Consider the following 88,049-nt stretch of genomic DNA (forward strand, 5'->3'; position numbering starts at 1 on the left):
AAGGCATACTCGGTGAACGTCGAGGGAAGCCGTATGCGGGAAATCCGCACGTACGGTTTGACGAGGGGTTGCTGGTCCGTGCGTGATTCCACGGCGGACTGGGGCCTACTCCACCCGGCTTGTGTGAGCGGGGACGCGAAGGAACCGTCGTCCCGCCGCGACGATGTTGCGCGCAAAGGACAAGGACGAAGGGACGGCCTCCCCTTGGGACGCCGAAGCCTCGGGCGTAGGCGGCGTGGCCGCTACGCGCTTGCGCGTTTCGTCTTGGCGTTGATCGATGGCGACACGCTGCACACCCGGTCGCCAATCCAGATCAGGATCAGGCCGATGAACTCGAGCACGTAGAGCACTTCGACGTAGCCGGCTTTTGCCATCGACCCGCCGATGCCAGGCATGAGCGCGCCCACGGCGATCAAGGCGTTTCCGGCCGCCCGGTGGCCGTCATGCTGGTTGTGGAGATACTTCCACGCGCTGTAGGCTGCGCCGCCAATCAGGAAGAACGAGGCGTAGATATTGATAAACGGCGTGAGCAGCCGGATCCAGCTCCAGCCCAGGATCGCTCCGGTGGGACGAGTCACCTGGAGCATCTCCATCCGCACCGGCGACAGAAAGACCAGGATCGACGCGATAATCACGAACGGCAGCGTGATCATCGTCGCTCGATCGGCGAACTTCTTCGAGTGCGTGAGGTACACCGACCCCTGGGCCAGCGGATAGCCTCCGAGCAGCGCCCCCGTGACGTACCAGAGCTTGTTCAGCAACACCGTGTTGCCAGACAGCGTAATCAGGCTTTCGACGACCGTGCCGCTGCCATAACAAGCGACTCCGAAGGCCCACCAGAACAGGTGCGGCGACCGATGCGCGAAGTACTTCCGGAACAGTAACGTCGAAAAGGTGATCGCGATGATCGACGTCCCGATCGGGAAGTAGTGAACAATCGTGAGGGCCTGCTGATCCATGGCTATCCTGTTCGCCGGAGCTGAAGCCCCGGCCTCGATCTGACCGACTACGTCCTACTTCTTGGGGCCGACATTCAGCGACGAGATGTCCATCAGGTACATGAACATCTTTCGCTCGCCCGGCTTCGCGTCGCGGCTCGACGAGAAGCCCATCCAGTGGCCGTCTGGCGAGATGTCCGGGAACCCATCGAATGCGTCGTTGAAGGTGAGTCGGCGTTGTTCACCGCTCACCAGATCCATCATGAAGATCTCGAAATTGCGTGGCGGCAGCAGCTTGACGAAGACGAAGTGCCGTCCATCTGGTGCCGGCGCCGGCGCCCAGTTGGTGCCGATCTCCGACGTGATCTGTTTCGTGTCGGTGCCATCGGGCTTGATGGTGAAGATCTGCATCGGCATGCCGCGCTGGTTCTGATCCTGGATCTTCCACGCGCGGTAGATGATCGTCTTGCCGTCCGGCATCCACCGAGCCCCGCCTTCCTGCCAGTCGGCCGTGTGCGTGATCTGGAACAGTTCGCTCCCGTCAGGCCGCATCTTGTAGAGGTCCATCTTCCCGTCGGTCTGGCGTCCGAACAGGATCCACTTGCCGTCGGGCGAGACCGTCACCTCGGCGTCGTACACCTTGTTGGTGGTCATCCGGACCACGTGGCCGCCGTCGAGATCGGAGGTGTAGAGCTCGGCTCCCTGCGGGTAGTCGTTGGCGTCAGAGTAGTTGCCGGCCGGCATGTCGAGGTTGTCGCGCGTAGACGTCCAGATCAGCTTCTTCCCGTCCGGGTAATAGAACGAACAGGCGTCACCACCCTTGTCATTGATCCGCCGGACGTTTGTGCCATCCAGGTTGAACGTGTAGACCTGGAACTGCTTGTCGTCCGCCATCTTGGCGTTGCAGATCATGCTCTTGCCGTCGGGGGAGAAGTACCCTTCGGCGGCCTCGCCCGCAATCGGAATCTTGTGGATCGGCAGCTCCGAACCGGTCGCCTGGGGTGCCGCCGCCGCGACGTTCTGCGCCGGGGCCTGCCCGTTGGCCGCGAGTCCGGTTACCAGGGCCGTCGTGCATGCCAGGCCCAGAACAGCCACCCACCGAAACGCGCCAGATCCACCCGTCACACGGCACCCCCTTCACAAGTCCCGACCTTCGACAATGGCACGTCCGAATTCACTGAGTCAAGGCGGCTCTTGCGGCAGGTGACATCGACGCAGGTTTCGCTGCACAATGGGGCGCCCAAGACCCGCCAGGGCTTTCCGTTTGTGCTTCGACTCGCAGTCATGGCTGCGTAATATGATGAGCCGAATCGGCAGGAACGCTCGCTCAGCACGACGTCCTGAGTGAGCGGATTGGTTGCCGATTTCATGAAACGAAGGACGTCGCGAGGCATCATGACGATTGAACAGTGCTCCCGTCTTACTTTCCGACTGTGCGTCGCCGCGCTGGCCGCCGCCATCATTGGCGTCGCCCCCGTTGCTGCTCAAACCAAGCCCGCGGATACGAAACAGACTCCGCCGGCCACGGCGCAGGCCAAGCCCGCCGAGCCGGCTGCGCCTGCTGCTCAAGCCAAGCCCGCGGACCAGGCGAAGCCGCCCGCGGCGACCACGGCCGGGGCGCAGAGGCCTGCTGATCAGGCCAAGCCTGCCGATCAGGCGAAGCCGCCTGCCGCGGGATCGACCGGGCAGAAACCCGCTGATCCGAAGGCCGCCCCTGCCGCTCCGGCTGCTGCGCGCGAGGTGACACCCGAGGCCAAGGCGCTAAGGGATGCAGCGGCAATCACCGATCCCGACAAGCAGATCGAAGCGTTCAAGAAGGTGATGGCGGACTTCCCGAAGACCTCGGCGGCCAGCTCCGCCGAGAACATGATCATCAACACGCTGACCAAAAAAGCGTCGACCGACATCAAGACCCTGCAGGAGCAGGCGAAGAAGTATGTCGACGGTGCAGCCACGCCGAACGAACAGGCGCGGCGCCTCGGGTCCACCGCCAGTGGATTTGCGAGTGCCAGCATGCTGCTCGACGAGGCCGAGCAGTACGCGAAGAAGGCGCTCGACCTGCTCGGCAACGAGAAGGCCTGGATAGAGGCCGAGAAGAAAGCCGCAGCCGAGTCGCAAGCCGAAGCACTCAAGCGGGATCCGAAGGCCAAGCCGCGGCCTGCCGCAACTGACGCGGACTACTCGATCCGGCTGGTGTCGATGCGGCAGACGGGTCTGATGACGCTCGGCCAAGTTTACGACAAGCGCGGGAAAACGGCTGAAGCCGAGAAGAGCTACCGCGAAGCCTACAATCTGCAGCCCAAATCCGGGGCTGCCGCGGCCCTGAAGCTGGCGGACTACGCGAAACTGGCCAACCACCCGTACGAGCAGCTCGAGTACCTGACGGTCGCCACGCTGGCCGGCCGGGTGACGGCCGCCTCACGCGCCGAACTTGAGGCGGTCTACAAGCAGACCCACGGTGGGTCGCCGGTCGACCTCGACAAGATGCTGGACGAGCGCTACGAGAAGGACGCCCCGAAGGTCGAGGCCAAACCGTACGCGGCTTCAAAGAAGCGAACCGACCGCATGGTCGTCGCTGAACTGTTTACCGGGGCTGGCTGTCCGCCGTGCGTCGCCGCCGATATGGCATTTGAAGCGGCCATTGATCGCTACTCCGCCAAAGACGTCGCGGTGCTCGTGTACCATCTCCACATTCCGCGGCCCGATCCGATGACCAACCCGTCCACGCAAACGCGCAAGGACTTCTACGACGTGCCGGGGACGCCCACCTACTTCATCGACGGCGGAAACCAGAAAGTAGGCGGCGGCGGCGCGGCCCAGGCGGAGAAGCTCTTCAAGGAGACGGTTGAATCCGTCGTCGACAAACGCCTCGATGTCAAGCCTGGTGCGCGGATCAAGCTGCAGGCCAGCATGAAGGGCGGGGCGGTCGACGTTGCCGTCGAAGTGGGGAAGACGGTGAAAACCGGAAAGCCAGATCAGAAACTCAGATTACAGGTCGCACTGGTCGAGGAACTCGTGCACTACACAGGCGAGAACGGCGTGCGGTTCCACCCGATGGTCGTCCGAAGTCTCGCGTCGACCGAAAAGGACAAGCTCGGCTTCGCGGTGACTCCGGGGCAGACGTCGAAGGTCACGCACACGTTCGATGTGGCCAAGGCCGTCGCCGATGCCAAGGCGCACCTCGATGCGATGGAGGGCGGCGCGAATCAGCGTTTCGGCAAGTTCCAGTTCATCGAACGCAAGAACGCCATCGACATGGCACACCTGCGCGTGGTGGCCTTCGTGCAGGATGAGAAGACCAAGGATATCTTGCAGGCCGCGATTGTCGACCTGCCGGCTCCGACGAAGGCGCCGGCCGTCAAGGGCACTAACTAACGTAGACCCGAGCGTTGCGGAAGAGCCGCATCCAGGGGCTGTCTTCACCCCAGCCATCCGGATGCCACGAGAGCTGGACCGATCGGAACACCCGTTCCGGGTGCGGCATGAGAATCGTGAACCGGCCATCGGCGGTGGTCACGGCTGTCAAGCCGCGGGGAGAACCGTTGGGGTTGAGGGGATAGGTCTCGGTCGCCTGTCCCCGATTGTCAACCTGGCGAGCCGACACGATGACGCGCTGCGCATCGGCGGATCGTTCGAACACCGCCCTGCCTTCGCCATGCGCGGTGACAACCGGAAGGAAACTCCCGGCCATCCCGGTGAAGAACAGCGAGGGGCTCGGCACGATCTCTACCGTGATGAGCCGAGCCTCGAACTGTTCGGACGCGTTCTTGACGAATCTCGGCCAGGCCGCGGCTCCCGGGACGAGCGACTTCAGCGCGGCCATCATCTGGCATCCGTTGCAGACACCCAGCGCGAAGGTATCCGGCCGCTCGAAGAACGCGGCGAACTGGTCACGGGCGCGGGTGTTGTAGAGGATCGACTTCGCCCACCCCTCGCCGCCGCCAAGCACGTCACCGTATGAGAATCCGCCGCACGCGACCAAACCCCGAAACGATTCGAGCGACACGCGTCCCGCAATGATGTCGCTCATGTGCACGTCATGCGCCTCGAAACCGGCCCGGTCGAAGGCCGCCGCCATCTCGACCTCGCCGTTCACGCCCTGTTCGCGTAGAATCGCCATGGGCGGTCTGACGCCTGTCGCGATAAACGGCGCACCCACTTCGTCAGTCGGGTCGAATCGCACAACCGGGGTGATGCCCGGATCGCCGCCATCCAAAATCCGGTCGTACTCCTGAAGCGCTGAAACCGGGTTGTCGCGGAGAGACTGCAGCAGCCAGGTGGTCTCGCTCCATACTCGTTGCAGCGCGACACGCGACTCGCTGAAGAGTTCCTGGCCGCCGCGCGCCACACGCAGCACGTCGTCATCGGTGACGCGTCCGACCACACGGCCGTCAAGGTCGTGCGACTGGAGCACGGCGAGCACGCGCGACAAATCGGCATCGCGAACCTGGATGACTGCGCCCAACTCCTCTGCAAACAGTTTGGCAAGAAGGGCGGTATCGTCGGCGGCCGGATGCGCGCCAATGGCGTCGGCATCAAGCGCAAGGCCCACGTGTCCGGCAAACGCCATTTCCGCCGCCGTCACGAACAGGCCGCCGTCCGACCGATCGTGGTACGCCAGCACGAGGCCGGCGGTGCGCAGTTCAGCGAGCGCCGCAAACAGGCCGCGAATCGCCGCCGGGTCGTCGAGATCCGGCACGTCGCCGCCGACCTGGCTAACCACCTGCGCCAGGATCGAACCGCCCAGCCTCGCCTGGCCGCCTGCCAGGTCAATGAGCACAAGAGAGGTCGGGCCCGCGTCGGTTTTCAACTGCGGCGTCCATGTCGGTCTGACGTCATCACAGGGGGCGAACGCCGAGATGATGAGCGACACCGGACTGACGACATCGCGCGTCGCGCCTGCCTCGGTCCACCGCGTGCGCATCGACATCGAGTCCTTGCCGACGGGAATGCTGATGCCCAGGGCCGGGCACAGATCGATCGCAACGGCGCAAACCGTGTCATAGAGTGCCGCGTCCTCGCCTGGCGCGCCTGCGGCGGCCATCCAGTTGGCCGACAGCTTGACCAGTGAGAGTGCATGCACGGGGGCGGCGGCGAGATTCGTGAGCGCCTCCCCGACAGCCATTCGCCCGGAGGCCGGCGCGTTGGTCGCCGCGATTGGCGTCCGTTCACCGATGGCGAACGCCTCGCCCGCGTAGCCCTCGAAGGCCAGGAGCGTCGTCGCGCAGTCAGCCACTGGAACCTGCCATGGTCCAACGCACTGGTCGCGTGAGCACAGGCCGCCGACGGTGCGATCGCCGATGCTGATGAGAAACGTCTTGTCGGCAACCGTCGGCGCGCGAAGGACCAGATGCGCGGCCTCGGCCAACGACACACCTCGTCCATCAAACGGAGCAACGTCGATGTGCGCGTGTGCGACATCGCGCGTCATTCGTGGCGGCTTCCCGAGTAGCGCCGGCAGGTCCATGTCGACAGGTGCGTTGTCGAAGAGCGGGTCGCGCACTTCGAGCCGCTCGTCGTCTGTGGCGACGCCGACGACGGCAAACGGGCAGCGCTCGCGCTCGCAGAGCGCGCGGAAGCGATCGAGATCACCCGGGGCAATCGCCAGCACGTACCGCTCCTGCGCCTCGTTGCACCACACCTCACGAGGCGTCATCCCGGGCTCTTCGTTGGGAGCCGCCCGCAGGTCGATTCGCGCTCCCCGGCCGGCGCCGTGCGCGAGCTCCGGCAACGCGTTCGACAGGCCCCCCGCGCCGACGTCGTGGATCGAGAGGATGGGATTGGACGCGCCGAGGGCCCCGCAGCGATCGATGACTTCCTGGGCGCGGCGCTGGATCTCGGCGTTGCCCCGCTGGACCGAATCGAAGTCGAGATCGGCCGTGTTTGTGCCGGTGGTCATAGACGAGGCAGACCCGCCGCCCATCCCGATGAGCATGCCGGGCCCCCCGATCTGGATCAGCAGCGAGCCGGGCGGGATGTCCGCTTTGTACGCGTCGTCGGCGCAGATGTTGCCCACGCCCCCCGCCAGCATGATGGGCTTGTGGTATCCGCGAACCACGCCGCCCACACGCTGCTCGTAGCTGCGGAAGTACCCAGCGAGGTTGGGACGCCCGAACTCGTTGTTGAACGAGGCCGCGCCAATCGGGCCGTCAATCATGATGGCCAAGGGGGAACTGATGCGGCCGGGTCTGGATTCCGGATCCTCCCATGGCCGCTCGTACCCGGGAATGCGCAGGTGTGACACGGAGAAGCCGCAGAGACCCGCCTTGGGCTTCGAGCCGCGACCAGTGGCACCCTCGTCGCGGATCTCGCCGCCCGATCCTGTTGCCGCGCCGGGAAACGGCGAGATGGCTGTCGGATGATTGTGTGTCTCCACCTTCATCAGTGTGTGGAGATGCGTCTCGCGGTAGCCGTAAAGGCCGGTCTCCGCGTCCGCGAAGAAACGGCGCACACGGCGTCCTTCCATGACCGCGGCGTTGTCGGAATACGCCACCACCGTGCCTTGCGGGTTCTTCTCGTCGGTCGTCCGGATCATCGCGAAGAGCGAGTCGTCGCAGGGCTGGCCGTCGATAATCCACGAAGCATTGAAGATCTTGTGGCGGCAGTGCTCGGAGTTCGCCTGCGCGAACATCGTGAGCTCCACATCGGTCGGATTGCGCCTATGGCTGGTGAAGTACGCCACCAGATAGTCAATCTCGTCGGGCGCGAGAGCGAGACCGAACCTCGCATTGGCTTCGTCAAGCGCCGCAGGCCCACGTCCGAGGACGTCCACCAGGGTCAGCGGTTTCGGGGCGTAGTGGTGGAACAGTTCGTCGGCCTCATCGAAGCTGTTGACGACCGTCTCTGTCATCCGATCGTGCAGCAGCGGAAGGATGGCTGATAGGAGACCCGCGCCCTCCACATCGAACGCCGTTCCACGCTCGATGCGCCTGACGGCGTCGAGCCCGCACTGCTTCGCGATGTCGGTGGCCTTCGACGACCACGGTGAGATCGTCCCGAATCTGGGCGTCACCAGGATCGGACGACCCACGGCCTCTGGCGCGGCGTCGCCGTAGGTCAGCAATCTCGTGAGTGTGTCGCTCTCCGGCTGAGTCAGGTCCCGCGTGGTTTCGACAAAATGCCAGAACCGGGCCGATCGGATCTCGAACCCGGCCTTGGTGGCACGAACCAGGGCATTGAGCTTGTCGAGGCGGAAGCTTGAGAGCGCCAGGCCCCCCGGCGTCTTGAGGACGGTCATGCGCTTGGAATTCTACCCTGTCTGCCGACACGACGGCTCCCGCCCTTCGACTGCGCTCAGGGCGTGGCGAGCGAAGTCGAACCACGAGGGTCGGTCTATTCTGGACCTTCGTGAATAGACCGCGCCACGGAGCGACAGCGCCCGGCAGGTATAGAATCAGGAGAGCCGTGCACGAAGTGGGTATCATGCAGTCGGTTCTCGAGATCGCCGAGGCGCAGGCGCGGACATCCGGCGCTCTGCGCATCCGCGAGGTCAAGATGCGGGTCGGCCGCATGACCGGCGTCGTGTCGGAGGCTCTGGACCACGCCTTCGCGGTGCTGCGCGAAGGGACCATGGCCGCCGGCGCGCGGCTCGACGTCGAGTTCGTGCCCGGCGCCTTCTGGTGCATGACCTGCGCCGCGGAGTTCGAGTCCGACGATCTGATTGGCGGGTGCCCGACGTGCCACGAGCCCAGCTTTGATATGCGGCGGGGTCGGGAACTGGACGTGGTCTCGCTGGAGGTTGACTGATCATGTGCGTGGAATGCGGATGCGGCCTTCCGGGGCCGACCAGGATCGATGGCAAGCCGGCTTCCGAGGTGAGTTCACCGCTGATCGAGGACCCGCACGCGTACAGTCACGAGCACGATCACGGTGACGGGCACGTGCATAGACACGAGCACGCGCACGGGCGCGAACACGACCACGCCCACGAGCATGCGCATCCGCACTCGGACGATCTTGCGCACGACCACGAACATCTCCACGACCACACCCACGACCACGATCAGCCGCATCGCGAGATCGCGGTGCACCAGTCCATCTTTGCGGCCAACGACAGGATGGCCGAGCGCAATCGCGGCTTCTTCAAGGCCCTTGGCCTGTTCACGCTGAACGTCGTGTCGTCACCAGGGTCGGGTAAGACCGCGCTTCTTCAGAAGACGATTGAACGGCTGCAACCCGTCACGCGCGTTGGCGTCATCGTCGGCGATCTTGAAACCGACAACGACGCGAGGCGCCTGCGCACGACCGGGGCGCCGGTGGTCCAGATCTCCACCGGAACGCTCTGCCACCTCGATGCGGAGATGATCGCGCGGGCGGTTGGGCAGCTTGATGCGAAGGCGCTCGACGTGCTGTTCATCGAGAACGTCGGCAATCTCGTGTGTCCGGCCGAGTTCGACCTCGGCGAGGATCTGCGGGTCGCGCTGCTCTCGGTGACGGAAGGCGAGGACAAGCCGCTCAAGTACCCGCCCATGTTCCGACACGCCCACGTGGTCGTCATCACCAAGACCGACCTGGCGCCGCACGTCGACTTCGACCGCGCCGCCGCGCTGGCCAACATCCGGCGCGTCAACCCGAAAGCCAGGATCTTCGACGTGTCGGCAAAGACAGGCGCAGGCATGGACGAGTGGTGCGACTATCTGAAGGCCAGGCGGACCGGGAACCTCGTATAGACCGACGCGGCCGTTCAGCTGAACGGCGCGGCCGACGAGGCCCGGAAGAGCGCCTGCGCGACAGCCGCAATCGCAGTCTCCCGGCGGGTCTCCCACGATCCAGCAATATCGACGACGCGAGCGCCGAACACCTCCAACTGCCGGCGGAAAAGCTCGTGCATGTAGGCGCGTTCGTCGGGCCTGTCGCGCTGGAGGCCATCCGCCAGCCACGGCACATCCGGGTGCAGCAACAGGTACAGATCTGCCAGGCGTTTTTTCGCCGCGTCGGCTATCCATGGCGGGCACTCGCCGTAGTAGTGCCGGCCGTAGACGACGGTGCTGATGAGGTCGGTGTCTCTGATGACCAGGCGCGACGCCGACGAGGCCGCCTCGTCCTCGACACGCATCTGTCCGCACGCGATCGGCGATACATCCGACGCGTCGAGCGGCGTGCCCTTGCGGTCGAGGTACTCGCGGACGTACTCCGGCGACGCGGGTGCCCCGAAGTGCGCCGCCAGGTCAGCGGCCAGCGTCGTCTTGCCGGTGCACTCCGAGCCGGTGAGCACGACGACGAACGGCCTGGCGCTCATGCAGGCTCCCGCGCCATCGCCATGGACCGGCGCCAGTCGCGGTAGCCGAGAAGCGCCAGGACGACGTAGACGACATACAGGCCCGCCGTCAGCCTCAAGCCCTGCGTCAGACTCATGCTGATGTAGATCAGGTCCACCACGACCCAGAGCGGCCAGTTCTCCACGTGCTTACGCGTCTGCATCCACTGGGCGACGAGGCTGAACGACATGGTGAAGGCGTCGAGAAAGGGCAGCGATTCGTCGGTGCGGCTCTGGAGCCAGACGCCCAGCAGCGCGGTCGATGCCAGCCCCGCAGCCGTCAAAGGCACCAGGATTCGCCTCGGGACGCGCGAGACGAGCAACTCCCCATGTCCCGTTCCGCCGTGGAGCCACGCGTACCAGCCGTAGGCAACCAGGACGACGTAGATGGCCTGGAGTCCCATGGCGGCGTACAACTTCGCCTCGAAAAAGACGACGATGAACGCGAGCACCGAGACGAGCCCAACGGGCCAGCACCAGATCTTCTGACGCGTGGTCAGCCAGACGCCGAGAATGCCGGTGACGACGCCGACGATTTCAAACGCACCCATTGGGTGTCTTCACAACTTCAAGTCGAGCATAACCATGATGCTCCGGGTGGCAAGCGGGTAGTAGTACCTGGTGCCGCCAGGCTGCAGTCGGCCGGCGCCGTCCTCGGTGAAGAACAGGTAGCTGTACCCGTTGGGGAACATGGCCCGGTTGTCGAGGACGTTGTCCACCTGGATCCGCAGTCGCGGCGCGGTCCGAGCCGAGAAGCGGAAGAGCCGCGTCAGATTGATCGACGCCACGGCGTCGAGGCCGAAGAACCCTTGTGCGACGTAGGCGGGGTTCCCGGTGTTGTCGAGGTGCGACTGGCCGACGTAGCGCCCCGCCCCGCTCACGGTGAGCCAGGACGCCGGCGTATAGTCGGCCAAGACACTCGCCAGCATCGCAGGTGTCAGCAACGGTGTGACGTTAGTGTGCGTGAGGCTGGTGCTCGCCAGCCAGGACCCTGCCGTGTCGTAGATGTCGTAGAACTGCGTCCAGGTTCGGATACGGTTGTAGCTGTAGGTGGCCGTGTGACGCAGGCGGAGAGACGACCACGGCTGCCAGGTCAGGTCGATCTCGACGCCGCGCCTGAAGCTGCGATCCACGTTGCGGCGTAGCGGAAGTCCGATCTCGGACAGTTCGCCGGTTTGCGCGATCTCGTGGCGGAACTCCATGAAAAAGGCGTTGAATTGCGCCGTAAAGCCCGGCCGCGCGAACTCGACACCCGACTCGACGTTGACGACGCGTTCCGGTGTGACGGACCGGAGGTCGTAGGGCAGGCTGGCGTTGTCCTCACCCTGCAGCATGTCGCTTCGGGCCGGTTCCCGGCCTGCGCGGCCAATCGATCCGTAGACGCTCACGCCGCGCCCGATATCGACGCGGGTGCCGACCTTGGGATTGAAGAACGTCCAGCCGACCGAGCCCAGCGGCACATCGCCGTCGTAGCGGAAGCGAGCCCACCGCACCTGGAGGTCGGCGTAGTGATGCCAGCGCCCGCTCGTGTAGATCGTTTTCGCGAAGTTGTTGATCTCGTTCTTAAAGCCGTGATTCGTGTACTCGCGCGAGCCGTCTACGATGTCGCGAGCGTGACGGCTCTCGAAGTTGTTGACGTGCGCACCCCACGTGAAGTCGAGCCTCTTGCCCGTCGTGTGGAACGTCGCCGTTGCGCCGAGGCTGCGCCAGTCGAGGCCGTATTGGAACAGTCCTGCCGCCGCGTCGCGAACGCGATACCAGCCGCCGGCGCCGTTGTAGTAGCCCTGAACCGACAGCTCCGATGAGGGACCAAACGCGCGGTGATACTGGGCGTTCACAAAGCCCTGCCGGAAGTTATCGCGTTCATCGGCGCCCAGCGGGTTGAAGCGGAGGTCTTGCTTCAGTGTGTCTTCGTCGGTCGCGAGAAACGCAAGGTTGGTGCGCTCGTGTCCGAGGAAGCCGAAGACCTTGAAGAACGACGCGTCTGATTCATGGGTGGCTCCCACGTAGACGCTCTGCTGGTTCACCCCGGAATGATCACGAAAGCCGTTTGTGTCCTGGTAGGCCACCTGGCCGTAGAGCTTGAGTCCTCCGTCCAGCTTTCCCGATTGGAGGACCGCGCTCACACGGTTGGTACCAAACGAGCCGCTGCCGATCCGGACGTTGGCCTCGGGCGTGTCCTTGAGATCGATGCTGGCGAAGTTGATGGAGCCGACAAACGAAGCCGCCCCGACCGTGGACGTGCCGACCCCCCGCTGCACCTGGATGCTCTGGACGGCGTTCGCGAAATCTCCGATGTTGGAGAAGTAGAACGCCGAGTCCTCGGGCTCGTTAAGCGGTGCGCCATCGAACGTGATGTTCATCCGCGTCTGCGGGATGCCACGCAGATAGATGTACGAGTAGCCGGTCGCCGATCCGGAGTCGGAGTACTGCGTGAGCGAGGGCACCTGCTTCAGCAGGAACGGCATCTCCTGTCCCGAGTTCAGGGATTCGATCTCGTGCCGATCGAGATCGCGTTTGGTGATCGGCGCCTCGGCGTCCGCCCGGACGGCCGCGACCACGACGTTCTCCGAGAACCGGGCCAGGGGGTCAAGAACGAAATCCACACCGTCTACCGGGCCTCCGACATTGAGGCTCCTCTTGGCTGGGAGATACGACGGATGCGTCACACGCAGCACGTGGGTGCCGCGCGGCAACGTCAGGGCGAATCGGCCCGCCTCATCGGTCCGCGTTTCGGCGGCAATTTCGGCCGACACGACGGCGGCGGCAAGCGGGGCGCCCGCAGCCGTACGGATCGTTCCGCGGATGGTGGGCGTGGAATCCTGCGCGGCCGCGATGCCGACCAGGCCCACGGCGACGGCGAAAGCGAGCGCGGTCCGGATCGCGACACGCGCCGCGAGCGATAGTCGAAACGTCTTCATGGTCACCCCTCCTCTCGTCGGGCACGAACCTCATGCCGAACGAGCGAAAAGGATGCTTTGGGGAGTTCTCGAATCGACGGGGAGCCGCGCTCCCGATCGCCTTCCCTACGCCGGTACTACCCGGTTCAGGTTCGAGGGTGTGATCTCAGGCCGTATGTTTGGGCCACCCCTAGGCGTCCTGCCAGATTCGAGTGTCGCGCGATTGGCGCCGGGAGTCAAGGACGCCGAGTCGCAGTCACGCTCAGCCAGCCACGCTCAGCCGTTGACGCCACGCAACCGGGGCGTATGATCGTTCCGTGTCTCATGCGTTTCGTGTCAGGGTGCCCCTGGCAGCAGAGGTCCCTGGCGCTCCGGGCGGACGAGGAAGCAACTATGCGGAGTCGTCTGGCGGTCGGTATCGCGCTTGCACTGGCGCTGGCGGGTGTGCTCGGCGCGGTCCAAGCCGCGGCCGAAGACGGTCAGCAGCCACCGCCACAGACTCCCTCTGATCAGCAGCGACCGACATTCCGCAGCGAAGTCAATTTCGTCCGCGTCGATGTGTACCCGCGCGCGGATGGGCGGCCCGTCCCGGACCTGCGCATCGAGGATTTCGAGATCCTCGAGGACGGAGCCGTGCAGAAGATCGCGACCTTTGAGCACATCGTCATCCGCGGCGGGACAGCCCCGGGTGAACGGGTCGACCCGCGCAATGTGCGCGAGTCGAACCAAATGGCGGGGGATCCACGAAACCGCCTGTTCGTGTTGTTTCTCGACACCTATCACGTCACCGATCCCGCAGCGTGGCACAACGGCCGGATAAGGAACCCCGGATCCGCCACGGGGCGTCTGCCGCCTCAGGCGCGGATGGGCCCGCCCAGCTTCGTCGACCGGGCGTTGTCGAACTTCCTTCAGCGCACCATCGGGCCCGACGATCTGATTGCCGCCATGACTCCGGAGATGGAGGCGGGTGAGCTGACGTTTGTCCGCCGCCCGGAGTCGATCGAGGCGTTTCTCAAAACGACCTGGGCGCGGCGCTTCTCGGCCGACGATCTCGATCCCGAGATGGAAAGCTACTTCAGATGCTACCCGCCGGACGACCCGCAGCACAGGTTCGATGGCATCGCGGAAGAGATGGTGGCGCGTGAACAGGAGGGGCGGACACTCCATGCGTTGCGAGACCTCGTGCGGCGGCTCGGAGAACTGCGCGATGAACGCAAAGGCGTGCTGCTCATCAGTGAGGGATTTGGGCTCTTCGGCCCAAACCAGACGCTGGCGCGGCGGCTCGAGGGCACGCCGCCGCCCCAGCCGCCCGGGGTGTATGTCGGCCCTGGCGGCAAGCCCACGAGCGGAACCGATCCGCGCCTCAGCCCCGGCGGCGACTGGCAGAAGTGCGAGGCGGCACGGGTGCGGCTGGCGAACGTGGACCTCGGGCGTGAGTTCCGCGACGTGCTCGACCAGGCCAATCGTGCAAATGCCAGCTTCTATCCGGTGGACCCGCGAGGCCTCGCCTCCTTCGATACGCCCATCGACTACAACCCGATCAGCGCGCCGAAAGGCGCGGACCCCGCCCAGGTTGGCCGACCGGCGTCGGTCATCGAAGACCAGGCCCGCCTCCGCGAGCGCCTCGAAACGCTTCAGACGGCCGCCGCCGACACCGATGGCCTGGCGCTCGTCAACACCAACGACCTTGGCGTGTCGCTGAAGCGGGTGGTCGACGATTTGTCCGACTACTACCTGCTCGGCTACTACGCGACCAACGCGGCGGCGGACGGCACGTTCCGCAGGATCGCCGTTCGAGTGAAACGGCCGGGCGTCGAAGTACGGACGCGCCGCGGGTACCGGGCGGCCACGGCGGCCGAGGTGGCTGCCCGCGCACGCGCGTCCGTGCTCGCCGATCCGGAGGTGTTCGCCCGCGACGCCGCCCTGGCCTCGCTCGACCGGATGAGACCCGACAGCAGCCCACGCTTCGGCGGGGGCTTCGGGTGGGAGCCGGCGCCGGACGGCGCGCTCGAGCCACGGCCGGTGCTGTGGATCGTCGGAGAACTGGACGGCGCGGCGGCCCGGCTGCCGGAGTGGCGCGCCGGCGAGGCCACCATCACGCTGAAGACGGCCCTGGGCGCGACGCTGCTGTCCGAGCGAGTCAGCGTCACACCGCAGGCGCGGACATTCGTGCGCTTCCTGTCGCACGCCGACATCAGGGCCGGCGAGTACCTCGTGCGGGCACAGATGCAGGGCGAGCCCGGCAGCGTCGCGGATTTCACCGAACAACTGCGGATCACGGTCCCGACACGGGCGGTAGGCACCGATCCGCCGCCGGGCCAGCCGTTAATCTTCAGGCGCGGCCCGTACACCGGCCCGACGTTCCAGCCGACGTTGGACATGCGGTTCCGGCGGGCCGAGCGCATCCGTGTCGACGTGTCCATCGCCGGATCGGAGCCGTCGATCTCGGCCCGGCTCCTCGACCGGAAAGGCCAGCCGCTCCAGGTCCCGGTGACGGCGGCGCTCCGCGAAGAGGCCGGCCGTCGATTCGCCGCGGCGGAACTCGTTCTTGCGCCGATTGCCCCGGCCGACTACCTGATCGAGCTGTCCATCCACCGCGATCAGAGACTCGACAAAGTGATCGTTCCCATCCGCATCGTCCCCTGAGCGGCCTCCGCGCATTTCTGGTGTGCCAGAGTCCCCTGGCAATAGGGGTTCTCTAGCGCTTGAAGCGGGCGTGCAGCACCGCGGATCCCCAGGCGGCCGCGACCAGCGACGCGCAGAGGATGCCGGCCTTCGCCTGGCTCAGTGTGCCGGCCGTGCCGCCGAACGCCAACTCTGCCACGAAGAGCGACATCGTGAAACCGATGCCCGCTACGCAGGCGGCACCGTAGAGATCCACCCAGCCGAGGCCGTCCGGCAGCACAGCCTGCCCGCTTTTCACGGCGATCCAGCTGAAGAGCAGGATGCCAATCTGCTTCCCGATGACCAACCCGACGATGATACCCAGGCTGACGGGATATGCGAGGCCCGCCATGACGCGGCCATCGATGGTGACGCCGGCGTTGAAGAAGGCGAAGAGGGGCAGGATGACGAACGCGACCGGCGGGTGCAGCCTGTCTTCGAGCGTCAGGCCCGCCGGCATCAGTCCGTCGTGGCGGTCCCGGACCGGGAGCATCATGGCCACCAGGACGCCGGCCACCGTGGCGTGGATGCCCGAGGCGAACACCGCGGCCCAAACGCCCATGGCTATCAGCAGGTACACCGAGGCGAACCGCACGCCGGCGCGGGACGCGGCGGCAATCAGCGCGAGCAGGACGCCCGCCACCAGCAGCGCGGCCCAGTGCAGCTGTGACGTGTAGAACACAGCGATCACGAGGACCGCGCCGAGATCGTCGGAAATCGCCAGCGCCGTCAGGAACACCTTCAGCCCGACCGGCACCCGTCGGCCGAACGCCGCGAGCACGCCGAGCGCGAACGCGATGTCGGTGGCCATCGGGATGCCCCATCCCCGGGCGCCGGGCCCACCACCGTTGAGCGCCGCATACAGCACGGCCGGCACCACCATGCCGCCGAACGCCGCCACCAGGGGCAGGGTGGCCTTCCGGCGAGAAGAGAGTTGGCCGGCCACGAACTCGCGCTTGATCTCGAGGCCGACGACGAAGAAGAACACGGCCATCAGCAGGTCGTTGATCCACGCCTGCACGCTGAGCGAAAGGGCGCGGTCGCCCCAGGAGGGGCCGATCCTGGCGTCAGCCAGCGCGCGGTACGTCTCGGCCCACGGCGAGTTGGCCAGGACGAGGGCGGCGGCCGTGCTCGCGAGGAGCAGGCCGCTGGCCGAAACCTCCGAGCGCACGAAGCGCTCAAAGATGAGCGATCCCACCGTGCGAATGCGTTTCCTGGCCGTCATGGCTCTCCGCTATTTCCTGTCCTTGGATGGCGTCCGCACGCGATCGAAGTCCGCTGGCGTGAGATCGAGACCCACCGCCGCCAGCAGCAGGAACGTGATGGCCGGGATCGCGAGATCAACGAGGGTCTTCACGCGGGGCTGTTACCTCGCCGGCGCGCCGACGCGCATGAACTCGATCCGGTGATTGGCGGTCGGCTGGGTCGTCGACGGGCCGGCCACCAGCATCACCGTGTCGCCCGCGACGCCCAGCTCGCGCAGCTGGCTCTCGATGAACGGCCGCCAGTCATCGGGCTCCGACACCATCTTCACCGGGAGGACGCCGCACGAGAAGACCAGCCCGGCCAGCACGCGATCGTCCTGGCTGGCGGCGAGGATCCACGCGGCGGGCTTGTAGCGGGAGATCATGCGCGGGGTCCGGCCGGAGTGCGTGGGCGCGAACACCACCGCACTGGCGACCGTGTCGAGCGCGTGTTCGACCACCTCCGACATGTGCTCCACGAAGGTCTCGGGCCGACGCCGGTGGAAGGTGTCGCGCAGCAGCGCGCTCAGCGTGGTCCGCGGACGCTGGGGCTCGGTGGCCGCCGCGATGTGCGCCAGCATGGCGACCGCCTCCTCCGGGTACCGGCCCATGGCCGATTCCTCGGACAGCATCACGCAGTCGGTGCCGTCGAGAATCGCATTGGCGACATCGGTCGCCTCGGCGCGCGTCGGCAACCGGTTGGCCACCATCGACTCCAGCATCTGCGTCGCCGTGATGACGGGTTTGCCCGCCAGGTTGGCCCGGGCGATGAGCGCTTTCTGCGTGACGGCGATGCGCTCGAGCGGCACCTCCACGCCGAGGTCGCCGCGCGCCACCATGATGCCGTCGGCGGCGTCGAGGATCTCGTCGTAGTGATCGAGCGCGCCGGCGCGCTCGATCTTCGCGATGATGAACGGATCCCGGCCGAACGCCAGCGCCGCAGCCCGCACGGCTTCGATGTCGGAGGCGCGCTCGACAAACGACTGGCTCACCGCGTCAACGCCAGCGCGCAGCGCGAACTCAAGGCATGCCCGATCGTGCTCGGTGAACGCGTTCACGCCCAGCCTGATCCCGGGCAGGTTGAGCCCCTTCCGCGAGCGCAGTTCGCCGCCGGCGATGACACAGCACTGGATATCGGGCCCGGTTACGCGTTCCACGCGCAACTGTACCAGCCCGTCATTGAGGAAAAGCCGGTCGCCAGGCTTCACGGCCGCCGCCAGTCCTTTGAACGAGACCGACACGCGCTCGGCGGTTCCAGTCACCTCATCAATGGTCAGCGTAAACGGCGCGCCGGTCTGCAACTCGATCGGTTCTGGCGTGATCTGGCCGACGCGCATCTTCGGGCCTGGCAGGTCCGCCAGGATGGCCAGCCGCTTGCCCGTGGTGTGCTCAACGTCGCGGATGCGCGAAATGCGGGCGGCGTGCGCCTCGAAGTCGCCGTGCGAGAAGTTGAGGCGCGCGACATCCATGCCCGCATGCGCCAGCCGCGCGATCATCTCCGGCGATTCGGACGCCGGCCCGATGGTGGCGACAATTTTCGTCTTGTGGTCCGGCAGGCTCATAGGCATGCGCTCCCTGCTATCACGAGCGGCCCGGGCTCATCACGTCAACCACTTCAGGGTGATCTTGATCAGCGCCCGCACCCGTTCAGTGTAGGGCGGGAACATCCAGTGCACGATGCTGAACCGATCGCGCAGCACTGATCGCTCGTGCGAGAACGCGGTAAAGCCGAAGAAGCCGTGGCTCTTGCCGATGCCGCTGTTGTTGACGCCGCCAAACGGCAGGTTCAGGTGCAGGAAGTGGATCACCGTGTGATTGACACACGTATCTCCAGCCGACGTCTCGGTCAGCACGCGGTCGATGTTCGGCTCACTGCGGCTGAACACGTACAGCGACAGGGGTTTGGGCTTGCCGTTGACGAACGCGATGGCCTCACCAATGTCGGTGAAGGTGACGATGGGCAGGAGGGGGCCGAAAATCTCCTCTTCCAGGATCCGGCTGTCCGGCGCAACATCCGCGAGCAGCGTCGGGCCGATGAATAGGTCATCTCGCGACAGCGCTCCACCATAGGCGACCTTCGCACCCTTGTGAACCGCATCGTCAAACAACCCACGCAATCGCTCGTAGTGCTTCTCGTTCACGATGCGGCAGTAGTCAGGCGTAGCGCGCTGCGGATCCGGGCCCGCTCCGTACGCGTGCTCGATGCTGCTGATGATCTCGGCGATCAACCCATCCCTGACGCTGGCGTGCACCAGGAGATAGTCGGGCGCGATGCAGGTCTGGCCGCTGTTGGCGAACTTGCCCGCGGTGATCGCGCGAGCGGCTCTCTTGAGATCGGCAGTGGCGTCGACAATCGCCGGGCTCTTGCCGCCAAGTTCGAGCGTGATCGACGTGAGGTGCTTCGCCGCCGCTGCCATGACGAGGCGACCCACCAGTGGGCTGCCTGTGAAGAAGACGTGATCGAACGGGCGCTCCAGGAGCGCCGTGGCCACCGTCGCATCCCCTTCGAATACGGCGACTTCGGACGTGTCGAAGATCTCTTCAACCAACCGGCGTATGAGCGCCGAGCAGTGGGGCGTCATCTCGGATGGTTTGATGATGGCGGTGTTGCCGGCGGCGATGGCTGAGACCAGCGGGCAGAACGCCAGGTTGAACGGGTAGTTCCACGGCACGATGATGAGCGTGACGCCTCTGGGCTCGTACCGGACCTCAGCCGACGTTCCGAGCATCGCCAGCGTCGGCGGAACCCGGTGCGGTCGCATCCACCCCTCGAGGTGACGGATAGCATGCTTGGCTTCGGCCAGGATGGGCAGCAGTTCGGTGAGATCCACCTCCGGACGCGGCTTGCTGAAATCGGCGGCCGCCGCCGCGCAGATATCCTCCCGGTGCGACTCGACCGCGGCGATGAGCCGTCTGAGCGTGTCGATTCGCTGCTGCGCGGTCGAGCATCGCAGCGCCAGCGCTCGTGCACGCTGTGCGGCAAACACGTCGTCGATGCGCCGCCCAGTTTCGGGGCCCACGGTGTTCGTCATCTTCTCTCCCCTACGGACCGGCTTCAAAACCCGTTCTCGCAGCTCCTGCGCGCCGAGACCCTGAAAGCAGGCCGCTCACGCAGGTTTTGAAACCGTCCCCAATTCGCCGCCCTTCAACTGGTTCGCGACCGCCTGGCTCGCCTTCGCGATCGCCTCGGGGTCGCCGAGGTAGTAGTTGCGGATGGGTTTCAGGTCGTCGGTGAGTTCGTAGACGAGCGGGATCCCGGTCGGGATGTTGAGGCCGACGATCTTGTCGTCCGGGATGCTATCCAGGTACTTCACCAGCGCACGGAGACTGTTGCCGTGCGCCGCGATCAGCACGCGCTGACCGTGTCGCACGGCAGGCGCAATGGTCTCGTGCCAGATCGGCAGGAAACGCGCCACCGTGTCCTTGAGACATTCGGTGAGTGGCAGTTCCTCCGGCCGGAGCGACGCGTACCGGGGATCGTGGCCCGGATGACGCGGATCATCGGGCGCCAGCGCCGGCGGCGGCACATCGTAGCTCCGCCGCCAGATCTGGGTCTGCTCCATGCCGTGCCTGGCCGCCGTCTCGGCCTTGTTCAGGCCCTGCAGGGCTCCGTAGTGGCGTTCGTTCAGCCGCCACGAGTTGTGAATGGGAATCCACATCTGATCCATCTGCTCGAGCGCCAGCCACAGCGTTTTGATGGCGCGCTTGAGCACCGACGTATAGGCGACGTCAAACACGTAGCCACCGTCCCTCAGGAGACGGCCGGCTTCGGTCGCCTCCTGTACGCCCTTCTCGCTCAGTTCAACATCGGTCCAGCCCGTGAACCGATTCTCCTTGTTCCAGGTGCTCTCACCGTGCCGCAGCAAGACAAGTATTTTCATGATGCCTTCCCGATGCCCTCCCGAGAAAAGATATGTCGTCGACGTCCCGTAGAGGCGCAATTGATTGCGCCCGTCGTGGGCGGCTATCCGGCGACCTGGCTTTCGTCGCTTTCGACCTCTTCTGTCGGCGGTGGTGCGGCAGCCGGATCCACGGCCTCGTGCGCGACCAGCCGCTCGCTGAGCCACGCATGCGCCGCGGCATCGCCGCGAGCGAGCAGGCTCTCGAGCGGTGTCCGGCCGAAGTCGCGAGGATCCCGTCCCTGCATGGTTGGAAACGATCCGTCGGCCCGCTGGGGCACGTAGCGGCACCAGAACCCGAAGTGCCACCGCGTGAAGTCGGCGACGCGTGCCAGGCCGTACTCGTCGGTGCCCCAGTGTTCGAGGGCAAAATCGACATACCGGCCGTAGATCGCCAGACGCTCGTCAGCCGTGATGTCGCGGTAACCCTCGACGGCCTCGCGGAAGATCCAGGGCTTGATGAGTGCGCCCCGGCCCACCATCACACCGGCGCACCCCGAGCGCGCGCGGGCCTCGGCGATCTCGTGGGGGAACAGGATATCGCCGTTGCCGACCACCGGGACCGCTACGGCCGCGACCACTTCGCCGACCGCATCCCAGTCGGTCGCGGATCGATAGCGGGCATCCCTGGTTCGACCGTGCACAACAATCGCATCCGCGCCGCCATCGACGGCCGCCCGCGCCTGCTCCACGTGGTTGCGTGACCGCTCATTCCACCCGAGCCGGATCTTGACGGTGATGGGCACACGCTGGACGGATCGCTTCATGGCCTCCACGATGCGCCCGATGCGGACCGGCTGCCGCGAAAGCGCCGCGCCCAGGCCTTTGCTTGTGAAGTAGTCGATGGGGCATCCCACATTGAGATCGACCAGATCGACGCCGTGCGATTCGACCAGCGCGGCGGCCCAGCCCATTTCCTCAGGGTTGGTTCCCACCAACTGCACGCCAAAGAACGGCTCGTCGGGCGCCCGCCGGATCAGGGCGTACTCGCCTCGCCGCTTCTGCTTGAGGCGCCGCGCCACGGTCATCTCGCTCATGGTGACGCGAGCGCCCAGGGCCACGCACAATCGGCGGTATGGGAGGTTGCCCCCCTTCGTGAGCGGCGCCAGAACCACCGCGTCGGTCAGCGTCTCGGCAAGCGGCATGAACTCATCCTACTTGAACGCTGCCGGCGGGGTCGGCGTCTCAGCCGTCTCCTGGCGCACATACATCGTCTGTGAGGGCACGGCGAGCGCCGTGCCGGCCTTCTGCACGATGTCCATGACACCCAGCAGAATCTCCTCCTGCACAGCGAGAAAGGCTTCAAAGTTCGGAACCCTGACGTACGCGAACACCTCGATGTCGAGCGATGATGAGCCGAAGCGGACCAACCGGGCGCGCGAGGTATCTGCCTCGATGCGGGCATCGCCAGAGAGTAACCGGCGGATGCTGGTCAGGACCTGTTCGAGTTGGGTGCGGCTGGTTTCGTAGTGCAACGCAATGGTCGGATTGAGCAGGAACTTGTCGCGCCGGCTGTAGTTCTCGAGGTCCATCGTGGACAGCGTGCCGTTGGGCACGTGCACGAGCGTTCGGCCGAGCGTGCGCAGGCTTGTCGTGCGCAGGCCGACGTCTTCGACCTCGCCGACGTGCTGTCCAAGGCGGCAGAAATCCCCGACGAGCAGGCTTCGATCGCTCAGCACGAAGATGCCGCCGAAGACGTTCTCGAGCGTCTTCTGCGCCGCGAAGGCGATCGCGATTCCGCCGATGCCAAGGCCCGCAAGCGTCGCGCTGAGGTTGACCCCGAAGGCGGCCAACCCGATGAGCAGGCCGAAGGCGAACGCCACCCCTTTCAGGATGCGACGGCCAAGGACATACGCCGATTGGGCGGTGCGTGGATAGGCCGTCTGGAGGCGTTCGCGGACGCGATCCGCGACAAAGTCGACCATGCGCCATAACCACCAGACCAGCCCGGCGAGCAGCAGGATGACGATGAGCCGGTCGTAGTAGTACCGGAAGAGCAGGGGGATGCCGAGTCTCAATGCGATGATGCGATGAAGGGCGATGGTCAGCAGGAACGCCGAGGGCCTGACCAGCGTCGACCAGGCCCGCGACCGCCGGATGGAGCCCGGGCGGTGCCGCATTCGTCTGATGAGACCGACGAGCCAGGCCGCCGCCGCCAGCAGCAGACGCATCATGAAGTACAGAGCGACGAGCAGCACCGTGAGCGCAATCGGCACCCACGCGGGCAGTTCTCCGATTTGGGCCGAGGTCAGCGACTTCGGCAGGCGCCGTTCGAGTTCCGGCAGTCCGCTCTTCTCGTACATCCGTGGAATTTCGGCGACGGTGTCCGCCGCGACGACCCACACCATGGGTCCCGACCGCGGAGCGATGCGAGTGAGGATGATGTCGACGCGCTCGCCATCGGCGAGGACGACCGCGCCGACCTTCTCCCGTTTGGACGGCTGCGTGTCCGAGAGGCTGCCCTGAGGATCGCGGCTCAGCTGATCGATGCTGCCTTCGAACCCGTGATTGAGCACGAAGCGGAGTTGCTCGGCCGCCTCGGTCTTCGTGATCGGCATGCTGTGGCGGGGCCACTGCAGGTACTCGGCGGCGGCGCCGAGGTTGCCCGTCTGCGCGGCAGCCACGAAAGCGAGGAACGAACCCCTTGGCGTCTCGCGGCCAAGCGGGTCGTCAACGACCGTTGGTGCGGATACCGCGGGTTGTGCCGGCTGCGGAATTGCCGGAGCCTTGGCCGACGCTGTCGCGTGGGCAAGGCCACCGGCCAGCAGGATTGCCAGAGCTGGCACCAGGCTGTTCCATCGTTGATGCATCACCGAGCCTCCGTGCCCATTCTACCCGGTGCTCTGGATGCATGGGGGAGACCCGCGGTCTGCGCGTCAGAAGCGCAGGCCTGCCGTGACGTGTGCGCGCGTGCCGCGACCGGATCCGTGCGCCACGTCGATGCCGAGTTGCACAAGCGGTGCGCGGACGTACCAGCCGACGCCCACGCCATAGTGGGGCTTCGTCTCCGAAAGTCGAATGCCGTGGTCGTAAGCCGTACCGGCATCGGCAAACACGGTCAGCCCGCTCTGTCCGAGATTCATCGGCGAATGGAGAGGGATGCGCAGTTCGACCGATGCGGTGGCGAGATTGTCGCCAGCGAACGAACCGGCGCGGAAACCTCGCAGTGTGTCGACTCCACCCAGCAGCGCGTTCTCGTAGACCGGAAGCGGGCGATCGGCCGTCTCCGAAAGCGCCCTGACGGAGAGCACCGTTGAACCGATGAACCCGAGGTACCCGCGCGCTTCAAGGCGATAGCGATTGACCGTGGATCCGGTTTCCGGGCTCAGGCAATTCCACCAGGCGCTTGCGTAGATGGCATTGCGCGGAAACGCCGGGTTGTCGCGTGTGTCGACAATCACGCCCGCGCCGTAGGTCGTGATCCGATCGCGGGTGCTTCCAAATGTCACGTCCGACCACGCGCCGCGCACCCCGAGGCTCGTCGCCTTCCACGCCGGTGTCGCCGCGTTGACCCACACGCTCTTCCTGAAGTCGCGAACGTCAAACGCGGGATTGTTGCGGCTGATGAGCGATGCGCCTGCGTGCAGTCGCCTGAACGGCCCTCCGCCCAGCGTCGTGTCCAGCTCAACGGCGGCCTGGCGCGTTCCGCCCCACGTGAGCGGCACGGCAATCAGTCCCTGTTTGCCAAGCACCCGCACGAAGCTGATCCGCCCGCCGTAGGTCAGACCGTACCCGTCAACGTAATCGAGCGTCGGAAGCAGCATCACGCTGTCGCCGAGCCGCCGGAGTGGATTGGGTACGCCTCCGCCCTTGGCCGTCGAGGGATACTCTTCGACGATGATGATGAGTGCCACCTGGTCGGTTGCAGTGAGCGACCGCAGACGCTTGCGGACCTCAACGGACTGGAACCGGCCGGTCTTCCGCAGGCGTTCGGAAACGGCGTCAATACCGGCCACGTCGATGGGCTGGCCGATCGTCACGCCGGCCAGCGCGAGCACGTCGGCGTCTGGCGTGCGATAGTTGCCGTGGATGCGGACCTCGGACACGGTTTCGGCGGTCTGGGCTGCCGCGCTCGAAGCAACGGCGAGGATAAGCCCGAGCACGAGCGCCGTCGCCATGAGCCGCCGGATCATTTGGCGTCCTTCGGGACATACGCCCGGATCCGCGCGCTCACCTCGCCCTTGCGGTAGTCGTAGAACGATCGGTCGTAGGTGAAGCGGTACGAACCGGTCGCCAGCGTGGCGCCAGCCCGGAAGCTGATCTGCTTCGGCAACCACACATTCTCGAAGTACCGCCCCATCGTCATCGATGCGCGCGCCTCGTCTACGCGTACGACTGTCCGGCCTGGCAGGAACCCGAAGTCCGCGTTGTCGAACGTGTATTTGACGATCTGGCGTTCCTCCGGATCGATCCACATCGTCACCCGCGTGACCTTGTTCATGCTGCGCTCGATCTCCTGATCCATCTCGTCGCCCTTGTCGGACGTCTTCGGCGCGGGCTTCTTTGCCTGGTCCTTCGCCGTCTGATCCGCAGAGGTGACCTTCACGTCGCCCTTGGCATTCACCGAGACGGCCGTGCCGCGCTTCTCCTTGTCGTCCTTGAACATGCGTGACGGGTAGTACTCGACCACCACGACGTCGCGGCCTTCAATTTTTTCGCGTCCGGCAACGTAGTAGTTGCCCGGCTCGAACGGGAACCTCATGAAGTAGGCTTCCGAGATGAACCGCGGCTCGCCGGTTTGTCGAACCACATCGCCCACGCCGACCTCGGCGCTCGGGGCGGGAGCCGCGTCGGCGGCGGCCTTTTTCGCAGCCCGCTCCTTCTGCCGCTGCTCGCGTCGCTTCTCGTCAGCCAGCCACTGCTGCTCATAGCGCTTACGCTCGGCCTCGCCAAGCGTGACGCCGTTGGTCTTCACCGGACTTCGCACGAGGTACCCGTCCCGCACGAACCAGTGGAATTCCCGATCGAGACCATCGAGGCGAAGTCCACCCGGTCCGACGATCAGAAATTGTTCGCGTTCGCTGAGGATGTAGTCGTGGAGGGTGCGCCAATTGTCATTCCGGCGCTCGAGCACCTTCGCCATGAACGCGTCGAGATCGTTCAGTTGGGTAAAGGCTGGCGCGGCTTGCTGCGCATGACCGGCACCCGCTAAGAGCCAGGCGCTGGCGCATGCGATGAAGAGACCGATGGACGCTTTCATCTTCACGGAAGTACTCCCCGGCAGGCATACCGATCCCTGTTGAAGGTAGACGAAGATCGCGGCCGCCTGGTTCAACCGGAGAGCGGGATGCTCACGTCGTGGGCTCGTGGTCTTCCGTCTCTCCGAGGACGTGGTCCAGCGCCGCTACCAAAACGTCGGCGTCGTGCACCGTGAACACAAGCGGCGGCTTGATCTTGAGCACGTTATGGAACGGGCCGTCGGTGCTGACCAGGACGCCGCGATCGCGCATCCGGTTCGCGACGGTCCCAGCCAGAGAGCCCGCCGGGGCGAGTGTCTCGCGGTCGAGCACGAGTTCGACGCCGATAAAGAGGCCAAGACCCCGGACATCGCCGAGGGCACGGTACCGCGACTTGAGATCGCGCAGGCCGGACAGCAGGTGGGTTCCGACCCGGAGCGCCTGATGTTGCAGGCGCTCACGCTCCATGACATCGAGCACGGCCATGCCAATCGCGCACGACACGGGGTTGCCGCCAAAGGTGTTGAAGTACTCCATTCCGTTGGCAAAGGCCTGCGCAATGTCGCGCGTCGTGATCACGGCGCCCAGTGGATGCCCGTTCCCGATCGGCTTTCCGAGCGTGAGGATGTCGGGCACGACGCCCTGGGTCTCGAACGCCCAGACGTGCGTACCGACTCGTCCGAATCCGACCTGAACCTCGTCGGCAATGCACACGCCGCCAGCGTCGCGTACGTAGCGGTACGCCTCGGTCAGATACCCCGGTGGCAGGACAATCTGGCCAGCGCAACTGAGAATGGACTCCGCGATGAACGCGCCAGGCCGACGGCCACGGCTCACGATCGTCTCGACGGCCTGGCCGACGTGCGACGCATACGACTTGCCCGCGTCACGGGCAGGGCGTCGGTACAGGCCTCGGTAGACATCGGGCGTTGGCACCTTGTGGATGTGCGGAGCCGCGCCGCTGCCCCCCGGCCCGTCGAACTTGTAAGGACTGATCTCAACGAGGCTGGTCGTATTGCCGTGGTAGCCGACATCGACGACGATCGTTTCGCGGCTGTCCGTGAAGGCTCGCGCGAGCCGCAGCGCCAGTTCGTTGGCTTCGCTTCCTGAGTTGACAAAGAAGCACACACGAAGCGGGTCGGGCAGCATCGCGCACAAGCGGTCGGCATACTGCGTCAAGGTGTCGTGCAAGTACCGGGTGTTGGTGTTCAACACGGCCATCTGGCGTTGACCGGCTTCGACGACGTGCGGATGGCAGTGGCCGACATGCGGCACGTTGTTGACGGCGTCGAGATAGACCTGGCCATCGGCGTCGTAGAGGTGCTGCATCCAGCCCCGGACGATGGTGAGCGGCCGATGGTACGACACGCTCAATGACGGCCCGATGTGTTCGCGGCGCCCGGCGAGGATGTCGGAGGTCGATCGGCGCGCTGGAGCGGTGACACCACCGGGGATCTGCAGTATCAGGTTGGGATCGGGGCTGAGGCTCAGCCACACCCGTCGCTCGGATGGTCGTGCCACACCCGGATAGTCGCCATGCCGGCTAGGTCCTGAGTGAACAAACTCGTCGCCGAGTTCGTGAATCGAAGGGCCAAGCAGGTCCGTGATGATCTGGAAGTGCAGATGCGGCGGCCAGCCGCCGTTTTCGGCCGGCGTCCCGACGACCGCGATCGGCGTCCCGCGCCTCACCGCCTGACCCTCGCGGAGAGGCTTCACGGATTCTCGGGCAAGGTGGCCGTACAGCGTATAGAAGGCGTCACCGCGCGCTCCCGCTCGATGCTCGAGGATGACCGTCGGCCCGTAGTCGAGTTCGCCGGCATTGTCGGCCACGCTCTTGACGATGCCATCGAGTGGGGCCAGCACAGGTGTTCCTGCCAGAACGAAGAGGTCGGCCCCGAGATGCACGGTCCGCCACGCTGGCCCATCGTTGCCTGGCGTGCTGAAGATATCGCTCGAGTAGAACGCGCGGACCTCGTCATACCGTCCAATCCCGACCGTGGCGCCGGATCTGGCCATTCGGCCGAACAGGTCCCGCGAGAAGGCCTCGACGTCCGCCCACAACCTGGGCGTGCCAGCCTCAGCGCTGCCCACACCGAGATCGAGCACAACCGTCGCGGCGGATCGAGGATCCGGGTCGAGCACGGGACCCATCGCCGATGCAGACGCTCGCAGCCACGAGACCACGCGTGGCGTGGCCGGGTACGGTTCGAGTCCACAGGCGGCCCGAAGCGTGGCGCGAGCGACGGCGGGACTGATGCAGGCGAGACGCGTGAGCGCGTCCCACGCCGGTCGTTCGCTGATGACGAGGTACTGGTTGCCGGGCTCCGCGTGCTGCTGGATGGCGGCATTGACCACGCTGACGGCGAGCCGGCTGCAGATGAGCGGGAAGACGGCGTCAATCTCCGCTTCCGTCAGGCGCCGGGCCTCGTGGTAGCCGGCGACGGCCGAGGCCATGGTGCTGAGCGGATCCGCTTTGTCGAGCAGGGCATAGGCGCAGGCGACCGCCACTTCGTTCACCGTCCAGGTGCGCAGCATGTCGCCGAAATCAACGACCGACACCACCCGGGTGTCGTACGGAGCGACGCCTGCGACCAGCACGTTGTAGTCGTTCGCGTCGTTGTAGATCACACCCACGCGAAGCGATGGTGCCAGCTTCGCGATCTCGGTGTCGGCCCACGCCGCCACGCGCGTCACCAGTTCGCGTCGCGCCGGATCGGCGACGTGCTGGACGTGGTCGCCGATCCAGGAGGCTTTCCGAGGGTCCCATTTGAGATCGCGATCCGTGGCAGGGTGGTCGAATGACTCGAGCGCCGTGTCCAACTGGCCGAGGTATCGGCCGAGGCTGTACACGAGATCCGGCAGATGCGGCGTGGCGTGAGCGAACACCGTGCCAGGCACCCATGTCAGCAATCGGACCTGATGAGACCTCCCGCGATCATCAGTGAGGGCCTCAATGAGACGTCCGGAAAGCGACGGACAGACGCGAGGCAGCGTCAACTCAGGCGCATGCTGAGCCACGTGGCGCAGCGCCTGGTTCTGAAGGTCGAGCGTCTGCGGGTCCTCGGTGGCATTCGAGATCTTGAACACGAAGCGTTCGCCATTTGAGGCGCGCAGCACGAAGTTCTGATCGCGTTCGCTCGGCAGACTTTCCGCAACGGCCGAGAAGCCGTACAACCGCTGCGCGGCGGCAACGGCCTGGTCGCCGGTGAAAGAGGGGAGATCAAACGTGATGGCAGGCACGTCACGCCTCCGTTCGGGGAGCCGGATGATCGGGCGGTCTGCGGGTCACCCAAAACCCAATGGCCAGCACGGCAAGCCAGGGTCCGCCCGCGAGCAGGGTGATGCGGAGATCGGGCACCCACCACGTTGAGATCAAGACCGTGGCAATGGCCACGGCACCGGCGGCGGATGCGAGACGAGCGAACCGAATCCGGCGCACAAGTGTATCGATGGGCTGTGCATCATGATGGCGACGGAACGCGAGATGCGTGACGAAAATCATCAGCCACACGAACAGCGCGCCAAACAGGGCCACACCGAAGAACCAGACATAGGCGGTGACCGGCCACACCGCTCGCACGATGACCGCCGCGCCCAGGCCGACGCTCGACACGAGCAGGGCGCGCAGCGGCGTGCCGTTGATCGTGACGGCGCCGAGCCAGTGCGGCACGTACCCGCCCCGGCCAAGCGAGAACAACGTCCGCGAGATCAGGTACAGGTTGGCGTTCGCGCTGGAGAGCGCGGCGCTCAGCACGACCACGTTCATCAACGACGCGGCGGCGGGGAAGCCGACCTGGCCGAGCACTTTCACGAATGGGCTTTCGCCGACTCCCAGTTCCTGCCACGGCACGAGCCGCACGACCAGGGCGGTTGTCACCAGGTAGATGAGCGAGAGACCTGCGACGAGCCGGAAGAACGCGACGGGGATCGTGCGTTGCGGATCGCGTGCCTCACCCGAGGTGACGCCGACGATTTCGACGCCGATAAGCGAGTAGATCACAAACGGCACCGCCAGCAGCATGCCGGAGAGTCCCATCGGGAACAGGCTCCCGGCGGCCGGGGTCACACCTGATGATGCGCCCAGCAGGCCCGTGACGAGCCCCACGCCGAGTACCACGAAGATCGTGATGGCGACGACCTTGACCATCACAAACCAGTACTCGAACCGACCGAGCGTGGCCACGTCGCGCGAGTTCACGTAGATGAGCGCGACCGAGAAGGCGACGATCCACACCGCGCCCGGAATGGCGGGAAACCAGTAGCCCATGTAGATCGACACCGCCACCATGTGACCGCCCGTCGCGACAATCTGCATCAGCCAGTAGCTCACCCGCACGGCGTAGCCCGCAAACGGAGAGATGTACATCTCGGCATAGACGCCGAAGGACCCGGCCGTCGGATGCTGGACGCACATCTCCGTTAGCGCCGCGCCGAGCAACAGCGCCACGAAGGCGCCGATCGCATAGGAGGCGACCACCGCGGGTCCGGCAACGTTGACCGCGAGGCCGCTGCCCAGGAACAGGCCGGTACCGATCGCACCGCCCACCGCCATCATGGCCTGCTGGCCGGCGCTCAACTCACGTGAGAGCACTTGCTCGTTGCGGACGCGGGGGTCGGATGAGGAGTCAGTCATGGGTTGCCGGACAATAGCGCGGCGCGTGATTCCCGTCAATTCACCCGCAGATCCGACTCAGAAATTCCCGGACGATCGGCTGCTGCGCTTCGTGTTCAAGCAGGAACGCGTCGTGGCCGTATTCGCTCGACAGTTCGCGATACTCGGCGGTGCGACCCGCCTGTCTGAGCGCGGCGGCGACAGTGGCCAACTGATAGGGCGGATACAACCAGTCCGACGAAAACGTCAGGAGCAGAAACGCCGCTTCGGTCGCTTCGAACGCGTCCGCCAGCGACCGACGCCCGGCCTCCAGGTCGAAGTAGTCGAGCGCCTTCGATAGGTACACCAGCGAATTAGCGTCGAAGCGATCGACGAAGCTGCGGCCCTGATAATCGAGATACCGCTCCACCTCGAACTCGGGTCCAAGGCTGTAGCCCGGGCCACTCTGTCCGAGGCGTCGCCCGAACTTCCGTTCCATTCCGGGATCGGACAGATACGTGACATGGCCAATCATGCGCGCGACCGAGAGCCCGTCAGCCGGCCGCTCGCCATCGTAGTACTCGCCGCCGCGCCAGTTGGGATCGGCCGTGAGGGCACGGCGGGCGATCTCATCGAACGCAATCTGCTGGGCGGAGTGCCGGTGCGTCGTGGCCAGCGCGACCACGGAACGCACGGTCTCCGGGAACGACACCGCCCATTGAAGGGCCTGCATGCCGCCCATCGAGCCCCCAGCTACGGAGACAAGGCACGAGATGCCCAGTCGATCGACGAGCGCCTTCTGCACCCGCACCATGTCGGCAATGGTCACGAAGGGAAACCGGCTGCCATATGGACGTCCCGTGCCGGGGTCGGGCGAGGCAGGCCCCGTCGTGCCGTAGCAGCTTCCGAGGACATTGGTGCACAGGACACAGAAGCGGTCGGTGTCGAAGGCGCGCCCGGGGCCGATCGCCGCGTCCCACCAGCCTGGCTTCCGGGCGCCCGGGTGCCAGCCCGCCGCGTGCGCGCCGCCCGACAACGCGTGGCACACCAGGATGACGTTGTCTCTGGCCGCACTCATGGCGCCGTATTGCTCGAACGCGACCGTGACCGACTCCAGGCGCCGGCCGCAGTCGAGTTCAAGCCCGTCCTCGAAGACGCGCAGCGTCTCGGTCTCCACGATCCCGATACCGGCGCCAGAGGTCGTGATCACGCCGCCTCCGTCTCACGCCTCGCGGCGGCAATCGCCTGTTCCAGATCCGCGATCAAGTCGGCGGCGTCTTCAATGCCAATCGACAGACGGATGAAATCATCAGGCACACCGACCGCCGCGCGCTCCTCGCCCGACAACTGCTGGTGCGTCGTCGACGCCGGGTGAATCACCAGACTCTTCGCGTCGCCGATGTTCGCCAGGTGGCTGAACAGGCGTACGGAGTTGATGAACCGTTTCGCCGCCTCGAACCCTCCGCGGATGCCGAAGCCGATAATCGCGCCGGCGCCAGACGGGAAGTACCGACGCGCGCGCGCCTCGTCGGGGTGGCCGGCCAGACCCGGATAGTTCACCCACGCGACATCAGGATGCTTCTCCAGCCACTCGGCGACGCGTATCGCGTTGGCGCAGTGCGCCGCCATGCGGTATGGGAGTGTCTCGATGCCTTGGAGAAACAGGAAGGCATTGAAGGGTGACAAGCAAGCGCCGAGATCGCGCAGCCACTGCACGCGGGCCTTGGTGATGAATGCCGCGCCCGGCGCCACCGCGCGTTCGTGGGTGCCGAACAGATCCCAGAAGACGATCCCGTGGTACGAGGGGTCCGGCTCGGTGTATTCGGGGAACCGTCCGTTGGCCCAGTTGAAGCGGCCGGCATCCACAATGGCGCCCCCGATGGAGGTGCCATGTCCGCCCAGGAACTTCGTGAGCGAGTAGACGATGATATCGGCGCCGTGGTCAAAGGGCTTGAAGATGTGCGGCGTCACCGTGTTGTCGACGACAAACGGCACGCCGGCGTCGTGCGCCACGCGGGCAATCGCATCGACATCATCCACGTTGTTCTTCGGGTTGCCGATCGATTCCGTGTACACCAGCCGGGTGTTCTCATCGATGGCACGCGCCACATTGGCCGGGTCGGATGAATCGACGAAGCGCGTCTCGATTCCCAGGCGTTCGAGCGTGTAGTGGAACAAGTTGTACGTGCCGCCATACAGGAAGCGCGTGGAGACGATGTTCTGCCCCGTACGGGCCAGGGCCAGCACGACCGTCGTGATGGCCGCCTGGCCGGACGCGAGGGCAAGAGCGCCGACTCCGCCGTCCAGTTCGGCCAACCGGCCTTCGAGCACATCGGTGGTCGGGTTGCCGATGCGTGTGTAGATGTGACCGGGCGCCTGCAGCGCGAATAGCGCCGCCGCGTGGTCCGCCGATTCGAAGACGTACGACGAGGTCTGATAGATCGGCACCGCGCGGGCGCCAACCGCGTTGTCGGGGGACTGGCCACCGTGCAGGGCCAGCGTGGCGGGACCAAACGATGAGGGAGATGTAGACATGAGCAATCCTCCTGGAGCACCTGCCGGGCTGTTCTGCCCGGCGGCGACGCCGCCGTTCATCGGTCGGCGTCAAACAGGGGCAGAGCGACCGCGCTGCGGCCGGCGCCGGCCGCCGGTCGGAACGCCTCGATCGCCCGGTTGAGTTTCAGATGGCTGCACGACGAAACAAGCGCGGCAAAGCGCGACCCGCTCGAGCAACGCTCCTGCCACACGCGTTCCGGCCTGATGCCGGCTTGGTCGAGCACGCTCGCAAGGTCGGATGCGAGTGTGGGATCGGTGACGGTCGACGGGTCCGGCAGACTGACGCGCACGTAGTGACGAGCGTCGAAGTCGCGTTCGACGCGCGTGACCGCGGTAGCCGACCACGCACGCGGTGCCACGACGCCGGCCGCAATCGCCAGCAGATCGGAGACGACGGCGATGGCCGTCGCGTCGCCCCCGGCGCCCTGGCCGGCAAACACCGTCTGGCCGCTGCGTTCGCCGCGCACGAGCACGACGTTCTCCGACCCGTTGGCCCGAGCGAGCCACGACTGCCCATCGACCAGCGCGGGCAACACGCCGGCCGCGACGCCGCCACTACGAGCATCTGAGCGGTCGGCCCACGCGATCTGGCGCACGACGTACCCGAGTTCGTCCGCCAGCGCGTGGTCGCCCGCATCCACGGCGCGGATCGACTCGGTCGGGATATCGGCGGGCCGCAGATACCCATCGAATCCAATCGTCGCCAGGATGGCCAGTTTCGCGCGCGCATCGATCCCATCCAGATCGGCGGACGGATCCTGCTCGGCCAGTCCTCTGGCCTGCGCGTCGGCGACGGCGTCGCTCATCGACACGCGCCGCTGCGCCATTTCGGTGAGCACGAAGTTACAGGTGCCGTTGACGACACCGACGATGCGCGTGAGGTGATCGCTGCTGAGGCCGTCCTGTACGCCGCGGATTACCGGCACGACGCCGCCGACAGCCGCCTCGTACCGGAGCGACTGCCCGGTCTGCCGCGCCAGGGCGATCAGCTCTCGGCCATGCTCGGCGATCACCTGCTTGTTGGCGGTGACGACGGAACGCCCCGCGCCAAGCGCGCCTGCGATCCACGTTCGGGCCGGCTCGATGCCCCCAATCACCTCGACGAAGATGTCGGTTCCCGTCTTGATCAGCGTCTCGACATCGTCGGTCCATACGACACCGGGCGGCACCCAGCCGGCAGCGGCGCGGGCAAGCGCCACGCGGCGGGTGCAGATCCCGGCGAGACGGAGGTTGGGATGGCGCTTCTCGCACAGGATGCGTGCGACCGAGCGGCCGACCGTGCCGAATCCGGCGAGACCGATCGTGAGTGGTGTGCGTGTAGCGCTCATGCCCAGATCTCCTGCGATGCTGCGGTCAGACCGGTCCTGATGGCGGCGCCCGCCGCTTCGCCTCCGTGTCCGGTGGAGTCGCGCCCAGTGCCGACTCCCACTCCGCTGCGCTCGTGCTCGAAGAACCGAGCGTGTAGCTGGGACATCGCGCGAACCACTCTTCGTTCTGCGACCACGACGGCGAGGTGGCAGGCGCCCGGAGCGTGGACGACCAGATGCAGTGGAATGCCCTCGAGCGCGCGTGCAGGGTTGCCGCGCTCAGCGAGACGTCCGATTTCGATCAGCACGTCGGTCACGCCAGCCAGAGCCGACACGACCACACCCTGGGGCCGCCGCTCGCGCGCGACGATCGTGGCGACGCGGTCGATCGCCGCGGAGTGAGCGACCGACGAGCCTCCGAATTTCAGGATTACCATGGGGTCACTCCGTCCAGCAGCCAGCCGTCGTGGGCCAACAGTTCAGCGTTGAGAATGGCGGCGCCTGCGGCGCCTCGCACGGCGTTGTGGCCCAGCGCGACCAGCTTGTAATCGAGTACCGGGCAGCGGCGGAGGCGTCCGACCGACACCGCCATCCCGTTCTCGCGGCCGGCATCGAGGCGTGGTTGTGGTCGGTTTGCTTCCGAGAGGTAGACGATGGGATGACGCGGTGCCGTGGGGAGATCGGCGGCCTGCGGGCGCCCCGAAAACCCCGCGAGCGCTGCGATCAGATCCTGACTATCGGGCGCGGAGTCGAACGCGATAGAAATCGACTCTGTGTGGCCGTCGGCGACGGGCACGCGGGTGGCCTGTGCGCTGACCGCCACCGGGTGGTCCACCACCCGGCCACGATCGATGACGCCGAGGATCTTCGGCGTTTCGGTTTCGATCTTCTCGTCCTCGCCGTCGATGAACGGCACGACGTTGCCGAGCAGGTCCCACGACGCGACGCCCGGGTACCCGGCGCCGGACGCGGCCTGGAGCGTCGTGACCAGGGCGCGCCGCGGACCGAAAGGTCGGCAGGCCGCGAGGACCATGGCCAGGAACACCGTGGAGCAGTTCGGGTTCGTGACGATGGCGCCCCGCCAGTTGCGAGCGCGGCGCTGGGTGGCGACAAGCGAGAGGTGGTCCGGGTTGATCTCGGGCACCACCAACGGCACGTCGGCGTCGAGCCGGTGGGTGCTGGCGTTGCTCACCACGACGTGGCCCGCGGCGGCAAACGCCGGCTCGAGCTGCGCCGCCACCGTCGCGTCGAGCGCGGAGAACACGAGGTGCGTGGCCCGTCCCGGGATCGGCCGTTGGATCTCGAGATCCCTCGCCGAATCAGGTATCGGATCAGCGAGTCGCCACGGCTGGTCACCGTATCGCTGGCCTGCAGAACGCTCGCCTGCCGCCAGCCACCTCACCCTGAACCAGGGGTGGCCCGCGAGCCGGCGGACCAGATGCTGTCCCACCATCCCCGTGGCGCCGAGAATGCCGACGTCCCAGCCTGTCTGCGTCATCGCGTCCTGCTCCTTTGCGGGGGGCCCGGACTGTCGGTCCCGCCGTACATGAAAAAACCCGCCGACTGGCTGCCCAGGTCGGCGGGTTCTCGTGGTCCGTATGGTCTCAGGTCTGCTGTGCTAAGGGCCGGACACGATCCTCCCACCGATGCTGGTCATTCGCATGGCCATCATCGGCATGGACATCGTGGCCGGGCGAGGGGAGAGGAACCGTGTTGCCATCTGAGGAAGGAGTCTACCGGACAGCAGAGAGGTCTGTCAACAGATTTGTATCCACGTATATCTATCCATGGATGTTGAGGACAGAACGGGCTCGGCCGCAGCATGTCGTGACCTTGCGTCCACTGCCGCACGGCCGATAATGCTGAAGTCTTGGTATGCTGTCGCCCTGAGGTAACCGCCATGGCTCTGCGTCGAGTGGTCCACGAACCGTTTCACGTCGAACCCCATCTGCTCGGCCAGCCGCGGGCTTCGGCCCGATAAGCGAGAATACGAACACGGTACGCGTGATGAATCACTTGATGCTCTTCTTGTTCGCGCTCGGGCTTGGGGTCGTCGCCGCGATCCCCCCGGGCGGTTGTCAGGTGGAGATGGCCAAGCGTGCGGTTGGGGGGCACCTGCACGCCGCATGGATGGTCGTGTGCGGCTCGGTCACCTCCGATCTGATCTATGGAGCGATCGCCCTGTTTGGCGTGGCGCCGTTTCTCGAGTACCCGCGAGTGTCGTTGGCGTTCAAGGTGGTGGGAGCCGTGCTCCTGTGGGTGCTGGCGTATCTGACCTATCAACAGTCGCGGCATCCTCAACACCTGGCGCTGGCCAATTCCGCGTTGAAGAGCCGGCGCTGGGCGTATCTGACCGGGTTCTCGCTGGGGTTGAGCAATCTCCCGATCGTGCTGAGCTGGTTGCTGGGCGTGTCATTGGCGCGCCAGATGGGGCTGGCTTCCCCGTTGACCAGCCCGTCGAAGATCGTGTTCCTGGCCGGAGTCGCTGCCGGACTTGGCAGCTATCTCTCCGTACTGGCGGTCGTCTTGCACCGCGCCAAGCACTCCATCCCGGTCCATGCGCTGGGGCGCGTGTATTACTGGCTTGGGATCGCGCTCTTCTGCCTCTCGTTTTACTTTCTCTACGGCGTCGTGAAGTACTTCAATCCGGCCATCTGACCCTCCACGGGAGTCCCGGAGACAGCACACACGTTCCGGCCAGGAAAATCCGCCGCCTCCGTGATGCCCGGTCAGCGTGATGGATGCGGATTCAATTCGCCCGCCTCGATGCGCACCGCCAGCGCATTCTCCTTTGGCGGAAGCGGGCACGTCGCGTACGGCGTAAAGGCACACGGCGGGCTGTGCGCCTTGTTGAAGTCCAGCACAACTTGGCCGTTCGATGGCATGTCGGCGTAGAGGAACCGTCCGCCGGGGTACGTGTCTTTGCCCGTCGTCAGGTCGCGGAATACGAAGAACAGTTCCCGGGCATTCGGGCCATCCAGAACCGCGTGCAGGCGGTACTGACGGCCGCCCAGCGTGAACTCCGCATAACCAGGACTCGGCCAGGGATCCACGTCGCCGAGCACATTGGCAATCATGATCGACGTCGGCTTGGGATGAACCACGAAGCGCGCCGTCACGCGGTAGGATTGCGCGATCGGGAACCACTGGACACCACGAAAATCGCGACGGGCCTGGCTGTTGGTATCCCGGACACGTACCCCGTATCTCTGGCCGCGCTTGATCACGAACATCGTGACGGTGCCGATCGAGACCTTGTCGTAGCGTCCCGGCTGAGCGTTGAGCGCCTGGACGGTGGCCGGTTTGCCATTGATACGGACGTCTACCTGCGGCGCCGGCTTGAAAGTGATCGTCCCCGACGAGTAGACGAAATCGCCAATCCTCGACGGGGCCGAGCCCGCCGCCAGAGCAACCCGACACACCGGGTCGGTTCCCGCGCAGTTGGTGCCATCCTGAAGCCAGAACAACCCGACCAGCGTGAGCCACCCGTCGTCGGTCTTGAGCGCCGCCTCGCGCTCGCTGCGCCAGTGACCGATGTCGCGAGCATAAGCTTGAGCGGCGGGTGAGGCCAGCGCAGCGGCTGGGGCCTGCACATTGGGCGCGACGGCCTTCGCGCGTGGGGCCTGCGCGGCGGCGACAATCGGCAACAGGCCGCCGATCAGGAGGACCGCCAGGGCTGTCCGACGTTGACGTGTCGATGAGCCGTGGATAATTCGATGCATCATCACCTGATTCTAGTCCCGTGGACAACCCGCGCTCTGCCGCAAAGACGGACAGTCTCGCCATCGGTCCTGTCAGTGTGTCACGCCTGGGATCGCCGGGCTCCAGCCCGGCCCCAGGAACGGCGAACGCCGCTACGTCACCAGCGTGGTGGGCGCCGCGCCGGCATCGTAGTCCTTGTCGCCGACGATGCGCGCGAGTTCGCGCATCACCGCGTCGACTTCGTCCATCGTGTTGTAGAAGTGCGGCGACACGCGAATGCCCACGCCTGGCCGGTAGTCCACCACGTAGTCGCGAGCCTTGAGCGCCCGCGACACGCGTGTCGCGTCAGGCACGTCGACGGCGACGGTGCCCGCCAGTCGCCTGGGGTCGCGGGACGCCACCGACGAGAATCCATATTCGTCGACGAGGTCGAGCAGCCGCCTCGTCATCGACGTGGACGCATCGCGAATCCGGTCGACGCCGACCTGCTGGATGATGTCGAGACCCGGGAGCGCCGCGTAGTACGCCGGGATGGCCGGCGTGCCGTTCATCATTCCCATGCCGTCTTCCCGCAACGCACCGTCATCGATGTCGAATTCGAACGGACGCTTGTGCGCCACCCAGCCCGTCAGGCCCGGGGCCCGCTCCGACTTGATCCACGGCGCGGTGTAGAGGAACGCGTTGCCGGGTCCCCCGCATAGCCACTTGAGGCAGCCGCCCACGAAGAAATCCACGCCCATCGTCGCGACATCGACCGGGATGATCCCCGCCGACTGGTAGCCGTCGAGGATGACCACGGCGCCCACCTGGTGTGCGCGTTCGATGACGGGGGCGGGGTCGACGATGTACGAGCTACGGAAGAGGACGTGGGAGAGGGCGACCACGGAGGTGCGATCGTCGACGGCCGACGCGATGCGCTCTCCAGGCACGGACAAATCGTCGAGCGCCGGCACGATCTTCAGCTCGAAGCCGAGCGCTTCCTGCGCGCGATAGAGATAGACCATCGACGGAAAGTCCATCTCGGTGCAGACGATCCGGCGACGGCGGCCATCAGGGTGCAGGCACGAGAGCGCCACCGCCGACGCGGTCGTCACGTTCTCGTGCATGCTGACCGATCCGATCGGCGCGCCGATGATGCGCGCCACGCGGTTGCCCACATCATTGGCCAGCTCCCACCAGCGCTCTTCCCACGCCCGCACGCCGCGCGTGGCCCACGTGTCGGCGTACTCGGCGAGCGAGCGGGCCGCGGCGCGTGGCATCGCGCCAAGCGAGTTGCTGATCATGTAGACCGATCGCGCGAGGATCGGAAACTCGTCGCGCCAGCGGGTCAGGTCATCCATATGAGCCAGCGAACCTGTCATGCCGCAGGATACTCGATACGAGGATCTGAATGTACAGGCGGCGATCAGTGGAGCGGGGCATCAGACTGCCCGGCGTCACGACGCCGTAGACTTGACGGGTCGTTCCATATCAGACTGGGTTTCTCATTCACGGAGCGACCCGGCTTGCGCGGCAGGCAAGTTCCTGCCGCTCGTGGTCGGGGTAAGGTTCTGAACCGTATGTCGATGGAAGGCTGGCGAGGCTGGGACGACTACGCGCGGTTCTACGACTGGGAGAATGCCCAGACGATGGGGCGGCGCGACGTGAAGTTCTGGCAGCAGATGGCGCGAAAATGCGGCGGGCCCGTGCTCGAACTGGGATGCGGCACGGGACGCGTGTCGCTGCCCATGGCGCGCACCGGCGCACGCGTCGTTGGCGTCGATCGATCCGCGTCGATGCTGGCGCGGGCGCGCAAGCGGACGAGGCTGTCGAAACTCGGTGCGCATCTGCACCTGGTTCGCGGCGACATCCGGTTCCTGCCGTTCACGGCTGCAAGCGTCTCTCTGGTCGCCGCACCCTACGGCATCATGCAATCGTTGCTGGATGACGACGCGCTTGATGCCACGCTGGCCGCGGCGTATCGGGTGTTGAAGAAGGGTGGCACGTTCGCCATCGACATGGTGTCCGATCTGGTGTCGTGGCAGGAGTATGATCGCCGCGTGAAGCTGCGCGGCACCATGCGCGGGAGCCAGGCGCACATCACGCTGGTCGAATCGGTCCGCCAGGATCGCTCGCGTGGCGTGACGGTCTTCGACCAGGAGTTTGTCGAACGGCGTGGTTCGCGCCGGCACGTTCACGCCTTCTCGATCAGCTTCAGAACCGTCTCGGTCCAGGAGATGACCCGCCGGCTCGAGCAGGCCGGCTTCGCCGTGTCGGCCGTGCTGGGCGACTACGATGGCGGCCCCTGGGACGTCCGGGCGGATGTCTGGCTGATCGTGGCGCGCCGTCCCGGCTAGCGAAAATTGGGTCAGACCCAATTTCTCATGTCAGTCTCATTATCGCGGGTCTTTTTCCGAGCATTTATTGCAGTTTTTGCAACATTGCCGCCTGACGCCTGCAGGCGCTGACCCCGGAAGAGGACAGGGGTCCAACGGATAATGGGGTCAGCAGGGGATGTTGGGCGGATATTGGGTCAGACCCAATTTCTCATGTCAGTCTCATTTTGGGGAGGATGCCGTGAATGTGATGGTGGATGTTACCGTGGTGCCGATTGGGGTCGGCGTGTCGCTCTCGAGTTATGTCGCCGCGTGCGAGAAGGTGTTCAAGGACGCCAAGCTGTCGTCCCGCCTTCACGCGTTCGGCACCAACATCGAGGGCGAATGGGACGACGTGTTCGCGGCCATCAAGCGATGCCACGAGGTCGTCCACCAGATGGGCGCGCCGCGCATCTCGACAGTGATCAAGGCCGGCACCCGCGTCGACAAGTCCCAGACGCTCGACGACAAAGTGCGCAGCGTCGAACAGAAACTGACGAATCACTAGCGCGCTGGCGCGTCGGCGCGTCGGCGGGACCTACGCTGGAGCCGGGTCCTTCTTCCTGCGTCGTGCCTGCGCCGGTCGCTTGGGCGCTCTCCCGGCCTTAACGGTTGGAAGCCGCATGAACACCTCCTCCAGCCGCTTGCGGGCCGCGACGGTCTCGGCGTCGGTCGTGCCGGCGGCGGCTCTGGCTTCCACCCCAATGCGGTTGCCGCATGGGGGCCCCGGTTGTCTGGCCTCGCGTCGGTTGGCTATGCTAGGATAAACACGCACTTTTTCGGCCGTTTTCTTTGAGTTTTTGCTGGAGTTTCCCCATGTCTGGCCATTCCAAGTGGGCGACCATCAAGCACAAGAAAGGCGCCGCTGATGCCAAGCGGGGCCGCACGTTCACCCGGATCATTAAGGAATTGACGGTGGCCGCCCGCGGTGGCGGCGGCGACCCCGATACCAATCCGCGCTTGCGCACCATCATCGTGGAAGCGAAGCAGGCGAACATGCCCGCCGACAACATCAAGCGGGCCATCCGGCGCGGCACCGGCGAAGAGCCCGGCGTCCAGTACGAAGAAATCACCTACGAGGGCTACGGCCCGGGCGGCGCGGCGCTGCTCATCGAGACAATGACCGACAACAAGAACCGGACCGTTGGCGAGCTCCGGCACCTGCTCGGCAAGTACGGCGGCAACCTCGGCGAGACCAACAGCGTCCGCCGAATGTTCGAGAAGAAGGGCTACATCGTCATCGAGAAGGCGAAGGCCGTCGAAGACACGCTGATGGCCGCGGCACTCGACGCCGGCGCCGACGACCTGCGCGACGACGGCGACAGCTGGGAAGTGCTGAGTGCACCTGAGGTGTATCCCACCGTCAAGGAGGCGATCGACAAGCTCGGCATCGAGTTGGTCTCGTCGCAGGTGTCCATGCTCCCGACTATCTACGTCTCGCTTGAGGGCAGGGCGGCCCAGAGCATGATCAAACTGCTCGACCTGCTCGAGGAGCACGACGACGTGCAGCACGTGTGGTCGAACGCGGACATTGCGGAGAAGGACATCGAGGCCTCCTACGCGTGAAGGTGTTTGGCATCGACCCCGGCTCCGAACGCACGGGTTACGGCTGTATCAAGACTGATGGCAGCCGGCATGCGCTGGTCGCATGCGGCGCGATTGCCACATCCCCTAAAGCCGCGTTTCCCGACAAGTTGCTGACGATTCACAAGGCGCTCGGCCGGTTGCTCACGGAGCACCGACCGGACTGTGTCGCCATCGAAAACGTGTTCTACGCGAAAAACGTGCGAAGCGCGCTGAAGCTGGGCCATGCGAGGGGCGTGGCGCTGCTTGCCGCCGTCGAGGGCGGCTACCCGGTATTCGAGTACGCCCCGGCCGAGATCAAGCGGGCTGTTGTCGGCTACGGCCGCGCCGAGAAACACCAGGTCGGCGAGATGGTGCGGCTCATGCTGGGGCTGGCCGACGTGCCGACACCGCATGACGCGGCTGACGCGCTGGCGGTGGCCATCTGCCATGTGCACGCGAGCGGCGGGCCGGTGGCCGCGCTCGCGGCCGCTTCGAAGCGGGGTACCCGCGGGCCGAAGAGCTGGCGTGAGTATCGCCCATGATTGCGTTCTTGCGTGGCCGGCTGGCCGAGAAACAGCCGAACCGGATTATCGTCGACGTCGCCGGCGTGGGCTACGACGTCTCGGTGCCGCTCTCCACGTTCTACAAGCTTGGCGAACCGGGTGGGGAGGTCGCGCTCCGCATCCACACGCACGTGCGTGAAGACGCCCTGGCGCTCTACGGGTTCGCGACGGCGTTCGAGCAGCAGATTTTCGAGCGGCTGATCGCGACAAGCGGCATCGGGCCGAAGCTGGCGCTGGCGGTGCTCTCCGGAATTGAGCCGGCCGACCTCGTGCGCGCCGTCCAGACCGGGGATGTCGTACGGTTGACGGCGATTCCCGGCGTCGGGAAGAAAACAGCGGAGCGCATCTGCCTCGAACTCAAGGATCGGCTGCCGACCGACATCGGTCTCGATCCTGACGCGGGCCGGGAGGCCGATAGACCAGGCGAGGATCTGCGCCGCGACCTGCTCTCGGCGCTTCTGAACCTGGGGTATCATCGGCCTCTTACGGAGAGAGCTGTGGACGCGGCGCTCAAGCGCGTTGAATCGCCGACCTTTGAACTGGCGCTTAAACAGGCGCTGCGCGAACTGGCGCGCCTGAGCTGACAAGATGCCTGACGATCGTCTCGTTACACCGGTACGCGAAGACGAAGACACGGTCTTCGAAGCCGGGCTTCGGCCACGGACACTCGACGAGTACATCGGCCAGGACCGGGTGCGCGAAAACCTCCAAGTGTCGATCACCGCGGCCAAGCAGCGGAACGAAGCGCTCGATCACGTGCTGGTGTACGGTCCGCCGGGCCTCGGCAAGACGACGCTCGCGTACGTGATTGGCAACGAGCTTGGCGTGCAGGTGCGATCGACGTCAGGTCCGGTACTCGAGAAGCCAGGCGATCTGGCCGCGATCCTGACCAACCTCAAGGAGCGCGAAGTCCTCTTCATCGACGAAATCCACCGCATGGCGGCGACGATCGAAGAGATCCTCTATCCGGCGCTCGAGGACTACGAACTCGACATCATGATTGGTCAGGGCCCGGGCGCCCGGTCGGTCAAGGTGCCGCTGCAGAAGTTCACGTTGATTGGAGCGACGACGCGCGCGGGGCTGCTGACATCGCCGTTGCGGAGCCGGTTTGGCATCGTCCACCGTCTCGATTTTTACGGCGACCACGACCTCGAGGAAATCGTGCGGCGCTCGGCGCGTATCCTCGGCGTGACCACCAGCGATGAAGCGGCGCGCGAGATCGCGCGGCGATCGCGCGGGACTCCACGCATCGCGAACAGGCTGCTGCGACGCGTGCGCGACTACGCTCAGGTGCGTGCCAATGGGAACATCACCGCCGAGACGACCAGGGCGGGATTGGCCATGCTCGAGGTGGACGAACATGGCTTCGACGAGATCGACCGCCGTCTGCTCCGCACGATCATCGACAAGTTCGGCGGCGGGCCGGTCGGCGTCAACACGATTGCGGCGGCGATTAGCGAAGAGAAGGATGCGATCGAGGACATCTACGAGCCGTTTCTGATCCAGCGCGGCTTCCTTGATCGCACGCCGCGGGGACGCGTGGCGACGGCCCGCGCCTACGAATATTTCGGCCTCAAGGCCCCAGGAAGGGATCCGGGACTGTGGTGAACGGAAACACGATCCGACCGACGCGCATCAGTTCGCTGGCGACCTATGTGCCGCCTGGCATCCTCGACAACAAGAAGCTGAGCCTGATGGTCGACACGACCGACGAGTGGATTCTCCAGCGCACGGGCATCCACACCCGGCACATCGTCGACAAGGGTGTAGCGACATCAGATCTGGGCAAAGAGGCCGCGTTGAAAGCCATTGCGCAGGCGGGGCTCACGCCGGCCGACATCGATCTGATCGTCGTGGGCACGACGACACCCGACATGCTTTTTCCGAGCACGGCAGCGCTCATCCAGAACAAGATCGGCGCGGCCGGGTGCTGGGGCTTCGATCTGGCGGCGGCCTGTTCGGGCTTCACGTTCTCGGTGGGCGTGGCCAGCCAGATTGTGTCAACCGGCAAGAGCAACCACGCGCTGGTGGTCGGGGCCGATGTGATGTCGAGCATCATCGACTACACGGACCGGACGACCTGCGTGCTGTTCGGCGACGGCGCAGGCGCGGTCGTGGTGGAAGCGGCCACCGAGGACGGGCTGCAGATCATCGGTTTCGAGCACGAGATTGACGGAAGCGGCGCGGCGGCCTTGCAGATGCCCGCCGGTGGCAGCCTGCGACCGGCGTCGCACGAGACGGTGGACCAGCGCCTGCACTTCGTGAAGCAGGAGGGCCAGACGGTCTTCAAGTTCGCCGTGCGCAAGACCGAGGAAATCAGCCGCCGCATCCTCGAGAAACACGGCTTCAGCGCCGAAGATGTGGCCCTCTTCGTGTCGCATCAAGCCAATCGGCGCATCATCATGTCGGCCGCCGATCGCCTCGGATTCCCCGAGTCGAAGGTGATGCTCAACATCCAGCACTACGGCAACACCACCGCCGCGACCATTCCCCTCGCTCTCGAAGACGCCATCAAGCAGGGGCGATTGAAGAAGGGCGACTTGGTGCTGCTCGCGTCTGTTGGCGCCGGCTTTACCGTCGGGTCGGTGCTGTTGCGCTGGGCGTTCTAATCAACCAATCCACGTGAAGGTCGCCGACTTCTCGTTCGACCTGCCGCCTGATCTCGTTGCGCAGTTTCCGCCCGCCGAGCGTGGCGCGTCGCGCCTGCTCGTCGTCGATCGGGCATCCGGGACGTGCACGCACGCAACCATCGGTGACCTGCCGCAATTCCTGCGCGCGGGCGACCTGCTCGTCTTCAACAACACGCGCGTCTTTCCGGCGCGGCTGCTCGGCACACGCGAGCCAGGCGGTGGCGCCGTCGAGGTGCTGCTGGTCTCGCGCCTCGACGACGAACGCTGGGAAGCGCTGGTGCATCCAGGGCAGCGCCTCAAGCCCGGTCGCCGGTTGCGGTTCGAGCGCGGTGGCCGCGTGCTGCACGCCGAGGTACTGGCGCAGCGGTTCTTCGGTCGCCGCGAAGTCCGGTTGTGGACCGACGAGCCGTATCCCGTGATGGATGTGATCGAGTCGATCGGCCACATCCCGTTGCCGCCCTACATCAAACGCGCAGATCTCGATCTCGACCGCGACCGCTATCAGACCGTTTTCGCCCGCGAGCGCGGGTCGATTGCCGCGCCCACCGCGGGGCTGCACTTCACCGGCCCCCTGCTGGCGCATCTTGACGCCGCCGGCATCGAACGCGCGGAGATCACACTTCACGTGGGCTACGGCACGTTCAAGCCGGTTCGAGTCGACGAGGTCGAGGCCCACACGGTCGATGCAGAGCATTACGAGATCGGGCCCGACGCTGCCGCCCGCATCACTGCCGCGCTCGACGCCGGTCGCCGGCTCGTCGTGGTTGGCACCACGACGACGCGCGCGGTCGAGACGGCGGTGGCGCGCGGTGACGGCCGCGTCGAGGCAGGAGCGGGCGAGACCGATCTGTTCATCTACCCGGGTTACCAGTTCCGAGCCGTTGGGGCGCTCGTCACCAACTTTCATCTTCCCTCGTCTTCGCTTTTGATGTTGGTAGCGGCGTTCGGTGGGCGGGAGACTGTTCTGGCCGCATACGCCGAGGCCGTCGGCGAGCGCTATCGGTTCTACAGCTACGGCGACGCAATGTTGATCGTCTAGAAAAGGGAGAGCACATGCCGCATACGCACCACACCGAGCATCACTTCACCGCCGGCGAGACCGTTCGCGACGTGGTGATCGGGATGTCCGATGGCCTGACGGTGCCCTTCGCGCTGGCCGCCGGATTGTCGGGCGCGGTGGCCGCATCACGCCTTATTGTCACGGCCGGGCTGGCCGAGGTGGCGGCTGGATCGATTGCCATGGGCCTTGGTGGCTATCTGGCGGCTCGCAGCGATGCCGAGCACTATGCCTCCGAGCGTCGGCGCGAAGAGCGGGAAGTGGTTGAGTTGCCCGAACGCGAAGTGGCCGAGGTCTTGGAGGTGCTGCACGCGTACGGGATTGACCAGGAGGCGAGCGCTCCGGTGGTCGCGGCGCTCAAGGCGCGGCCCAAGGCGTGGGTCGACTTCATGATGAAGTTCGAACTCGGGCTCGAGGAGCCGGATCCGCGTCGGGCGCTGCATAGCGCCGTCACAATCGCGGGGTCGTACGCCGTCGGCGGCATGATTCCGCTGCTGCCGTATATGCTGCAAAGCAGCGTGGCCAGTGCGCTGCCGGCGTCGGTGGCGGTGACGGCCGTGGCGCTCGCGCTCTTCGGGTACATGAAAGGGCGTTTCACCGGGGCGCATCCCGTGCGCAGCGCCGTGCAGACAACGGTGATTGGGGGATTGGCGGCCGGTGCCGCCTTCGCCATCGCCAGAGCAATTAGCTAGCGATTGGCTTCGGCGGGCTCTTGTGTTTGGCTGGGCGAGTGACTACTGTCTAGTCATCTTCTATGAGCCTCATGTTGCCGAATGAAGCAAGTTCTCGTCACCCCGGCGGAAGCCGGGGTCCAGCCGTGCATTCCCGAACTCGGGGGAATGGCGGGCTGCCGGTACCTCTTCTGGCGCCGATTGCCCGCGAGAGCGCTCGGCGGAATGAGGCGGAGCTTCGCTAGCGATCCTGTTGGAGAACGCCGTGTCTTTTCCCTACGAAGAATTCGACCTGTCGGATGTCCGCACCTATCCGCTGGGCTCGCGCAAGAGCAAGGCGTCGGTTGCGGATTTCGCAACGCCGCATCAGTTGGGCGACGGTGTCGCGGCGTTTGTCGATCACCTGCCGAACATCCTCGGCGCAGCCGACTTTCGCGCGGTTGTGCGCGCGATTGTCGAGGCCCGCGACACGGGCGGCGGCATCATCTGGGGCTTTGGTGCGCACGTCATCAAGACCGGCGTCTCGCCCATCCTGATTGACCTGGCGCGACGCGGGTTCGTGTCTGCCCTGGCCACCAACGGGGCCGGCATCATCCACGATTTCGAGATCGCGCTCGGCGGTTCCACCTCGGAAAACGTAGACGAGGAGCTCGGCCCCGGCCGATTTGGCATGGCCGAGGAAACCGGGCGTCTGCTGAACCGCGCGATAAACGAAGGCGTGGCGCAGGGGCTTGGCATTGGACAGTCGGTCGGGAAGTTCTTGGCCGAGACGCAACCCCCGTTTGGCCACCTCAGCGTTGCGGCGACCGCCGCGCAACTGGGCGTGCCGCTGACCGTGCACGTGGCGCTTGGCACCGACATCACCCACATGCATCCGGATGCGTCAGGAGAGGCGCTTGGTGCCGGCAGCCTGCGCGACTTCCGTTATTTTGTGTCGAACGTGGCGCGGCTCAACCGTGGCGTCTACCTGAACTGCGGGTCGGCCGTGGTGCTGCCGGAGGTCTTTCTGAAAGCCGTTGCGCTCGCCCGCAATCGCGGCATCCCGCTCACAGGTCTCACGACGGTCAACCTCGACTTCGCGCGACTGTACCGGCCCCAGACCAACGTCGTCACGCGTCCGGTGGCTGGCACCGGCGGGCACGGCTACAGCCTGGTCGGTCAGCACGAAATCCTGATTCCACTGCTCGCCGCCGCGATCATCGAAGCGGCAGGGGAGCAGGGATCATGACAGGTTCCGCGTGGCCAGCACCTCGCGTGCCGGCGCGCGATCGCCCGTGCAACTGATCCTGCGCGGCGCGGCCAGGAACTTCAGTTTGTAGCCGAGGCGCTTGTAGAGGGCGACGATGCGCGGCGTGGCCTGATTCGACAGCACGACCGGGCCGGGGTGGCGAGCCAGCCAGTGGGCGGCGCGGAGCTGGTCATCCCAGGAAAAACGCCCACGCGCATACTGCGTAAACGGTACGTCGTACGGCGGATCCGCGTACACGAAGTCGTCCGGGCGCAGCCGCAAGCTCTCGAAATCCACGCTCCGGAACTCCGAGTCAGCAAAGGCGTCCACGTAGCGGGCGAAGTCGCGCGTGTAGCTGATGCGCGCGTAGCGGCCGAACGGCACGTTGAACTGGCCGCGGCTGTTGAAGCGGCAGAGACCGTTGTACCCGGTGCGATTCAAGTAGTAGAACAGCGATGCCGCCTCGACCGTGCGCACCCGCCCGGCTTGCAGCAACTCATTGAAGCGCTGGCGGTGCGTATAGAACGCCGCCGAATCGTTCTCCATCGGCAGGCGGATGAGCAGGCCGCGCTTCAGGTGACGGTAGAAGTTGACGAGATGGGGATTGACGTCGTTGAGCAGCGCCCGGTCAGGCGCCAGGCTCAACGCCACCGCGAGGCCTCCGCAAAACGGCTCGACCAGTCGGCTCGATGCATGTGGAGCCCACAGCCGCTGCACATGCGGCACGAGCCACCGCTTTCCACCGGCCCACTTGAGCGGCGGGCCAGGGCGTGCAGGCGTGGTATCGGGGCACTGAGGGCTTTGGGCCATTGATGAAGTATACGGTGACCGACACCCTCAGATGCGCCGAAGGAGAACGCCAGACTCCTCGACTTCGCTCGTTGAGCTTCGTCGAGGTCTCGCCGTAGCGCTGCGCGGAGGCGGACAGCCCGGCTCCGGATCTGGCCACGCTGGAGCGTGGCGATCTCAGGCCCGAGACAGTCCGGACAGCTGGCAACCTGACAGTTGGCGAGCGTGATCCGCCTGGGATCGCCGGGCTCCAGCCCGGCCCGGGCAGGAGCCACGGGGAGCGTCGTGCAAATTGGGCCCAAGAAAATCTCGGGTGGTTTTTCTGAGAGAACGCTGACCCCGGGGCCGCCAGCTCTCAATTCCCGTGTGGTACAATCAACCGGTTCCGGCCGGTGTAGCTCAGATGGTTAGAGCACGCGGCTCATATCCGCGTTGTCCGGGGTTCAAGTCCCTGCACCGGCACCAGATATGTCGAGGGGTCGCGCGTTAGACACGTCCGACCCCTCGACTGCTTTCTGCCCCGTCCCAAGACTGTCATGACGCCGCTTTCCGATCGCGTCCGCCGCGCCATCGAGCGCGACCAACTTCTGCCGCCCGGGTGTCGGGTGCTGGCGACCGTGTCTGGCGGAGCCGACTCGGTGGCGATGTTGTTTCTGCTTCGGCAACTGGTGCCCCAGTGTGGATTCGTGCTCGCCGGGATCGCGCATTTCAATCACCGATTGCGGGGCAGCGAGAGCGATGGTGACGAGACGTTCTGCCGCGAACTCGCGGCACGCGTCGGCGTTCCTGTCGAAGTCGGTTCCGGGGACGTGGCCGCGCTCGCGCGCGTTGGACACGTGTCGATCGAAGTGGCGGCCCGCCGCGCCAGGTACGCGTGGTTCAGCGAAGTCGCCGATCGCCTCGGCGCTGATCGCGTCGCCACTGGTCACACCCGAGACGATCAGGCCGAGACGTTTCTGCTGCGCGTGCTGCGAGGAGCCGGCACGTCTGGTTTGGCTGGGATTCAGCCGAGACGCGGGATCTTCGTCAGGCCCCTGCTCGACATCCGCCACCGGGATCTCGTCGGATTCCTCGATGAGGCAGACGAGCGCTACCGCGACGATTCCACCAACCGTGACCTGACCATTCCCCGCAATTGGATTCGTCATCACCTGTTGCCATCGCTCGCCAAGCATCTCAACGCCGACATTACTGCCGTGCTCTCGCGCCAGGCACTCGTGCTGCGCGACGAATCGACGCTGCTCGACCAGATGGCCGAACAGGCGCGCATCTCGATCGAGTCCTCCGTCGATGGCGGCGGGATCGCGCTCGACGCAACGCGTCTTGGCGCCCTGCCCGTGGCTCTTGCCCGGCGGGTCGTCCGGATGGCACTTCTGCGCGTGAACGATTCCCGGTTCCTCGGATTCGACCACGTCGAGCAGGTACTCGGCCTGGCGGCAGGAGACGAAGCCAGCGCGGTCGCCGATCTTCCTGGCATTCGCGTGGAACGAAATCCGTCGGCGGTTGTCTTATCTAGAAGGGAGTCTCCGGGCCCGGATGCTCCGGTTAGCTTCAGCTATAGCCTGCCGGTTCCGGGCCGTCTGGTGATTCCCGAGTGCGGATGCGTGATCGAGACCACGGAGGCTCGAGCAGAAACATTGCAAGTGGCTCAAGGCAAAGGAATTACGTCGAGCCACGAGGCGGTGGTTGATTCGGAGGCCGTGGCCGGCGGCCTGTGGGTCCGGTCGCGGGCTCCTGGCGATTCGGTCCGGCCCCTCGGACTCGGGGGGCGGAAGAAGCTGCAAGACGTTCTGGTCGACCGGAAAGTGCCGCGCGCGCTTCGAGATCGGGTGCCGATCGTGGTCGATGCCCTCGGCCGCATCGTCTGGGTGGCAGGGCATGTCACCGGCGACGAAGCCAGGGTCACGGATCGCACGCAAACCGTGGTAATCTTGAAACTTAGGCGATTGGGAGAACTCTAGGTGAACTCCACGATTCGGAGCTTGGTCTTCTGGCTGGTCCTGGTGGTTGTGGCCATCCTGGTCTGGAATCTCTCTGGGGCGTTCCAGCCAAGGGATAAGTCCATTACTTTCAGCGAGTTCATGTCCTGGGTCGACTCGGGGCAGGTGTCACAGGTCACCATCATCGGCAGCGAAATCACCGGCACGACCAAGGCGAACGAATCGTTCCGCACGTATGCGCCAACGCAGTACGACGGGTTGGCCAACAAGCTGGTCGAGCGCAACGTGATGATCACCGCCAAGGCAGAGACCGCCAGCCCCTGGGCATCGCTGCTCTATTCCTGGGCCCCGGCGCTGCTGATGATCGGCTTCTGGATCTTCTTCATGCGGCAGATGCAGACCGGGGGCAACAAGGCGCTCTCGTTTGGCAAGAGCAAGGCGAAGCTGTCGTCCGGTTCGCAGAAGAAGGCCACCTTCAAGGACGTCGCGGGCGTCGACGAAGCGAAGGAAGAACTGCAGGAGATCATCGAGTTCCTCAAGGAGCCGCAGAGATTCCAGAAGCTCGGGGGTCACATCCCGAAGGGCGTCCTGTTGATGGGGGCGCCGGGAACGGGCAAGACGCTGCTGGCGCGCGCGGTAGCCGGCGAGGCTAACGTGCCGTTCTTCTCGATCAGCGGCTCGGATTTCGTGGAGATGTTTGTCGGCGTCGGCGCGTCGCGTGTGCGCGACCTGTTCGAACAGGGGAAGAAGAACGCGCCGTGCATCATCTTCATCGACGAGATTGATGCCGTCGGGCGGCATCGCGGCGCAGGCCTTGGCGGCGGCCACGACGAGCGCGAGCAGACGCTGAACCAGTTGCTCGTCGAGATGGATGGATTCGAGTCGAACGAAGGCGTCATCCTGATGGCGGCCACCAACCGGCCCGACGTGCTCGACCCGGCGCTGCTGCGGCCCGGTCGTTTCGATCGCCGCGTGATTGTCAATCGGCCGGACGTGCGCGGACGCGAAGGCATCCTGGTGGTGCACACTCGCAAGATCCCCTTGGCCGACGACGTGGATGTGGCCGTGCTGGCGCGCGGGACCTCGGGGTTCTCGGGCGCGGATATCGCCAACCTGGTGAACGAGGCTGCGCTCGGCGCGGCGCGCTACAACCAGAAGTCCGTCAAGATGGCCGACTTCGAGTTTGCGAAGGACAAGGTCCTGATGGGCTCGGAGCGGCGCTCGATGGTCATCAGCGAGCAGGAGAAGCGCATCACGGCGATTCATGAAGCCGGGCATGCGCTGATGACGGTGCTGCTGCCCAACGCCGATCCGATCCACAAGGTGACGATCATTCCGCGCGGGTTGGCGCTCGGGCTGACGCAGCAGCTGCCGATCGACGAGAAGCACAACTACTCGCGCGAGTTCCTGTTCGATCAGATTGCCATTCTGATGGGCGGGCGCATCGCCGAGGACATCTGCCTGGGCAGCGTGACCACCGGTGCCGGCAACGACCTGGAGCGGGCGACCGACCTGGCGCGCCAGATGGTGTGCGAGTGGGGCATGAGCCCCGAGATGGGGCCGCTCACCTTCGGCAAGAAGGAAGAGCAGATTTTCCTCGGCCGCGAAATCGCGCAGCACCAGGACTACAGCGAAGACACCGCGGTCAAGATCGATCAGGAAGTGCGGCGTATCGTGTCGGAGAACCACGATCGCGCCAGAGACGCGCTGATAGCGAACCGTGAAGCGCTGAACAGGATCGCCGACGAACTGCTCACGCGCGAGGTACTCGATGGCGAGCAGGTCAGACGCATCGTCGCCGGCGAGGCGCTCGATGTGATCGTGCCCGTGAGTACGGCGCCGACGGCCGTCGTCACCGATAGCCCGTCCGCGCCTGACAGCCCGTCCGACCTCGATGCCGATCGCACTTCGGGCATCGTCGCTCCGCTTCAGAATCCGCTGCCGCAGGAGCGCTAAGTCCTTCGATTCATAGATTCGACGACGAATCTACTCACTCAGGACTTAGTGCTGAGCGAGCGTTGGTCATCGGATCGGCTCGCAAGCACACCCAGCCCTGTTTGCGAGTCGAAGCACTAAGACAGCGCCGGAGTCTCTGTTCCGCCGAAACACCCCGGGCCGCGCCACCGCGCGGTCCGTTCTGTCTGGATGCCGTGCCGCTTGGTGAGCGCCCGCACTGGGCTTGGCCTACCGCGCTGTAGCCGATTCCGCACACGTCTTGATGGGACCTTCTGGCAGAATTGGGGAGACCATGGAGACCATCGCCGCCCGCGGCACGTTCACGATCCCGCTCGCCGACGGGCGCAGCCTCGCGCTGGGGGCCCGCACGCTCGTGATGGGGATCGTCAATGCCACGCCCGATTCGTTCGCCGGCAGTGTGGCCGATCCAGACGAGGCCGCAGCGCTCGCGTTGCGCATGGAAGAGGCCGGGGCCGACATCATCGACATCGGCGGAGAGTCGACACGGCCGGGTGCTGAGCCGGTGTCAGAAGCCAACGAACTGGCGCGGGTGATACCCGTCATCGAGCGGCTTGTGGGACGGCTGCACATCCCGATTTCCGTCGACACCTACAAGGCGGGCGTTGCCGCTGCGGCACTTTCTGCCGGCGCCTGTATCGTGAACGACATCAGCGGGTTAGGGTATGATCACGAGCTGGCAGATGTCGTCGCCCGAAGCCAAGCGGCCGTGGTGTTGATGCACACGCGAGGCCGGTCGCGGCAGATGTATCGCGACGCGGTTTACAGCGACGTCGTCGTCGAGGTGGCTGCCGAACTTCGTCAGGCCATGGACCGGGCGACCGCGGCCGGCATCAGTGCCGATCGCATCATCCTCGACCCTGGCCTCGGATTCGCCAAGCGCGCCGACGACAGTTTCATGCTGCTCGCGGCGTTACCACGGCTTCACGCGCTCGGCCGGCCCCTGCTCATCGGCCCGTCGCGCAAGTCGTTTCTGACGGCGGCGATGGGACCGGCGATGCCCGCCGAGCGGGATTGGGGAACGGCCGCTGCCGTGACTGCTGCCATCTTGTCGGGTGCCCACATCGTGCGCGTACACGACGTGGGCCCGATGGTGCAGGTGGCGCGCGTCGCCGATGCCATCCGACAGCGGGCCAGAACCTGACCCGTTGCGGCCAGACGTCAATACCGGAGTGAAGACACCAACGTGGATAGCCTGACCAGACTTCTCCAGCGTGCGCCGGTCGGCTGGACCGATCTGCTGGACATCCTTGTCGCAGCCGTCGCGATCTACGAACTGCTCAAACAGCTTCGTGGCACGCGCGCGGTGCAGATGAGCATTGGTGTGGGCCTGCTCGTCGGCGTCTACTACCTGTCGCGCTGGTGGCACCTCGATCTGGTCAACTGGCTCATCCGCAACATCTTCGGCTACGTCGTCTTTGCGGCCATCGTCCTGTTCCAGTCCGAGATTCGCCGCACGCTGGCCCATCTCGGGCGCGCGCGGTTCTTCCGATATCTCACACGGACCGAGTCGAACGAAGAGTTGATCGAGGAACTGGTGGTGGCGGCCACGATGCTGGCGAGCCAGCGCACCGGCGCCATCATCGCGATCGAACGCGATATCGGACTGCGCAATTACATCGAGGGCGGCATCCCGCTCGACGCCACGACGACCTACGATCTGCTGCGGAGCATCTTCCAGCTGCAATCGCCGTTGCATGACGGGGCCGTCATCATCCAGGGCGATCGGATCGCCGCGGCCGCGTGCTTTCTGCCGCTCACGGTCAATCCGGCGGTCAGCCGTGATCTGGGGACGCGTCATCGCGCCGCGATCGGCCTGACAGAGGAGTCTGATGCGGCGGCCATCGTCGTGTCCGAGCAGACAGGCCTGATTTCGCTCGCGCTGAACGGCAGAATGGAACGGGACCTGGACGCCGATCGCCTGCGAGAGCAATTGCGGGCGCTGGTTCCGCATCGGCGCCGGGTGGCCGAACGCCAATCGACGGGGTCCTTCGACTGATGGCCTACAACCCATTTCGCCATTTCGGTCTCAAGGTGTTGTCGGTGGCGATTGCCGCCCTGCTGTGGGTGTTGGTCGGAGGAGAGAAGATCGTCGAGCGGAGCCTGCGTGTGCCGCTCGAACTGCAGAATATCCCCGACGGCGTCGAGATGGTCGGCGAGATGCCTGGCACCGTCGACGTCCGCGTACGCGGTTCGTCCAGCGCGCTCGGCAATCTGTCGGCCGGCGACGTGATGGCGCTCATGGATCTGACAAATGCCGGAGCCGGACGGCATCTGTTTCATCTGGCCCCAGACGATGTGCGCGTGCCGTTCGGCGTGGAGGTCAAGAGCGTGGCGCCGGCCACCACCACGCTGGTGTTTGAACGGACCATGACCAAGACCGTGCCGGTGGTGCCGTCGATCGAAGGCCAGCCGGCGCCCGGGTACGCCGTCGAGCGGATCGCCACCGAACCGACCGAAGTCGCGGTCATCGGTCCGGAAAGCGCCCTGCGTGGACTCCAGCAAGCGGTGACCGAACCGGTGCCGATCGAAGGCGCGACCTCGTCAGTGCGCGAATCGGTGACGATTGGAATGCCAAACAGTGCCGCGCGCTTGAAGAACGGCCGTACTGCGCGGGTGTTGGTGGAGATCGCGGCGACTCGAACCGAGCGCACGATCGCAAACGTGGCGATGCGGATGTTCCATCTGCGTGAAGGGCGCGCGGCCCGATCGACGCCGTCGGCGGTGGTGGTCACGGTCCGCGGTCAGGAGAATGTCCTCCAGCGTCTGACGGCGGACGTCATCGAGGCGTCGGTCGATCTGAGCGGCCTCGGCCCAGGCAGATACGATCTGTCCGTCACGATCGCGTCCTCCCGTGCCTTCAGCGTCGTCCGGATCGACCCGGCGCAGGTCCAAATCGCCATCAAATGAGCACGCGACTCTTTGGCACAGACGGTGTGCGGGGGCGGGCCGGTGTGCCGCCACTCGATGTTCGGACCATCCGCCGCCTCGGCGGGGCACTCGTCAGAGCGCTGCCAGCCTCGTCTGAAGCGCCCCACCTGTTGATTGGGCGCGATACGCGCGAGTCGGGCGAGTGGATCGAGCGCGACCTGGCCTTCGGTGCGACATCACACGGCGCGATGGTCACCAGCGCCGGTATCATCTCGACACCGGCCGTCGCCTATCTGACGCGCAGCCAGGGATTCACGGCAGGTGTGGTGATCTCGGCATCGCACAATCCCTTCGAAGACAACGGCATCAAAATCTTCTCCGGCGCGGGTGAGAAATTCACGGAAGCGCTCGAGGCGGAAGTTGAGGCCATCGTCGCCGATGCGTCCTGGTTCGAGCCGCAAGGTGACGCGCCGCCGGTTCAGCAGGTCGATCTGGATGAGGCCTATCTCGCCCACGCGCGGGAGGCCATGGCCGGCGTGTTTCCGACCCACGCGCGTCGAATCAGTATTGACTGCGGCCACGGAGCCACGTCGTTGCTGGCGCCGAACGCGCTGCGGGCGCTCGGATTCGACGTCACCACCATCGGGTGTGAACCCAACGGGCGCAATATCAACCTGCTTTGCGGATCGACACATCCGCAGAAACTGGCCGCGCTCGTGGTCGAACGCGGCTGCCAGTTGGGCGTGGCGTTCGACGGCGACGGCGATCGCGCCATTCTGATCGATGCCAACGGCACCATCACCGACGGCGACGCCATCATGTACCTCTGCGCGAAGCAGATGAAGGCCACCGGTCGGCTGCGGGGCAATGCCGTCGTCGCGACCGTGATGAGCAACATTGGCCTCGAGCTGGCCCTGCGAGATCTCGGGATCGGGATCGTGCGCTGCCCGGTCGGCGACAAGTACGTGATGGAGGAGTTGCTGCGGGATAACCTGGCGCTCGGCGGCGAACAGTCCGGCCACATCATCTTCGCGGACTCCCTCTACACGGGGGATGGCCTGGTCACCGCGATCAACGTGCTGCGCGTGATGGCCGAAACGGGGGAGTCGCTGGCGAGCCTCGCGTCGGGCCTGAAGACGTTCCCGCAGGTGCTGCTCAATATCCGCGTCCGCGAGAAGCGCGACTGGAACACGATTCCCACCATCGCCAAGGCGGCCGCCTCGGTCGACGACCGTCTCGCGGGGCGGGGACGCCTGCTGGTGCGCTACTCGGGAACCGAGCCGCTGCTGCGCGTCATGATTGAAGGCGAGCGCCAGGACGAGATCAACGCGTGGGCCGAAGAGATTGCGGCGGCGGTGAGACAGGAAATTGGGATGTAGGGAGAGAGGCAGCCGGGATTCGGGGTTCGGGATTCGGGATTCGGGAAGAACCCGGAACGGCAGACTGGGTCTTTGGCACTGGAGGCCGGGTCTTCCGCCTTCGCGTAGAGCTTCGGCGGACCGCCGTAGCCTTGGCGGTGGTGGTCAGACCCGACGTCAGGGTACGCTCATAGGAGTCATGCAATGGCTGATATTGACGACGTCAAGGAAACCAAGAACTTCTTCGTAGACACACCCGCCAGTCACGAGGGCTTCTACCTGAAAGGCGCGCATCAGCTCGACTGGGGCATGCGGAATCGCCTGGCTCGGATTTTCCGCCCCGAGAGCGGCCGCACGGTCATGTTGGCGATCGATCACGGATACTTTCTTGGGCCGACGACGGGCCTGGAGCGCATCGATCTGACCATCGTGCCGCTGCTGAAGTACGCCGACGCGCTGATGTGCACGCGCGGCATCCTGCGGTCGACGATTCCCGCGTCGTTCGGGAGCGGCGTCGTGATGCGGTCGAGCGGCGGCCCGAGCACCTTGAAGGAGCTGTCGAACGAGCAGATCGCCGTCGACATCGACGATGCGATCAGAATGAACGTGTCGGCCATGGCGGTGCAGGTGTACATCGGTGGGGAGTTCGAGACGCAGACCGTCCACAACATGACGCGTCTGGTCGACATGGGCCTCCGGTATGGCGTGCCCACGATCGGTGTGACGGCGGTGGGCAAGGACATGGTGAGAGACGCCCGGTACCTCGGCCTCGCGACCCGCATCTGCGCCGAACTTGGCGCGCAGGTGGTCAAGACCTACTATTGCGACAAGGGGTTCGACACGGTGACGGCCGGCTGCCCCGTGCCGATCGTCATGGCCGGCGGCAAGAAACTGGCCGAACTGGATGCGCTGACCATGGCGTACAACGCCGTCAGTCAGGGCGCGGCGGGCGTGGATATGGGCCGCAATATCTTCCAGTCCGATGCCCCTGCCGCCATGATCCAGGCGGTAGGTAAGGTCGTCCACACCCTGATGCCGTCAAAGCAGGCCTACGACTTCTACCTCACGCTCAAAGGTGAGCACGAGCGATCGCTGAAGAAGAAATAGCCGTATGGCCGCCATGCATCCTGTCGTCCGACAGGTCCGCGAGGCCGGACCCGTACTCAGTGTGGGCCTGGTCTCGGCCGATCTGATGGCGCTCGGCGCCGACGTCGCCCGCCTGGAGCAGGCTGGCGCGCGCGTCGCGCACTTCGACGTCATGGATGGCTGCTACGTCCCGATGCTCACGGTTGGGCCGCCCTTCATCAAAGCGGTCAGGACCAGGATGCTGAAGGATGTGCACCTCATGATCCGTGAGCCGGGGACATCGGTCGCGGATTACGTGGCGGCCGGCGCGGACATCATCACCGTGCATCCCGACGCGTGCCGGCACCCGCACCGGGTCCTGCAGCAGATCGGGTCGATGACCCATGCCGACGACGTGGCGCGACCGATCGCCCGGGGTGTGGCGCTTAACCCGGGCATGCCGATAACCGCGCTCGAGCCGCTCGTCGACGAGATTGATCTCGTGATGCTGGTGGCGATCAATCCGGGCTTTGGCGGCCAGAAGTTCCTGCCCGCCACGTTCGGACGGATCGAGGCGGTCCGCCGTATCGTCGCCGCCTCTGGTCGCGACATTCTTCTGGCGGTCGATGGTGGGATCACGAAGGCGAACATCGGCCAACTGGCTGGCCGCGGCGTGGACATGGTCGTGACGGGCAGTGCGGTGTTCGACGGGGACATCAGCGCCAACCTCGACGGGATGACACGTGCGCTGCGAGGATAGGACACGATGAAGAACCGCTGGGACGAGCGGGAAGCGGCGCGGATGGTCGAGCGGTACGGTCCGCGTGTCGGCGAGCCGCTGGCATTGCGAACGTACGCCAGCCGGTTGCTCGGTGCCGACCCGGCACTCGTGCTGCACGGCGGCGGAAACACGTCGCTGAAAGCGGAGCAACGTTCGGCCCTCGGCGAAGCCGTTCCGGCGATCTTCGTCAAGGCGTCGGGCTTCGACATGGCCACGATTGAACCCGAAGGCCATCCTGTCCTGGATCTGACGTGGCTGCGCCGCTTCCGCGCGCTCGACCACCTCACAGACGACGAGATGGTCAACCAGCTGCGGCGCGCGCTGTTCGACTCGCGCGGCCCGACCCCGTCGATCGAAACGCTGGTTCACGCCTTCCTGCCGGGGATCTTCGTCGATCACACCCACGCGGATGCTGTGCTTACGCTGACGAACCAGCGCGGCGGCGAAACCCTGGTGCGCGAGGCCTTTGGCGACGACGTGGCCATCCTCGACTACGTCGAACCGGGCTTCCTCCTGGCGAAGGCGGCCGCAGCGGCGGTCGAGGCTGCGCCGGCCGCGCGCGGCCTGGTGCTGTTGAAGCATGGGCTGATGACGTGGGGTGATACCGCCCGCGCCTCATATGAGTCGCACATCGACCTGGTCGCGCGGGCCGAGGCGTTTCTCGCCGCTCGATCGCGCAAGGGCGCCAGGGTCACCGTTTCGCGGACCGCTGTCGCCGACGCCTGGGAGCGGCTGGGGGCCGTTGGTCCGATCATTCGTGGCCAACTCGCGCGCCGATCTGGCTCAGCCGAGCCTCAATGGGATCGCGTCGTCCTCTCGCCGCTCGTCAACGACCAGGTGCTGGGAGCGTTGGAACAGCCTGACGCGAAGGACTCGCTGGTCACGCCACCGCTCACCGCCGATCACCTGATTCGCACCAGGAGCCTCCCGCTCTGGTTCGATGCGCCCGCTTGGGATGATCTCGCCAGGTTCACAGACGCATTCCGGGCAGCCGTGCAGGCCTACTCAGCAGCCTATGAGTCCTATCTGGCCAGGCATCGCGCGACGATGCAGGGCGGACTCGAGACGTTCGCTCCGTTGCCGCGCGTGGTGCTGCTGCCGGGCGTGGGCGCGATCTGTGCGGGGCAGGACGAGCAGGCCGCGGCCATCAGTCGCGACATCACGGCGCAGACGTTGCAGGTCAAGCTCGCCGTTGCCGCCATTGGCGCCTACGAGGGCCTGTCGGAGTGTCAGCTCTTCGAGATGGAGTACCGCGGCGTGCAGCACGCGAAGTTGGCCGCCACTCGCGGATCGCTTGCCGGGCGCGTGGCGCTCATCACGGGCGCGGCGGGAGCCATCGGCGCCGGCATCGCGCAGGGCCTGCTCGAACAAGACTGCCATGTGGTTGTGACCGATCTGGCTGGCGAGCGTCTGGACTCGCTGGCTGGAGACCTCAGCCGGACCTTCCCGGGGCGGGTGCGCGCGGTGCCAATGGATGTGACGGACGAGGAGTCGGTCGCCGGGGCGTTCCGGCGCGTGGCGAGCGGCTGGGGCGGCGTGGATCTGGTCATCATCAACGCTGGCATCGCCCATGTGTCGCCGCTGACGAGCATGGACGTTGAGGTGTTCCGGCGGCTGGAGCGGGTCAACATCGACGGCACCCTGCTGGTGCTGGCGGAATCGGGCCGTCATTTCGCTCTACAGGGCACGGGCGGAGATATCGTGCTCGTTTCGACCAAGAACGTGTTCGCACCAGGCGCGAAGTTCGGTGCGTACAGCGCCACCAAGGCGGCGGCGCATCAACTCGGTCGGATTGCGAGCCTGGAACTGGCCGATCATGACGTGCGGGTCAACATGGTGTCGCCCGACGCCGTCTTCGGCCACGGCACGCGCCGCTCCGGCCTGTGGGCGGAGGTCGGCCCTGACCGGATGAAGGCTCGTGGCCTCGACGAAGCCGGGCTCGAGGAGTACTACCGGACGCGGAATCTGCTGAAAGCCAGGGTGACCGCGCGGCACGTCGCCAACGCGGTGCTCTACTTCGCGACGCGCCAGTCGCCCACCACGGGAGCGACCATTCCGGTGGATGGCGGGCTGCCGGATGCGACGCCGAGATAGAAACGGCAGACCCCCCAGTCGGTAGTCGGGATTTGGGATTCGGGAGGGCCGTGGGGACGGGTGAAAACCTGGGAACGCCGGGCTCCAGCCCGGCCCGTGTTCTGGCCACGCTGGAGCGTGGCGATCCCAGGGAAGCCTGTCGGTGGGGCCCCGGGGTTAGGGGTTTGGGACTCGGTAGGAACCCGTAGGGGCGGGCCCCTGTGCGCGCCCGTGTTCAGGAGCAGGAGCATGCGTTTAGCCGTCAACATCGATCACATTGCGACGATTCGCGAGGCGCGCAAGGCACGCGAACCAGAGCCGGTCGCGGCCGCGATTATTGCGGAACTGGCAGGGGCCGAAGGCATCACCGTGCACCTGCGGAGCGACCGCCGCCACATCAAGGACCGGGACGTTGAGTTGCTGCGGCAGGTGGTGCAGAGCAAGCTCAACATCGAAATGGCGGCGACACGTGAGATGGTCGACATCGCCTGTCGGGTGAAGCCGGACCAGGTGACCCTGGTTCCCGAGCGTCCCGAAGAAGTGACCACGACCGGTGGCCTCGATGTCGCTGCGAATCTCTCCGCCGTCCGGCACGCGGTCGAGCGATGCCGGCCGGCCGGCATCCGGGTGAGCATCTTCGTCGATGCGGCCGCGGCGCAGGTAGAGGCCTCCAGAGAGGTCGGTGCCGATGCGATCGAGATCAACACCGGGCCGTACGCGGACGCGCCTGATGACGACAGACCGCAGCAACTGGCGCGGATCCGGGAAAGCGCTGAACGCGCAGCGCGGCTCGGGCTCGAGGTGCTGGCCGGGCACGGGTTGAACTACTTCAATGTGCAGCCCATCGTCGGGGTTTCGCACATCATCGAACTGAACATCGGCCACAGCATTGTGGCGCGTGCCGCCCTGGTTGGGCTCGACAGGGCTGTACGCGAGATGGTGGCGTTGTTGCGCGGATGAAGCACCCGACGGCATCCGCCATCGTCCTGCTACTGCTGACCGTCTTGGCCAGCCGTGTGTCGGCCGTCGAGCCGCAAACCGTGTCGTTTACCACGCGGGACGGAGTCCAGATCACCGGGTCGTTGTTCCTGCCCGACAAGCATCCGGCCCCGGCGGTGGTATTGCTGCACATGATGACGCGCTCGCGGCACGACTGGGACGGCGCGGCACAGAAGTTCGTCGACGCCGGCATTGCCGCGTTGTCGGTCGACTTTCGTCGCGCCGGTCAGCCACAGACAAATGCGAAGGGCGGCGACGACCTCGCGGACCTGGTTCTGGACGTCGAGGCCGCGAGAGCGTACCTGGCGGCACGGCCCGAGATTGCTTCCGGCCGCATCGGGATCGCCGGCGCATCAGTCGGGGCGAACGTCGCGGCGATCGTCGCAGGCAACGACGCGTCGGTCAGGTCGCTGGCGCTCCTGTCGCCGTCGCTGGAATACCGCAACCTGCGCATGGAGCCGGCACTCAGGAAATTCGGTTCGCGACCGGCACTGCTCGTGGCGAGCAGCGAGGATCCCTACGCCCTGCGCTCCGCACGCGGAATGGTCAGCATGGGTGACGGCCCTCGCGAACTCCGCGTGCTGTCTGGCGCGGGTCACGGAACCGTCATGCTGAGCCGCGAGTCGGATCTCGCGACGGTGCTGGTGGACTGGTTCGTTCGCACGTTGCTATGATCAAGAGCCGTCGCCACCAGGTCGATCATCGCGGCGCGGCGAGGTCATTGATACGTCATGAAAACTGAATCGATGGTTTTTGCCGTTGCTGGCACGCTGTTCGGTCTCATCGTGGGCTGGATTATCGGGACGCAGCAGGTTCTGGTGCGGGTCGTTCCCGGCGGAGCGCCGGCCGCGCAGATGACCCAGACGGCGGCACCGCCGACGACACGCCCGGCACTGGATGAAAGCCAGGCCGCCCCGCTCAGAAACATTGCCGAGCGCGACCCGAAGGACGTGCAATCGCGCGTCAGACTCGGCGACATGTACTTCGACGCCGGACGTTACCAGGAGGCCACGAAGTGGTACGAGGAGGCGTTAGCGCTTACCCCGAAGGACGTCAACGTCAGCACCGATCTGGCGATCTGCTACTACTACACGGATCAGGCCGATCGCGCGATCACACAGATGTCGGTGTCGCTCAGCCTTGATCCGAAGCACACCAAGACGTGGCTGAATCTGGGCGTGGTCAAGGCGTTCGGCAAGCAGGACCTGACCGGCGCGACGGCGGCGTGGGATGAGGTCATCAAACTCGCGCCTGGCAGCGAGGAAGCCCAGTCGGCACGGCGGGCCCTCGACAACCTGAAGGCCGCCCACCCGGATGGGGCGATGCCGCCGGTTGGATCTGCCCCGGTCGCAGTTGGTGCGTCGCCGTCTGGCATGTTAAAGAAGTAGGGCACGCGATTCACACCGCTCGCTATGTTGGGACGCCTGTTGATCCGGTTCCTCGTTTTCGGGCTTCTCGCGCTCTTCATCGGACGAGCGCTGCGGAGCTTTTTCTCAGGATTCAAGCAGGGGGTCGCGCCAAAGCCGCCTGCCCAGAAGCCTGAGAAGGGCCAGGTGATGGCGCGCGATCCGGTTTGCGGCACCTTCGTTGTGCCCAGTTCCGCCCTCGCCGTTCGCGGCAACTCGGGCACGGTGTACTTCTGCTCCGACAAGTGTCGCCAGGCGTACCTGTCGCGTGGGTGAGATGTCCCGGCCGGCCGTCCTCATCACTCGCGTCATTCCCGAGTCGGTCAGCGCACGCCTCGCTTCGGCCTGCGATATCGATCTCTACACCGGCGCGATCGCGATTCCCGAGGGTGAACTCAAGGCCCGGCTGGCCGGCAAGCAGGCGCTGATGTGCCTGCTGACGGACCGCATCGACGCCGAGGTGCTCGATGCGGCCCCTGGCCTTCGGATTGTGGCGAACATCGCCGTCGGATTCGACAACATCGATCGGGCCGCCGCCCGCGACCGCGGCATCGTCATCACCAACACGCCGGACGTGCTGACTGAGGCGACTGCGGATCTGACGTGGGGCCTCATGCTCGCCGTCATGCGGCGCATTCCTGAGGGTGAACGGCTGCTCCGGCGCGGTGAGTGGAAGGGCTGGGCCCTCGACTTCCTGCTCGGCTCGGATCTGCGGCACAAGCAACTCGGCATCGTGGGTTTCGGACGCATTGGGCGTGCGGTTGCCGCGCGGGCAGGCGCATTCGGTATGCGCGTGGTCTACACCACGCTCGACGCCGACACGCCAGGGCCGGGGTCGGAGTACGCCGGATACGCCAGGGTCACATTCGATGAGGTGCTGGCAACCTCGGATGTCATCTCGTTCCACGTGCCGCTCACGCCAGAGACCCGTCACCTGATCAACCGGCGGACACTGGCGCGGATGAAGCGTGGCGCCTACCTGATCAATACGTCACGCGGGCCGGTGGTCGACGAAGAGGCGCTTGCCTGGGCCCTGCGCGAGCGCCTGATCGGGGGCGCGGCGCTCGACGTCTACGAACGTGAGCCGGTCGTGCACCCCGAGTTGCTCGCGCTCGAGAATGTCGTGCTCGCTCCACACATCGGCAGCGCGACGGTGGAGACTCGGACGGCGATGGCCGATCTGGCGGCCCGCAACGTGATGGCCGTGCTGTCCGGTCACGCGCCACTCACACCCATTCCCCTCGACTGAACCTCTCCGGATACCGATGCCGAAACCACATTCCCGCGACATCGAGTGGATCATGCGCGGACTCGCCCGGGCCATCACCGGTTTCGACCTGCCAATCGTCGAGAAGATCGCGGAGGAGCAGCAGGACGATGCGTTTCAGGTGCTGATTGCGACGCTGCTCTCGGCACGCACGCAGGATGCGACCACGGCGGCGGCCTCGGAGCGGTTGTTCAGGAAGGCACCGACACCCCGTCGCATGGCGGCGTTGACCGTGCCCGAGATCGCGACGCTCATCTATCCGGTCAGCTTCTATCGCACCAAGGCCAGGCACGTGAAGGAGACCTGCCGGATTCTCCTGGATCGCTTCAAGGGCGTGGTGCCCGGCACGATGGACGAACTGCTGATCCTGCCGGGCGTTGGACGCAAGACGGCAAACCTGATCCTCATCCTGGGATTCAGGAGTCTTCGCAACATCTGCGTGGACACGCACGTCCATCGCATTTCGAACCGGCTCGGGTGGGTATGGACCAGGACACCCGACGAGACCGAGCAGGCGTTGTACGATCGCCTCCCGGCGCGATGGTGGCCCTACATCAATCTCTATCTGGTGACGTGGGGCCAGAACGTCTGCCGGCCGACTCATCCTCGCTGTGGCGACTGCGTGATTAGCCCCCGCTGCCCGCGCGTGGGCGTGACAAGGGTCGGGAAGTCGCGCGTCGCCCCGGACTGAGCTTCTTGTCCTTCCAGGCCCACCATTTGAGCAGCGCGGGGTCAGGCCCCTTGGTGCGGGCCGCATACACGGCGCAACGGAACGTATAGAGCACGCAGGGATCCTGGCGCTCGTCAGTCTGGACACAGAGCAAGCGGTACAACCGCTCAGGGTCGCGGCGGCCAAGATCGCGCACAGATCTCACGCCCAGGGAACGAAGGTCGTTCGCAATGCTGGGACCGACACCTGGCAGGAGCTGGAGTTCGTCTTTCATCGTGACCTCTGTCGGGAGTGCGAACATGTCCGAAGTGATAGCTGATGATCCTGATCCTACATCTTGGTTCTCGTGATGGTGTATCATCCTGCCTATTCCGCCTGCGGCGTCCTGCCGGCGGCGAGAATGACCGCACTGAACGGCTGAAGCTACGAGGAGACTGACGATGCGCAGATTGTCTGGCGCGTGTGTGTTGATGATGGCGTTGGGCGTATGGATGGTGATGGTGGGCGTGGGCGTCGCCCAGGCGCCAGCGGCTGGGCCTGTCGTCGTAATCGAGACCAACAAGGGCACGATTACGATTGAGACGTACCCGTCGGAGGCTCCGAAGACCGTTGAGAATTTTCTCAAGCTGGTGAAGGCGAACTTCTACAACCGTCAGCATTTTCACCGGGCCGAACCCGGCATGGTGATCCAGGCTGGAGATCCCGGTTCGAAGGACCTGAAGGACAAGAACACGTGGGGCCGGAGGGGGAACGGCCAGCCCATCGGCGTCGCGGAGATCAGCAAGAAGCTGAAGCACAAGCGGGGCACGGTTGGCATGGCGAATGCGGGCGACGCGCGCAAGGCCGACAGCCAGTTCTACATTGCGATCGGGAAGAAGAAGATTCCCGACGGCAAGTACGCGATTTTCGGCCAGGTCACCTCCGGCATGGACGTTGTGGATAAGATCGCAGTCGGCGATACGATCAAGCGAATGTATGTAAAATAGCGCCAGACACCTTTTGTCGCAGAGCGCGCAGAGCCTGCGGAAGGTCATCAGGGGACGCCTCACACACATAGGCGCCCCGGCCAGTCAACATCGGCCACATCAGCCTTCTCGCGACTCTGCGTCCTCTGCGGTTTGTCCCGCCGCCATCGCCTCTCTCGGCCCCGCCCCATCGAACAACCGGCCCGCGCCCTTGTGCGACACCACCGATTCCAGGAACGGATACCGCGTCAGCATCTCCTGCGAGTATTCGCCGGTCACGGGCTGACCCAGCCTGTGGCGGAGCATCGCGGCATTGGCGACGGCCTTCCCCGCAAAGTGATTGTTCAGGTACACGTAGATCTTCTGGACGAGGCGGCGCACGGTGGCCACGGTCTCGGCGAAGCCATCCATCTCGCCGGGCGAGTACAGGTAGTTGTAGCGGTCGTCCGGGTGATCGTGCGTCCACCACTGCTCAGCGTTTCGCCCGTGCAGACGCATGTAGTAGAGCCGGCGTAGATTCGGCAGATGGCTCTGGCGGATGGAGAACCTGAACTTTGGCTCGTCGATCTGGACCCACGCCGCGCCATGCTCGTTCAGCAGGTTGACGATTTGGGGCTCGTGATCACTCCAGCTGCGGTGGCGAAGCTCGATGGCGACGGGGTAGTTCTTGAACGACTGCAGCAACCATACGAGGTATTCGCGCGCATCCTCGGTGTCGCGGAAGCTCGGCGGAAACTGGACCAGCAGCGAGCCCAGCTTGCCTGCGTCGGCGATCGGATCGACGGCCTTGAGGAAGGCGTCGACGTCAACGCGTGTCACGGTCGGAATCGCAGTCGCGTCTCCGTCGCCAGGCAGATCGGGCGACGTGGCCTTCTGGTACATGGCCTGGTGTGTGAACTTCTGGTAGAGCTTGAGCGAGAAGTCGAATCCAGGCGGCGTCCGCCTTGCCCACTTGAGCGCGGTCGAGGGATCAGGCAGACGGTAGAAGCTCGAATTCACTTCGACCGTCTCGAAGTGCTCGGCATAGTACGCCAGGTCATCGAAGGCGCGCCCGCGCTTCTTCGCCGGGTAGAAGATCCCGTTCCAGGTGCCCGGGCCCGTCGGGTAGTTCCAGCCAGACGTTCCGATTCGTATGTCGCCCATCGTTCTTGTCCGCCATCATTCTAAACCGGGGAGCCAGGGCCGGGGATCGGAGACTTGCGGGGGCCCAGCGCATGGGGACTACAATAACGATCTTGGGACTCTAACCGGTCGACACCCACGCATGCTGACGATTAACGAAATCTTCTATTCCATTCAGGGCGAGTCTTCCTACTCGGGCAGGCCATGCGTCTTTGTGCGCCTGAGCGCGTGCGACCTGCGTTGCGCCTGGTGCGACACGGCCTATGCCTTTACGGAAGGGCAGAAGATGCCGATCGAGCGCGTCGTCGTTATCGTCGAAGCCTACGGGTGTCCGCTGGTCGAGATCACCGGCGGCGAGCCGCTGCTGCAGGACGAGGTCTACCCGTTGATGACCGCGCTTGTGAAACGCGGCAAGACGGTGCTGCTCGAGACGGGCGGCCACCTGAGCGTCGAGCACGTGCCGGCTGGCGTCGTCAAGATTATCGACGTCAAATGCCCGGCCAGCGGCGAGTCGGAGCGAAATCACTGGCCAAATCTGGATCGGCTTACGCCGAGCGATGAGGTGAAGTTCGTGATCCGGGATCGGCGGGACTACGAATTTGCCCGCACCATTATCAGTCGGCATCAACTCGATGACCGGTGTGCGGCCGTGCTGTTGTCGCCCGTGCATGACGTGCTCGCCCCGAAGAGCCTGGCGGAGTGGATGCTCGAAGACCGGCTGTCCGGGCGCTTGCAGCTGCAGGTCCACAAGTACATCTGGGACCCGGGCACAAGGGGCGTGTGACGGGCTACTGCCTGGGATCGCCGGGCTCTAGCCCGGCTCCAGAAAGAGCCACGCTGGAGCGTGGCGATCCCGGGGAAATGCCTGAGCGCCGTGAGACAGGTGGACGCCTGGGATCGCCGTCGGGGCACGGCGTGCTGTGCTCCGACCTCCTGGGTGCGATGGGAGCCGGGTTTGGACAGGAAGAAAGCGGTCATTCTGCTGAGCGGTGGGCTCGATTCCTTCACGGCGGCGGCCATGGCCCGCGCCGATGGGTTTGAGTTGTACGCGTTGACCGTGGCGTACGGTCAGCGGCACATCGTAGAGATCGAAGCGGCCCGGAGAGTCGGGCGCGCCCTTGGCGTCGTCAGTCACATTGAACTGGCGCTCGACCTGGCGGCGTTCGGCGGGTCCACACTCACCGGTGAGGGCAGCGTCCCGAAGGACCGCGACCTCGCCGAGATCGGCATTCCCTCAACCTATGTGCCCGCTCGTAACACGGTGTTTCTGTCGCTCGCGCTCGCCTGGGCCGAATCGCTCGGCGCCTGCGACATCGTCATCGGCGTCAATGCGCTCGATTGCTCCGGCTATCCCGACTGCCGGCCGGCGTTTGTCGAGGCGTTCGAGCGGATGGCCAATCTGGCCACGAAAGCCGGCGCCGAGGGTACGCGGTTCCAGGTGCACACGCCGCTCATCTCCCTGTCGAAAGGCGACATCATCAGACGTGGCCTTGCGCTGGGCGTGGACTACGGGCTCACGCACAGTTGCTACGACCCAGGGCCCCACGGCAGGCCGTGTGGCCACTGCGACAGTTGTGTGCTTCGGGCGAAGGGGTTTGCCGAGTGTGGCGTGCCGGACCCGCTCCTGACCACCGACGGCACTGACAGGACATCGCTGTGACCGACCGCATCTATTACACCGAATCCGCCCTCATCGAATTCGACGCCGCGGTTGAATCCTGCGAGACGCAAGACGGCCGCATCGTCGCGACGCTCGACCGCACGGCGTTCTATCCGACCTCGGGTGGGCAGCCGTTCGATACCGGAACGCTTGGCGCGGCAAGCGTGGTCGACGTCGTTGATCTTCCAGACGGTCGCATCGGCCACGTGCTCGATCGGGCGCTTCCGGCTGGATCTTCCGTGCACGGCACGGTCAACTGGTCACGACGCTTCGATCACATGCAGCAACACACGGGACAGCACATCCTGTCGGCGGCCTTCGACCGGCTCTTCAAGGCGCGAACCGTCGGGTTCCATCTCGGCGCCGACGTGTCCACGCTCGATCTCGATAAGGGGCTCAGTGCCGAATCGATTGCGAGGGCCGAAGCCGACGCCAATCGCATCGTCTGGGAGAATCGCGACGTCACCATTCGATTTGCGTCCGAGGAGGAGGCGGCCTCGATCCAGCTTCGCAAGGAACCTGCCCGCAGCGGCCGACTGCGCCTGATTGAGGTCACCGGTTTCGATGTCTCCGCGTGCGGCGGGACTCACGTGGCGCGTGCGGGGGAGGTCGGCATTGTCGCGGTCAAGTCGTGGGAGAAGTTCCGCGGCGGCACGCGCCTCGAGTTTGTCTGCGGCAACCGCGCGCTCGCCGAGTATCGGGTCGTACGGGACGCGGTGGCGGGATGCATCAGGCTCATCTCGGTCAGCCCGCGCGAGCTGCCTGCGGCGATCGAACGGGCCCAGGGAGAGAACAAGGACCTGCGGCGCGTCGTTCGCGACCTGCAGGATCGTCTCGCGGTCTTTGAGGCCGCCGCGATGGTCGAGCGCGGTCGGAAGGTAGGGTCCGTCACGGTCGTGCTCGAAATCGCCTCCGGTCATGATCAGGCCGGACTCAAGACGATTGCCGCGTCAGCGGCGGCGCGCGGCGGAGTCGTGGCAGGGCTGATCTCGGCGACCGAACCTGTCCTCGCTGTGCTGGCACGCTCCGCGGACGTCCCTATCGATGTATCGGCCATCCTGAAGACGTTGCTCAGCCAGGCTGGAGGAAAAGGCGGCGGCAAACCCGAACTGGCCCAGGGCGGGGGCATGACCGGATCTCCGGCCGAGATCCAGGCGGCGCTTCAGACGATCATCGAGCGCGTGCTTCAGCCCTCACCTTGATGGCCCGAAGCCACATCTTACGGATGAGCTCGCTTCCCGGCCTGATGATCCGCCAGTACCTCGCAAACGTGCTGCGCGATGCCGGGTCAATCGCATAGACCCGCGTTTCAGTTCGCAGCAGGCACCAGCCACTCTGTCCTGGTTCGACCAGGAACGACATCGTCGCCTTGGCGAAACCGGGTTGCACCAGCGCCTTGAACGAACTGGACTCCGATCCGAGCGGAAGACGCACGCCAGGTGGAGCGATGACGACGGTCCCCATCACGAATTCCCTGTTCGCATCTTCGGCGAGCTTCAGGAATGTTGTCCGCGTCGCGACGGTGATGAGAGAGACGTCGTCGGCCGCGTTGAGGATGCTCTCCGATCCCTTTGTCCCCCCGCGCCGGATCCAGACCAGGGAGCGATACAGCGGGATCTCGGCCGGCGTCACCTCCATCACCGCCCTGAAGGTCCGCTCAGGCGTCGCGTTGACCGGAATCTGGTTGACCTCGCTGAACTGATAGGTCGGTGCAAACTCGTCGAGTCGCGTGCGAACTGATGCGACCGTCGTCTCGTCGGCTGGGCGCGTCAACGCCACGCCGGCGACAACCAACCCGGCCAGCAGGACGAGCCAGCCGGTGGCGCGGGTGCGGATGCCAAGAAACCGCAAGGGCACCAGCACCGAGAGCGCGCCGGCCAGGCTCAACCCGAACCCGATGTAGACGATGGCGGACAGCATCATCGTGGCATTGCCCCACGTGGATCAATAGGCCGGGCTAGCTGTGTTTGCCCGAATGAGGCTTCATCGTAACGCCAAAACTGTGCTGACGACGCAACTGCGGTCCCACGACTGTGGTCCTTCGCAAGGAAGGGCAACGACTAGGACGATCACAACATACGGCTTAGCATCACGCTCTGTCTTGTGTGTCGTCATTCGAGGTGGTAGTGTCGACCGACCCCACGAACAGGCCGATCCATGACCAACTCGACAGATATCGACCACCGCGAGGCCGAGGTCCTCCTCTACCAGACCAACGACGGCCACACGCGCGTTGAGGTGCGCTTCGACGGCGAGACCGCCTGGCTGACCCAAGCCGGCCATCCAGCGGGTGAAGCAGGCCGTCGCCGAGATCAAGAAGGTCGCCCGTAAGGATGCCGTGCTCGCAGCCGAAGGCGCCGTCGCCCTTTTCGAACGGCTTTCGCCGGCGCTCGAGCAGGTCGACAGCTCGTCGGGTGCGATCGGGACCGCGGTCAACAACGCCATCGCCGAGCTCGTCCCCGTGATCGCGGAGGCACCGGCCGATCCGAAGACTCGCGCCGCCTGGCTCGAGCGGCTTTTCGAGGCCCACGGCGAGGACCAGATCCCGTACATCGAGAGCCTCGCCGACGACTGGGGCGAGCTCTGCGCGTCGAAGGAAGTCGCCTCCGAATGGGCCGACCGACTCGTGGGCATCACGCGCATGGCGCTCAGCCCCGACAAGAACCTGCGCGGCCACTTCCACGGCACGTCGGCGTGCCTTGACTCCTTGTTCCGGGCCGAGCGCTACGAAGAGATCCTCGACCTCGTCCAGGCGGACGTCATCTGGCCGTACAAGCGTTGGGTGGTGAAGGCGCTCGCGGCGCAAGGCAGGAAGGCCGAGGCCATCGGTTACGCGGAGGCGTGCCGCAGTCCGTGGGCCAGCGACTGGGACATCGACCGCGTCTGCGAAGAGATACTGCTCTCCTCCGGGATGGTCGACGAGGCCTACGCCCGCTACGGCCTGACGGCCAACCGTGGCGGCACCTACCTGGCCACCTTCCGCGCCGTCGCCAAGAAGTACCCGCACAAGGCCACAAGCGACATCCTTGCTGATCTGGCGAAGACGACGCCCGGTGACGAGGGTAAGTGGTTTGCGGCGGCCAAGGACGCCGGTCTCTTTGACCAAGCTCTGGCGCTCGCGCGGCTGACACCGTGCGATCCCAAGACCCTGGCTCGCGCGGCACGTGACCACGTGGACGATCAGCCGGCCTTCGCCGTGGGTGCGGGCCTGCTCGCGCTGCACTGGCTGGTTCTGGGCTACGGCTACGAGATCACCAGCGCCGACGTGTGGACCGCCTATTCCAGCACAATGAAGGCGGCCGAGCAGACGGGCACAATCGTCGAGGCAAAGGAGACGATCCGGCAGATGGCCGCCTCGGTTCAGGGCGGCGCTAACTTCGTCTCGCGCATCCTTGGCAGGGAGCTGGGGTTGCCATGACCAAACGGGCAGCCATGTCGCTACCGGCGTCGGAATTCGGCCAGCCGCACAACCGCGCGGTCGATCACGCGATCGGCCTCAGCCTGGGGGACGTTGAAGTTGTTGACGATGATCGAGAACACCAGGGGCTCGCCGTCTGCTGATGTGACCAGCCCGGAGAGCGCCCTCGCGTTGGCGATCGAACCCGTCTTGGCTCGCGCGTTTCCCTGTGCTTTCGTGTCGCGCATCCGGCTGGAGATTGTGCCGTCCACGCCGGCCACGGGCAGCGCGTCGAGAAACGGCCCGCGATGGCGTTGGTCGCTGTTCATCCGCGTCAGGATGGTGACCAGAACTTCTGGCGTCAGGTAGTTGTAGCGCGAGAGACCCGAGCCATCGACCATCACGTAGCTGTCCGGGGCCAGGCCCCAGCCTTTCAGGACCTGCTGGACGGTCTTGATGCCAGCCCGGGTCGTGCAGGGCAACGTCGGCGCGGTGCATCCCATCAACCGAAGAAACGTCTCCGCATACAGGTTCTGGCTGACTTTGAGCGTGAGCTTGGCAATCTGTGCGAGCGTCGGCGACGTGTAGGTGATGAGCGGGACTGCACGCGCCAGATCCGGCGGCGCCGCGACCGAACGGATGTCCACCGCATCGCCACTGACGGCGATACCGTTCGCAGAGAGTGTCTGCCTCAGCACACCGACAAACAAGGCCGTGGGGCTGTCGACCGACACGGCCCGGACAACGGGCGCGCGGCCAATCGGTACCGTTCCGCTCACGCGCAACACGGAACTGCCGCCGAGGCGGTTGAGGTCGATGTTGAGTGTGGCGTCCTTCGCGACGGTCCGCACGGTGTTGTCGAGACCCAGGCCGCTCGCGCCTGGCCGCACCTCGACCGCCGCGAAGTCGCCGACTGATGCGCCTGGCCTGATCGTCACCTGAACCGTGTTCTCATTGAAGTCCAGTGCCCCGGTCGGCGTCGCATAACTTGCCTCCAGGTAGTCCCACGCCCAGCCGGCGCCGAGGCCCTGCGGCTCAAACGCACGGTCGTCACCGATGATGCGGCCCTGGATGGTCGAGATCCCCTTCGCGCGCAACTCAGCCGCCCACGTCTCGAAGATAGTGAGGCCTGTCGCCGGACGGCCGCCAAGCGACGGATCGCCGCTGCCGACCACCACCAGATCCCCTTTGAGGACGCCCTGTTCGATCGGGCCCGTGGCCAGCACCGTCGTCTTGAACGTGCGGTCCCAGCCCAGCGTCTCGGCTGCGGCCGCCATCGTGACGACCTTCATGTTCGAGGCCGGCATCAACAACGTGCGCGGGTTCAGCGCGAAGAGCGTGTCGCCGGTCTTCAGCGAGCGCACCAACACGCCCCAGACGGCGTTGCTGAAGGCTGGTGCCTGGAAGATCGAGGTGAGATCCGACTGCAGCGCCGTCGCGCCCGGGAGAGGACCAGAGGGTGGCTGCGGTGTGACCGCCGGCCGCGGCTGCTGTGCGCACGCCGCGGTCAGCACCAGAAGCGCAACGGGCAGCCAGGCGCGCCGCATCACTTCAACGCGTCCAGCGACTTCAGCATGTCGTCGAGCTTGGTCGCCGCGATCTGTGCGGCACCCGCGTCGCCCGATCGCGCCGCGAAGACATCGCTGCCGACCTTGCCGAACGTGACCTTCTCTTCCTTCTTCCCGTCGTCAAACTTCGCGACTACCACGGCGACCGGCGACCCGATGCCCGTCTTGGTCGTGGAGTCCACGTACTTGTCGACGACGATTGACGAGAGCGACGACAGCAGCGCGTCCACATTGGGCTGATCGAGGTCCTTGACCTGGCCAACCCGACGCCATTTTTCCGCGCCATCCTTGCTCTTCGACTTCTCGAACGCCACGGTCGCCGCGCCGCGCGTAATCTCGAGCCGGGTGATCGTGAACGGCTTGAACTCGAACAGATCCCTGGGTCGGTAGTCGTCCGCCTTCTTCTTCAGATCCGTTGCCAGTGCCGCTTCGACCGTGAACACCATCGGCCTCGACACGTCGCGGGCGTAGAGGTTGCCGCCCTCGGCCCCTTTCCCGATGGCCAGCGTCGCCCGCACGCTGCCGGACACGACCGTGACAGTGACGTCGGGTTTGTCGAGTCCGTACTTGGCCAGGTCTTTCTCGGGGACGTCGTCTGCGACGAACGATTTCATCTGGGCGGTCTGGATGCGGCCGATCGCGCCGTCCACCGCCGAGGCGTCGGCGCGCGCGGCAATGGGTTTCGTCACTTGCCACCGAGTGTCCACCAATGCCAGTGTGACCGGGCCGTCTTTGCTCACCACTTCCAATGCGCTGGCCTTTTCGCGGTCGAAGACCAGGACCTTCTTGTCCCGCAGATCAAACGCCGTGCGGTTGAACGTCCCGTCGAGGAACGATGAGACGAGGAAGACGCGCTTCTCGGTTGGCAGCTTGGCGTAGAGGTCGCCGCCAGTCGGGGTCTTCTCTCCCAGGAAGAGGCGCGTGACATCCTTGTCGCCGGACTTCCGGAACGCCACTTCCACACGCGGCGTGGCCAGGCCGTACTGACTGATGTCGGCAGGGTTGTCGTCGACCACCCGTTGACGCTCGAGCGACGCCAGGTTGGTGGCAATCGAGGTGACTTCCGACTCGTCGGCCTTCGTCTGTGCGGGCTCCACCATGGTCCACGCACCGTTGACCTTCTTGAGGACCGAGCGGTCGCCCTTCGCGGGTTTGACCTGCAGTTCCTCGATCTTGTCGGCTTCGACCGTGAAGACCTTCTGTTTCGGTTCGCCGGCGTCCTTGCCAAGCGGCTTCTTCTCTCCGTAGAAGTAGACGTAGCCGAGCAGACCGAGGAAGACGACCAGCAGAATGAACGTCGAACGAAAACCGCGCATCAACGCCTCCGCCACCAGGTATAGACGCCCATCGCCAGGATGGCTCCGGGGATGCCGAAGATGGCCATGAAGAACACCAGCCGGGTCTCGGCGGCCGTCATCGTGAGCCGGCGATCGCTCGCCTCCCTCGGCCGGATCGAAATGAGGTTCTCCTGCTGCGACAGCCAGCCGATCGTGTTCATGAACAAATCGCGATTGCCCTGCACGTTGATGTAGGCGTTGGCGGCGAAGTCCGAATCGCCAATCGCGACCACGCGCGTCTCGGACGTCTTCTCGTTCTTGTCGGCGCCGGCCGATTCCGGCGTTTTCGCCGCCGCGCTGGCCGCAGCCGACACGGCCGCGCCAATCGACACGGGGCCCTTGAGATCCTTGCCCTCGTCGAATTTGACCTCGCCGGACTTCATCAACCCGTCGATGTCGGATTCGCCCCAACTGCGCGAGCTCGTCTGGATAAACGTGTCCGGCGTGTGCCCGTTCGCCCCGCCCTTGAGCGGTCCAATCGACCGGGCGAACGGGTAGGCCGTCATGAGATTCATCTTTTCCGTAATCGGGTGGGTCGGATAGCTGGCCGCAACCGGCGTGGCGGCGTCCGCGCCGAAGATCTGGCCGAGGCCGCTCGCGTCAACGACGATGTTGTTGCCCACGTCGAAGCCCCACTCGCGGAGCAAACCTTCGAGGTTGGCCAGCGGTGCCGCCTTGCTTGATTCCGGCGGATCCAGCATCACCATCAGCTTGCCTCCGCCAGCCAGGTACCTCCTGATCGCGTCCACTTCCGGCGCGAGCAGGTCCGTCTTCGGGCCCGCTACGATGAGGGCCGCCGCATCAGCAGGAACCCGCCCCTGTTGAATGAGCACGACCTTGTCGACGCCGTAGTTCTCGCGCTCGAGCGACGACTTCACCGTGCTGAACCCCGTCCGTTCGGTGCTGTCCGGGATCTTCTCGCCGTGCCCCTGTGTCAGGTAGATCTTCTTCTGTGAGCCCGTAACGACCTTGACGATGCCCGTCGTCAGATCCTGCTCGCTGCTGCCCGAGACGCGTTCTACGCGTCCCTTGTACTCGAAGACGACGGTGCCGTAGGTCTCCACCTTGTACTGGATCGCCCTGGTGCGCTGCTTGTCGGCGTCGACGTACTCGACGGTGACGTTCTTCGAGGCGTGCTCGTATTCGGTGAGCTGATCCTTGAAGCGCCGCAAGTCCATGGCCTTCTCGAAGACCCTGATCGCCAGCGGGGCATCGAGCTTCCTCAACACGTTCTGCGTCTGGTCCGACAGCGTGTAGACGTTGTTGACCGTCAAATCCCACCGCTTGCTCTGCCGGGCGCCGATGATGTTGATGAGCACGAGGATTCCCAGCACGAATGCGATGCTCGAGAACGTGATCGTGCTGAGCCGCGTCTGTCGGCGCTGGAACGCCGCGGCGATCTCCCGCCACCCCGTCAGCATCGACAGCAGCAGCAGGATCAGCCCGGCGACGGCGAGATAACGCGCGTAGCCGGTCCAGTCCGGCCTCCACGGCTGCAGAAACAGCGCCAACGCCAGGCAGACAAGGGCGATGGCCAGCCAGCTCGAATAGTCCGCGAGTTTCCTCATCATCCGCGCCACCGTTCACTGTCGACCGACCGGGCGGTCAGAAAAAGGCCAAACGTAATGAAGCTCACGTAGAAGATAAGGTGCTTCGTGTCGATGATGCCCTTACCGAAGTCGTCGAAGTGCTGCGTGATCGAGAGGTAGTTCAACACCTCCTCCACGACAGGACCTGCCGACGTGCCAAACAGCCCCGTGGCCGAACTGGCGAGCCAGTCGATCACCCACAGCAGCAGGAAGACGACGAAGGTCATCATCCCGGCGACGATCTGGTTCTTCGTGAAGCTCGACACCAGCATGCCGACCGAGACGAAGCAGCCGCCGAAGAGCAGCAGGCCGAGGTAAGCCGTGGCGATCGGCTTCCACTCGGGTGTGCCGAACGCGAACAACACCGCCACGTAAACGAGCATGACGCCGAGCATCGCGGCGTACAGCGAGAGCGCGCCCAGGAACTTCCCGACCAGAATCTGGACGTCGGTGATCGGTGAGGTCAGTAGCAGTTCCATCGTGCCCGAGCGCTTCTCCTCGGCGTACGTCCTCATCGTGATCATGGGCAGGACAAACAGGAGCAGCACCATCGCGTTCCCAAGCAGCGGCCGGATCATCTGCTCGTTGACGTTCAGGCTCTGAGGGCCCATCCCCATGCCCATGGCCATCTGCATCCCCTGCTTCACGAACCAGTCGAGGATCGTGTAGTAGAAGACGCCGAACAGGATCGAGAACAGGCCGATCACGACGTAGGCGATGGGGGAGGCGAAGTAGGCCCGGATCTCCTTCTGGGCAATGGCGAGTATGTTGCTCACTGCGCGGCCTCCTTGGTCTTCCCGGTGGGCTCCGGCTTCTTCGGGTCGACTTCCTCGGTTGTGACCTGCAGGAAAATCTCTTCGAGGCTCATCCTCAGCGGGCGCAACTCGAGCAGGCCCCAGCCCTTCGACACGACAGCCGCCGCCAGGTCGCGCCGGATGTCCTGGCCCCGGGAGCCTTCAACCTCGTAGCCGACCGCCGTGCCGTGGCGGTCGGAGATGCCGACGCGCGTGACGCCCGGCACCGCCTGGAGGGCAGGACTGGCATCGACATCGGCGGCGTCCAGTTGGACGTACATCGTCTCGGCTCCCTGCAGTCGATGAGTCAGGTTCTCGGGCGTATCAACCGCCACCACCTTGCCCTTCGTGATGATCACCACACGCTGGCAGGTCTGCGCGACCTCCGGGAGGATGTGCGTGCTCAGGACGATCGTATGGTTGCCGGCCAGCTCCTTGATCAGCTGGCGTGTCTCGATGATCTGCTTCGGATCCAGCCCGGCCGTCGGCTCGTCGAGTACCAGGACGTCGGGGTTGTGCAGGATGGCCTGGGCAAGACCGACACGCTGGCGATAGCCCTTCGACAGCTTGCCACAGTGGCGATCGGCCACGTCAACAATCGCCGTCTTCTTCATCACCTGCGCGACCCGCGCGAGCCGATCACCCGTCTGAACGCCTTTGATTTTCGCCACGAACGTCAGGTATTCCCGCACGGTCATGTCGGGATAGAGCGGCGGCGTCTCCGGAAGGTAGCCGGTTCTGCGCTTGGCATCGACGGGCTGGTCGAATACGTCAAAGCCGGCGACGATGACCTTGCCCTGGGTCGGGGGCATGTACCCCGTAATCACCCGCATCGTCGTCGTCTTTCCGGCGCCGTTGGGCCCGAGAAAGCCGAGGATTTCGCCCCGCTCGACGCGGAACGTCACATCGTCGACGGCCGTGATGCGGCCGTAGCGTTTCGTGAGGTGCTGGACCTCGATCACTGATGTCTCCGTGGATGACAGTTACGACCAACGTTTACGACTGAATCGAACCGGGCCGAGGGGCGCCGACACCGTGTCTTCAGACGCACGCGACTTGCACGCGGCCGGCCCGAAGATGCACCACGATCCGCCCGTTCTCGCGCGGGCATCCTCGAATCGTAGCGAGACCGTTCAGACAGTGTCAACCGGATGTATTGTGAATTGTACCTCTTGTAGCCTGTTTCCTGGATGCTGACTGACGAGTAAACGTGCCCACGACGACCCCCGTCTGCCCCGTGTGCGATATCCATGCGGAATCCGTGTTCCGCATCGAGGGGATGGACTGCCATGAAGAGGTCGCGATTCTGGACCGCCGGCTGAAGGGGCTGCCCGGCCTGGAGCGGATGACGGCCGATGTATTGGCCGGACGACTGCGGATTGCCTACGACGCCGCGCGGCTGTCGACGTCGACCATCGCGACCGCCATTGCCGACACCGGGATGCACGCGTGGCTCGAGCGCGATCAACCCACCCGCGTCGTTGACGCGCGATTCCAGCGAGGGTGGGCGCTGCTGGTCGTGTCTGGCGCGGCTTCCGCGCTGGGCCTGGCACTGCGTGCGGCAGGCGCACCGGCTGCCGCCACGACGCTGCTCTTTGCCGCCGCCGTCGCGACCGGCGGCTGGTTCTGGGCCCGGAGGGCGTGGTCGGCGGCGAGACTGTTCTCGCTCGACATCAACGTGCTGATGCTGCTGGCCGTGGTCGGCGCGATCGCCATCAACGAGTGGTCCGAGGCCGCGATGGTGACGTTCCTGTTCGCGCTGGCGCAGTGGCTTGAATCCCGCAACATGGAGCGCGCGAGGCTGGCGATTCGCGCGTTGATGGAACTGACGCCGAACGAGGCGCTCGTGCGTGGGGAGAATGGCGAGCGGCGGGTTCGCGTCGACGACATCCGGGTGGGCGATGTCCTGGTGGTCCGCCCAGGGGAGAAGATCGCGCTCGATGGCACCGTCGCGAGTGGCTCGAGCGACATCAACCAGGCGCCCATCACCGGTGAGTCCATCCCGGTGCCCAAGGCTGCCGGGTCCGTCGTGTACGCTGGGACGATCAATGGCCATGGAGCGCTCGAAGTGCGTGTCACGCACCTGCGCGCCGACTCGACGCTCGCTCACATCATGGCGCTGGTCGAACACGCGCAGTCGGAGCGGGCCGAGGCGCAGACCGTTGTCGAGCGATTCGCGCGGGTCTACACGCCTGCTGTCGTCGCGCTTGCCGTGACGTTGGCGCTGGTTCCTCCACTCGTGTTTGCCCAACCGTTCGGTACCTGGTTCTACCGCGCGCTGGTGCTGTTGGTCATCTCGTGTCCATGCGCGCTGGTGATCTCCACGCCCGTGTCGATTGTCTCCGCACTGGCTGGTGCCGCCCGTCACGGCGTGCTCATCAAAGGAGGGCGGCATCTCGAGACACTCGGCCACGTCAGGTGCATGGCTTTTGACAAGACCGGAACCTTGACGCGCGGCACGCCGGAGATCGTCGGGATCGAAGCGGTCGGGGGCCGGCCGATTCGTGAAGTGCTCGAGGTGGCGGCCTCGCTCGAAAGCCGATCTGACCATCCATTGGCACGGGCGATTCTCCTGCGCGCATCGCACGATCGCGTCGCCATCACGCCCGCTGCCGAGCACCGCGCGCTCCCCGGGCTCGGCGTCTCGGCCATCCTCAATGGCGAGCCCGTGCTCATCGGCAGCCACCGGATGTTCATCGAGCGAGGAATGTCCTCGCCGGCGATCGCCGCCAGGGTTGAGGCGTTATCAACCGACGGTCAGACGGCCGTGCTGGTGGCGAGATCCGGTCGGACCATCGGCGTGGTGGCCATTGCCGACGGCGCACGGGAAGCCGGACAGCAGCTCATGCGCCTCCTCCGGAAGCACGGCGTGGCGCACGTGGCGATTCTGACCGGCGATAACGAGGCCACGGCTGGCCGGCTGGCCAGGGACCTTGGAGTCACCGAGACGCGTGCCGGGCTGATGCCAGCCGACAAGGTGGCCGCTGTCCAGCAGTTGAAGGCGGCGTACGGCATCGTGGCCATGGTGGGCGATGGTGTCAACGACGCCCCGGCCCTGGCAGCAGCCGATGTTGGCATTGTGATGGGTGCGGCCGGCAGCGACGCCGCTCTCGAGACCGCGGACATTGCCCTGATGGCCGACGATTTGACCAAGATCCCCTACGCGGTTCGGCTGAGCAGAGCCACCGTGCGGAACATCCGATTGAACATCACGATCGCCCTCGCGTTGAAGGCGATCTTCCTCGTCCTGGCGGCGACTGGGTCGGCCACGCTCTGGATGGCGGTGGTCGCCGACATGGGGGCCTCGCTGCTGGTCATCGGAAACGGCCTGCGGCTGCTCAGATTCGACTGACTAATGTTCGTGGGGTTTGACGAAGTGCGTATCGACGAATTCCTCGACCGCGGACTGATCAGCCGAGTCGATACGTTCGAACTCGAGGCCCATGCCCACCCGGCGGTCGCTCCAGGTGACGCGCGCGTCGGCATCGACATCCTGCTTGGCATTGGGGAGGCGGAAGCGGACCCGGGCGCGGGCGGATGAGTCGAGTGGACTCATGGTCCTGATGGCCATGCCGTTCTTGCCGAGATTCAGCGTGACGGCCGCGGCAATCGTGTTGGCGACGCGGTAGGCCACCGGGATGCCCAGTACGACCCGGGAGCTGTTGCGTCGATTGAAGTTGTCGGGGAACAGGTGCGGCGCGAGCGACGGCAGGATGTGCTGGGCTGCGCTGTATTCATTGACGTACCCGGCAACGCCGAGGTCGGCCAGATCCCTGACCTCGGAGGCGGCGGTAATCGTCCCGCTGAACACCAGAATGGGGAGTTTGCCGCCGTCCAGTTTGCGAATCGAGCGGACCAGATCGACGCCGCCGGCGTGAGGCAGCCTGAGGTCGACCAACACCAGATCGATTTCCGACAGGTCGGCGCGGACGCGCGCCAGCAACTCGGCCGCGCTTCGGACCGTATAGGCCCGATGTCCGGCGTGTTCGAGGGCGGACTTGAACCTGTCGCGCACAAACGGCGTATCATCGGCGATCAGAACGGTCTTGTGCGTGGCCCCGGCGTTTGTCATTCTGTGCAATGTATCGGCGGCGGAGCGGGTGGACCTTAGCTCTCTTGGTGACACGAAGTTGCGTTGCGGGCGCTGGTGCTTGTCGCTATAATCCAGACTCGTTTTGCGCGATCCGTTCAGCCGTCGTCACATGGGTGGTCTGCCCGGCAGGCGGCGACTCTGGTGGACACGGTTGTTGATGCCCGTGGTTCCGTGAGGAGGCGGTATGGCGACTTGCCCCGAATGCGAGTTCGAGATCGACGTCGACGAATTGGATGTCGACAAGGGTGACACCCTGGAGTGCGACAACTGCGGCACGGCCCTGGAGGTCGTCAGCCTCAACCCGATCGTACTCGAAGATGTCGCCGAGGACGAAGACGAAGACGACGAGGACGAAGACGAGGACGACGAAGAGGAAGAGGAAGACGAGGACTTGGACGAGTGACCACCGCAGGGCTCGATCGACAGCAGGCGGAATCGGGCGTCGCCCGGTTCCTCGAGAAGGAGGCGCACCTGAGGGCGAGGCTCAGTTCACTGGGCTCGGTCGTGGTGGCATTTAGCGGCGGCACCGACAGCGCCTACCTGGCCTATGCGGCCTCGTCTATGCTTGGCGACCGCGCGCTTTGCGTGACTGCCGACAGCGCCAGTTACCCATCGCGGCACCGGAAGATCGCCACCGACCTTGCCGCGCAGTTCAACCTCATGCACGAGTTCATCGTCACCGCCGAGATCGACAATCCCGACTACCGCGCCAACGCGCCGGATCGGTGCTACCACTGCAAGCACGAACTGTTCACCCACCTGACGAGACTGGCTCGCGAGCGGGGGTTTGCCGCCGTGCTCGACGGCGCCAACGCCGACGATCGCGGTGACTACCGACCGGGTCGGCAGGCCGCGCGGGAAATGGGCGTGCTGAGCCCGCTCGATGAAGCCGATTTGACCAAGGACGAGATCCGGGAGTTGTCAAGGCGCGCGGGACTGCCGACGTGGAACCAACCCGCGTCCGCGTGTCTGTCGTCCCGCATTCCGTACCATTCCGAGGTCACCCCGGAGAAACTCCGCACGATTGAACGGGCGGAGGAGGTGCTGCGCTCGCTTGGCTTCAGGATTTACCGGGTACGGCATCACGACAACCTGGCACGTGTCGAACTCGGCCCAGACGAGATGATGCGGGCCCTGGATCCGGCCGTGCGCGAGGTGCTCGTGCGCGACATCAAGGCAGCCGGGTACCAGTACGTCGCGCTCGACCTCCAGGGCTACCGGATGGGCAGCCTCAACGAAGGCATCCTGCTGAAATCAGTGTGACCAGTCCCGTGACCGATCTGCTCCCTTCTGTCCGGCGCGGAAGCCGCGCGTGGTGGATGGCGGCCGCGCTGGCGGCGCTGTTTCTGGTCGGCCACCTGCCGTTTCTCGCGTCGACCCTCGAGGACGTTGATTCGGCGAATTTCGCCCTGGGTCTCCGCGATTTCGATCCCGGGCGTCATCGCCCCCACCCGCCTGGCTACCCGATCTACATCGCTCTGGCGAAAGCGGCAGCGACCGTGATGAGCGAGCCGCACGCGCTGGCCATCTGGGGCGTGTTGTGTGGCGCACTGGCGGCATTCGCGTTGCTGCGCCTCTTCGCCTGTCTCGAGGTGATCGACGGTGGGGCTTCGGGCCCGGCGAACCGTCGTGGCACGTTCTGGGAATCGTGGCTGACCGCGCCTGTCGCCGCCACGCTTGTCACGATGACGGCGCCGCTGGTCTGGATGACGGCATCGCGTCCGATGAGCGACGCGTTGGGCTTTGCCGCCTCGCTCGGGGCCCAGGCACTGCTCGTGACGGCGCTGGTCCAGCAGTCGCGCATGCGGGATGTGGCCACAGGCCAGATCGACACGGTGGCCGCCACGCAATCGGGCCGGCTGATTCTGTTCGGGGCGTTCGCCTGCGCGCTCTCGATCGGCGTGCGATCACAAGCCACGTGGCTGACTGTCCCGCTGCTGGTCGCCGTGATCGTGAGCCGGCGCCGGCGTCAAGCCGCCGCGGCGCTTATCGGTGCCACGGTGTGGTTTACCGGCGGCATCCTGCTGTGGCTCGTGCCGCTCGTCCTGGCGAGCGGAGGCCCGTCGAAGTACCTGGCCGCGTTTGCCAGACAGGCGGGCGAAGACTGGTCAGGTGTCGACCTGCTCGTGAGGCATCCGACGCCGAGGAAACTCGCATTCGCGCTCTACGAGACGTTTGTGCTGCACTGGGCCGAGGTCGGGTGGCTGATGATCGCCGCCGCGACGGTCGGCACGGTGGTGATGCTCCTGCGCCGCCGCCGTGGGCTGCTCGTCCTGCTGCTGACCTTTGCGCCGTACGGCATCTTCCACCTGGGATTCCAGGAGACATTCACGACACGCTACGCCTTGCCGCTGGTGCCGCCGGTGGCGTACCTGGCGGTGAGAGGCCTGCTCCTGCTGGGGCGTGTGGCCGGTCGCGGCGCGATCGTGGTTCTGGCGTGCATCTCGCTGGTGTTGACGGCCCAGGTGACGGCCAGCTATTCCCGCGTCGGCAGTCCGACGACGCGCGCGCTGGCTGACCTGACGCTGGAATCATCGAAGATACCCGGCGTGATGCTGGGGATGCACCATGCGTTCACCAGGGCTGTCGAGGCTGGTGGGCCAGAGAAGCCCGCGTGGCAGTTGCTGCCCGCGCCGCCGAAACACGAGTGGCTGTCGCTGGTGAGCGCGTGGACCACTGGCGATTCACGCTCCGTCTGGTTCCTGGCGGATCCCAGTCGCACAGACCTTGCGTTGATCGATCCTCAGGCCCAAACGATCCAGGGCGATTACGTCTGGCCATTCTCGACTCCGATTTACCTCGGCGGCATCAGGCCCGACCAACTGCAGTGGGTGGTGATTCGCCAGCCGGGGTGGTTTGCGGGAGAGGGCTGGCGTCTGACGCCCGAAACCGCGGGCGTGGCCCGCGCGGATCGGCGCGGACTCGAATATGAGCCGCTGGTCGCGTGGGTCAAGAGGCGCGCCGAGACGACAACGATGATGATCGGCGGACGCCACCTCGGCCTGGGCGCCGGACCATCCGCGCGCGTTGATGTGACGATCGATGGCCGCGAGGTCGATACGTGGACGGTCGCGCCGGCCAACGATTTCTTCCTCAGATTCGTCTCGTTGCCAGGGGGCTCGCTTGCCGGCGATGCGCGGTACGCCAGGCTCGAGGTCCAGGCCCGAGAGATCGATGGGACTGCCCGTACCGGGATTGTCGCCATCGATCAGTTCGATCTGCAGGAACCGCCCGCCGTCATGAGAGGGTACGGTGCCGGCTGGAACGAACCCGAGTACAACCCCACGACCGGACAGTCGTGGCGATGGGCGAGTGAGCACGCCGCGCTGCGCACGACCACGGTGGATCGCGATCTCGACCTGCAAGTCACGGGCGAGTCGCCGATGAAGTACTTCACCAGGCCGTCCCGGGTGGTCATCAGAGTGGGCAGCCAGTCACTCTTCAGCAACGGCGTGGCTGCCGACTTCGCCTGGTCGATCCGGGTTCCGGCCTCGGCCCTCCGTCAATCGGGTGGACTCATCACGATTGAAAGCGACCAGTCGTTCCGACCGGCCGATCGCGGCCAGAACGCCGACAAGCGCTCGCTGGCCTTGAGAATCTACTCGGCCACGCTCAAACCGGCTTCCGGGCCAGGCATAGCAGCGAGCTCCCGAACGGTAACGACATCACCCGCTGCACCCGCGCCTCAGCGCTGAGCGCCGCGCTCAGGATCGCGTTGACGGGAGCCGGCGGAACGGAGATTTCACCAAGCGCGTCTTCTTCGGCCGCCAACCCTACGAGGCGCTGCGCCAGCCGCACAGTCAACGTGATCGGAAAGAGCGCTGTATTTGTGTAGCTCAACCGTTCAACCACGAAGCCAGCCTGCTCGAGCAGTGCGCGCAGGCTCGAGCGACTGTAGCGTCTCAGTTCGGCCGACAGGACCGAGTGGTTCCCTTTCAGGATGTCCATGGCCGCGACGTTGACGACGAGCGAACCGCCCGGCTTGAGCACGCGCCACATCTCGCCCACTGCGGCCTGTTCGACGGCGGTCTCCAGGCAGTAGAGCACATCGAACGACGTGACGATGTCAAAGGTCTCCGCGGCGAAGGGCACATGGGCGACGCTGGCTCGCGCCACGCGATCGAGACCACGGCTTCGCGCGATGGTCAGACCCGACCACGTCAGATCAAACCCCCACGCGCTGCCGTATCCCTCCAGGAGCCTGAGATTGCTGCCGGTGCCGCATCCACAGTCGAGGAGCCTCAGCCCTGGCCGATCGTCGGCCGCCTGCTTCAGCAGTGGCGTGACGAACTGCCGGAATCCACGAAACCAGAAATGGTCGCGTTCGGCGCGCGACGTCGCTTCGAGCAGTCGATCCACGCGAGCATTGTACTGTGCGGCCTGAAGCAAGCGATGGGATGTATCGTCTGCGTCACACGCGCGGCCGCACGAGCGTTTGACAGCGCGCCCGGAAAGCCGTAGATTCCAGTGGAGAATTGTGCGGCAGGCGGCTTGTCCACGACGGCCGGCATGCGCGCATGACCAGCCCCCGATAACAACAAGGAGAGAGCCTGATGACCCGCTTTGTCCGGATCCTCGTGCTCGCGGTTGCCTGCGCGGCAGTCGGAGCGTCGGTCTCGTGTTCGAAGAAGGCCCCGGTGACAACGCCAGTGCCGCCGCCACCGCCGCCACCTGTCACACCACCCCCGCCACCTCCACCGCCGCCGCCGCCACCCCCGCCACCACCGCCGGCGCCCAAGCTGCTGACGGAGGACGAGCTATTCGCCCGCAAGAGCCTCGCCGATCTCAACGCGGAGAAGCCTCTGCAGGACGTGTTCTTCGATTACGACAAGGCGGTCCTACGTGACGAGACCCGCGCCGCGATGCAGAAGAACGCCGAGTGGCTCAGGCGCTGGACAGGTACCAAGATCCTGATCGAGGGACATTGCGATGCGCGCGGCACCAGCGAGTACAACATGGCGCTCGGCGAGCGCCGGGCGGCAGCTGTCCGCGACTACATGACCAGCCTCGGCTTCGCGGCCGATCGCGTGATGGTCGTGAGCAAGGGGAAGGAAGCGCCCTTCTGCACCGAGGAGAACGAAGGTTGCTGGTCGCAGAACCGCCGCGGCCACTTCATTATCTCGGCGAAGTAACGCCAGTCTCTCTCGCCAGTGCCTCCGCGGCCGCGAGCGGATCTGGCGCGGCGATGATCGGCCGGCCCACCACGATGAAGCTGGCGCCGGCGGTGATCGCCGCGCCAGCCGTCATCGTCCTGGCCTGATCATCGCGCTTCCGGCCCGCCTCGTCAGAGGTGGATGCCCGGATGCCAGGCGTGACAAGCACGAACTGGTCTCCCCGGGCCGCACGCAAGCGTGCCACTTCGTGCGGCGATGCCACCACGCCATCCAGTCCCGCCTCCTGCGCGAGCCAAGCCAGCGCGTCGACCTGTTCGATGATCGGCCGCTGGATTCCAATCGACTCAATCGTGTTCTGATCGAAGCTCGTCAGGATGGTGATGGCAATGACAAGCGGGGGTGTCACCCCGGCGGCCTCAGCGCTCGCGCGGGCAGACTCGCGCGCGGCCTTCATCATCGCGAGGCCTCCGCTGGCGTGAACGTCGATCATCCAGGCGCCGAGCTTGGCTGCCTCGGCGGCCGCCCCAGCCACCGTGTTCGGGATGTCGTGGTACTTCAAGTCGAGAAAGACCCGGTGACCGCGTTCGGTGAGGCGGCGGACGATATCCGGCCCGGCTGCCGTGAACAACTGGCTGCCCACCTTCACGGCGCCAACCGCGCCCCGCAGTTGGTCAGCCAGGGCGAGGGCCTTTGCCGCGCTGTCCACATCCAGCGCCACGATGATGGGATTGCGAGCCGTCATGTCAGCAGCGTCTCCAGGTATCGGGATTCATTTCTAACGAGGCCATGCCTCAGACCTTCGAGCATGTCTGGAGCGGAGGGTCTCGTCGCACGGTCTGAGGCAGGCCTCGTTAGAGAATTAGGGGAGCTCCCAGGCACCGGGAGGGGTTGATTCCTCCGCCGAAGTATTAGAC

General features: G+C 65.5%; 77 protein-coding genes, 1 tRNA gene and 1 riboswitch. Of the genes, 42 read left to right on the plus strand and 36 right to left on the minus strand.

All coding sequences use genetic code 11. From position 1 onward, the window contains the following. Positions 1-242: 242 nt before the first annotated feature. Complete coding sequence (locus NT151_02810; protein MCX6537857.1) at positions 243-959, minus strand: hypothetical protein; 717 nt, start codon at positions 957-959, stop codon at positions 243-245. 54 nt (positions 960-1,013) lie between these two features. Further along, positions 1,014-2,063, minus strand: coding sequence for a hypothetical protein (locus tag NT151_02815; protein MCX6537858.1), 1,050 nt, complete (start codon positions 2,061-2,063; stop codon positions 1,014-1,016). A gap of 243 nt (positions 2,064-2,306) precedes the next feature. Here NT151_02815 and NT151_02820 point away from each other — a divergent pair, with 243 nt between their 5' ends. Further along, positions 2,307-4,313, plus strand: a complete 2,007-nt coding sequence (locus NT151_02820; GenBank protein MCX6537859.1) for a hypothetical protein — start codon at positions 2,307-2,309, stop codon at positions 4,311-4,313. On the opposite strand, the gene purL is transcribed toward NT151_02820, so the two are convergent. Next, the gene (gene purL / locus NT151_02825; protein MCX6537860.1) at positions 4,306-8,175 is read right to left on the minus strand and encodes a phosphoribosylformylglycinamidine synthase; all 3,870 of its coding nucleotides are present in this window, start codon (positions 8,173-8,175) and stop codon (positions 4,306-4,308) included. The two genes, NT151_02820 and purL, sit on opposite strands and share 8 nt — an antisense overlap. A 167-nt stretch (positions 8,176-8,342) precedes the next feature. On the opposite strand from purL, the gene hypA reads away from it, so the two are divergent. Both hypA and hypB read left to right on the plus strand, forming a co-directional pair. Continuing rightward, entirely contained in the window at positions 8,343-8,684 is a 342-nt protein-coding gene (gene hypA / locus NT151_02830; protein MCX6537861.1) for a hydrogenase maturation nickel metallochaperone HypA, read from the plus strand. Between the two features lie 2 nt (positions 8,685-8,686). Then, positions 8,687-9,607 carry a hydrogenase nickel incorporation protein HypB gene (gene hypB / locus NT151_02835; GenBank protein ID MCX6537862.1) on the plus strand — a complete coding sequence of 307 codons (921 nt, stop codon included), beginning with the start codon at positions 8,687-8,689 and terminating at the stop codon, positions 9,605-9,607. 14 nt (positions 9,608-9,621) lie between these two features. Here the strand turns inward: hypB and NT151_02840 are convergent, their stop codons facing one another. Genes NT151_02840 through NT151_02850 form a run of 3 tightly spaced genes read right to left on the minus strand, consistent with a single transcriptional unit; the run spans position 9,622 to position 13,115 of the window. Further along, on the minus strand, positions 9,622-10,176 hold the full coding sequence (locus NT151_02840) for an ATP-binding protein (GenBank protein MCX6537863.1): 555 nt from the start codon (positions 10,174-10,176) through the stop codon (positions 9,622-9,624). After that, on the minus strand, positions 10,173-10,745 hold the full coding sequence (gene pnuC / locus NT151_02845; GenBank protein MCX6537864.1) for a nicotinamide riboside transporter PnuC: 573 nt from the start codon (positions 10,743-10,745) through the stop codon (positions 10,173-10,175). The genes NT151_02840 and pnuC overlap by 4 nt, the downstream gene beginning before the upstream one ends. Positions 10,746-10,754: 9 nt before the next feature. Then, entirely contained in the window at positions 10,755-13,115 is a 2,361-nt protein-coding gene (locus NT151_02850) for a TonB-dependent receptor (GenBank protein MCX6537865.1), read from the minus strand. Between the two features lie 85 nt (positions 13,116-13,200). After that, positions 13,201-13,296: riboswitch (TPP riboswitch) on the minus strand. 191 nt (positions 13,297-13,487) lie between these two features. On the opposite strand from NT151_02850, the gene NT151_02855 reads away from it, so the two are divergent. Continuing rightward, positions 13,488-15,740, plus strand: coding sequence for a VWA domain-containing protein (locus tag NT151_02855; GenBank protein ID MCX6537866.1), 2,253 nt, complete (start codon positions 13,488-13,490; stop codon positions 15,738-15,740). A 52-nt stretch (positions 15,741-15,792) separates the two neighbouring features. On the opposite strand, the gene nhaA is transcribed toward NT151_02855, so the two are convergent. The 16 genes from nhaA to asd form a co-directional block, all read right to left on the minus strand. Then, positions 15,793-16,983: a Na+/H+ antiporter NhaA gene (nhaA, locus tag NT151_02860; GenBank protein ID MCX6537867.1), complete on the minus strand. Its 1,191-nt coding sequence runs from the start codon at positions 16,981-16,983 to the stop codon at positions 15,793-15,795. Between the two features lie 9 nt (positions 16,984-16,992). After that, positions 16,993-17,115, minus strand: coding sequence for a hypothetical protein (locus tag NT151_02865; GenBank protein ID MCX6537868.1), 123 nt, complete (start codon positions 17,113-17,115; stop codon positions 16,993-16,995). A 9-nt stretch (positions 17,116-17,124) separates the two neighbouring features. Then, on the minus strand, positions 17,125-18,564 hold the full coding sequence (pyk, locus tag NT151_02870) for a pyruvate kinase (GenBank protein ID MCX6537869.1): 1,440 nt from the start codon (positions 18,562-18,564) through the stop codon (positions 17,125-17,127). Positions 18,565-18,603: 39 nt separating this feature from the next. Then, on the minus strand, positions 18,604-20,034 hold the full coding sequence (locus tag NT151_02875) for an aldehyde dehydrogenase family protein (protein MCX6537870.1): 1,431 nt from the start codon (positions 20,032-20,034) through the stop codon (positions 18,604-18,606). Positions 20,035-20,109: 75 nt separating this feature from the next. After that, the gene (gene gpmA / locus NT151_02880; protein MCX6537871.1) at positions 20,110-20,883 is read right to left on the minus strand and encodes a 2,3-diphosphoglycerate-dependent phosphoglycerate mutase; all 774 of its coding nucleotides are present in this window, start codon (positions 20,881-20,883) and stop codon (positions 20,110-20,112) included. 83 nt (positions 20,884-20,966) lie between these two features. After that, on the minus strand, positions 20,967-22,046 hold the full coding sequence (locus tag NT151_02885) for a tRNA-dihydrouridine synthase family protein (protein ID MCX6537872.1): 1,080 nt from the start codon (positions 22,044-22,046) through the stop codon (positions 20,967-20,969). Positions 22,047-22,055: 9 nt separating this feature from the next. Further along, positions 22,056-23,711, minus strand: coding sequence for a mechanosensitive ion channel family protein (locus NT151_02890; GenBank protein MCX6537873.1), 1,656 nt, complete (start codon positions 23,709-23,711; stop codon positions 22,056-22,058). Between the two features lie 66 nt (positions 23,712-23,777). Beyond that, a complete protein-coding gene (locus NT151_02895; GenBank protein MCX6537874.1) occupies positions 23,778-25,034 on the minus strand; it encodes an FtsQ-type POTRA domain-containing protein in 1,257 nt (418 codons plus the stop codon). Next, a complete protein-coding gene (locus tag NT151_02900) occupies positions 25,031-26,107 on the minus strand; it encodes a hypothetical protein (GenBank protein MCX6537875.1) in 1,077 nt (358 codons plus the stop codon). The genes NT151_02895 and NT151_02900 overlap by 4 nt, the downstream gene beginning before the upstream one ends. An 85-nt stretch (positions 26,108-26,192) precedes the next feature. After that, complete coding sequence (locus tag NT151_02905) at positions 26,193-29,318, minus strand: aminotransferase class III-fold pyridoxal phosphate-dependent enzyme (GenBank protein MCX6537876.1); 3,126 nt, start codon at positions 29,316-29,318, stop codon at positions 26,193-26,195. A 1-nt stretch (position 29,319) separates the two neighbouring features. Further along, the gene (locus NT151_02910) at positions 29,320-30,711 is read right to left on the minus strand and encodes an amino acid permease (protein ID MCX6537877.1); all 1,392 of its coding nucleotides are present in this window, start codon (positions 30,709-30,711) and stop codon (positions 29,320-29,322) included. Between the two features lie 40 nt (positions 30,712-30,751). After that, positions 30,752-31,879, minus strand: a complete 1,128-nt coding sequence (locus NT151_02915; GenBank protein MCX6537878.1) for a homoserine O-acetyltransferase — start codon at positions 31,877-31,879, stop codon at positions 30,752-30,754. Beyond that, positions 31,876-33,204 (minus strand): O-acetylhomoserine aminocarboxypropyltransferase/cysteine synthase, encoded by a 1,329-nt coding sequence (locus NT151_02920; GenBank protein ID MCX6537879.1) that lies wholly within the window; start codon positions 33,202-33,204, stop codon positions 31,876-31,878. Before NT151_02920 ends, NT151_02915 begins: the two co-directional genes overlap by 4 nt. A gap of 56 nt (positions 33,205-33,260) precedes the next feature. Next, positions 33,261-34,553 carry a homoserine dehydrogenase gene (locus NT151_02925; protein ID MCX6537880.1) on the minus strand — a complete coding sequence of 431 codons (1,293 nt, stop codon included), beginning with the start codon at positions 34,551-34,553 and terminating at the stop codon, positions 33,261-33,263. After that, a complete protein-coding gene (locus tag NT151_02930) occupies positions 34,550-34,969 on the minus strand; it encodes a hypothetical protein (protein MCX6537881.1) in 420 nt (139 codons plus the stop codon). The genes NT151_02925 and NT151_02930 overlap by 4 nt, the downstream gene beginning before the upstream one ends. After that, entirely contained in the window at positions 34,963-36,030 is a 1,068-nt protein-coding gene (gene asd, locus NT151_02935) for an aspartate-semialdehyde dehydrogenase (protein MCX6537882.1), read from the minus strand. Before asd ends, NT151_02930 begins: the two co-directional genes overlap by 7 nt. A gap of 521 nt (positions 36,031-36,551) precedes the next feature. Here asd and NT151_02940 point away from each other — a divergent pair. Further along, entirely contained in the window at positions 36,552-37,190 is a 639-nt protein-coding gene (locus NT151_02940; protein MCX6537883.1) for a LysE family transporter, read from the plus strand. A gap of 71 nt (positions 37,191-37,261) precedes the next feature. On the opposite strand, the gene NT151_02945 is transcribed toward NT151_02940, so the two are convergent. Further along, the gene (locus NT151_02945; protein ID MCX6537884.1) at positions 37,262-38,257 is read right to left on the minus strand and encodes a DUF1684 domain-containing protein; all 996 of its coding nucleotides are present in this window, start codon (positions 38,255-38,257) and stop codon (positions 37,262-37,264) included. 129 nt (positions 38,258-38,386) lie between these two features. After that, positions 38,387-39,574, minus strand: a complete 1,188-nt coding sequence (locus NT151_02950) for an aminotransferase class V-fold PLP-dependent enzyme (GenBank protein MCX6537885.1) — start codon at positions 39,572-39,574, stop codon at positions 38,387-38,389. A 219-nt stretch (positions 39,575-39,793) separates the two neighbouring features. Between NT151_02950 and NT151_02955 the strand changes: the two genes are divergently transcribed. From NT151_02955 to NT151_03000, 10 genes are all read left to right on the plus strand, one after another. Further along, positions 39,794-40,570, plus strand: coding sequence for a class I SAM-dependent methyltransferase (locus NT151_02955; protein MCX6537886.1), 777 nt, complete (start codon positions 39,794-39,796; stop codon positions 40,568-40,570). A gap of 220 nt (positions 40,571-40,790) precedes the next feature. Beyond that, entirely contained in the window at positions 40,791-41,096 is a 306-nt protein-coding gene (locus NT151_02960) for an MTH1187 family thiamine-binding protein (protein MCX6537887.1), read from the plus strand. Between the two features lie 308 nt (positions 41,097-41,404). Next, positions 41,405-42,154: a YebC/PmpR family DNA-binding transcriptional regulator gene (locus NT151_02965; protein MCX6537888.1), complete on the plus strand. Its 750-nt coding sequence runs from the start codon at positions 41,405-41,407 to the stop codon at positions 42,152-42,154. Then, positions 42,151-42,696 (plus strand): crossover junction endodeoxyribonuclease RuvC, encoded by a 546-nt coding sequence (ruvC, locus tag NT151_02970; protein ID MCX6537889.1) that lies wholly within the window; start codon positions 42,151-42,153, stop codon positions 42,694-42,696. The genes NT151_02965 and ruvC overlap by 4 nt, the downstream gene beginning before the upstream one ends. Further along, entirely contained in the window at positions 42,693-43,301 is a 609-nt protein-coding gene (ruvA, locus tag NT151_02975) for a Holliday junction branch migration protein RuvA (GenBank protein ID MCX6537890.1), read from the plus strand. Before ruvC ends, ruvA begins: the two co-directional genes overlap by 4 nt. Before the next feature lie 4 nt (positions 43,302-43,305). Further along, on the plus strand, positions 43,306-44,325 hold the full coding sequence (gene ruvB, locus NT151_02980; GenBank protein ID MCX6537891.1) for a Holliday junction branch migration DNA helicase RuvB: 1,020 nt from the start codon (positions 43,306-43,308) through the stop codon (positions 44,323-44,325). Then, complete coding sequence (locus NT151_02985; protein ID MCX6537892.1) at positions 44,322-45,326, plus strand: ketoacyl-ACP synthase III; 1,005 nt, start codon at positions 44,322-44,324, stop codon at positions 45,324-45,326. The genes ruvB and NT151_02985 overlap by 4 nt, the downstream gene beginning before the upstream one ends. Before the next feature lie 13 nt (positions 45,327-45,339). Further along, complete coding sequence (gene queA / locus NT151_02990) at positions 45,340-46,386, plus strand: tRNA preQ1(34) S-adenosylmethionine ribosyltransferase-isomerase QueA (GenBank protein MCX6537893.1); 1,047 nt, start codon at positions 45,340-45,342, stop codon at positions 46,384-46,386. Between the two features lie 14 nt (positions 46,387-46,400). Next, complete coding sequence (locus NT151_02995) at positions 46,401-47,096, plus strand: VIT1/CCC1 transporter family protein (GenBank protein MCX6537894.1); 696 nt, start codon at positions 46,401-46,403, stop codon at positions 47,094-47,096. A gap of 244 nt (positions 47,097-47,340) precedes the next feature. Beyond that, positions 47,341-48,303, plus strand: a complete 963-nt coding sequence (locus NT151_03000) for a deoxyhypusine synthase family protein (GenBank protein MCX6537895.1) — start codon at positions 47,341-47,343, stop codon at positions 48,301-48,303. Here the strand turns inward: NT151_03000 and NT151_03005 are convergent. Further along, the gene (locus tag NT151_03005; GenBank protein MCX6537896.1) at positions 48,298-49,113 is read right to left on the minus strand and encodes a Dam family site-specific DNA-(adenine-N6)-methyltransferase; all 816 of its coding nucleotides are present in this window, start codon (positions 49,111-49,113) and stop codon (positions 48,298-48,300) included. The genes NT151_03000 and NT151_03005 overlap by 6 nt on opposite strands. A gap of 367 nt (positions 49,114-49,480) precedes the next feature. On the opposite strand from NT151_03005, the gene NT151_03010 reads away from it, so the two are divergent. The 16 genes from NT151_03010 (at position 49,481) to NT151_03085 (ending at position 65,517) form a co-directional block, all read left to right on the plus strand. Beyond that, positions 49,481-49,557, plus strand: a tRNA-Met gene (locus NT151_03010). Between the two features lie 71 nt (positions 49,558-49,628). Next, positions 49,629-51,053: a tRNA lysidine(34) synthetase TilS gene (tilS, locus tag NT151_03015; protein MCX6537897.1), complete on the plus strand. Its 1,425-nt coding sequence runs from the start codon at positions 49,629-49,631 to the stop codon at positions 51,051-51,053. Beyond that, positions 51,054-52,988: an ATP-dependent zinc metalloprotease FtsH gene (ftsH, locus tag NT151_03020; GenBank protein MCX6537898.1), complete on the plus strand. Its 1,935-nt coding sequence runs from the start codon at positions 51,054-51,056 to the stop codon at positions 52,986-52,988. A gap of 292 nt (positions 52,989-53,280) precedes the next feature. Then, a complete protein-coding gene (folP, locus tag NT151_03025; GenBank protein MCX6537899.1) occupies positions 53,281-54,150 on the plus strand; it encodes a dihydropteroate synthase in 870 nt (289 codons plus the stop codon). 42 nt (positions 54,151-54,192) lie between these two features. Continuing rightward, positions 54,193-55,005, plus strand: coding sequence for a diadenylate cyclase CdaA (cdaA, locus tag NT151_03030; protein ID MCX6537900.1), 813 nt, complete (start codon positions 54,193-54,195; stop codon positions 55,003-55,005). Then, positions 55,005-55,916: a CdaR family protein gene (locus NT151_03035; protein MCX6537901.1), complete on the plus strand. Its 912-nt coding sequence runs from the start codon at positions 55,005-55,007 to the stop codon at positions 55,914-55,916. Before cdaA ends, NT151_03035 begins: the two co-directional genes overlap by 1 nt. After that, on the plus strand, positions 55,913-57,256 hold the full coding sequence (glmM, locus tag NT151_03040; GenBank protein MCX6537902.1) for a phosphoglucosamine mutase: 1,344 nt from the start codon (positions 55,913-55,915) through the stop codon (positions 57,254-57,256). Before NT151_03035 ends, glmM begins: the two co-directional genes overlap by 4 nt. A gap of 183 nt (positions 57,257-57,439) precedes the next feature. Then, complete coding sequence (lsrF, locus tag NT151_03045; GenBank protein MCX6537903.1) at positions 57,440-58,342, plus strand: 3-hydroxy-5-phosphonooxypentane-2,4-dione thiolase; 903 nt, start codon at positions 57,440-57,442, stop codon at positions 58,340-58,342. Between the two features lie 4 nt (positions 58,343-58,346). Continuing rightward, the gene (locus NT151_03050) at positions 58,347-59,060 is read left to right on the plus strand and encodes a ribulose-phosphate 3-epimerase (GenBank protein ID MCX6537904.1); all 714 of its coding nucleotides are present in this window, start codon (positions 58,347-58,349) and stop codon (positions 59,058-59,060) included. Positions 59,061-59,066: 6 nt separating this feature from the next. Continuing rightward, positions 59,067-61,175, plus strand: coding sequence for a bifunctional aldolase/short-chain dehydrogenase (locus tag NT151_03055; GenBank protein ID MCX6537905.1), 2,109 nt, complete (start codon positions 59,067-59,069; stop codon positions 61,173-61,175). Between the two features lie 228 nt (positions 61,176-61,403). After that, complete coding sequence (locus NT151_03060) at positions 61,404-62,114, plus strand: pyridoxine 5'-phosphate synthase (protein MCX6537906.1); 711 nt, start codon at positions 61,404-61,406, stop codon at positions 62,112-62,114. Beyond that, positions 62,111-62,827 (plus strand): alpha/beta hydrolase, encoded by a 717-nt coding sequence (locus tag NT151_03065; protein ID MCX6537907.1) that lies wholly within the window; start codon positions 62,111-62,113, stop codon positions 62,825-62,827. Before NT151_03060 ends, NT151_03065 begins: the two co-directional genes overlap by 4 nt. Before the next feature lie 57 nt (positions 62,828-62,884). Further along, a complete protein-coding gene (locus NT151_03070; GenBank protein MCX6537908.1) occupies positions 62,885-63,541 on the plus strand; it encodes a tetratricopeptide repeat protein in 657 nt (218 codons plus the stop codon). Between the two features lie 24 nt (positions 63,542-63,565). After that, positions 63,566-63,835 (plus strand): hypothetical protein, encoded by a 270-nt coding sequence (locus NT151_03075; protein MCX6537909.1) that lies wholly within the window; start codon positions 63,566-63,568, stop codon positions 63,833-63,835. 1 nt (position 63,836) lies between these two features. Next, positions 63,837-64,808: a D-glycerate dehydrogenase gene (locus NT151_03080; protein ID MCX6537910.1), complete on the plus strand. Its 972-nt coding sequence runs from the start codon at positions 63,837-63,839 to the stop codon at positions 64,806-64,808. A 16-nt stretch (positions 64,809-64,824) separates the two neighbouring features. After that, positions 64,825-65,517, plus strand: a complete 693-nt coding sequence (locus tag NT151_03085) for an endonuclease III (GenBank protein MCX6537911.1) — start codon at positions 64,825-64,827, stop codon at positions 65,515-65,517. Here NT151_03085 and NT151_03090 read toward each other — a convergent pair. Continuing rightward, a complete protein-coding gene (locus tag NT151_03090) occupies positions 65,453-65,770 on the minus strand; it encodes a pathogenicity locus (GenBank protein MCX6537912.1) in 318 nt (105 codons plus the stop codon). The two genes, NT151_03085 and NT151_03090, sit on opposite strands and share 65 nt — an antisense overlap. Before the next feature lie 166 nt (positions 65,771-65,936). Between NT151_03090 and NT151_03095 the strand changes: the two genes are divergently transcribed. Then, positions 65,937-66,482 carry a peptidylprolyl isomerase gene (locus NT151_03095; protein ID MCX6537913.1) on the plus strand — a complete coding sequence of 182 codons (546 nt, stop codon included), beginning with the start codon at positions 65,937-65,939 and terminating at the stop codon, positions 66,480-66,482. Between the two features lie 99 nt (positions 66,483-66,581). Here NT151_03095 and NT151_03100 read toward each other — a convergent pair whose 3' ends face one another. Continuing rightward, positions 66,582-67,604, minus strand: a complete 1,023-nt coding sequence (locus NT151_03100) for a DUF72 domain-containing protein (GenBank protein ID MCX6537914.1) — start codon at positions 67,602-67,604, stop codon at positions 66,582-66,584. Positions 67,605-67,725: 121 nt separating this feature from the next. On the opposite strand from NT151_03100, the gene NT151_03105 reads away from it, so the two are divergent. The 3 genes from NT151_03105 to NT151_03115 all read left to right on the plus strand — a co-directional run bounded on the left by NT151_03105 (position 67,726) and on the right by NT151_03115 (position 70,445). After that, positions 67,726-68,367, plus strand: a complete 642-nt coding sequence (locus tag NT151_03105; protein MCX6537915.1) for a radical SAM protein — start codon at positions 67,726-67,728, stop codon at positions 68,365-68,367. A gap of 171 nt (positions 68,368-68,538) precedes the next feature. Beyond that, the gene (queC, locus tag NT151_03110; GenBank protein ID MCX6537916.1) at positions 68,539-69,243 is read left to right on the plus strand and encodes a 7-cyano-7-deazaguanine synthase QueC; all 705 of its coding nucleotides are present in this window, start codon (positions 68,539-68,541) and stop codon (positions 69,241-69,243) included. Next, positions 69,240-70,445: a DHHA1 domain-containing protein gene (locus NT151_03115; GenBank protein ID MCX6537917.1), complete on the plus strand. Its 1,206-nt coding sequence runs from the start codon at positions 69,240-69,242 to the stop codon at positions 70,443-70,445. The genes queC and NT151_03115 overlap by 4 nt, the downstream gene beginning before the upstream one ends. On the opposite strand, the gene NT151_03120 is transcribed toward NT151_03115, so the two are convergent. After that, the gene (locus NT151_03120) at positions 70,414-71,166 is read right to left on the minus strand and encodes a hypothetical protein (protein MCX6537918.1); all 753 of its coding nucleotides are present in this window, start codon (positions 71,164-71,166) and stop codon (positions 70,414-70,416) included. The genes NT151_03115 and NT151_03120 overlap by 32 nt on opposite strands. A 234-nt stretch (positions 71,167-71,400) precedes the next feature. Here NT151_03120 and NT151_03125 point away from each other — a divergent pair, with 234 nt between their 5' ends. Next, a complete protein-coding gene (locus tag NT151_03125) occupies positions 71,401-71,574 on the plus strand; it encodes a hypothetical protein (GenBank protein ID MCX6537919.1) in 174 nt (57 codons plus the stop codon). Then, a complete protein-coding gene (locus NT151_03130; GenBank protein MCX6537920.1) occupies positions 71,534-72,661 on the plus strand; it encodes a hypothetical protein in 1,128 nt (375 codons plus the stop codon). Before NT151_03125 ends, NT151_03130 begins: the two co-directional genes overlap by 41 nt. 20 nt (positions 72,662-72,681) lie before the next feature. Here the strand turns inward: NT151_03130 and dacB are convergent, their stop codons facing one another. From dacB to NT151_03155, 5 genes are read right to left on the minus strand one after another with little or no spacing between them, the layout of a single operon-like run. Continuing rightward, positions 72,682-74,187, minus strand: coding sequence for a D-alanyl-D-alanine carboxypeptidase/D-alanyl-D-alanine-endopeptidase (gene dacB, locus NT151_03135; protein MCX6537921.1), 1,506 nt, complete (start codon positions 74,185-74,187; stop codon positions 72,682-72,684). Beyond that, the gene (locus NT151_03140; protein ID MCX6537922.1) at positions 74,187-75,524 is read right to left on the minus strand and encodes a DUF4340 domain-containing protein; all 1,338 of its coding nucleotides are present in this window, start codon (positions 75,522-75,524) and stop codon (positions 74,187-74,189) included. Before NT151_03140 ends, dacB begins: the two co-directional genes overlap by 1 nt. Beyond that, the gene (locus NT151_03145; protein ID MCX6537923.1) at positions 75,524-77,116 is read right to left on the minus strand and encodes a Gldg family protein; all 1,593 of its coding nucleotides are present in this window, start codon (positions 77,114-77,116) and stop codon (positions 75,524-75,526) included. The genes NT151_03140 and NT151_03145 overlap by 1 nt, the downstream gene beginning before the upstream one ends. After that, entirely contained in the window at positions 77,113-77,910 is a 798-nt protein-coding gene (locus NT151_03150; protein MCX6537924.1) for an ABC transporter permease, read from the minus strand. The genes NT151_03145 and NT151_03150 overlap by 4 nt, the downstream gene beginning before the upstream one ends. Then, positions 77,907-78,890, minus strand: coding sequence for an ABC transporter ATP-binding protein (locus tag NT151_03155; GenBank protein ID MCX6537925.1), 984 nt, complete (start codon positions 78,888-78,890; stop codon positions 77,907-77,909). The genes NT151_03150 and NT151_03155 overlap by 4 nt, the downstream gene beginning before the upstream one ends. 248 nt (positions 78,891-79,138) lie before the next feature. Between NT151_03155 and NT151_03160 the strand changes: the two genes are divergently transcribed. Next, positions 79,139-81,280, plus strand: a complete 2,142-nt coding sequence (locus tag NT151_03160) for a heavy metal translocating P-type ATPase (protein MCX6537926.1) — start codon at positions 79,139-79,141, stop codon at positions 81,278-81,280. Here the strand turns inward: NT151_03160 and NT151_03165 are convergent, their stop codons facing one another. Further along, positions 81,281-82,000, minus strand: coding sequence for a response regulator (locus tag NT151_03165; protein ID MCX6537927.1), 720 nt, complete (start codon positions 81,998-82,000; stop codon positions 81,281-81,283). 205 nt (positions 82,001-82,205) lie between these two features. On the opposite strand from NT151_03165, the gene NT151_03170 reads away from it, so the two are divergent. From NT151_03170 to NT151_03180, 3 genes are read left to right on the plus strand one after another with little or no spacing between them, the layout of a single operon-like run. Continuing rightward, entirely contained in the window at positions 82,206-82,424 is a 219-nt protein-coding gene (locus tag NT151_03170) for a hypothetical protein (protein MCX6537928.1), read from the plus strand. Further along, positions 82,421-83,284, plus strand: coding sequence for an ATP-dependent sacrificial sulfur transferase LarE (gene larE, locus NT151_03175; protein MCX6537929.1), 864 nt, complete (start codon positions 82,421-82,423; stop codon positions 83,282-83,284). Before NT151_03170 ends, larE begins: the two co-directional genes overlap by 4 nt. Then, positions 83,281-85,716 (plus strand): DUF2723 domain-containing protein, encoded by a 2,436-nt coding sequence (locus NT151_03180; protein MCX6537930.1) that lies wholly within the window; start codon positions 83,281-83,283, stop codon positions 85,714-85,716. Before larE ends, NT151_03180 begins: the two co-directional genes overlap by 4 nt. Here the strand turns inward: NT151_03180 and NT151_03185 are convergent. Continuing rightward, the gene (locus NT151_03185) at positions 85,634-86,380 is read right to left on the minus strand and encodes a methyltransferase domain-containing protein (GenBank protein MCX6537931.1); all 747 of its coding nucleotides are present in this window, start codon (positions 86,378-86,380) and stop codon (positions 85,634-85,636) included. The genes NT151_03180 and NT151_03185 overlap by 83 nt on opposite strands. A gap of 194 nt (positions 86,381-86,574) precedes the next feature. Here NT151_03185 and NT151_03190 point away from each other — a divergent pair, with 194 nt between their 5' ends. Continuing rightward, on the plus strand, positions 86,575-87,153 hold the full coding sequence (locus NT151_03190; protein ID MCX6537932.1) for an OmpA family protein: 579 nt from the start codon (positions 86,575-86,577) through the stop codon (positions 87,151-87,153). Here the strand turns inward: NT151_03190 and pyrF are convergent. After that, entirely contained in the window at positions 87,137-87,877 is a 741-nt protein-coding gene (pyrF, locus tag NT151_03195) for an orotidine-5'-phosphate decarboxylase (GenBank protein MCX6537933.1), read from the minus strand. The two genes, NT151_03190 and pyrF, sit on opposite strands and share 17 nt — an antisense overlap. Positions 87,878-88,049 lie beyond the last annotated feature (172 nt).

It is taken from the genome of Acidobacteriota bacterium (genome assembly GCA_026393675.1).
Classification (GTDB): Bacteria; Acidobacteriota; Vicinamibacteria; order Vicinamibacterales; family JAKQTR01; genus JBAXOX01.

Coding starts and splice junctions, on each gene's coding strand:
- NT151_02810 (MCX6537857.1), bottom strand. CDS start 959: ATGGATCAGCAGGCCCTCACGATTGTTCACTACTTCCCGATCGGGACG.
- NT151_02820 (MCX6537859.1), top strand. CDS start 2,307: ATGAAACGAAGGACGTCGCGAGGCATCATGACGATTGAACAGTGCTCC.
- purL (MCX6537860.1), bottom strand. CDS start 8,175: ATGACCGTCCTCAAGACGCCGGGGGGCCTGGCGCTCTCAAGCTTCCGC.
- hypB (MCX6537862.1), top strand. CDS start 8,687: ATGTGCGTGGAATGCGGATGCGGCCTTCCGGGGCCGACCAGGATCGAT.
- NT151_02840 (MCX6537863.1), bottom strand. CDS start 10,176: ATGAGCGCCAGGCCGTTCGTCGTCGTGCTCACCGGCTCGGAGTGCACC.
- pnuC (MCX6537864.1), bottom strand. CDS start 10,745: ATGGGTGCGTTTGAAATCGTCGGCGTCGTCACCGGCATTCTCGGCGTC.
- NT151_02850 (MCX6537865.1), bottom strand. CDS start 13,115: ATGAAGACGTTTCGACTATCGCTCGCGGCGCGTGTCGCGATCCGGACC.
- NT151_02855 (MCX6537866.1), top strand. CDS start 13,488: ATGCGGAGTCGTCTGGCGGTCGGTATCGCGCTTGCACTGGCGCTGGCG.
- nhaA (MCX6537867.1), bottom strand. CDS start 16,983: ATGACGGCCAGGAAACGCATTCGCACGGTGGGATCGCTCATCTTTGAG.
- pyk (MCX6537869.1), bottom strand. CDS start 18,564: ATGAGCCTGCCGGACCACAAGACGAAAATTGTCGCCACCATCGGGCCG.
- NT151_02875 (MCX6537870.1), bottom strand. CDS start 20,034: ATGACGAACACCGTGGGCCCCGAAACTGGGCGGCGCATCGACGACGTG.
- gpmA (MCX6537871.1), bottom strand. CDS start 20,883: ATGAAAATACTTGTCTTGCTGCGGCACGGTGAGAGCACCTGGAACAAG.
- NT151_02885 (MCX6537872.1), bottom strand. CDS start 22,046: ATGCCGCTTGCCGAGACGCTGACCGACGCGGTGGTTCTGGCGCCGCTC.
- NT151_02890 (MCX6537873.1), bottom strand. CDS start 23,711: ATGCATCAACGATGGAACAGCCTGGTGCCAGCTCTGGCAATCCTGCTG.
- NT151_02895 (MCX6537874.1), bottom strand. CDS start 25,034: ATGATCCGGCGGCTCATGGCGACGGCGCTCGTGCTCGGGCTTATCCTC.
- NT151_02910 (MCX6537877.1), bottom strand. CDS start 30,711: ATGACTGACTCCTCATCCGACCCCCGCGTCCGCAACGAGCAAGTGCTC.
- NT151_02920 (MCX6537879.1), bottom strand. CDS start 33,204: ATGTCTACATCTCCCTCATCGTTTGGTCCCGCCACGCTGGCCCTGCAC.
- NT151_02925 (MCX6537880.1), bottom strand. CDS start 34,553: ATGAGCGCTACACGCACACCACTCACGATCGGTCTCGCCGGATTCGGC.
- NT151_02930 (MCX6537881.1), bottom strand. CDS start 34,969: ATGGTAATCCTGAAATTCGGAGGCTCGTCGGTCGCTCACTCCGCGGCG.
- asd (MCX6537882.1), bottom strand. CDS start 36,030: ATGACGCAGACAGGCTGGGACGTCGGCATTCTCGGCGCCACGGGGATG.
- NT151_02940 (MCX6537883.1), top strand. CDS start 36,552: ATGCTCTTCTTGTTCGCGCTCGGGCTTGGGGTCGTCGCCGCGATCCCC.
- NT151_02945 (MCX6537884.1), bottom strand. CDS start 38,257: ATGATGCATCGAATTATCCACGGCTCATCGACACGTCAACGTCGGACA.
- NT151_02950 (MCX6537885.1), bottom strand. CDS start 39,574: ATGGATGACCTGACCCGCTGGCGCGACGAGTTTCCGATCCTCGCGCGA.
- NT151_02955 (MCX6537886.1), top strand. CDS start 39,794: ATGTCGATGGAAGGCTGGCGAGGCTGGGACGACTACGCGCGGTTCTAC.
- NT151_02965 (MCX6537888.1), top strand. CDS start 41,405: ATGTCTGGCCATTCCAAGTGGGCGACCATCAAGCACAAGAAAGGCGCC.
- ruvA (MCX6537890.1), top strand. CDS start 42,693: ATGATTGCGTTCTTGCGTGGCCGGCTGGCCGAGAAACAGCCGAACCGG.
- ruvB (MCX6537891.1), top strand. CDS start 43,306: ATGCCTGACGATCGTCTCGTTACACCGGTACGCGAAGACGAAGACACG.
- NT151_02995 (MCX6537894.1), top strand. CDS start 46,401: ATGCCGCATACGCACCACACCGAGCATCACTTCACCGCCGGCGAGACC.
- NT151_03005 (MCX6537896.1), bottom strand. CDS start 49,113: ATGGCCCAAAGCCCTCAGTGCCCCGATACCACGCCTGCACGCCCTGGC.
- tilS (MCX6537897.1), top strand. CDS start 49,629: ATGACGCCGCTTTCCGATCGCGTCCGCCGCGCCATCGAGCGCGACCAA.
- folP (MCX6537899.1), top strand. CDS start 53,281: ATGGAGACCATCGCCGCCCGCGGCACGTTCACGATCCCGCTCGCCGAC.
- NT151_03035 (MCX6537901.1), top strand. CDS start 55,005: ATGGCCTACAACCCATTTCGCCATTTCGGTCTCAAGGTGTTGTCGGTG.
- glmM (MCX6537902.1), top strand. CDS start 55,913: ATGAGCACGCGACTCTTTGGCACAGACGGTGTGCGGGGGCGGGCCGGT.
- lsrF (MCX6537903.1), top strand. CDS start 57,440: ATGGCTGATATTGACGACGTCAAGGAAACCAAGAACTTCTTCGTAGAC.
- NT151_03050 (MCX6537904.1), top strand. CDS start 58,347: ATGGCCGCCATGCATCCTGTCGTCCGACAGGTCCGCGAGGCCGGACCC.
- NT151_03055 (MCX6537905.1), top strand. CDS start 59,067: ATGAAGAACCGCTGGGACGAGCGGGAAGCGGCGCGGATGGTCGAGCGG.
- NT151_03060 (MCX6537906.1), top strand. CDS start 61,404: ATGCGTTTAGCCGTCAACATCGATCACATTGCGACGATTCGCGAGGCG.
- NT151_03065 (MCX6537907.1), top strand. CDS start 62,111: ATGAAGCACCCGACGGCATCCGCCATCGTCCTGCTACTGCTGACCGTC.
- NT151_03070 (MCX6537908.1), top strand. CDS start 62,885: ATGAAAACTGAATCGATGGTTTTTGCCGTTGCTGGCACGCTGTTCGGT.
- NT151_03075 (MCX6537909.1), top strand. CDS start 63,566: ATGTTGGGACGCCTGTTGATCCGGTTCCTCGTTTTCGGGCTTCTCGCG.
- NT151_03080 (MCX6537910.1), top strand. CDS start 63,837: ATGTCCCGGCCGGCCGTCCTCATCACTCGCGTCATTCCCGAGTCGGTC.
- NT151_03085 (MCX6537911.1), top strand. CDS start 64,825: ATGCCGAAACCACATTCCCGCGACATCGAGTGGATCATGCGCGGACTC.
- NT151_03090 (MCX6537912.1), bottom strand. CDS start 65,770: ATGAAAGACGAACTCCAGCTCCTGCCAGGTGTCGGTCCCAGCATTGCG.
- NT151_03095 (MCX6537913.1), top strand. CDS start 65,937: ATGCGCAGATTGTCTGGCGCGTGTGTGTTGATGATGGCGTTGGGCGTA.
- NT151_03100 (MCX6537914.1), bottom strand. CDS start 67,604: ATGGGCGACATACGAATCGGAACGTCTGGCTGGAACTACCCGACGGGC.
- NT151_03105 (MCX6537915.1), top strand. CDS start 67,726: ATGCTGACGATTAACGAAATCTTCTATTCCATTCAGGGCGAGTCTTCC.
- NT151_03120 (MCX6537918.1), bottom strand. CDS start 71,166: ATGATGCTGTCCGCCATCGTCTACATCGGGTTCGGGTTGAGCCTGGCC.
- NT151_03125 (MCX6537919.1), top strand. CDS start 71,401: ATGACCAACTCGACAGATATCGACCACCGCGAGGCCGAGGTCCTCCTC.
- dacB (MCX6537921.1), bottom strand. CDS start 74,187: ATGCGGCGCGCCTGGCTGCCCGTTGCGCTTCTGGTGCTGACCGCGGCG.
- NT151_03140 (MCX6537922.1), bottom strand. CDS start 75,524: ATGCGCGGTTTTCGTTCGACGTTCATTCTGCTGGTCGTCTTCCTCGGT.
- NT151_03145 (MCX6537923.1), bottom strand. CDS start 77,116: ATGATGAGGAAACTCGCGGACTATTCGAGCTGGCTGGCCATCGCCCTT.
- NT151_03165 (MCX6537927.1), bottom strand. CDS start 82,000: ATGACAAACGCCGGGGCCACGCACAAGACCGTTCTGATCGCCGATGAT.
- NT151_03170 (MCX6537928.1), top strand. CDS start 82,206: ATGGCGACTTGCCCCGAATGCGAGTTCGAGATCGACGTCGACGAATTG.
- NT151_03190 (MCX6537932.1), top strand. CDS start 86,575: ATGACCCGCTTTGTCCGGATCCTCGTGCTCGCGGTTGCCTGCGCGGCA.
- pyrF (MCX6537933.1), bottom strand. CDS start 87,877: ATGACGGCTCGCAATCCCATCATCGTGGCGCTGGATGTGGACAGCGCG.